This window comes from Nocardia ninae NBRC 108245 (assembly GCF_007990755.1).
Taxonomy (GTDB): Bacteria; Actinomycetota; Actinomycetes; order Mycobacteriales; family Mycobacteriaceae; genus Nocardia; species Nocardia ninae.
Genome location: NZ_BJXA01000001.1, coordinates 1 through 113386 on the forward strand (window position 1 = coordinate 1; position 113386 = coordinate 113386).

Genomic DNA, 113386 nt, shown 5'->3' on the forward strand with positions numbered 1-113386 from the left:
CGTTGTCGCCGATGCTGAGGCCGCCGATCGAGTCGCTCATCGCGGTGGCGGTGGCCTTGGCGCGGACGGCGTGCGAGGTCCGGTCCAGCGTGCGCCCGACCCGCACCAGCACCACGCACGCGGCACAGGGCAGCGCCGAATAGGCCACGGCGAACAGCATTTCCGGCACGATCGGGTTGCCCGCGCCCGGTCCTCGGGCGTACGCCGCGGCGATCTGAGCGAGCATCGCCGCAACGGTGAGATAGCCGAAGGGCATGAGCCGCCAGAAGATACAGAGTGCCAGCGCGGGCAGCCCCGGAATCCAGGTGATCCACAATGACTTCTCGGCGGGCACGAGGGCATCGGCGCGCACCAGCAGCCAACTCAGCGCGGCGAGCAGGTAGCCGAGCGCGAAAGCCAGGACCGCGTAACGGAGCAGATCGAAGCGCCAGCGCGCCGCGGCGACCACAATGCCCACGGTGGGCAGATAGATCGCGGTGAGCGCGAACGGTGTCCACCACGGCGCCGCGAGCGCGGACTGAGCCAGCGCGGTGGGCGTGGTCAGGGCGGCGTAGAAGATGCCCCCAAAACCGACGAACAGGCTTGCGCCACGGACGAGTCGGGATTCGGCGCTGCGCCGTAGCGCGGCCGTTTCTATCATCGGGGCCGGGGATCGCCGCCGAGGAAGCCGTCCCGCTCGGCCTCGCGGTACAGGTCCACGCGCGAGCGGACCGGCCTGCCTGCCTCGGCATACCGCCGGCGGATCCGGCTCAGGTAGTCGTTGACCGTGTGTTCGGAGAGGCCGAGCTTGTGCGCCACCGCGGCGGCGGTCTCACCGTTCGCGTAGTGCTCCAGCACGTCTCGCTGCCGCGGCGGCAGATCGATGTTGGTCAGCGCCGGGTCGCTGTCGATGGCCGAGGCCCAGGCCATCGTCGCGACCTGCCTGCCGGAGGCGGCCGCCCGGATCATCGCGGTGGTGCGCTCGGCCGGATCGCTTTTCAGCGCGACACCGAGCACGCCGGCGCGGGCGGCCGAGCGGATCAGGTCCCGCCAGTCGCCGGTGGTGTAGACCAGGCAGGGAATGTCGAGACTATGTAGCAGTTCGACATTCGCGCGCGGGCTGGAGCCGTCGGGCAGCCGCAGGTCCAGCACGGCCAGGTCGAGATCGGTGGTCCGCTCCAAGAGTGCGGGCACCGTCTGCGCGATCGCCACGACGGTGAGATCGGGTTGGTCGGACAGGATCGCGGCCAGGCCGACTGCGACCGCCTGGTGGTCTTCGACGATGCCGATTCGGCGTACGGTTCCCGGTGTCGCGTAGGGGCCCGGCAGATCGGTGACGGCGACGCCCGCCATTGTGAGGAGTCGACGGAGCACCATGAATGGCATTAAATCACTCGGTCCCGAAAGTTCCAAGTGAATCCGTTCGGCTATTCGGATTTCGCCCTCGGTGGCGGGGGGTCGATTGGCGGGAGCGAATGCTGGTCCGGCATTGCAAGTCGTACAACGTAATCTGATATCGACCGGTCGGTTCGTGTGAAACCAGGTGAAACAGGTTGTGGCAGTGGCGATCAGCGACCGTACCGCCGATGATGCGTCGCTGTTTTCGGCGCCCCGGCTTATGCTGGTTCGAATTCCGCATTTTCACATGCGGATCGGACATCAGTCGACGTGCGCGAGGCGCGCACATTAATTCCAGAATTTGCTCCGAATTACCTATTTTGACTTCGCCGAGGCGCGAATGACGGCCGCGTGGTCCCGGATCATGGACCTAGGTGTCGAGTGTTCAGTGGACAGACAGTGGGCACCGGTGCCACGAGACTCACTGGATGAGGCCACGGGAGTGCCCGTCGGCATGAACAGGGGAGAAGGACGTGCACTCGAGTCGGCACCCGGACAGCGCCGCGATGCTGGTGTCGCGGCTGCGATTTCCGGTGGTGGACATCGGTTATGGAGTTCGCGCGGAGGTATGGCTGCCCGGCTGCCGGATCTTCTGCCGCGACTGTCTCGCCGGACACACGTGGGTGTTCGACGAATCGACCCGCTGCGGCGTCGAAGCGGTACTCGACTGGCTGCGCGAGTTGCCCGCCGACCGGATCGACGGCGTCACGATCTGCGGCGGCGAGCCGACCGACCGGCCTGTGGCGCTATGTGCCCTCATCGACGGAATCAACACGTGGCGAGCAGGGTTGACCCGCCCGGTCGATCTGCTGCTGTACTCCGGTCGTTCGACCGCCGTGCTGGATGAGCGGCTGCCATGGCTGAGCGCGTCGGTGGACGCGCTGGTCGCCGAGCGGTTCGAGGGGCGCGATGCCGGATCGTCCGGTCCGGCGAGCCGGCGCGTCGTCGTCGGCTCCGCGCTCGGCATGACACGTTATGCCGCAGCGCCTTTCGCGGCCGATGTTACGTCGTGCGATAGCTGCGGGCGACCAACGCCGAGCGCAGATACCACAGGCCGGACGGTTGGGACGGGTCGAAGCCGGTGAGCTGACCGATCCGCTTGAGGCGATAGTCCACGGTGTTGGTGTGCACGTGCAGAACTCGCGCGGTGCGCTGCCGGTTGAGGTTGTTGGCGATATGGCGCTGCAGGGTTTCCAGTAGCTCGGGGTGTTCGTCGAGCGGGTCCAGCAGCTGCCCGAGGTACTCGCGGCCCGGACCCGGGCGGGTGAGCTGGTATTCGAGCGCGAGCTCGTCGAACCGGTACAGCCCGGCCACCGCTTCGAGCCGCTGCACCATGTCGAGCAGTTCGTGCGCCTGGTCGGCGGCGTTGGGGATCTGCTCGGGCGTGGCCTCGACCATGGTCGCGGTGATGCCGACCTGGGCGGCGTGCGACAGCTGGGTCACCAGGGCGTCATAGCCGGCGTTGTCGAAGGTGGGCGACGGAATGAGTATCGTGCCGCCGTCGACGCTGAGCAGCGACAGCGCGCTGTCCCCGCAGCGGGTGGCCAGTTCGGCCTGCACCCGTCTGAGTTTGCGGCGCGCGACCACCTGGCTGTCCAGCATCGGATTGTGTTCGTCGCGATGCGGCGGAATCGCCACGGCCAGTACGGAGTACGAGGCCGCGATGGCGATCCCGCATTCGCGCGCCATGGTGGAGGTGCTGTGCCCGCCGAGCAGCGCGGAGGTGAGCGTGTGCACGGCGGTGTGGTGCTCGCTGACCACCGAGCGCAGTTCCTTGATGTAGGCCACCGAGATCGCCGAGCTGATCATGTCCAGCATCTCCAGCACCATCTTGGCGCCGTCGACCAGGCTGTCGAAATCCTTGATGGACGCGTCGGACACCACCAGGTCCAGCCCCATCTTGAAGCCCTCGTGGATGGAGTGGTGGATGGTGTCGATGGGCACGCCCTCGCGCGCCCAGCCTGCTGCGGCGTCCTGTAAGCGCTGCAACTTACCCGGGATGTCCTGGCCGTCGAGCATGCTCACCGCGAACTCGAGGCAGACCCGGGTGATGGTGGTGACGTCGCCGGAGATCGCGTCCGCGGGCAGGGTCCCGCAGGGGATGACGTTTTCGACGAAGTGCCCGACCATCTGGCGCGACAACGCGCGAACGTCCTTGAGCGGGGACGACATCGGCTTGCCGGCGAGCGTCAGGCTCTGCCGGGCCGAGTTGCCGATCGACATTGACGACTCCTTCCGCCCCCGAAATATAACTGTGCGGCGCATTCACACTAAACGTTCTATTCCGGCGATGGACCGATTCGCAAGGTTCTGTGTGCGGCTTGCAGACTGGTCGGTCGGTCCTTGTGCGCCGTCACAGCGTGTTGGGGCTATTGAACTGGTCGTTTGATTTATTGAAACCTCTTCGGACGGTTTTTTACACCAGTACTGCGATATCGAGTTCGCGCAGGCGAGCCGGATCGGCGATCACCTCGTACCCCGCGACCCGACCGTCGCGCACCGTAACCGCGAGGGCGAGTAGCAACTTGCCGCGCGGGGCGACCAGGATGCCGACCGCGCCGTTCACCAGCGCCAGCGCCGCCACCTGCGAACGACGTTGCAGCAGTACGGTTTCCTTCGCCACCGCCGCAGCGCCGCGCACCACGGCCGACAGGCCTGCGGGCAGCGCGGCCGGATCGGCGACGCGGACCACATCGGGGGCGAGCACCGCGAGGAGCGCGTCGAGATCGCCACCGCGGGCGGCGGTCAGGAAAGCCTCGACCACATGACGTTGCTCAGCGAGTTCGGCTGCGGTGGCGGTGGTTTCGCCCTGAGCCCGCTGACGCGCGCGGCTGGCGAGTTTCTTCGTGGTCGCGGTGCTCCGCCCGACGATCGGCGCGATCTGATCGAACGGCACGGCGAACAGATCGTGCAGCACGAACGCCACCCGCTCGTCGGGGCCCAGCGTGTCCAGCACCACGAGCAGCGCCCGGCCGACCGAATCGATCAGCACCGCTTCGTGTTCCGGGTCGCTGTCGTAGGCGGCGTCGCCGAGTTCGGCGAGCAGGTCGACGGGTTCCTCGCGCCGTGCGGCCCGTGACCGCAGCATGTCCAGGCAGATCCGCGACACCACCGTGGTGAGCCAGCCTGCCAGGTTCGCCACCTCGTCGCTGTCCTGGCGGGCCAGCCGCAGCCATGCCTCCTGCACGGCGTCGTCGGCCTCGCTGAGCGACCCGAGCATCCGATACGCGACGGCGCGGAGATGGTCGCGATGGGTCTCGAATTGCCGCGCCAGCATGTCCTGCGCCCGCATCGGTCACCTTTCCGTTCCGCCCTCCGTCAGATGGTTGACGGATCCCACCGCGCCCGGTGGTTCCGGTGCGGCGCCGTCGAGGCGCCACACCACGATCGCAGACCGGTCGCAGCACACACCAGGAGGGTGTTACCCATGTCCACCGCTTATGTCATCGTCACCATCGTCGCCGCGGCCGCCGTGCTGATCGCGTCCGGCGTCGATGTCTTCCGTGCTCAATGGGTGCGCGACAACATGCGTAGCTACGGCATCCCGGAGTGGACGCTGATGCCGTTGGCCGTGATCAAGGTGGCAGGCGCCGTCGGCCTGCTCGTCGGTCTGGCCATTCCGTCGCTGGGGCTGGCCGCCGCGATCTGCCTGGTCCTCTACTTCATCGGCGCGATCATCACCATCCTCCGCGCCCGCGGGTACGGCGACCTCGCCTACCCCATGCCGTATCTGGCACTGGCGGCCGCGTCGGCGGTTCTGTTCGTGCTCGCCTGACCGGCGCCTAGCCCTGCTGGATGAACTTCGCCGCCTGCTCGCCGATGAACACCGCGGGGGCGTGCGTGTGGCCGCGGATGAGCAGCGGCATGACGGAGGCATCGGCGACGCGAAGGCCTTGTACGCCACGCACTTCCAGGCGCGGGGTGACGACGCTGGCCGGGTCGGTGCCCATCCGGCAGGTGCCGACCGGGTGATAGAGGGTGTGCGAGTAGCCGTTGAGCGCGAGTTCGAGGGTGGCTTCGAGCTCGGCGGGGGCCTGCGGCGGGTAGATGATCGGGCCCAGTACGGCTTTCATGGCCGGGGTGGCGGCGATCTCGGCGCAGGTGCGCAGGCCGGACATGAGGGCGGCCCGGTCGGCACCCGCGCTGTCGGACAGGTAGCGCGGGTCGATCACCGGCTTGGCGGCCGGATCCGGGGCGGCGAGGGTGATTCGGCCGCGGCTGTGCGGGCGCAGCAGCACGGTCGCCAGGATGACGCCGTGTTCGGTCGGGTCCACCAGGCCCTCGTAGTAGAACGGCGCAGGCGCGAAGATCAGCTCCAGGTCGGGCAGGTCCAGTTCGGGATTGCTGCGGATGAATCCGTAGGCCTCACCGACGTTGGAGGTGAGCATGCCGCGATGGCGCAGCAGGTAGTCGAGCAGTTGGCGCGGCTTCTCGGCGCCGAACAGCGAGTCGGCGGCGACGCCGTAGCCGATCCCGGTGACGAGGTGATCCTGTAGGTTGGCGCCGACCTCGGGCACGTGCCGCAGCGCGCGAATACCCTGGCGCGCCAGCTCGTCTCGGTCGCCGATGCCCGAGAGCATCAGCAGCTGCGGGCTGTTGATCGCGCCACCGCAGAGCACCACCTCGCGGCGGGCGGTGACCGTGTGCGGGCCGCCGCCCTGGTGGTATTCGACGCCGACCGCGCGGGTCCCCTCGAACAGCACCCGGGTGGCGGGCGCCTCGGTGCGGACGGTCAGGTTCGGCCGCCGCATCGCGGGCCGCAGGTAGCCGTCCGCGGTGCTCCACCGCCTGCCGCCGTGCTGGGTGACCATGGTCTCGCTGAAGCCTTCCGGCTCCGGCCGATTGGGCGGCTCGACCTCGAAACCCGCCTCCCGCACCGCGGTCAGATAGGCGGCGGTCAAGGCGCGCGGACTGCGTTGCCGGGAGATGTGCAGCGGACCGTTGGCGCCCTCGTCCGGATACTGTGCGTCCTGGACGTTTTCGATCCGGCGGAACTGCTCGACCGCGGCCGCGAAGCCCCACTCCTCGCCCGCCAGCAAGCCCCACTCGTCGTAGTCGGCGCGGAAGCCACGCACCCACATCATCGCGTTCATCGACGAGGAACCGCCGAGCATCTTGCCGCGCGGCCAATAGATCTGCCGATTCTTCAGCTCGGGCTGCGGCTCGGTGAGATAGTCCCAATCCACCTCGGTGCGAAACAGTTTCGCGAACCCGGCGGGAATATGGGCGAACTTGTTCTTGTCCGGTGGGCCCGCCTCCAGCAGCACCACCGACGTATTCGGATCGGCACTGAGCCGGTTCGCCAGCACGGCGCCCGCGGATCCGGCGCCGACGATCACGTAGTCCGCGGTAAGCCCACCTGGTTGCACTGTCCCACTCCGATCTGCGCTGCCTACGGCAAAGATACGAGGATCAGGTGTGCCGATGGTTCGCTTTCGGCACAACCGGACACAAGTCACCGAGTATGGAGGTAGCGCGACAGTGGACGCGGGAACAGTGATCGTCACCGGTGGTAGCCGCGGTATCGGCGCGGCAACGGCCCGGCTGCTCGCGGGCGCGGGCCACCGCGTCTGCCTGACCTATCGGGCGGACACTGCCGCGGCGGAGGCGGTGGTCGCCGACATCGCCGCGGAAGGCGGCAGCGCGCTCGTGGTGCGTGCCGACATGAGCGACCCCGCCGACATCGAGGCGTTGTTCCGTACTGTCGATGCCGAGCTCGGTACGCTCACCGGCTTGGTCAACAACGCGGCGACGCTCGAAACGCAGTGCCGGGTAGTCGAACTCGACGCCGAACGGCTGCATCGCGTAATGACCGTCAATGTCGTCGCCCCGATACTGTGCGCTAGATACGCCGTCCAGCGCATGTCCACCGCGCACGGCGGCCTGGGCGGCGCGATCGTCAATGTGTCCTCGGCCGCGGCCCGGCTGGGTTCGGCGGGGGAGTACGTCGACTACGCCGCGAGCAAGGGCGCCCTGGATACGTTCACCCGCGGACTCTCCGTCGAGGTCGCGGCGGAGGGTATTCGAGTGAACGCGGTGCGCCCCGGCTTCATCCACACGGACATGCACGCCCAAGGTGGCGAACCGGGCCGCGTCGACCGCGTCGCGCCGAGCCTGCCGATGCGTCGAGGCGGCCGACCGGAGGAGGTCGCTGAAGCTATTGTCTGGCTGTTGTCCGAGCGGGCGTCGTATGTCACCGGCTCGTTCATCGATGTGGCCGGCGGGCGGTGAGACCGGTCACAAAACGAACGATCGGTCGTGCATATTGTTAGCCTCGGTACATACCATTCGGTTCCACTCTCTTGGAAGGCGTGATGGATATGGTGGACGAGGACCGCGCGCGTAAAGTCGCGATGATCGAGGAGTTCTTCCGGCTCAGCTCGGCCAAGGATTTCGAAGGTTTCCTGGCGTTGTGCACCGACGACATCCACATGTCGATTCCGTACCAGCTGCCGGGCTTCCCGGACCACGCCGACGGTAAGGACGAGATCCGGGCCACCCGGACGGCGGTCGACCGGTACGAGCCCTACGCGATGTGGGCGAGCAAGATCGAGCCGATGCTGGACCCGGACCAGTTCCTGGTCGAGTCGAAGGGCGACATGGTCGTTCGCGCGACCGGCAGGCCCTACCGCAACGACTACGTGAACGTCTTCCGGTTCCGCGACGGCAAGATCGCCGAGTGGGTCAGCTACCACGATCCCTTGCGTCAGATGGTCGCGTTCGGACTGACGGAACTGCCGGTCGCCTCGGTTACTTCAGGATGAGCAACGCGGACTTCTCGATTCGATCGGCGATCTCCGAATAGGACGCGTAACCCATGCCCGCGCGCACCAGCGCGCCCGCGTAGAGCAACTCCAGTGATTCGACGACATCCGGGTCCGCGTCGGGGCCGAGCGCCCGCATGATCCGTTTGCGGATCTCGGTCCCGATGCGACCGCGCAGATGCACCACGTCGGGGTCGCGGCCCAGCAGCGCGCTGGTGACCGCGCCGGAGAGCTCCTGCTCGTCGGCGACCAGCATCGCGATATCGCGCAGCTCGGCGACGACCCGGACCGTCGGGTCGGGGTCCTGGCTGGCCGGTGACGGCGCGGAAACCAAACGCCGCCAGAAGATCTCGGCGACCAGGTGTTCCTTCGAGGAGAAGTAGGTGTAGGCGGTGGCGGTGCCGACGCCCGCCGCCGCGGCGACCAACCGGATCGTCATCCCCGCGAACCCTTCGCGGGCAAGCACTTCCACCGCCGACCTGGTGAGCTTGTCGACGGTGTCGGCCTGCTTGCCGGAGAGCCTGCGGCGGGTCGCCTCGACGATGACGGGATCGGATTCGGACATGTGTCTGGATACTACTACGGGCAGGTCAGTTCTTCGCCGCGGCGATGCCCGCCCTGCGGCCGTAGAAACTGCCGTCACCCAGCGAAGCCCCGCTCACGTACCCGCCCGCGCACAGCCCGGAGGTGCAGCGCCCCGCGGCGAACAGGCCCGGGATCGGCTCGCCGGAGACGTGCAGCACCCGGGAGTCCAGGTCGGTGCGCAGGCCGCCCAGGGTGAAACCCGCCGTGTACCCGCGCATGTCGAACGCGGCCAGCGAACCTTGCAGCGGCCGCACCCATTCCGGCTTCTTGCCCAGCAGCGGGTCCTTGCCGTCGGCGGCGTGCAGGTTGTAGCAGTCGACGGTGGCCTGCAAGGCCAGCGTCGGCAGGCCCATGTCGGACTCCAGTTCCGCGACCGTCTCGGCGGCCCAGGTGGGTGGCTGCCGGAAGAACGGGGTGGCGGTCTCGGTGGCCAGCCCGGCCTCGTAGGACGCCTCATCGATGACCAGGAAGGCCTGGTTCTCCTGCTGGATCAGCGCCGCCTGGCCGATCCGGCCCGGGTAGGTGTCCTCGGCGATGAACCGCTGGCCGCGCCCGTTCACCAGGATGCCGCGCGCCATCAGCTGCGGGTCGCCGAAGAAGGCGACCTCGGTCGCGTCCATGTGCGCCAGCTCCGCCCCGAGGGCCTGCGCGAGCCGGATGCCGATGCCGTCGTGCTCCTCGATCGCGGCGGCGGGCCTGCCGATCAGGCGTGGCGCGTAGCCCTCGATCATCTGCTGGTGGTAAGCGAAACTGCCGGTGGCCAAGACGATTCCGCGGTCGGCGCGGATGGCGACGTCTTTGCCGTAGCGTTTGGCGAGCACGCCGACCACGCGATCGTCGTCGTCCACCACCAGCCGGCCGATCCGCAGGTCGTATTCGACGGCGACACCGAGTGCTTCGGCGGTCTCGGCCAGCGGCTTCATCAGCATGTAGCCGCCGCTCTTACGTCCGATCTTCTTGTCGGCGAACTGCGGAACATGGCCGCGCGGAGCCGGTTTCGCGATCGCGTTGAACGGGGCCGCGTTCTCGCCGCCGGAGTACATCAGGCCCTCGTCGTGCGGCGGCTCCCAGCCCGGCTCACCCCAGAAGGCCTCGCGGAACGGCACACCGCACGAGACGAGCCAGTTGTAGTGCTCGACGCTGCCGCGCGAGTAGTCGGCGATCTTGGCCTTGTCCACCCCGGGGCCGAGCGCCGCGAGTAGGAAGGTCTCCATGTTCTCCGGGGTGTCCTCGAAGCCGAGGGCCTGTTGCAGCGGGGTGCCGCCGCCGAGGTAGATGAAGCCGCCCGCCATCGCGGCCGCGCCGCCCCAGCCGCCGGTGCGTTCCAGGATCAGCACCTCGGCGCCCGCGCGGGCGGCTTCGATTGCGGCGCATACCCCGGCGATGCCGTAACCGGCCACGACTACATCGGCGTGCAGGTCCCACTCGGTGACGCTGCTCGCGCGTAGCGGCCGAAGGGTGTTGGCATCAGACATGTTTCGGGTCCTTCACTCGGTGCGGTCGGCTTCCTGCTTGCGGGCGGCCTTCTTTTGTTGCGCCACTATGGTGCCCACCAACAGGTCCAGTTTGGTGCCGTTCGGCCAACCGACGTAGTGGCAGAGGAAGACCGCGATCTCGTGCAGTTGCTCCTCGGTGAGCTCCTCGTTGCGCAGCGCGGCGCCGATCTGGATGCCGGCGGTGTCTATGGCGCCTTGCGCGGTGAGCGCGCCGAGCAGCAACAGCCGCCGGTCCCGGATGGACAGCGCGGGACGCGACCAGATGTCGGCGAAAAGGTGGTCGGCGGTGACCGCGAAGTGGCTGCCGGGGTAGTCCTGGAACTCGGTGCCGTACACCTCGGCCATCTTGGCCAGGCCGCGCTGGCGCACGGAGTCGGCGGAACCGTTGTCGCTCATGAGGATTGCCTTTCGGATGTGCCGACGCCGAGCCCGAGCCCGAGCCGGTCGAGCGCGAGTTCGGCCAGGGGGAGTGGGATGTCGAGCCGGGCAGCGAGTTCGAGCGCGAGACCGAGGTCCTTCTCGCCGAGATCGCGCACGTGCCGCAGGATCGGCAGCCAGAAGTCGCCCTCCTCGATGGGCGCGGTGCGGTCGCGCAGCATGATGGCGCCGGGGCCGCCGGTGACGGCGTCGGAGTGCCGCACCACCTTGCCGAGGACCGTGAGGTCGAGTCCGGCGGCCTCGGCCAGCCGCTGTGCCTCGGTGGTGGCGGTGAACGCGACGAAGTGGACCAGGTTGCGGGCCAGCTTCATTCGCGTGCCCGCGCCGACCGGGCCTGCGTGCACGATCAGATCGGCGAAACACTCGAAGGGTGCGCGGATTCGTTCGTAGGCCGCGTCGCTGCCGCCGACCATGACCGCGAGCCTGCCCTTCTTCGCGCCCGGTGCGCCGCCGCTGACCGGTGCGTCGACGAATTCGGCACCGTGCATGGCGCATTCGGTCGCGAGCTGTTCGGCGGTGCGGTCGCTGATCGTCGAGTGCACCGCCACCACGGTGCCGGGAGCGGCGCTGCGCAGTAGTCCTTCGGGGCCGGTGATAACGTCGCGCACTTGTACGTCGTCGACCACGGCGATGGAGATGACCGAGGCCCGCTCGGCGAGCTCGGCCGGTGAGGTAGCGGCTCCGGCTCCGGCCTCGGTGTACGGCAGCACCGCGTCGGCGCGCACATCGCAGACCGTCAGCCCGCCCGGCCAATTCAGCAGTCGCTTGGCCATCGGCGCACCCATGGCACCGAGTCCGATGAAGCCCAGCCGAGTGTCGGTCATGAACGGAAAACCTGTCCGCCGTCGACATTGAAGATCTGCCCGGTGACCCAGCCTGCTTCGTCGGACAGCAGATACAGGCACGCGCCGACCAGGTCGGCCGGCGTGCCCATTCGCTTGAGCGGCAACCGGTTCACCATGTCCGCCACGATGGCCGCGGGTGTCACCGTCTTGGTCGCGTCGGTGTCGATGGGACCCGGTGCGATGGCGTTGATCCGGATGTTCGAGCCGCCGAGCTCGAAGGCGAGCTGCTGGGTCAGGCCGTTGACGCCGACCTTGGCCAAGCCGTAGAAGCTGGAGTATGTCCAAGCGGCGGTGGAGGATTGGTTGACGATCGATCCACCGGTCTTGCGCATGTGCGGCCAGACGGCGCGGGTCATGTTCAGCGCGCCGTCCATGTTCACGCTCATGAACTTCTTGTAGTAGTCCCACGGCACGGTGAGCAGCAGGTTGAGCTTCATCTCGCCGTAGATGGCGGCGTTGTTGACGAGGTGGTCGATGCCGCCGAACTCGGCGACCGTCAGTTCGGCCAGGGCAGTAGCGGATTCGGGATCGGACACGTCGACCATGCCGAACAGCGCGGTGCCGCCGTCGGCGGTGATCTTCTCCACCGTCGCCTGCCCGCCCTCGTCATTCTTGTCGGCGACAACAACTTTCGCGCCCTCGGCGGCCAGCGCGGCGGCATAGGCGGCGCCGATGCCCTGCGCGGCGCCGGTGACGATGACGGATCTTCCCGTGAAACGGGCCATGACGGTGTGCTCCTCTTATCCAGCGGTCGCGATCAGCTTGGTTTCCAGGTATTCCTCGAACCCGGCGATGCCCATCTCCCGGCCGATGCCGGACTGCTTGTAGCCGCCGAAGGGTGCGTCGGCGGAGTACCAGACGCCGCCGTTCACGCTCAACGTCCCGGTGCGTACGCCGTTGGTGACGTGGCGGATCCGTTCCGGGTCGGTGCCCCATACCGAGCCGGACAGCCCGTAGGGGGAGTCGTTGGCCAGCCGGATGGCGTCGTCGTCGCCGTCGTAGGGGATGACGACCAGCACCGGGCCGAAGATCTCCTCCTGCGCGACGGTCGCGCTGTTCGGCACGTCCGCGATCAGGGTCGGCTCGATGAAAAAGCCGCGTTCGCGATCGGCGGGCCGGCCGCCGCCGACCACGATGCGGCCGCCCTCGGACCGTGCGATGTCGAGGTAGCGCTCCACCCGGTCGCGCTGGCGCGCCGAGATGAGCGGTCCGCACACCGTCCGCGAATCGGCCGGATCACCAGGTTTGATACCCGACAGCGTCGCGGCGGCGGCCTGCACCGCCTCGTCGTAGGACGCACGCGGGACGAGTAGCCGAGTAGTGATCGCGCAGCCTTGACCCGCATGCACGCACACCGAAAACGCCGCCACCGCACAGGCTCCGGCGATATTCGCGTCGTCGAGCACGATGAACGCCGACTTGCCGCCCAGTTCCAGGAACGCCTTCTTGAGTGTCGTTGCGGCGCCGCGCATCACGGCGCGCCCGGTCTGCGTCGAACCGGTGAAGCTGATCAGGTCGACCCGCGGGTCCTCGGTGAGGCGGGCGCCGAGCCCGTGGTCGGCGCCGGTCACGATGTTCACCACTCCGGCTGGAATGTCGGTCTCCTCGGCCAGGATCGCGCCGACCGCCGCCGCGCACCACGGTGTGTCCGGGGCGGGCTTGAGCACCACGGTGTTTCCGGCAGCGAGGGCCGGTCCGAGCTTGGCGAAGGTGATCTGGTGCGGGAAGTTCCACGGGGTGATCGCGCCGACCACCCCGACCGGCTCGCGGCGCAGCACCCGGCGGGTCTTGATGCCCATCGGCTCTGCTGCGCCGAGATCGGTTTCCCAGCTGTAGGTTTCGGCCAGCGAGGCCGAGTAGGCGAGGTCGGCGATCGGGCCCTCCAGCTGCGGGCCGCGGGTGAACATGGCCGGCGCGCCCGCCTCGGCGATGGTGAGCTCGCGTAGTTCTTCGACGTGCGATTGCAAGGCTGTGCGTAGCTGTTCGAGGCAGTGCGAACGGAAGGCCGGGTCGCGGGACCAGTCGGTCTCGTCGAACGCGGTGCGGGCGGCGGCCACCGCCGCGTCGAGGTCGGCCGCGTCGGCGTTCGCGGCGTGCCCGAGCACCTCCTCGGTCGCCGGGTCGACGGTGGCGAAGACTCCGCCGCCACCCTCGACCAGCTTGCCGTCGATCAACAGACGCGCGCCGTCGGCGGGCAGCAGGCTACTCATGCGTTGCTCCGATGCTGTCTGGACACATGTACGGAATGTAGTCTCAAGCGGCGATTGCTGGCAAGAACACGTTCTAACTCAGCCATTCTGGTGCATTCGTCGCGCGGTCGTCGTGGAATCTCCGCGGATCCCGGGCGAGTCGACCGAATTCTGCGCAATGGTGTTGGTAAACCAGCGGAACCGTTGTCGGAGGTGTGTGCCGGTGGTACTGTCCAGACACATGTCCAGTTATCTGCCTCCGCTATCCGGACGGCCCGATATCGCTCGGGAGAACTTGTTCTCGAAGCCGGAGTGGTTGAAGTGACGGCCGCGTTGGAACCCTTGACGTTCGATCCCTACGACTACCGGTTCCACGAGGACCCGTACCCGACGTATCAGCGGCTGCGGACCGAGGCGCCGCTCTACCACAACGCCGAGCTGGATTTCTGGGCGTTGTCCCGGCACGCCGACGTGACGGCGGGCTTCCGCGACAGCGTCCGGTTGTCCAGTGCCAACGGGGTTTCCCTCGATCCGGCTGCCTGGGGTCCGCACGCGCACCGGGTGATGTCGTTCCTGGCCATGGACGACCCGCGGCACCTGCGCATGCGGCGGCTGGTCTACAAGGGCTTCACGCCCAAGCGGGTGGCCGAAATGCAGGACAGAATCAAGGAATTGACGCTGTCTTACCTCGAACCCGCAGTCGCCACAGGCGCTTTCGACTGGATCGACGAGGTCGCCGGCAAGCTGCCGATGGACGTCATCTCCGAGTTGATGGGTGTGCCCGCGAGTGACCGCGTCGAAATCCGCAGGCTCGCCGACCTTGTCGTGCACCGCGACGACGGGGTGCTCGACATCCCGCCGGCGGCCGTGGAGGCGTCGATCAAGCTTCTCACTTACTACACCGAGATGGTGGCCGAGCGCAGGCGCACGCCGACCGACGATCTCACCTCGGCGCTGCTCGGTGCCGAAGTCGGCGGCGACACACTGTCCGACGAGGAGATCATCGGGTTCCTGTTCCTGATGGTGGTGGCGGGCAACGAGACCACGACGAAGCTGCTCGGCAACGCGCTGTACTGGGGCGCGCGCAACCCGGGGGAGTACGCCAAGGTCGCGGCGGAACCCGCGCACGTCACCGACTGGGTGGAGGAGACGCTGCGCTACGACACCTCCAGCCAGGTGATCGCGCGCTCGGCCACCGTCGATCTGGACTACTACGGCGACACCATCCCGGCGGGCGCCAAGGTGCTGCTGCTGATCGGCTCGGCCAACCGCGATCCCGCCGTCTTCGACGACGGCGACACCTACCGCATCGACCGGGCCGACAAGGCGGGCCTGGCGAGCTTCGGTGCGGGCGTGCACTACTGCCTCGGCGCGCACCTGGCCCGGCTGGAGGCGGCGGTCGCGCTGCGGGAGTTCGCGGCGCGGGTGCGGTCCTACGACGTCGCCGAGGCGGGCATCGTGCGGGTGCATTCCTCGAATGTGCGCGGCTTCGCGCACCTTCCCATCGTGGTGGAGGCGAGGTAGTGGCGCGTTTCGAACCCCATCCCGCGCGCAGGCCGGTGCTGGTGGCCGGTGCGTCCTCCGGCATCGGCGCCGCCACCGCGGCCGCGCTGGCCGAACTCGGTCATCCGGTCGCGCTCGGCGCGCGCCGCGTCGAGCAGTGCGTGGAACTGGCGGACAAGATTCGCGCCGACGGCGGCGAGGCCTTCGCGCACCGGCTGGACGTCACCGATGCGGCGTCGATCGACGAGTTCGTGGCGGCTGCCGAAAACGCGTTGGGCCCCACCGAGATTCTGGTGTCCAGCGCCGGGGACATCGAGTTCTCCCCGGTGCACGAGATGGACCCCGAGCGGTTCCTGGGTCAGGTGCAGGTGCACCTGGTCGGCGCGCATCGGCTGGTGCACCGGGTGCTGCCCGGCATGCTCGAGCGCCGCCGCGGCGACGTCGTGTTGATCGGCTCGGACTGCGCACCGGAGCCCCGGCCGCGCACCGGCGCCTACAGCGCGGCCAAGGCGGGGCTGGAGGCGATGGCCGTGCAGATGCGAATGGAGCTGGAGGGCACCGGCATTCGGGCTTCGGTGGTGCGTCCGGGTCCGACGCTCACCGGCATGGGCATGGACTCCACCCCGGAAGTCGTCGGGCCGCTGCTGAATGCGTGGAAGGACTGGGGTTTCGCGCGGCATCCGATCATGCTGCGCCCGCGCGACTTGGCCGCCGCGGTGGTGGCCGTGGTGTCCACGCCGCGCGGTGCGCACCTCGTGCTGGTCGAGGTCCAGCCGGAGGCGCCGCTGCGGGAGCTGTCGAACGAACAAGGCGGGAGCCAACAGTGAGAGTCATCGCCGATCTGGACCTGTGTCAGGGCCATGCCGTGTGTCAGGACGAGGCGCCGGATGCGTTCCGGGTGCCCAAGCGCGGCAAGGTCGAGATCCTGGTGGACGCACCGGATCCGGCGGCCCGCGCCGACGTAGAGCGGGCGGTCAAGTATTGCCCGACGCAGGCTCTGTCGATCGTTTCCACGGAAGGTGCACGGTAATGGCGAGTTTCGCACGCGACGAGCTGGACGAGATGGTCCGGCGGTGGCAGCTGGAGAACCAGCGCTGCGAGGAGAAGGGCGACTGGAAACCGCTGGCCGAGATGTACACCGAGGACGCCACCTACGGCTGGAACTACGGTCCCACCCAAGAATTCATGGCGGTCGGCCGCGAGGAGATCCGCGACCTCGCCCTCGGGCAGGAGATGCAGGGGCTCGACGGCTGGACCTACCCGTACCAGGAGTTCGTCATCGACGACCGCAGCGGCACCGTCATCGGCTTCTGGAAACAGATCTCCGAGGTGAAACGCCCCGACGGGCGCCACTATTCCCCCGAGGGCATCGGCGGCAGCTGGTTCCGCTACGGCGGCGACTTCCAATGGTCTTGGCAGCGCGACTTTTTCGACTTCGGCAATGTCTCGCACATGTTCATGGAGATGATCACCGGGAAGGTGCTGCCCGCGGGTATGCAGCAGCGCATCGAACGGTCGGTGGCCGGCCCGCTGCCCGGCTGGTATCCCATCGGTCAGGCCCCGGCCTCGCTGTGGTGACACCGATGTCGAGTAACTTCGAGCAGCTGTCGCGGGCCCGGCTCGCGACGCTGCTGCCCGAACTGCTGTTGTCCGGGCACCTGATCGACCGGTCCGGCATGGCGCACACCATCGCGGCCTTCGGCCGGGCCGAGATGACCGCCGTCGCGATCGAGGAGTGGCAGCTCGCCAGCCCGGTCTACACGCGGCGCATGCAGCGGGCGTTCGGCTTCACCGGCGACGACGTGGTGACCATCTTCAAGGGCTTGCAGCTCGACATCGGCGCACCGCCGCAGTTCATGGATTTCCGGTTCCGCGTCGATGACCGGGACCACGGCGAGTTCTGGCTCGACCACTGCGGTGCGCTGCTGGATGTGGAGCCGATGGGGGACGACTTCGTGGTCGGCATGTGCCACGACATCGAGGACCCGACCTTCGACGCCACCGCGCTGGCCACCAACCCACACGCCCAGGTCCGGCCGATCCATCGACCGCCGCGCCGCCCGGCCGACCGGAAACCCATGTGCGCGTGGACGGTCACCATCGACGCCGCGCACGTCCCACCGCCGGTGCCTGTCAACGCGGACCTGGTGGCGGACTCCGTCGCCGCGCGACTGGAGCTGGCCGACATCGATCCCGGCGACGAGGGCCAGGCCGACTACGCGGGCCCGTTGTTGAGCGATCTGCGCTTCGGGGACTTCTCGAAGTCGGCGCTGGTCCGCATGGCGGACGAGGTGTGCCTGCAACATCATCTGCTCGCCCTGGGTTTTCTGATCGCGGTGCGATCCCGGCTCGAGCCGGACGCGGCGATCGAGATCGTCCGCAAGCAGTTCGCGGGCATCGCCGGGCTCACCGCCGAAAGGTTGCGCAAGGCCTTGCATCTCGGCGACGACATGACTTCGCTCGCCACCGTGCTGCGCTTGCATCCGGCGTGGAACCCGCTGTCCTATACGGGTGTTCGCGTGGTGGAGACCGAGGACAACGTCCAGCTGACGATTCCGCGGGACAGTGGCGCTGCCGCGGACGGTGTCTGGCCCGCGCTGATCGATGCCGAGCACCTCGCGCCCGTCGACGCGATGGCCCGCGGCGTGAACCCCCGGTTCGCCGCGCGCACCACCGATTCGAGCGAGCGTGCGCTGACCATCGAGATCACCCGCACGGAGAAGTCGTTCCGCGAGTCGTCGGAGGTCGCGCTGACCCGATTCAGTGGCGGCGCCGCCTTTACCTTCACCGATCGCGGTATCCCTTTGCCGCTGACGGTGGTGTGACGAGTATCGAGAAAGTGATTCGCCGTGGCCCGTAACTTCGCCGACCTGTTCGAACATTCCGTCGACGCGATGCCCGACCGGGTCGCACTGCGCGAAGGCGACCGCAGCCTGACCTTCGCGGAGCTCGACGCGCGCGCCAATCGGCTTGCCGCGCATCTGTCTTCGGCCGGCCTCCGCGCGGGCACCCACATCGGGTTCCAGATGCACAACGGCATCGAGACGATGGAAACGCTGCTCGCCTGCTTCAAGATCCGAGCCGCCCCCATCAATATCAACTATCGCTACGGCGTCGAGGAACTGCGGTATGTCTACGACAACGCGGACCTCGAGGCGCTGGTCTATCACGCCTGCTATGCCGAGGCGGTGCACGCCGCCGCGGCCGGGGTGCCATCGCTGCGGCACCGAATCGTGGTGCAGGACGGCACCGTCGCCCCGGTCGACGCCGTGCACTACGAAGACGCCCTCGCCGCGGGGTCGGCCGAGCGGGCTTTCCCGGAGCGCAGCGGCGACGACCTGTTCATGATGTACACCGGCGGCACCACGGGGCTGCCGAAGGGCGTGATGTGGCGGCAGGAAGACATGTGGCGGGTGCTCGGCGGCGGCATCGATTTCTACACCGGTGTTCCGGTGGCCGACGAGTACGAGCAGTCCCGGGTCGGCGCGCAGGGCCAGCAGAGCACCTGGTTCGTGCTGCCGCCGCTGATCCACGCGGCCGCCATGATGCCGACCTTCACCGCGCTGTGGTCCGGCAACGCGGTGCTGTTCGAGCCACGATTCGACGCGAATCGGGTGTGGCAGGCGGTCGCTCGGCACCGCCCGCAGGTCATGGTCATCACCGGTGACGCCATGGCACGGCCACTGATCGACGCCTACCGGGCCGCGCCCGTCGACGCGACGGGGTTGATCGCCATCGGCTCGGGTGCCGCGTTGCTGTCGCAGCCGGTGAAGAACGCACTGCTGGAACTGTTTCCGTCGCTGGTCGTCACCGACTCGATCGGCTCGTCGGAAACCGGCTTCGGCGGAATAGGTTTCGCACAGAAGGACGACAACCCCGGACGCGGGCCACGCGTGCAGACGGGACGCGGTTCGATGGTCGTGGACGACGACGGACGTCCGGTGCAGCCCGGCGAGGAAGGGTGGCTGGCGAAGACGGGGTCGGTGCCGCTCGGCTACTACAAGGATCCGGTGAAGACCGACAAGCTGTTCAAGACCGTCGACGGTGCGCGCATCGTGGTCACCGACGATCGGGCGCGGATCGAGACGGACGGGTCGGTCACGCTGCTCGGCCGCGGCAACATGGTGATCAATACCGGCGGCGAGAAGGTCTTCGTCGAAGAGGTCGAGGCGGTGGTGAAGGCGCACGACGGGGTCTACGACGCGGTGGTGGTCGGTGTCCCGCACGAGCGATGGGGGTGGCAGGTCGCCGCCGTGGTCTCTGTCGCCGAACTGGTCGACTTCGCGGCGCTGAGCGAGCATGTGCGCCAACATCTCGCCGGATACAAGGTGCCCAAGAAGATCTGGGTGGTCGAGAGCGTGGTCCGAGCCCCCAGCGGCAAACCGGACTATCGGTGGGCCAAGGACGCCACGGCGCAGCGCGCCCCGGACTACAGCGCGGACTGAATCATGACCCTGCGCGAACACCCACCCCACACAACAGGAACGTGTTCTAATTCGGTGGCAAGGTCCGGCCCGATACCTGCGGCGATGCCGCATGTCATGGAGAAGTCCCGATGAGTACTGAGACGAAGAAGAGTCCCACCGCGGCGCTGCCCGCACGGATCACCGGTGCGCTGATCGACCGGTTGACCGAGCTGGTCGTCGCCGACGGTACCGCCGCACCGTACTCGATGACGGAGGTCTATACCGGCGCTTCGGTCGGTGACCTCCCGCAATCCACCCCGGCGGACGTGCGCGCCGCCGCCACGACGGCCCGTGCGGCACAACAGGAATGGGCTGCACTGCCGGTGCGCAGCAGGCTGCGGGTCTTCGAGCAGATGCACGAACTGATCCTCGGTGAGGTCGAGACGATCGCCGATCTCATCCAGATCGGCTGCGGCAAGACCCGGCGGATGGCCGTCGAGGAGTCGTGCGACGTGCCGATGGTCATCAGCCACTACCTGAAAACCGCGCGCCGCGTGCTGCGTTCGAAGCGCCGCGGTGGCCCGATGCCGATCGTGACCACCTCGACCGAGGAGCACCGGCCCAAGGGGCTGGTCGCGGTCATCGCGCCGTGGAACTTCCCGTTCGCGATCGCGTTGTCCGACGCGATGCCCGCGCTGATGGCGGGTAACGGCGTAATCCTCAAGCCGGACAACAAGACCGCGCTGTGTGTCCTCTACGGCGTCGAGCTGCTGCACCGGGCCGGTCTGCCGCGCGGACTCGTGCAGGTCGTCTGCGGTGAAGGCCCGGACATCGGACCCACGCTGATCGACAGCGTCGACTTCGTCATGTTCACCGGCTCGACGGCCACCGGCCGGGTGGTCGGCGAACAGGCCGGGCGCAATCTGATCGGGTGCAGCCTGGAGCTCGGTGGCAAGAACCCGATGCTGGTGCTCGACGACGCGAACCTCGACGAGGTGGTCCCGGGTGCGGCGTTCTCGGTGTTCGCCAACTCCGGCCAGGCATGCATGCACATCGAGCGGATCTACGTGCACCGCAGTCTCTACGACGAGTTCGTGCGCCGATTGGTCGCTGCCGCCGACGAACTCAACAGCAAGATCGGTGCCGCGTACGACTACACGCCGGAGTTCGGTTCGCTGGTCTCGGTGCAGCACCGGGATCGGGTCGCCGCGCACGTCGAGGACGCCCGTGCCAAAGGCGCCACCGTGCTGACCGGTGGTAAGGCGCGGCCGGACGTCGGTCCCGCGTTCTATGAGGCGACCGTGCTCACCGGCGTCACACCGGAGATGACGCACGCGACGCTGGAGACCTTCGGCCCGGTGGTGAGCGTGTATCCATACGACGACGAGCAGGAGGCCATCCGGCTCGCCAACGACACCGAGTACGGCTTGAACGCGAGCGTGTGGAGCCGGGACCTGAACCGCGCCAACCGCATTGCCGCACAGCTGCAAGCCGGGAACATCAATATCAACGACGGCTTCGTGGCGACCTACGCCGCCAAGGGCACGCCGTCGGGTGGGGTGAAGCAGTCCGGCGTCGGCACCCGGCACGGCGATCAGGGCCTGCTCAAGTACACCGACACGGTCAACGTCGGCGTGCTCAAACGTCAGGTGCTGTCCGCCCGCTCGGGCCAGCCCTACGAGAAGCAATTGAAGATGACGCTGATGTCCTTGCGGCTGATGCGCCGAACCAGGCTGCGCTGAACCCGATTCGGCGCGGTTCGCAGTACCACCTGAGGAGGTAGCCGTGGCGACACCGTCGTTGCCGGCCGGATTCGACTTCACCGATCCGGCCCTGTGGGAGACGCGAAGGCCCGTCGAGGAGTTCGCGCTGCTGCGCGGGACCGCGCCGGTCTGGTGGAATCCGCAACCCGACGACCACTCCGGCGGTTTCCGGGACGGCGGCTACTGGGTGGTGAGCAAACTCGACGACGTCAAGGAGGTCTCGCGGAATTCGGAGCTGTTCTCCTCCGAGCGGAAGGGCTCGATCATCCGGTTGTCCGACGACATCACACCGGAGCAGCGGGCCGCGTCGAACGTGCTGCTGGTGAACATGGATCCGCCGAAGCACTCCAAATTCCGCAAGATCATCACCAAGGGTTTCACCCCGCGCGCGGTGGAGGGATTACGTGCGGCATTGACCGAACGAGCGCATGCCATTGTGCACGAGGCGAAAAAAACGGGCGGCGGGAACTTCGTCGAACAGGTCGCCTGCGAGCTGCCGTTGCAAGCGATCGCCGAGCTGATCGGCGTGCCGCAGGCGGACCGGCGCAAGCTGTTCGACTGGTCGAATCAGATGCTCAGCTACGACGACCCGGATTACGGTGATCCCGCGCTCGCCTCGGCCGAAATCCTCGGTTACGCCTGGAATCTGGCCGAGGAGCGGCGCAGTAGCCCGGCCGGGGATATCGTGTCCGAACTCGTGCACGCCGATGTCGACGGTGAGTCGCTCGGCTCCGACGAATTCGGGTTCTTCGTCATTCTGCTTTCGGTGGCGGGCAACGAAACAACACGCAATGCCATCACGCACGGCATGAAAGCGTTCGTGGACCATCCGGAGCAGTGGGAGCTCTACAAAGATCAGCGCCCGCGCACCGCGCCCGACGAGATCGTCCGGTGGGCCACGCCGGTCACCGCGTTCCAGCGCACCGCCACCGCGGACACCGAGATCGGCGGCACCCGGATCCGGGAAGGCGACCGAGTCGGACTGTTCTACGGCTCCGCCAACTTCGACGAGGACGCCTTCGCCGATCCGTTCACCTTCGACGTGCTGCGCGACCCCAATCCGCATGTCGGTTTCGGCGGCACCGGCGCGCATTACTGCGTCGGCGCGAACCTGGCCAGGCTGGAAATCGACCTGATGTTCAACGCCATCGCCGAGGCCATGCCCAAGATCACCGAGGTGGCAGATCCGGTACGGTTGCGGTCGGGGTGGATCAACGGAATCAAGAATTGGCAGGTCCGATACGAATGAGTCTTCGAGACGTACCGCTGCAGACGCTGAGCGGGGAATCCACGACGCTGTCCGAGCTGGTCGGCGACAAGGTGGTGTTGCTGGTGAACGTGGCCTCCAAGTGTGGGCTGACGCCGCAGTACTCCGGTTTGGTCGAATTGCAGAAGTCCTACGGCCCGCGCGGTTTCAGTGTGGTCGGGGTGCCCTGCAACCAATTCATGGGCCAGGAGCCCGGCTCGGCCGAGGAGATCCAGCAATTCTGCTCAACCACCTACGGCGTCGATTTCCCGCTGCTGGACAAGGCCGACGTCAACGGCGAGAACCAGCACCCGCTGTACCGGACGCTGGTCGAAACCCCCGACGCCGACGGCGCGGCCGGTGACGTGCAGTGGAACTTCGAGAAGTTCCTGATCGACCGCGACGGCAAGGTGGCGGGGCGGTTCCGGCCCACCGTCGGCCCCGACGCGTCGGCGCTCGTCGCATCGATCGAATCTTTGCTCTGAGTGCACCATTCGAGGCCCGTCCATAGGACGGGCCTCGAATCATGTTCGGCCGCTCAGCGTTGTCGTCTGCGGTAGCGGACCGTGCACGGTTGCATCAACTGCACCACCATCTTGCTGTGGTCGTTGCGGTAGCTCTCCGACGGCTGCGCCATCTCGAACTCCCAGTCCCGCAGCAGGATCGAGAAGATGGCCTTCAGCTGCATCAGGGCGAACGGCGCGCCGACGCAGCGGTGTCGGCCGGCGCCGAACGGGATCCAGGTCCATCGGTTGACGATGTCCTCTTGCCTCGGGTCGGCGTAGCGGCCGGGGTCGAACAGCTCCGGATCCGGGAAGTCCTCGGCGATCCGGTTGGAGATCGCGGGGGTGGCGGCGACCAGGTCGCCCGGGGCGATGTGGTGCCCGCACACGTCGAAATCGCCGCGGGCCACGCGCATCAGCACGATCAGCGGCGGGTGCAGGCGCAGGGTCTCCTTGAGCACCGCCTCCAGGTTCGGGATCTGGCGTAGCGCGCCGAAGCTGATGTCGGAGCCGTCGGCGTACAGGTCGTCGAGTTCGGCGACCACCCGGCGCAGTTGGCCGGGGTGGCGGAGGAGTTCGATCACCGTCCAGGCCGCGGTGCCCGAGGTGGTGTGGTGCCCGGCGAACATCATCGAGATGAACATGCCGGTGATCTCGCTGGCGCTGAATCGCGGGGTGCCGTGCTCGTCTTTGATGGAGACCAGGACGTCGAGCATGTCCCGATCGTCCTTGCCTGCCGGGGGACTGGCGGCGCGGGTGTCCATGATGCCCTGGACCAGTTCGACGAGTTCGACGCGGGCGGCGTCGCGGCGGCGGAAGCTCTCGATGGGGGCGTAGGGGTCCACGTACGCCAGGGCGTCGGTGCCGCGCTCCAGATCGTGGTAGAGCCGGGCGAACCGTTCGTCCAGCTCGTCGCGGAACTTGACGCCGATCAGGCAGGCGGAGGAGGTGTAGATGGTCAGCTCGGCGAAGAAGTCGAGCAGGTCGATCTCGCCCGCGTCGCCCCAGCGCGCCAGCATCCGGTCCACCTCGCGGGCGATCGTCGCGGCGTGGCCGCGCATCTGCTCGGCGCGCAGGGCCTGGTTGTGCAGCATCTCCTTGCGGCGTTCGGGCGGTGCGTCGAAGACGACGCCCTCGCCGAAGATCGGCTTCATGAACGGATACGCGGCGGCCTGATCGAGATCCTCGTCGCCGGAGCGGAAGAAGAACTCGTTGGCCTCCGCGCCCGACAGGAGGATCACCTGTCGCCCCGCCAGATCGAAGGACCCGACGTCGCCGCATTCCGTGCGTACCCTGCGCATCAAGCCGATCGGGTCGGTCCGGAATTCCGGCAGGTGACCGAGTTCCTGCTGTGCACCCGAAACTCGTTGCGGCGTAACCAGAGTCATCGGAAACCCTCCCGGGGATCGCGGTCCGAACCTATCATGGACACGTGTCTGGACATTACTACGACACAGGTGACCGGGCAAGATGGTCGCTGTGGTCGGCCATCCGGTTGAAGCTGGCCGGTGCCGCCATGGTCGTTGTGCTGGTCGCCATAGTCGGTGTGGCACTTTCGATGTTCACCGGCCGGTATGTCGCGACGGCCACCGTGACCGTGGACGCGCCGCGTAGCGGGCTGGTGCTCGATCCCGCGGCGAAGGTGAAACTGCGCGGAGTGGAGATCGGGCGGGTGGAGTCGGTGGGGCGGGCGGGCGGCCGAGTGCGGTTGGTGCTCGCGCTCGATCCCGAGTCGCTGCCACTGGTTCCGGCGAATGTGCGGGTGGACATCCGCTCTACCACGATCTTCGGTGGGAAGTACGTGAACTTCGTTGTCCCGCCGCATCCTTCGGCCCACCGGCTGCGCGACGGTGCCACCGTGCCCGCGGACGCGGTGACCGTCGAATTCAACACGCTGTTCGAACAGCTCACCCGGATCCTGGCGCAGATCGCGCCGGAGCGGCTCAACGCCACCCTCACCGCCCTGTCCACCGCACTGCAGGGCCGCGGCGAGATACTCGGGGACCTGCTGGCGCGGGCCGCCGCCTATCTCCGCGACATCAATCCCAGTCTGCCTGCCCTGCACCGCGATACGATCGCCGCGGCCGAGGTCACCGCCCTCTACGCCGACACCATCGACGACCTGTTGCGCACCACGGCCAGCGCGACCACCACGAGCGTCACCCTCACCGAACAGGAAGCCGACCTGGACGCGGTGCTACTGAACGTCATCGGGCTGGCCGACACCACCGATGCCGTCCTCACCGAAAACGAACACCATCTCGCCACCACCCTGGACCTGCTCCGGCCGACCACCGGCCTGCTGAACACCTACAAGCCGGTACTGAACTGCCTCGTCCTGGGCCTGGCCGAAACGCTCCCTGACGCCGAATCTTTCGTCGGCGGCATCCAACCGGGTGCCGTCTTCAACGCCGGCTTCATGTACGGCGGCGAGCCCTACACCTACCCCGACGACCTCCCCAAGGTCAACGCCACCGGCGGCCCCCACTGCGCCGGCATCCTCGACCGCATCCCCGGCTCCCACGCCCCCTACCTCGTCACCGACACCGCCGAAAACACCCCCTACGCCCCCTCCACCACCCTGAAGGTGAATGCCCCCAAGGTCTTCCAAATCCTGTTCGCCGGTCTACCGGGAGTCTCATCGCCGTGACCCGTTGTGAGCGTGCAGGATCAGTGCATGGGGCAAACCACATTGGAGACCGAGCGACTGACGCTGGTGCCGCTACGCGCCGAGCACACCGACGCCGTCGTCGAGGTCTTCGCGGACAAAAGCATGAGCACCTACCTCGACCTCGACATCAGTGCTCCGGACACGGCGCGGGAGATGATGCGGCAGCGGCTCGCCTTCGACGGGCCGCCGGGGATGGGCCACTGGGCCTTCCTGCAAGGCGGCATTGTCGTCGGCATCGGCCACCTCCGCCCGTCATGGGAACTACCCGGCGACCTGCCTGAAATCGGCTGGTACCTCAGCCCGACCTACGGTGGGCGCGGACTCGCCACCGAGGCCGCCGCCGCCCTCCTCCGCCACGGCCTCACCGACCTTGCCCTGAACTCGGTCTGGGCCCTCGTCCATGTCGACAACAAGCCCAGCCTCCAACTCGCCGCCCGCTTGGGCTTCCTGGCCGTAGGCACCGGCGTCCACTACGGCGCCGAGCATCGAGTGCATGTCGCCCTGCCCCGCTGAGGGGCAACAGCCGCAACGGTTCTCGGATTCTGCACTGCCTCTAGGGGGCCGTAGTGGGTGCGGATCCCGAGAGTCGGTGTGGGATTCCGCGAGTGCGGGGGGCCAGGCGACAGCACAAATCCCCGGTCGAGCGACCTGGGATCCGTGTGTCGTCGTTACCGTGCCGCGCGGACCGAGAGGGCAGCTGCGAGTAGCACCGTCACCCCTTCCGCGATCGCCGTGCCACCGAGCGCGTGCGACGCCGACAGTGTCGTAGTGCCCGCCAGCCCGAGGAACAGGGAGCCGAACGAGGCGATGCCGACCACGATTCCGAGCTGCACATTGGTCACCAGGATTCCGCTGGCGTCCGCAGCGAGACTCATCGGCACCTTGGCCAGCGTCCGCGTCATCAGCGGGCTGAAGGCGAGACCGTTGCCGACCCCGCACACGCCGAGCAGCGTCAGCACGAGCGGTCCTACGTCGGCACCGTTGCGCAGCAGCGCACCCACGGCCACCATGCTCGCCGCGGCCAGTACCAGGCCGAACGGAATCATCTTGGCGTGGTAGCGATCTGGGATGCGTTCCCAGTTCAACCCGGTGACGGCGAACGTGACGCCCATCGGAATGAACAGCAGCCCGGCGTGCAGCGCGCTGTACCCGAGCGTGCTCTGCAAATGGATGGCCATCACGAACATCCAGCCGCCGAACGTCGCCATGATCACGAACAGCGTGGCCGCGGCGAGCAGCAGTCCTGGCGCGGCGAGCACGCGGTGCGAGAACAACGGCTCACCACCGCGCGCCGCTACGGCCCGCTCGATCCCGACGAACGCCGCGAAGGCAACCACGCAGGCGCCCAACGAGATCCAGGCCCACATCGGCCAGCCGAGTTCGCGGCCAAGCACCAGCGGCAGCACGAGCGCGAGCACGGCGGCAGTGAGTACGGTGAGCCCGGCGAGGTCGAGCTTGCGGTCGAACCGCTCGGTCACGGAGGGCAGAATCCGCGGCGCCAACACCAGTAGCACCACCCCGATGGGCACATTGACCAGGAACACCCCGCGCCAGCTGCTACCCCACAGATCGGCGCTGACGATCAAACCGCCCAGCACCTGCCCGGCGACCATGCCGCCGGAGATGATCGCGGCGTACACGCTGAGCGCCTTGGCTCGCGCATTGCCGGTGAAGGTGCGCTGAATGATCGTCATGATCTGCGGCACCATCGCCGCCGCCCCGACACCCTGCGCGAAGCGGAACACGATGAGCGACGACTCGTTCCAGGCCAGCCCGCAGACCAGCGAGGCGAGCGTGAACAGGGCCAGCCCGGCGATGAACATCCGCCGCTGGCCGAACCGATCGCCGAGGCGGGCGCCGGTCACCAGCAGTACGGCGTAGGCGATCACGTAACCGGCGACGATCAGCTGCAATGCCGCGCCGGAGGTGTGCAGGGAACTGCGAATCGATGGGATCGCGACATTGACGATGGCGGCGTCGAGCACGGCCATGAATTGACCGGTGAGGATCACGATGAGGATGGCCAGGGTGCGCCGCGCACCGTGCGCGGCGGGTGGAGCGGCCGGGGGAGCGGCAGCCGGCTGTGCGGCTGCCGAATCCGGCGACAAGATCTGCGTCATGCAATGAGCTTGCGGGCTCGGCAGCACCAGTAACAGGAGCCCATTAAAACTGGTATCGGCAACACCCGGATAAACCGATTCGGGCATTCGGGAGTTTTCACTCGTGCAAAACGGGGCTACGGTCAACTGTGGCGCACGCCACTTGTTCAGTGCCCGGAGCAGCGTCTTCCCGGAAATACTTAGACAAGCTAACCTGTTTTAGAGATGCAGGGCGTTTCTACTTTGTCAACGAGGGAGATTTGCCATGGCGGTTGATACACGGGACGAACGGCTACAACGCCGGATCGCGGAGTTGTTTGCCGAAGACGAACAGGTCAAGGCCGCGCGGCCGGACGAGGCGGTGTCCGAGGCGATCCGAGAACCCGGCTTACGCCTGGGGCCGATCATCGCCACCGTGATGGACAGTTATGCCGACCGCCCCGCCGTCGGACAGCGCGCGTTCGAACCGGCCACCGATCCCGCGACCGGGCGCACCTCCTTGCGGTTGCTGCCGAGGTTCGACACGATCACCTATCGCGAGCTGTGGCAGCGCGTCGGTGCGGTCGCCGCAGCATGGCAGCATGACCCCGAGAAGCCCTTGCACGCAGGCGATTTCATCGCCACCATCGGCTTCACCAGCATCGATTACGCGACGCTCGACCTCGCGACCACCTACCTGGGCGCGGCCAGCGTCCCCTTGCAAGCCGGCGCGGCCGTGCCGCAGCTGACCGCGATCCTCACCGAGACGGCGCCTCGGGTGCTCGCGTCGACTCCGGAACACCTCGGCGCGGCCGTGGATTGCCTCCTCGCTGGCACCTCGCCGGAGCGCCTGGTGGTGTTCGACTACCACCCCGAAGACGATGACCAGCGCGCCGCCTTCGACACCGCCCGCCAACGCCTGGCCGGCGCGGAGAGTTCGGTGATCGTCGAAACACTCGACGCGGTGCGCGAACGGGGTGCCGCGCTGCCGCCCGCGACGTTGTTCGTTCCCGCCGCCGACGAGGACCCGCTGTCGCTGCTGATCTACACCTCCGGTAGCACCGGCACGCCGAAGGGCGCGATGTACACCGAGCGGTTGCTGAGCTCGACCTGGCATCCGGCGGCCAACGGGGTGGCGATCAACCTCAACTACATGCCGATGAGTCACATCGCCGGCCGTCTGTCGCTGACCGGCGTGCTCGCGCGCGGTGGCACCGCGTACTTCGCGGCCAAGAGCGACATGTCGACGCTGTTCGAGGATCTGGCCCTGGTCCGCCCCATCGAGGTGTTCTTCGTGCCGCGCGTGTGCGAGATGATCTTTCAGCGCTACCGCAGCGAGATGGATCGGCTCGCCGGCGCCGACGTCGACCCGGTGGAGCTCGATCGAGCGGTGAAAGCCGATCTGCGGCAGAACTTCCTGGGCGGCCGCATGCTGGGCGTGGTCGTCGGCAGCGCCCCGATCAGCGCGGAGATGCGCACCTTCATGGAGTCCGTGCTCGACCTGCGGTTGCACGACGGGTACGGCTCGACCGAGGCGGGCGTGAACGTCCTGATGGACAATCGGGTGCAGCGGCCGCCGGTGCTCGACTACAAACTCGTCGACGTGCCCGAGCTGGGCTATTTCCGCACCGATCAGCCGCATCCGCGGGGTGAATTGCTGGTCAAGACGTCGAACCAGATTCCCGGGTACTACAAGCGGCCCGAGGTAACCGCGGAGGTCTTCGACGCGGACGGCTTCTACAAGACCGGTGACATCGTGGCCGAACTCGGGCCGGATGAGCTGATGTACGTGGACCGGCGCAACAATGTGCTGAAGCTGTCCCAGGGCGAGTTCGTCACGGTCGCTCATCTCGAGGCGGTGTACGCGAGCAGCCCGCTGATCCGCCAGATCTTCATCTACGGCAACAGCGAACGGGCCTACCTGCTCGCGGTGATCGTGCCCACCGACGACGCGCTGCGCGACCGCGACCCGGAAGCCTTGAAAACCGCGCTGGCCGCCTCCATTCAGCAGCTGGCGAAGGAATTGGACCTGCAGTCCTATGAGATTCCCCGCGATTTCCTGATCGAGACCGAGCCCTTCACCACGGACAACGGCCTGCTCTCCGGGATCGGGAAGTTGTTGCGCCCCAAGCTGAAGGAGCGCTACGGCGCACGCCTCGAACGGATCTACTCCGAGCAGGCGGAGCGGCAGACCGAAGAGATGCTCGCGCTGCGCCGCGAAGCCGCCGAACGTCCGGTGCTCGACACGGTGACTCATGCGGCACGGGCGATGCTCAACATCTCCGCCGCCGACTTGCGGCCCGACGCACACTTCACCGACCTGGGTGGCGATTCCCTGTCGGCGCTGTCGTTCTCGAACGTGCTCAACGACACCTTCGGTATCGAGGTGCCGGTCGGGGTCATCATCAGCCCGGCGAACGACCTCGCGGAGATCGCGAAATACATCGAGGCGCAACGTGGTTCAGGAGCGAAGCGGCCGTCGGTCGTCTCGGTACACGGCAGCGGGACGCAGATCAACGCGGCCGACCTGACCCTCGACAAGTTCATCGATGCCCGAACTCTGACTGCTGCCAACAGCATTCCGGCGGCGCCCGTTCCGGCGCAGACGGTTCTGCTGACCGGCGCCAACGGTTACCTCGGCCGCTTCCTCGCGCTGGAATGGCTGGAGCGGCTGGAAAAGACTGGCGGCACGCTGATCTGCATCGTGCGCGGCAGCGACGCAGCCGCGGCCAGAGACCGGCTCAACGCGGCGTTCGACAGTGGCGATCCGGCATTGCTCGAGCACTATCGTCGACTAGCGGCCGGACATCTCGAGGTACTGCCCGGCGATATCGGTGACCCGAATCTCGGTCTGGACGAACAGACTTGGCAACGGCTGGCCGACACCGTCGACCTGATCGTGCACGCCGCCGCACTGGTCAATCACGTGCTGCCGTACAGCCAGTTGTTCGGGCCCAATGTCGTCGGCACCGCGGAGATCATCCGGCTGGCGATCACGGGGCGGCGCAAGCCGGTCACCTACTTGTCCACCGTGGGAGTGGCCGATCAGGTCGACCCGGCCGCGTTCCAGGAGGACAGCGATGTCCGTGAGATGAGCGCTGTGCGCGCCGTCAACGACGGATATGCCAATGGCTACGGCAACAGCAAGTGGGCGGGCGAGGTCCTGCTGCGCGAGGCGCACGATCTGTGCGGGCTGCCGGTCGCGGTGTTCCGTTCGGACATGATCCTGGCGCACAGCCGGTATGCGGGTCAGCTCAACGTCCAGGACATGTTCACCCGGTTGGTCCTCAGTCTGGTCGCCACCGGTGTCGCGCCGCACTCGTTCTATGTCACCGATGCCGCGGGAAACCGGCAGCGGGCCCACTACGAGGGTCTGCCAGCCGATTTCACCGCGGCGTCGATCACCGCGCTGGGTGTCCAAGCCGTCGACGGCTACCAGACCTACGACGTGCTGAACCCGTACGACGACGGTATCTCCCTGGACTCCTTCGTCGACTGGCTCATCGAGTCGGGCCTGCCGATCCAGCGGATCACCGACTACGACGAGTGGTTCAGTCGGTTCGAGACCGCCATTCGTGGTCTGCCGGAGAAGCAGCGCAACGCTTCCGTGCTGCCGTTGCTGCGCGCCTACAGTCATCAGCGCCCGCCGGTCCGGGGTTCCCTGCTGCCTGCCAAGAAGTTCCAGGCGGCCGTGCAGACCTCCAATATCACGCCCGAGCACGACATTCCGCATCTGTCCTCGGCGCTGATCGACAAGTACGTGCGCGATCTGCGGTTGCTGCAGCTGCTCTGAATCCTCAGTAGGACAGTAAGACTCGCAGTCCGTCGGAGACCAGGCCGTGTACCGAGGTTGCCCGGCGTAACCGGGACAGCGGCGAGATCGGCACCGGGTGCCCTTCTCGCCGCTGTCGTATCTGTTCGATCAGCTCGGCGGGGACATGAAACCGGTCCAGCCGGGACAAGGCCTCTCGCTTGGTGATCAACTCGTTGGTCGCCAAGGTGACCTCGGCCCGAGCGAGGGTGAACAGGCTCAGGTCGATGTAGCTGTCGCGCAACCAGATCCACGGACGGCGCAGTGCGGGCACCCAGTAACCACTGAGGTCGCGGCGGACCGCTTCTGCGAGTTCGGCCGCGGTGACCTGCGGGATCAAGGCTTCCGGAGATGCCCCGAACACTGCAAATCCGAAGCGCAACAACTCCGCTCGGGCAATCCCGGTGAGCGGTCGCTCGAAGAGCATCTGCGCAGCCCACGTCACATGTGGAGTCTCGACCGCATCGAGCTCGTCTACCGGTACGTAGACACAGTGCAGCTTCGCGGCGGCGGGACGGCGAGCGATGAACCCGCGATGGAACTGCGCGAGCCGGCGCCGCTGATCGTCGCGCAACGGCCGTTCCAGCAACGCCACCAGGTCGTAATCGCTGACCCCGTGCCGATAATCACCGCTGGCGAGCGAGCCGCCCACCTGAAGAGCGACGACGTCGGCGACGGACCTGATCTCCGTGGCGAATTCGTCGAGTACGGCTTCGGCCTCCGGCGGCACACTCATACCTGTCTCATCTCACTGTTCGCGCCTCATCGGCGACCTCGACGCCTTCGCGGCGGAGCCTGAACAACAGCACTCCGGCGCAGACCAGCACCACGGCATACACGATGACAAAGCTGTTGATCAGAATCTGGGCGCCCGGCCACCACGGCGGAAACAGGAACAGCCCCACCACCACGTAATTGGGGTCGTACTCCCACGTCCACGCGCCGATCGATACGAAGAGAGCCGCGATCACGATCCACCAGCGCCACTGCGACTGCGCCTTGTGCACCAGGTAGACGAACAGGGGAACGAACCACACCCAATGGTGGTCCCAGGAGAACGGGGACACCGCGCAGGCCGTGAGACCGGCGAGCGTGACCGCGAGCAGCCGTTCGCCGCGCTGGTGCAGACCCGCCGTGATCGCCAAACTCACCAGTGCGACGGCCCCGGCGAGCAGCACCCAGAGCCAGATCGGCGCCGGATGGTGCGTCAGGTGTGCGATGGCGCCACGCAGGGATTGATTGGACGGGTGCATGTCGTCCGCAATCCGATTGGACTGGAAGAAGGTCGACGTCCAGTACTGCCGGGAATCGGTGGGCAGCACGATCCAGGCGAGAACGATCGAGGCGACGAACACCGCCACCGCGGTCGCCGCCGAACGCCACTGGCGCAGCGCGAGGAACTGGACGACGAAGTAGCTGGGGACGAGTTTGATACCGGCGGCCAGTCCGACGCCGATGCCGCGCAGCTTGCTGCCGTCGGCGCGGGAGAAGTCCCACAGCACCAGCAGCATCAGCATCAGGTTGATCTGCCCGTAGAACAAGGTAGTTCGGACGGGCTCGATGAACACGCACGTGATCGCCAGTAGCGCACTGACAGCCACGAGCCGGGCGCTGATCCGGTAGCCGAGGATGCGCCAGCTGATCAAGACACAACCGAAGAGCGCCAGCAGATTCAACACCAGCCAGGTGTCGGCGACGTACAACCACGGGATCGCGACAATAGGGATGAAGGCGATGGTCGAGAAGGGCGTGTAGGTGTACAGGAGCCCAGCGATGGTCGGCTCGGTATAGAGCGGCAGTCCGTGCAGGATGCGCCAGGCGCCGTCCCGATACACGTGCACGTCCAGCCCGCCGTCCAGGATGCCTGCCTTCTCCAGCCACGGGTCGACCGTGGTGAACAGCAGGATCACCGCGAGAGCAGCGCTTGCGGCCAGTATGAAAAGTGTTGGGCCCGTGCGTGGAAATTCCAGCATGCGGGACTTGGGCACAAGTGATCAACTTACCGAATAACTCGAGCTCGGGCACGCCCCCGGGTCTCGGGTGTCGGCGCGTCGTTGAATCGTTACCGCTACCGGGCGGTATCCGCCTGTGTCCGCGCCGGTCCGGGGAAGAACATGTTGGTGCGCGCTTGGTAGTCGCGGTAGTCCGGTCGCTTCTGGACGCTGTAGCACTCGGCGGGGATGGCGCCGGTGTAGGAGACCAGGCACCAGTACATCGATACGGAGCAGCCGACCAGCCCGAATGTGAACAATGCCGCGCTGAACAGGTTCGTCCGGCCGAAGTGGTCGACGAGTTCGGGCAGGCACATGACCACAACAGCGGTCCACTGCATCCACTGGAAGAAGTAGTTGGGGTGGCGGCTGTACTTCCACAAGCCGACATCGCAGCTGCGCTTGACGCCCGCTGTGGCCACCGCCGCGAACCGCAGCTTCTGCATGTCCGGAGTGGATTCCAGCGCCCATGAGCAGGCCCAGAGCGCGAATCCGGCCACGGTGATTGCGGAGAAAGCTGGATTGTCGGCGGAAACAGCCAGCGCGGCGGGCGCCGCGAGCACCGTGCAGTTCGCCGAGCCCTGCACGAGTACCTCCGCGACCAGGTCGACGCGTTCGCTGCCGAGTGACGTGCGCCGCCAGCGCAGCCGCTGGAAGCGGTACCGAGGCAGCTCCTTGTCGAATTCGCCTGCGCGCCAGAGGGCCAGGGCGGCCAGCCCCATGCGACCCCCGACCACCAGAGAGAAGCACGCGATCACACCGGTGAACAGCGAGAGCTCGCCGAGCGCCAGTACCTGCACGCCGAGCACGGTCAAACCCCACGGCCAGGCGATATCGACGTAGCTCATCCGGAGCGTGCGCCAGGCAGGCAGGCAGCGAACGTGAGATCGCCGCGGCCATGTTGGACGGACTCCGGCACCTGCATCGCCTGCCCATCACGCCCCCGGTCTTCGAGCTGTTCAACGTGGCCCGCACCGACAGCGAGATCGCGCGCAGCGCAGTCGAACTGACGACCGTCGGGATGGACACCTTCCGCCGGAAGGCCAAGGAGTTGCTGCCCACCTATGCCGCGTCGGCGGGCTTCGACGCTGAAACGGGTACCAGCAGCACCTGGATACCGTTAGCAGAATCCGGCACGATCATCTGATGACCGAAGTGCTGGACGTACGGGCGGTGCGCAAAGCGCGCCGCGCGGAACTGGGAACCTTCCTGAAGTCGCGGCGGGCCAAGATCTCCCCGGACGACGTCGGGTTGCCGCCCGGTCCGCGCCGCCGCACACCCGGCCTGCGCCGCGAGGAGGTCGCACAACTGTCCGGCATCGGCGTCACCTGGTACACCTGGCTCGAACAGGGACGTCAGATCAATGTCAGCGTGCAGGTGCTGGACGCGGTAGCCAGGACGCTAGCCCTCGACGACGCCGAGCGCGGCCATCTCTACCGGCTCGCCGACGTGCCGACCGTACCGAGTCCGCACGCCAACACCGCACTGCCCGCCGAGATGCAAACCATCCTCGACCATCTGACGCCCCTGCCCGCCGCGGTACTCAGCGCGAAATACGACCTGCTGGCGTTCAACGAGTCCTACGCGGCACTGTGCCCCGGCTTCCTGCTCGGCGAGCGCAATGTCGCCCGCCGCGTCTTCCTCACCCCGCAGTGCTGCAACACCTACAAGCACAGCTGGGACGACCTGCGCCGCATGGTCGCCTACCTGCGCGGCGCCTACGCGAAGAACCTCGACGACCCCACCTGGCAAGAGTTCATCGAGGAAATGTGCACCGCCAGCACCGACTTCGCCGCCCTCTGGGCCCGCAACGATGTCGCCGTCCCAGCCAACCGCATCAAACAAATCCGCAACCTCGCCATCGGCGAACTGGAAATGTTCATCACCAGCATGTCCCTCCCCGCCGTCTCCGGCGCCTGGGTCCAGATCTACACCCCCACCGACGAAACCCAATGGTCCCAGCTGCGAAAGCTGCTCGCGATGACGCCCGAACAGCAGCACGCACCCTGGGAAGAACACCGCCGGAAGTATCACTCCGCCGCCGCAACAGGCTGAACCCGACCACCGACTTTCCGCCCCACGGCGCGAAACGGATGCGCCGCGTCGCGCGCATCGATCACCGCATGCAGGCGCTCGTGCCGCAGGTCCGGGACGTTTCAGGGAAGGTCCATGATGAGTCGGTCGAACGCCGTCTGGACCTCCAGTCGGTGACGACGGACGCCGGAGCATCGAAACCCCCAACCGAGAACGGACCACCGAATCGATGGCTGACATTCGCCTCACGCCGGTAACCGACGCCTCAGCGGCAGCAGCGTGGCTCTGCACCGCGCTCAGGTTCGGAGGGCGAGTGGCCAACGGGTTTGCGGCATACGCGCGGATCCTGCATCCCGCCACCGACATCGCTACCGGCACTCAGGTGTCCCGGCCGCCGGTGGCGCAGCCGCTCGGCTCGAGCCACCGCGACCGGCTGGACTGGATCGGTGACCTTGTCGGTTCTGACAACTGGGACGCCCCCGAGCAAGGCAGCCTCGAACAACCCCAACTCGATGCCTTGATCGACGTCCTCGCCCGACACACCACCACACCGGATCAGTGCTACGTCGGCGTGTGGGAAGGCTGGCAGTGGCACAACCAGAGCAATCGGGTGTCGGGAGCAATCGAAGCGCTGAATCCCGGAACCTTGTCCCGAGAAGTCCGAAAACAAGCCAGCTTCGAGCTGCTCGACCGCTGGTATCTACTACTGCGCGGGCCCGTCCACGATGCTGGCCGCATCGGCGGACATGTCACCCCTCGGACCCTGATCATGCGCTCACCGAATTTGCTGTGGCCAGCTGACCGGGCATGGTTCGTATGCACCGAGATCGACGACTACGAAACCTACGTCAGTGGCCCCAGACAGCTCATCGACGAACTCGACGCATGCACACCACTCGACGTCGAGATGCTCAACACCGATCACCCCGGCGGCGGTGAATCGGAAGTGGTCGTGGGATGAGACGCGGTCGATCCCGGATCAGTAGGAGCCGAGATCAGCCTGCCGCTGGCGTCTCCCGGATCTGCACGATCGGAAGAACAAGGGCGGCTGGGGCGTTGGCGGGGACCATTGGCTTGGCGGGGGCGATCGGGGCGATGCGCTGGTAGGTCGCCCCGAGTGGGGGACGGGTGTCCACCTCGCCCTTGTTCGGCCAGTAGGCGGCGGCGCGTTCGGCTTGGGCGGTGATGGTGAGGGAGGGGTTGACGCCGAGGTTGGCGGAGACGGCGGCGCCGTCGACGACGCTGAGGGTCGGGTAGCCGAAAACCCGGTGGTAGCCGTCGATTACGCCGTGTTCGGGGTCGGCGCCGATGACCGCGCCGCCGAGGAAGTGGGCGGTGAGGGGGATGTTGAAGATCTCGCCCCAGCTGCCGCCTGCGATGCCGCCGATCTTGGCGGCCACCCGGCGGGTGACGTCGTTGCCCATCGGGATCCAGGTCGGGTTCGGTTCGCCGTGGCCTTGTTTGCTGGTGAGCTTGCGGCCGAAGAGTCCGCGCTTGGTGTAGGTGGTGATCGAATTGTCCAGGTGCTGCATGACCAGCGAGATGATGGTGCGCTCGCTCCAGTCCTTGGTGCTGAGGAAGCCGAGCAGGTCCATCGGGTGGCGCAGCACGACGCCGAGGAAGCGCAACCAGCGGGGGATGCGGCCGCCGCCGTCCACCATCAAAGTTTGCAGCAGGCCCATGGCATTGGAGCCCTTGCCGTAGCGGACCGGCTCGATATGCGTGTCGGGGGTGGGGTGGATGGACGAGGTGATCGCGACACCCTTGGTGAAATCGACTCCGGGCGTGACCTTCTTGGTCGCCGCGCCCACGATCGATTCGGAGTTGGTGCGGGTGAGCTGGCCGAGTCGATCCGACAACTCCGGCAGTGCACCCTTGTCCCGCATGGCGAACAGCAGTTTCTGGGTGCCGCGGGTACCGGCCGCGAGCACGACGTTCGCGGCGGTGTAGGTCTTAGGGTGTTTGCGCACCCATGCGCCGGTGCGCGCGGTGGACACGTCCCAGGTGCCGTCCGGATGCGGCCGCAGATCGGTCACCGTGGTCATCGGAATGACCTGCGCCCCGGCCTTTTCCGCGAGGTAGAGGTAGTTCTTCACGAGCGTGTTCTTGGCGCCGTACTTGCAGCCGACCATGCAGTCACCGCATTCGATGCAGCCGGTGCGTTCGGGGCCGACGCCACCGAAGTACGGGTCGGCCACGGTCTTTCCGGGTTCGCCGAAGAACACACCGACGGGGGTCTGCACGAAGGTGTCACCGACCCCGAGATCGTCGGCGACCTGCTTGAACACTTCGTCGGCCGGCGTCATGTGCGGGTTGCGCACCACGCCGAGCATCTTCTGCGCGCGCTCGTAATACGGGGCGAGCTCGTCGCGCCAGTCGGTGATGTCACGCCACTGCGCGTCCCGGAAGAACGGCTCCGGCGGCACGTACAGGGTGTTGGCGTAGTTCAGCGATCCGCCGCCGACCCCGGCGCCGCCGAGGATGAGGACATCGCGCAGCAGATGTATGCGCTGGATGCCGTAGCAGCCGAGCTTCGGCGCCCAGAGAAACTTCTTCAGCTCCCAGCTGGTCTTCGGTAGTTCGTCGTCGGCGAACCGCTGGCCGGCCTCGATGACGCCGACCTTGTAGCCCTTCTCGACCAACCGCAGCGCCGTGACGCTGCCACCGAACCCAGAACCGACAATGAGAACGTCGAAATCTGTTGCTCGCTGGTCCATAGGAAGCTCCTCGATCGGGTCGCCAGTGACTCGGGTAACACTACTACCGGGTAGGTTGTGCGCAGCACCAGGGCGGGTGACGTGACTTCGGTCCGCTGCCACCCGCCTGCCGGGCGTCACGCCTGCGATTTCCACCAGGCGACGGTAGTGGCCACGGCCTCGTCGAGGGGCGTGGGGCGCAGGCCGAGCTTGTGCTCGCTGTCGCTGGAGTCGAGGACGAACGGGCGCTCCAGTTGGTGGCCGAGTTCGGCGAGTTCGCGCATCAGCGGGCTGGCCACGCCCAGCACTTTCATCATCCACACCGGGATGACGGAGATCTTCGGCCGCGGTACGCCAGCGGCGTCGGCGATGGCGTCGATGAGCTGACGCTGGGTGATCGCCGGTGCGGTGGGTGCGTGCACGACGGTGTCGTGCACCGACTTGTCGGCTGCCGCGCGGATCATGGCGGCGGCCAGGTCGGGGATGTAGGTGAACGAGTGGGGGAGGTCGATCTTGCCGAAGGCGCTGACCCGCTTGCCCGCCAGAATCGGCGCGACCATTTGATCACCGGCCATCGAGGCGTGGACATAAGGGCCGAGGAAGTCCGCGGAGACGACACTGACCGTCGCGGTGGGGTGTGCGGCGCGGGCGCGCAGCAGTTCCTCACGCACCGCACCCTTACCGGAACGTACTGTGCGGGGCGATGTTTCGGTGATCGGCCCCTCGGTCGGCTGGTACGAGTACAAGCTCTCCGGGAAAACCACCACCGCGCCGGACTTTCCGGCCTCGTCCATGACCACCTGCTCGGCGCCGGGCAGTTCGGCGCGCCAGACCTTCGCGGAGTACTTCGAGCCGTGGATGCAGTGATAGACCGCGACGGCGCCGTCGAACTGGCCCGAAAGGTATTCCGGCGCAGCGACATCCACGCGCCGCAGTTCGATCGACGGATGCCGGGGACCGCGGCCGGAGCGGGTGAGTACCCGCACCTGGTGGCCTGCGGCGGCGAGCTGCTCGGCGATGGTGGTGCCGACCGGTCCGGCGCCGGTGACGATGTGCAGGTCAGACATTGGTGAATCCCTTCCGCGGGGCACGAGTGGCCCGGTTGCTCATCGAGAGCAGTGCTCTCTGATGAGAACGAGCATGCGGCAGTGCTCGCCAACTGTCAAGAGCACTGCTCACTGTTGTTGACAATGCTCTCTGGATATTGCACCGTGGAGACATGCCAACGACCCCGCGGGCCCGCGCCAGGGCGCAAACCATGAACGACATAGTCCGCATCGGCCGCGAACACCTGGCCACGGACGGGGCCGCCGCCCTCTCGCTGCGCGCGGTAGCTCGCGATCTCGGGGTCGTCTCCTCCGCCGTCTACCGCTACGTCAGCAGCCGCGACGAGCTACTCACCCTGCTCGTGGTGGACGGCTACAACGCCCTCGGGGACACCGTCGACGCCGCCCTCGCCGCCGCGCCCGACGACCCGATCGAGCAGCTACGCGTGCTCGCCCGCACCGTCCGTGGTTGGGCGCACGCCGAATCCGCCCGCTACGGCCTGCTTTTCGGCACCCCGGTGCCCGGCTATCAGGCCCCGGCCGACCAAACCATGGCCCCCGGGACCCGGGTGATCACCACCCTGCAAACTCTATTCGCCCGCGCCTATCAGGCGGACCTACTCCACTCGCCCGCCGCCGAGCCGCGCGTATCTGCACCTCTCGCAGCGAATTTCGCCCAGATCCGCGACGAATTCCGCCTCGACCTCCCCGATTGGCTGCTTGCCCGCGGCATCACCTTCTGGGCGAGCCTCTTCGGGACCATCAGCGCCGACGTGTTCGACATGTACGGCACCGACACCTTCGATGATCGCGACGAACTCTTCGAACATCAACTCGACGGGCTACTCGACATGCTCGGGTACCGGGCGACCGCATAACGACCTCGAGGCGGCCCGGTCGAATCAGTAAGCGCGCGAGAAGATTACGCGCTTGCCGTAGGCGGAGGGGGAGGAGCAGTGGACGCAGGGGCCTGAGTCCGGAGTGTCGGTCAGCGGGATGCAGCGGGGCGTTGCCGCGGTGCAGGCTTTGATCTCGTCCACGCAGGTGGGGCTTCCGCAGTGCAGCGCGAGGGCCCAGCCGGTGGCGACGGCTGCTTCGAACGACGTCCAGTCGTCGACCTCGTGCGTGTGCTCGTCGCGGAAGCTGGTGGCACGGGCGAGCAGGTAGGTCTGGAAGTCATCGAGGATGGCCGGGATGGTGGTGGGCAGGGTTGCCAGGTCCGCGATTTGCTTCCCGTCGTCACCCAAGCGGCGTACGAGTACGGCGGTCCCCGCGGCGAGGTCGCGGGGACCGAGTTCGACGCGGAGGGGGACGCCGCGCATCTCCCACTCGTTGAACTTCCAGCCGGGTGTTTGATCGCGACCGTCGACGTGCACGCGAATCCCCTTGGCGCGCAAGTTCTGTGCGAGTTGCTCGGCGGCGGCCAGTACCGCGGCGGCGCTGTCGCCACGCATGATCGGCACGATCACGACCTGGTGCGGCGCCAGTCTCGGCGGCAGGACGAGACCGCGGTCGTCACCATGGGTCAGCACGATGGCGCCGATCATCCGGGTGGTCATGCCCCAGGAGGTGGTGTGGCACAGCGTTTCTCGTCCGTCGGCGGCGGCGTAGCGGATGTCGAAGGCCTGCGCGAAGTTGGTGCCCAGATAGTGGGAGGTGCCTGCCTGCAAGGCTTTACCGTCGCGCATCATCGACTCGATGGTGAGCGTCTCGACCGCCCCGGCGAACCGCTCACCCGGCGTCTTCTGACCCGGCACGACCGGCATGGCCGCGAACTCCCGCGCGGCCGTGGTGTAAATGTCCAGCGCCAGTTCCATTTCCGCCCGAGCTTCCGGCTCGTCGGCGTGTGCGGTGTGACCCTCCTGCCACAGGAACTCGGTGGTGCGCAGGAACATTCGGGGGCGCATCTCCCAGCGGACGACATTGGCCCACTGGTTGAGCAGCATCGGCAGGTCTCGGTGCGAGGAGATCCACTTCGCCATCATCTCGCCGATGATCGTCTCGGATGTCGGCCGCACCACCAGCGGTTCCTCGAGCTCCTTGCCGCCGGCGTGGGTGACAACGGCCAGCTCCGGGGCGAAGCCCTCGACGTGGTCGGCTTCGCGTTCGAGGTAGCTCTGCGGGATCAGCAGCGGGAAGTAGGCGTTCTCGTGCCCGGTCTCCTTGATCCGGCGGTCCAGCTCGGCCTGGAGCAACTCCCAGATCCGGTACCCGTACGGTCGAATCACCATGGTGCCCTTGGCGGGCCCACGATCGACGAGGCCGGCCTTGATGACCAGCTCGTTGTACCAGGTGGAGAAATCCGCGCTCTGGGCGGTCACGCCGCGCTCATCCCGTGCCATGTCGACCAGGCTATCGGCGCACGCCAGTGAATTTTATGAGCGGATTACCGGCCGAGGCACCCTCTGGTCGCGCGGGCGCCGACGGTCAGCGCTGCCTCGCCCGAGCGGGCGACGTGACCGCATCCTCGGCGGTTTCTTCGACGGGTGGATAGGCGTTGCGCAGTCGGTGCATGGTCGCCGCCGCGACGGCACGGACGTCCGTCTCGTGCAGTGGGGCTGAGAACAACGCCGCACTGCACGAGAAGCCTTCAACCAGAGTGAGCAGCAGTAGCGCTTCGCGGCGCAGCGCCTCCTCATCGATCATGCGGTCGGCCAGCGCGTCGCGCAGCAGCGAGTGGATCACTCCTGCGCCCTCGAGAGCTATCGCGGCGATGTCGGCCGCAAGCTCCGGGTCTGTGCGCGCCATGACGCGGTACTCGATGAGGGCGATGTTCTCGCGGCGCTCCGGATGGCTGGTCGGCGCGGCAAAGACGATGACGTCGACGATCCGCGCCACCGGGTCGTCGGACATCGTCGTCGCGCGCCGCGCGGCGCGCTGCATGAGCACGCTCAGCGTGAAGCGCATGACCTCGCCGATCGTGTCGCCGAAGTAGTGGCGGATGCTCCCGATGGTCAAGCCGGTGCGAGCGGCGATCCGGGCGAGGGTCACCGAACGCAGCCCATGCTCGACGATTTCATCGATCACGGCGTCGGCGATCTGCTCCCGGCGGATATCCGGGTCGACTCGTTTGGGCATGAACTCATGATAGCGGTCTCTAGCATCAGCATGCTAAATTCTCTAGCATGAACATGCTAGAAACGCTTGGCGACGGTCCTCCCTCCCGTTACTGCTCTGCACAGGGCGAGACATGAAGGGCTGGTATCACCCCTGGCTCGGCTCGGGCGAGGACCTTCACGGCCTCGAAGACCTCGACGGCGAGACGGGTGCGTGGTCGCCCGCTCCAGAACCTGGTTCACCGTTGCCACCGTTCCGCCCACCCCTGTCGCTCGAGCGCACACGATTTGCAGTCGACCTTCCGGATGCGTCGACGGCGACGGTCGATGTCGATCACCTGGCGGGCCGGGCGTCGCTCTATCGGGGCGACCGCCACGTGCAGACCGCCGACATGCCGGTCCGGTTCCCGCTCGGATCAGACAGCATCGAGGTCGCCGCGAGCCGGTACGGCATGCAGCGGATTCACCTGATCAGCGCGAACGGCAGCCAACGACGTCTCGATCCCGCGCCAGGGACGCCCGAGCACCGCCTCCTGGATGCCGAGACGGATGGGATCGAGAGCTGACGCCACCGCTTCCAGCCGGACAACCTTCCTCGGTCATCGAGCGTCTCAGCGCACTCAGCCACCAACGCCCCGTCACACCCCGCCGCGTCGCGTACACAACTGCGGCTCAACCAAGGAAGTGCGCATGCGATCACATCCCTTGAATCGATCTCGACGGTCCAAGACCGTGCTCGCCGCCACGTCGGCACTGCTCTTACTCACCGGCTGCACATCCGCATCCTCCCCACCGGACTCCAGGGCGGATGCAGGCCTCGGCTCCTACCTCGCCCAAGAACTCGACTGGGGCGCGTGCGAGGACACCGCGACGAACACAGCGGACGCCGAGCTGTTCGCGAACCCGGCGCTCGAGTGCGCGTCGGTGCAGGTGCCGCTCGACTACGACGAACTGGAGGGCGAGAGGGCGCACGTCGCGCTCCTGCGCTTGCCCGCCACGGGTGCGGCCGAGGGCTCGCTGCTGGTCGACCCGGGCGGTCCCGGAGGCTCCGGCACCAGCTTCGTCGCGTTGACCGTGGCTCAGTGGCAGGCCGGCCCCGTCGCCGAGCGCTTCGACATCGTCGGCTTCGATCCTCGGGGGATCGGGTCGTCCACCCCGGCCCTCGACTGCTACACCGACGATGAGTACGACGTGGGCGCGGCGCCACGCTTCGGCGTCGTGTACGACATCACCAGCGCCGAACAGGCGTCCGAGCTCGCAGATCGTTGCGCCGAGGGCTCCGGCGGGGTCGCAAACCTGGTGAATGCCGGGTCGTCGAACGTCGTGCGGGACATGGACATCATGCGAGCGGTGCTCGGCGACGACCAGCTGACCTACCTCGGTTACAGCTACGGCTCCCAGATAGGCGCCATGTATGCCGCGAACTACCCCGAGAAGGTCCGCGCGATCGTGCTCGACGGGGCCATCGCGCCCGACCTGACGGCACCGGAGTTCCGCCTCTCTCAGTTCGCCGGCCTGCAGGCGCGGTTCGACGACCTCGCCGCGTTCTGCGCCGAAACCCCCGACTGCATACTCGGCACCGATCCCGCAGCAGCGAACGATCGCCTCCACGAGATCGTCCAACCGCTCGTAGAGACGCCACCGACCGTCGACGGCAGAGAGGTGAGCGTCTGGGACGTCTACCTCGGTATCTCCGGCGGGCTGTACTCGCAGGCGAGCTGGCCCGACGTCATCGCAGCGCTCACTGCCCTTGCGACGGGCCGGGTCGACGAGATGCTCGCCCTGCGGGACGCGTTCTACGGCCGCACCGCGGACGGCGACTACGCACTCGACCTCGACACGAACATCGCCGTGCGCTGCATGGACTGGCCCCGCCCGACGTCCGAGCAAACCACCGCGCTGGCCCGCAAAACAGGCGAAGTAGCACCGATGTTCGACCTCGACGTATTCACCGCAGGCGACTACCACAGCGAGTGCGAGGCGTGGCCCGCGCCGCCCACAGGCGACGAGCCGTGGCTCGCGCATGTCGAAGACCTTCCCGAGACTCTCGTGGTGTCGGTCACCGGCGATCCTGCGACGCCACACGAGGGCGGCGTCGCGATGGCTGACGCTCTGGGCGCAAGCCTGCTGACCGTCGACGGCAAGCAGCACGGCGCCTACCTCCTGGGCGGCAGCGAGTGCGTCGACCGCGTGATCGACGCGTACCTTCTCGACCTCCGAGCACCGCCCAGCGGCGCGCGCTGCAGCCTGTGACACATCCGGCCGAGCAGTCAGACCATTTTCAGCGACCGTACATCTCCATCGACCGTTCCGGCAGCGGCAGGCCGCGCTCCGCCGCGAGCCGCCGGTATCTCGACATGAGGGCGGCCGTATCCATCGCGGCTTCCTGGGAGAAATAGGACAGATGGCTGGCCACGAATCCCGGGTAGATGCAGTTCGGTCGCTTCAGGTAGGACGGGATATCGACCGAGAGTATGCGCTCGTCGTCCCCATCTCCGGATATCGCGGACATGTACGACAGATCCCGGCCCAGCCATGCGACGAAATTGATGCTCAGCCGTTCGCTCCAGAAAATGGGGGCGGTGCTGTTCTGCTCGAACGCATCCGGGTTGTCGAGGAAGTGGTTGTGCAGCCGCGTGGCGAGCTCAGGGCTTTCCCACAGGCTGCCGCGGAACCCGCCGGGCGGGAGCTCCAGCGTCATCAGACTCGCCGGGATCGCGCCTGATTGCTGCTGGTAGTAGGCGCACACGTTGTTGTTGACGACGTTCGCGGTCACCAGGAAATAGCGCTGCTGATCGATCCGGAACCGGAGGAAGTCGGCGAGTTTGTCGAGCTGAAGATAGACGATGTCGTCATCGCATTTCAGGAAGACGGAGTCGGCGTAATACTGGGCGTGGGCGGAATACAGATCGTAGACCTGCCCCCACCCCGGACCATCGGTGTTGTACAGATACTCCGTGACGCCCGGAAACCGCCATTCGCCATCGGAACCGTACCCGGTCTTCACCTGGACGTCGTACATTCCGGCCGGGACCGGCGTGCGGCTGCGGATGATCTCCGCGCCGTCGACCGAGAGGCCGACCCCGGTCGGGTCGATCGACAGCTCGATGTCCCGAAACGCGTTGCCGGACATGATCCCTGGCGTCGCGGCCACTGCAATGGGTGGCCGCTGGATCGCGCGGTCGTCGTGGTCCTGGATAAGGAGATCTCGATTGTCGATGTGGCGCAACACAGTCCGCTGGTTGGACCAGCCGCCGATCACGAATTCGTAGGCCGGGGCGTCGCCGTCCCCGCGATGCGGTCCGAAGGCGATGTGGACATCGTGTCCCGCCCGCACCCGGCAACGCCAGCGGGCATTGCCCGCAACAGTCACCCGGCCCGCGGGGAAATACACCTGATTGTCCGGTGACCGCCCGATCGCCGGGAACTGTTCGCGCAGCCAGCGATCGTCGGCTTCGTTGCGGGAGAAGTTCCAGACATGCCACTCGTCGATCAGCTTGCGCCGCATCGCCTCCGTCACGTAGCGGGTCAGCAATTCCATCCGATCGCGACGGCCGGCGAAGGTGACCAGGACGACGCGGTGTCCCGTGACCGTAGTAGCGGTCCGGTCGGCGAGCGGAGACAGGCCGGACAGAACACGGGGGCTGGTGGTGGTCATGCGAGTCGCGGTCCGTCCTCTTCCTGTCGAGCGCTGCCGGATGGGGAGTCCACCGGTCCTCAGCTGAAGGAGAGTATGCGATGTGATGTCCGGCTCGGACATTCGACGATCGGGCTGTTCATTTCCCGTTCACCGCACACGGATCAGTCGAGGTCCTCGCTGCTCGATCGGTCGCCGAGGAACCGCAGCAGCGCCGGATCCGTCGAGGTGAAGCGGTCGACTTCTTGACCGCCCGTGCATTCATACAGACCGATGGTCACCTGACCGACGCCGCGCCGGAGAACCCGCCACACGGCACCTGCCTCAGCCCAGCGGCGCAATACCGCTGTGGCGTCGGATGTTTCGTGCGCATCGGTCATCTCGGGACGGTGACCGGGTCGAGACAGCTGGCCGCGGCGTCGACGAGGGAACAGTTCTGCGGTGCCCGGGTGGGTCGGTAGTCGGGAGCGACGCCGCCCGCTCGGGTGATGGCAGCGTAGGCGGGGACCGCATCGGTGGGCTTACGGGTCAACGTCGGATCGGTCAGCACGTCGACCGTGTAGAGACCGAAACGTGGAGTGTAGGAACCCCATTCGTAGTTGTCGGTGAGGCTCCAGTAGTTGTAACCGATCAGGTTCATTCCGTCGGCCTTGGCGCGTTGCAACCAGTAGACGGTGTCCCGCAGATTGTCGGCGCGGGTGTAGCCGTCGGCACGCGGTGCGCCGTTCTCGGTCGGCATGCCGTTCTCCACGATGTAGAGCGGTTTGCCGGGGAACTGGCGGGCGTAATGCTGCAATGCGTAGTAGATGCCTTCGGGCTGTAGTGGCTGGGTCCAGAGCTTTTCGAAGTCGGGCGGGCCGGCCAGCAGGCTCTCGGGGGAGAGGCCGTAGTAGTAATCGATGCCGACGTAGTCGAGGCGCGCGCCGATCTTGTCGATGAGCGGCTTGTTGATCACGGCCTCGCCGGTCGGGATGTAGGCGACATTGCTGGTGACCATCGCGCCCGGCTGCACGCCGTGGATGTAGTCGTAGATGCCGTTGTGGGCCTGCGCGATTCGGTCGTGCATGGCCGGCACGTCGGTGGGGGACAGGCCGCCTTTGCGTAACTCGTTGACGATGTAGACCATCGGCTCGTTGAAGGTGACCCACAGCGGGTCGTTCGCGGCGTAGCGGTCGACGAGCAACCGCGCGTTGGCGAGCCAGTCCGCCACGATCCCCGGGTTGCGCCAGCCGCCGCGGTCGACCTCCCAGCCCGGGTATACCCAGTGGTCGATGGTGAGCATCGGCCGCATGCCCGCCTCGATGATCGCGCCGATCACGTTGTCGTAGAAGCGGAGTCCAGCCTCGTCCCATTCGCCGGGCCGCGGTTGTACTCGCGCCCACTCCAGGCCGATTCGATAGACCTGTACGCCGAGCTGGGCGGCCAGCGCGATGTCCGAGCGGTACCGGTTGGCGAAGTCGATCGAATCACGGTACGGGTCAGTGGTTTTCCCGGCAGCGACGTACCGGGACCAGTTGCTGTCGGGCGCATTCCCTTCCGCCTGGTATCCCGATGCCGCGACACCCCACAGGAAGTCGGCGCCGAGCGGTGCGACCTGGGCCGGTGGATCCGGGCGCGCGGCGGCGACCGCCGTGCTGGCGACGAGGAGCGCGGCGGTGGCGACCGCGAGGGTGGCGAAGACGCGGCGAGGACGCTGTGATCGCATCGAGCTCCTGTTCAACGAAATGACCGGGGCCATGGACCTGGGGGACAGCGTAACTGGTCGTATGTCCGTTTCGGGGAGATCTGTGGGGGTGGTCGAGCTGACGTACCGCGGGGTAGGGGAGGAGTTAGGCGGCTCAGCCCTTCGTTCGGGGGTAGGGGAGGGTGTAGTCAACGCAACGACTTCGGTTCGGGCAGTGCGTATTTCGGCAGCGTCGTGCCCGGACGAGCCCAAGAAGGAAGGCTGAAGGTCCATAAAAACCATATGGTTACTTAGATATGCGCATCTATCTATGTAACCTACCCATATAGGAACCAACCACGAATCACCAACGCCAAACCACCCGACACAGCCCGCTCGCCAGCTAAGAAGGGGAGCGGGCTGTTCCAGGCGGATTGCTACGACTCCGACGCGGAGAGTGCGGCAAGGAGCTGAGCACCGGCCGCACGGGCGGCGGCCCGCATGACGAATCGTTCGAACCCCCAGCGCTGCTGATGCGCACGCAACTCGGCCACCAACTCGTCCACGGTGCCGATCAGCACGAACGGCGCGCTGAGCAACTCCGCGACGCTGGTGGTCGGCACATCCTCGGCGAACCGCGCACAGGCCGCCTCGGCGTCGTCGGTGATCTCCACGTGCTGCACCAGCGCCTCGAACGCGGGTGTCCGGCCCGCCGCGGCGGCGGTGTTCCGGACGAGGTCGACCTGCGCGTCGATCTGATCGAGCCCCCAGCGGGTCTCGTGGTTACGGCCGTCGGCGAGGGTCCGCCCAAGCCCGGAGAAGCCCACGATATCGGCGGTTTCGGCGGCATACCGGAGCACGCGGGTCCCGTTGCCGCCGACGAGGACCGGCACCTGCTCCTGCACCGGACGTGGCCGAGTCAGCACGGCATCCCGGAGCTGAACGTGCTCGCCCGTGAAGGTCACCGTCTCTCCGGCGAGCAGCCGCCGCGTGGTGTCGGTGACCTCGACCATCCTGGCCACGCGGGCCGCCGCCGACGGATGCTCGCGGCCCTGCATGGTCCATTCGGCGGGGGTGTGTCCCGCGCCGATCCCGAACAGCGCCCGCCCATTCGACACGAGATCGAGCGTGGCGACCTCGCCGGCGAGCAGAAACGGTTCCCACATCCCGGCATTGACCACGTTGGTCCCGAGCCGGATCGTCTCGGTGGCCGTCGCGGCGGCGGCGAGGGCCACGAATGGGGACGCGAACGAGCCGGGGTGGTCGGGCACCATCAGCGCGTCGAAGCCCTCCTGCTCGCAGCCGCTGGCGAAGTCCGGCCAGGACCCTACGTCGATCATGTTGGCGGTCATGGAGAACTTGATCGGAGCGTTCATGCTCGACCTCCTTTCGAGCTGCCCACGCTAATTCGGCCGATCGGGTGCCGTAAGTGATTCCGCTGAGGGCGAATTCGGGTTCAGCGGCGCGACTGATCCGTGGTGACGACGGGGAGCCGCACGGTGACCGGGTCGGTGATGGGTGTGGTTTCGACGAGGTCGGTCATGTCGCGGTTGGCGGGGTGTTCGTCGTCGAGGACCGGTTCGCCGAGCCCGACGCGCTGTTGGAGGCGTTTCATCCAGGCGGGTGCCCACCAGCAGTCGTCGCCGAGGAGTTTCATCACGGCGGGCACCAGGAGCATGCGCAGAATGGTGGCGTCGATGATGAGCGCGGCGATCATGCCGTAGGCGATGTACTGCATCATCACCAATTTGGAGAACGCGAACGCGCCGGTGACGACGAGCAGGATGAGCGCGGCCGCGGTGATGATGCGGCCGGTGTGCGCGGTGCCGATGCGAATGGCCTCGGTGGTGGTCGCGCCTTTGGAGCGGGCTTCGACCATGCGGGACAGCAGGAATACCTCGTAGTCGGTGGACAGTCCGTAGATGATGGCGATGATCAGCACCAGGACCGGCGAGCTGATGGGCTGCGCGGTGAAGTTGAGCAGCTCTGCGCCGTGCCCGTCGACGAATATCCAGGTGAGAATGCCGAGCGTGGTGCCGAGGCCGAGCGCGCTCATCAGCGCGGCCTTGATCGGCAGGATCAGCGAGCCGAAGGTGAGGAACATCAGCATTGTCGTGAGGAACAGTACGACGGCGATCATGAACGGGATGCGGCCCAAAAGGCCGTCGATGGAGTCCTTTTGGATGGCGGGCTGGCCGCCGACGAGCATGGTGACGTTGTCGGGTACGTCGAGCGAGCGCAGATAATCGATGGTCTTGTTGGCGTTCTCGACCGACAGCGTCGCCTCTGTTTTATAGACGCCGGGGCGGATGGTCGAGGGGGAGGGCGTGCCGAAGGGGCCGTCCGCGGCGGGGGGTGTGACGAGGCCCGGTGCCAGATTCGCCTGCTTCACGACGTCGCTGATGCCGCGGGTGTTCTTTTCCTCGGAGATGAATACGAGTTGCACGGGATCGGCTTTGCGGAGCGGGAAGGTGTCGTCGAATGCTTCTTGCGCGAGCCGCGTCGGATTGTCCGGTGGTAGATAGGTTTCGCTGAAGCCGCCGAAGGCGATGTTCTTCACGGGGATGATCAGCAGCAGCAGGCCGAGGACGATCGGGACGGCGATTCGTTTGGGGTGCTTCATCACCCATCGGGTGGATCGGCCCCAGAAGCTGTTCTCGACCTCGTCGGCGGTCTTGGTTCTGCCGAAACGTTTGAGACCGAACATGTCCACGCGTGGTCCGAGGATGCTCAGCATCGCGGGCAGGACGGTGAGCGCGGTCAATGCGGCGAGCGACACCGTGGCGATGGAGCCGTACGCCATCGATTTCAGGAATCCCTGCGGAAACAACAACAGGCCGCCGAGGCTGACGATGATCATGGTCGCCGAGAACACCACGGTGCGGCCCGCGGTCATCACGGCACGGCGTACCGCGGTCCGGGTGTCGTAGCCCTCGGCTAGTTCTTCGCGGAATCGGCTCACGATGAACAGGCCGTAGTCGATGGCCAGGCCGACGCCGATCATCGAGACGACGCCGGAGACGAAGGAATTGACGTCGGTGAATTCGGTGATGAACCGGACGATGCCGTTCGCGCCGAGCACGGTGAGCCCGCCGGCGATCAGCGGCAGTGCGGCGGCGACCAATCCGCCGAAGATGAAGAACAGCAGCACCGCCACCACGGGGAAGGCGACGACTTCCATCAGATGGATGTCTTCGTCGAGTGAGTCGGTGAGGGTGCCCGCGACCGGTTGCAGGCCGGCGACCTGTACGTCGACGCCCGGAATGTAGAAGACGTCCTTCACTTTCCGGAAGTTGTTCACCATCTCGGTGTCGGTGTCGCCTTTGATGGCGATGGAGGCGAAGGCGCGGCCGAGTTCGGGTTTGCCGAAGGCGCTGCGTTGCTGCTGGCCGGTCTCGGTGCGCCAGTACGAGCCGTTGATCGCGAGGATTTCGTCGGGGTGCTCGCGGCCCAGGCTGTTGAGGTTGTCGATGATCTTGCCGCTGAACGCGGGATCGTCGAGCGATACGCCCGGCGGTGCGGTGTAGAGCACGAGGACGTCGGCGCGGTGGTCGCGCAGGTACGCGTCGTCGGATACTCGTGCGGCCTCGGCCGATTCGGAGGTGGGGTCGTCCAAGCCGCTGGAGCTGAGATGTCCGGACAGGTCCGACCCGTACGCGCCGAGCGCGAGCAGTGCGGCGCCGATGAGGCCGATGACGACGAATCGGAACCGGTGGACGAAGTTTCCCCAGTGCGCGAACATCAGGCGGCTCTTCGTAAGTGCGGACAGGTCGACGGTGTGCGGAGCGGCCTGAGGGCACCGATCATCAAGAGATTGCATCCTTCCGGTGGTCGCGCCCGAGGTGCGCGTTCTCCAAAGTACCGGCGGTGCGGAGCGATCTTCCTGAGAGTTCTGCATGGAAATCGCGCGGCCGACGCGCGGCGTCGATATCGGTTTGTCTTTCGTGCCACGTTGCCCGAGAACGGCTTTGCGCCGTGCCCGATGTGATCTGCCCCTCGGTCCGGCCTGCCGATGCGGCGCTGGGACGGCGACGTGTCACCATTCGAGGATGGTGTCGAATCCGCTGCCTCCGATCGCTCGACGGCTGGCGCAACAGCGCTGGGTCATGCGCACCGCGCCGGTCGTCATACCGGTGGAGCGCGCCGTTCGGCGCTGGACCGACGGGCGGATGGGTGTGCTGGATGTGGTCGGCCTGCCCTCGATCGAGGTGACGGTGCCGGGTCGCAAGACCGGGATACCGCGGACCACGTCGCTGCTGTATGTGCCGCGCGGCGAGAACTTTCTCGTGCTCGGCTCCAATTGGGGCAGCCCCAAGCATCCGGTGTGGTCGGCGAATCTCCGGGCCGCCGATACCGCCACGGTGCGGCACAAGGGCGCGCAGTTCACCGTCGGCGTCACCGAGCTCACCGGTGTCGATCGCAAACCCGCCTGGGATCTGGCCGTCGAGTTCTGGCCGGGTTACGAGATGGAGTACGAGCTCTCCGGCGGTCGTCAGTTCCGGATGTTCGAGCTGCGCCGCGTCTGACTCGACTCGACCGTGGTTGTTCGAAAAGTGTTCGCAGCGCCGGTAAGTCGCGTGTTTTCGGTGCGGTAGACGTGGCCGCCACTTTGTCGGACGGTCGGGTTACGGTGTCTTGGTGACCACGCATCTGACGCACTGGGGCGCTTTCGAGGCGGACAGCGACGGTGAACGGCTGACGGGTGTTCGACCGTGGCGCGAGGATCCGGAGCCGATGCGGCTGATCGAGAATGTGGCCTCCGCGCAGCACCATCCGACCAGGATCGATCAACCGTATGTGCGTCAGGGCTGGCTGGAGCACGGGCCCGGCGCTCCAGGACGTGGTGACGAGTCGTTCGTGCCGGTGTCGTGGGAGCGGGCGCTGGATCTGCTCGCCGGTGAGCTGGGGCGGGTGTATCGCGAGCACGGTGCGGAGTCGGTGTTCGGCGGGTCGTACGGGTGGGCGAGTGCGGGACGGTTCCATCACGCGCAGAGCCAGGTGCATCGGTTCCTGAACTGCCTCGGCGGGTATGTGCGGCACGTCAACAGTTACAGCCTCGGGGTGTCGCAGGTCTTGCTGCCGCATGTGATCGGCGACCTCGGTTTCGTGCTGGAGCGGGCGACGTCGAAGGTGGTGCTCGCCGAGCACGCGGAGCTGGTGGTGGCGTTCGGCGGGTTGTCGCCGAAGAACTCGGCGGTGTCGCCGGGCGGTGTGTCGCGGCACAACACCCGTGGGTGGATCGGGGCAGCGCGGGCGCGGGGTTGCCGGTTCGTGTCGATCTCGCCGTTGCGCGACGATATCCCGGCGGAGGCCGAAGCGGAGTGGCTGGCGCCGCGGCCGGGCACCGATACGGCGTTGATGCTCGCGCTGGCGCAGGTATTGGACGCGGAAGGCTTGGCGGACAAGGAGTTCCTGGACAAGTACACCGTCGGCTACGAGCGGTTCATCGGTTATGTGCGGGGCGAGGCGGACGGGATCGTCAAGACGCCGGAGTGGGCCGAGTCGCTCACCGGGTTGAGCGCTGAACGTATCCGGGCGCTCGCGCGCGAGATGGCGGGTGCGCGGACCTTCGTGACGGTCAGCTGGTCGTTGCAGCGTGCGCAGTACGGCGAGCAGCCGTTGTGGATGGGGGTGGTGCTCGCGGCGATGCTCGGCCAGATCGGGCTGCTCGGTGGCGGGTTCGGGCACGGGTATGGCTCGGCGGCCAGCATGGGCGAGCCTGCCCAGGAGTTCGCGCCGCCGCGGCTGTCGCAGGGGCCGAACGGGGTCGACACGTTCATTCCGGTCGCGCGAATCGCCGACATGCTGCTCAACCCCGGGCAGTCCTATGAGTACGACGGGCAGCATCTGGTGTATCCCGATATCCGGCTGGTCTACTGGGCGGGCGGGAACCCCTTCCATCACCATCAGAATCTGGCCAGGCTGCGCGCGGCGTTCGCCCGGCCCGAGACCGTGGTGGTGCACGATCCGTTCTGGTCGGCGACCGCGCGGCACGCGGACATCGTGCTGCCGGCCACCATGACCATCGAACGCGACGATTACGGCGCGGGGGATCGGGTGTTCTTCGCGATGAAGGCGCTCACCGAGCCGCACGGCACCGCGCGCGACGACTACGCCATCTTCGGCGAGCTAGCCGACCGCCTCGGCGTCGGCAAGGAATTCACCGAGGGCCGTACCGTCGGCGAATGGCTGCGGCATCTGTACGAGGAATGGCGGCTGCGCCACGCTGGGCATGATCTACCGGACTTCGACACGTTCTGGGCCAGCGAGCACCTCGAATTGCCGGTGCCCGACCCGAATCAGGTGTTGGGCGCGGACTTCCGGGCCGACCCGGAGCAGTTCCCGCTGAGCACGCCGAGCGGCAAGATCGAGATCTGCTCGGAGACGATCGAGGGCTTCGGGTACGCGGACTGCCCCGGCCATCCGGTGTGGCTGGAACCCGAGGAATGGCTGGGCGGTGCGGCGGCGACCGAGTTCCCGTTGCAGTTGGTGGCCAACCAGCCGCGCGCCAAGCTGCACAGTCAGCTCGATGTCGGTGCGTACAGCCAATCGAGCAAGGTCACCGGTCGTGAACCGGTGCGGTTGCATCCCGAGGATGCCGCCGCCCGTGACCTGCACGACGGTGATGTGGTCCGCATCGTCAGCAAGCGGGGCAGTTGCCTGGCCGGGTTGATCGTCGATGACGCGGTCCGGCCGGGGGTGGCGCAGTTGTCCACCGGCGCCTGGTACGACCCGGACCCGGCCGATCCGGCGTTCTGCCGTCACGGCAATCCGAATGTTTTGATCGCGGACCGTCCTTCCTCGAAGCTCAGCCAAGGTTGCACCGGTCAGCTGTCGCTGGTCGAGATCGAGCGGTACACCGGCGCGGTGCCGGAGCTGGCGGTCGATCGCCCGCCGCGCATGATTCGGTAAGTGGCGCAACACATTCGGTGAGATTCGGCTGGACCTCGATCGGCCTACCCGGCCGTGCTTTTCAGGTGCTCAGCAAGATAGCGGCCGGTGCTGCTGTGGGAGTTCTCGGCGATCTCGCCCGGGGTTCCGGTGGCGACGATGCGCCCGCCTGCGGCGCCGCCGCCGGGTCCCATGTCGATGATGTAGTCGGCGTTGGCGATCATGTCGAGGTCGTGTTCGATGACGAGGACGGTGGCGCCGTTGTCGTTGAGGCGTCCGATGACCGCGAGCAGGGTGCGGATGTCGAGCGGGTGCAGGCCGACGCTGGGTTCGTCGAAGATGAACAGGGTGTCGCTCTGGTTGCGGCCGAGTTCGGTGGCGAGTTTGAGCCGTTGGGCTTCGCCGCCGGACAGTGCCGGGGTGGCTTCGCCGAGGGTGAGGTAGCCCAGTCCGAGGTCGATGAGGGTGTGCAGCCGCGCGTGGACCCGGCGGATGTCGGCGGTGAGGTCGACGGCCTCGGTGACGGTGCGGGTGAGCAACTCGGGCAGGGAAATTCCGGCATCGCCAGGGATGGGGCGCAAGATCTCGCGTGCGGTCGGCGCGTACCGGGTGCCCGCGCAGGCGGGACAGTCGATGTCGACATCGGGCAGGAACTGCACATCGAGTGACACTTGGCCGGTGCCTTCGCAGCGGGGGCAGCGCAGTGAGCCGGTGTTGTAGGAGAAGTCCGCGGCGGTGAGCCCACGTTCGACGGCGGTGGGCGTGGCGGCATAGGCGCGGCGCAGATCATCGAGGACGCCGCTGTAGGTGGCGACGGTGGAGCGGACATTGATGCCGATGGGAGTGGCGTCGACCATGTCGACGCGGGTGATGCCCGGTGCGTCGACGGTGCTGACGTGGGTGGGCAGCGGGTCGCCCGCGATGCGCGCCGCGAGTGCGGGGACCAGGCTTTCCAGGATCAGGGTGGTTTTGCCGGAACCGGAGACGCCGGTGACCGCGGTTATCCGCCCTTGCGGGATGTCCGCATCCAGAGCGTGGACGGTGTGCAGGGGATGGGTCGCCAGGTGGATGCGACCGCGATCGAACATTTCGTCGCCGCTTGTGCGCGACCGCACGACCACCGGTTCCCGGCCGTTCAGGAATCCGCCGAGCAACGAGGCAGGGTCGGTGCCGAGGTCGGCGGGGCTGCCGATGGCGAGCACGCAGCCGCCTTCGCTGCCGGCGCCCGGGCCCATCTCGATGAGCCAGTCGGCTTCGCGCAGGACTTGGACGTCGTGGTCGACGCAGATCACCGAGTTGCCGTCGCGCAGTAGGTCGCGCATCACCCCGAGCAGGCCATCCACGTTCGAGGGGTGCAGGCCGATGGAAGGCTCGTCGAGGACATAAAGCACCCCGGTGGTCTGGTTGCGTACCGCGCGGGCCAGTTGCACGCGTTGGCGCTCGCCGGTCGACAGGGTCGAGCTCGCCCGATCCAGGCTGAGATATCCCAATCCCAGGTCTAGCAGTCGGCGTGCCATCTCGAGGAGCTTGTCGATGAGATTGCGTGCCATCTGGCGCATTTCCGCGGGCAGGGCCGACCCGAGGGTGGGTGCCCACGCGGTGAGTTCATCGAGGGTCTTGGCGGTGGCCTGGGCGAGATCGATGCCGTCCACCTGTGATTCGCGGGCCTTGTCGCTGAGCCGGGTGCCGTGGCAGGTGGGGCAGACCTGGGCGCTGATGAACTTGTCGACCCGGGTGAGCCCGCGCTCGTTGGTGGCCTTGTTCAGCGCTTCCTCCACCGATCGCACCGCGTTGCGGTAGGTGAAGTTCATCTCGAACAGCTTGCCGTTCTTCGTGCCGACCTTGATGTTGCGTTTCTCGGCCGGTCCGTGCATGACGATGTCGCGTTCGGCGGCGGTCAGATCCGCGTACGGGACGTCGGTGCGCACGCCCATCTCGGCGACCACCTGCGGCATCACCGTCGATCCGAACATCGACCACGGGGCCACCGCGCCGTGGTCGATACTGCGCGACGGATCGGGCACCAGCGTGTTCTCGTCCACCTCGCGCACCACCCCGGTCCCCGAGCATCGTGGACACGCACCGTCGGAGTTGAAGGCCAGCGACTCCGCGCCCGGCGGATAGAACGTTGCTCCGCACACCGGGCAGGTCAGATCGAGGTTGAGCGCCACGTCGATGGTGGGCCCGAGGCGGTGACCATTCGGGCAGCAGTGGGAACCGAGCCGCGAAAACATCAGCCGCAGCACGTTGAGCAGCTCGGTCGAGGTGCCGAAGGTGCTGCGCACCCCGGGCACACCCGGCCGCTGGCGCAACGCCAGCGCCGCTGGCACGTGCTCGACACTGTCGACGGCCGCGCGCGGCGCCTGCGCCATGCGTCGGCGGGTATAAGTCGACAACGCCTCGAGGTAGCGGCGCGATCCCTCCGCGTACAACACCCCCATCGCCAGCGACGACTTGCCCGACCCCGACACTCCCGCCACCGCAACCAGCGTGCGCAACGGCACCGACACGTCGATGTCTTTCAGGTTGTGGACTTTCGCGCCGTGCACCTCGATTGCCAGCGGCTGGGCGTCGATTCGTGCCCGGTCCGGTGCGCCCGTCTGCACCGGGTGGCCGTCGTCGCTGGTCATCACGCCTCCTTGGTGGAACAGGGAATCGGGTCCGGCATCGGCCGCTGCGGGTGTTCGCCGTGCAAGGGCGTCCACGTGGTCGAGCAAATACACGAACATGGAAGTTGCTTCCATGGAATATAGTTTGCTAACGTTGTGCTCGCAACCCGCTGGTGGCCGTCCACCACGACCACGAATCAACGGAATAGTGATGACAACGAACCTGAAGTCGCTGTACGACAACCTGATTCGCTACGAGATCGAACTGTGGAACGCCATCGACGCGGCCCTGCGCGCCGAGTGCGATATCCAGCTGACCTGGTTCGAAATCCTGCGATTCCTGGCCGGACACAGCGGTAGCCGCGTGCAGGACATCGCCGCGGAGTTCGTCATCACTGTCGGCGGCACCAGCAAGGTGGTCGACCGCATCGAGGCCGTCGGCTACTGCGCGCGCCGTGCGAACCCCGGCGACCGCCGATCCTCCCTCGTCGTGCTGACCGCTACCGGGCAGCAGGTCCTCGACCAGGCCACGACCGTCTTCGACCGCGAACTCGAACGGCGCATCGGCGCGGTACTCGACAACGAGACGATTCGCGCAGTCACCACGGCCCTCAGCGCGCTCCGCACCGCCGGGCAGGCATGCGACAGCGGGCCCGAATCCGCCTAGCGCCTCGGCATCGAACTCCTCGGGATGCCCGCCAGGTCCTCGATGCGATGCCGGACCGAATCCCCTCGGTCAGCGATGGGCCTTATGAGTGCCGTGAATTAGCTGCGCTCGGTCGGTGCCGGGCGGTCAGTCGGGGAGAGGCACGAGGCGCTGGGCGTCATCGAACAACGCGCGTTCGGCAACCCTCGCGGCGGCTAGCGCAGCCAGCGCGGTGGCCGCGAGCAGCATGTACATGACCACGATCTGATAGCGGATCGCGGTGAGCGGGTCGACCCCGGCCAGGATGAGTCCGGTCATCGCGCCGGGCAGGCTGATCAAGCCGACCACCTTGGTGGAGTCGATCGCAGGCACGAGTGCGGTGCGCAGCGCGGACTGCCGATGCGGCAGAAACGCTTGCCGCGCAGGCAATCCCAGGCACAGCCGGGCTTCGATGGCGGGTCGGGCCTGCCTGGCGTCCTCCCGGATACGGCGCAACGCGATACCCGTGGCCTGCATCGCGCCGGAGACGACCATTCCGCCGACGGGCACCACCACGCGGGGTTCGGTGGAGATCACGCCGAGCACTACGAGCGCGCCCAGGGTGATCGTGGCACCGACCGCAACGCCGATCGTCGCGGAGCGCCGCGCCTGCGGCAAGCCCGCACCACGACGTCCCGCGACCTGCCCGGCGATGATCACCATCAGGATCACCCACGCGAACGCACCGGGTAATGCGGTGTGCCGGAACACGATCAGCAGGATCGCACCCACCGCGACCAGCTGAACTCCGGCCCGGATCGCGGCGATCACCAGCTCGCGGGTCAGGTTCAGGTGCTGGCGATAGGCGATGAACGCGGCGAGCGCGACCAGCAGCAGCGAGGCCGCGACACCGGTCCAGTCGGGGACCGAAAGACCCTCCGCCATCACGGTTTCCGATCGCTCTGATCGTCCTGGACCAGATGCTTGTCGTCGAGTATCAGAATGTCGTCGGCGGCGGTCCGGACGAAACTGTGATCGTGGCTGACGAGGACCACGGTGCCGCCCGCGTCGACGTGCGCGCGGATCAGCTCGGCCACGGCGGTCGCGGCGACCGCGTCCAACGCCGAGGTGGGCTCATCCAACAGCAACACATCCGGTTCGACGGCCAACGCGCGGGCCAGGCACACCCGTTGCGCCTCACCGCCGGACAACTCCGCGCACCGGCGTTCGGCGAACGACTCCGGCAACCCGACGCGTGCCAACAGGGCGGTGACCTGCGCGGTCGACAAGTCCGGACGCCCCACCCGCAGCTCGTCGGCCACCACATCGGCCAGCAGCACCGGGCGCTGCGGCACCAACCCGACCCGACGGCGCAGCGCCAGTACATCGAGTTCGGTGATCGGAATGTCGTCGAGCAAGATTTGTCCACTGCTCGGTTCGGCGAGACGGTTGAGCAACCGCAACAGGGTGGTCTTGCCGGCACCGCTCGGCCCGACCACCGCGGTGCACCGGCCACCGGGCATGGTGACGTCGAGGTCGACGAGCAGCGGCGTCGAGTTGGCGACCACGCCGACCCGGTCCAGGACGAAGGTGTGCACGCGGCAATCCTGCTACGCCCCGCGCACTCCGACGCGCATCGGCCAGTACAGCGGCGATTTTATTGTGCTGCATCGGCACTCGGGCCACCGCTAGGCTCGCTGCCATGCTGCTGCGCCACGTGACCATCGACTGCGCCGATCCGTACAAGCTCGCCTCGTTCTGGAGCGACATCACCGGCTGGCCGGTCTCCGACGAGGACGAAGCAGACGACGACGAGACTTTGCTGGTCGCACCCGAACCGGTGCCGGGGTTGTTGTTCATCCGGGTCCCAGAGGGCAAAACGGTGAAGAACCGGATCCACTTCGATTGGGTGCCGACCGAACGCACCCGCGACGAGGAAGTCGAGCGGGTCATCGGGCTGGGCGCGACACTGTTCGAGGACCACCGCACCGCCGACGGTCTGGGCTGGGTCACTCTGCGCGATCCCGAGGGCAACGAATTCTGTGTCGAGCGAAGCACATCCGAACGCGGCCTCGGCTGAGGGCGCGACACTCCACCGGAATGGGCTGTGCGGCCGTGCGATCGGCGCCGACCTCTACGATGCCCCGGTGACCTACGACGACCTCGAGCATCTCGACACTTCCCGGCTGCCGGAGCGCCAGCAGCGGATCCTCGCCACCATCCGCGACTGGGTGGTGCGGCACGGTTACGCGCCGAACTCCCGGCAGCTCGGGGATGCGGTGGGGTTGCGTTCGTCGTCGTCGGTGTCAAAGCATCTGAACAGCCTGGAGGAGAAGGGTTTCCTGCGGCGCAGCGAGACGATGTCGCGCCCGATCGACGTGCGGATGTTCCTGCAAGGGTCGGCGCCGCGGGAGACCAACGAGGACTCGGTGGCCGTGCCGGTGGTCGGCGACATCGCTGCGGGCACACCCATCCTCGCCGAGGAACACACCGACGACATGGTGACCATGTCGCGCCAGCTCGTCGGCCGCGGCACCGTGTTCGGGCTGCGGGTGCGCGGCGACTCGATGATCGACGCCGCGATCTGCGACGGCGACATCGTGGTGGTGCGCCAGCAGAACGAGGCGCACTCGGGGGAGATCGTGGCCGCCATGATCGACGGCGAGGCCACGGTCAAGGTGTACCGGCGGCGCAACGGGCATGTGTATCTGGAACCGCGCAACCCCGCCTACGAGGTCATCGACGGGGACAAGGCTGCGGTGCTGGGCAAGGTGGTCTCGGTCATGCGCCGCGTCTGAACAGGGCGTCGTACGCTGAACTGATGTCGGACATGTCGGAACCAGGCGTCGAGCGGCTGGTCGAGGTACTCGCCGGGCGCCGGGTGGTAGTGCTCACCGGGGCCGGCCTGTCCACCGACAGCGGCATCCCCGACTATCGCGGGCCGGCCTCCCCGCCGCGCAACCCGATGACCTATCAGCAGTTCGTCGGCGATCCGGTGTTCCGGCAGCGGTATTGGGCGCGCAATCACATCGGCTGGCGGCGGATGGACGCGTCCCGGCCCAATTTGGGGCATCGCGCGCTGGCGCGGTTGGAGCGGATGGGTGCGGTCACCGGGCTGATCACCCAGAACGTCGATCTGCTGCACACCAAAGCCGGACACCGGCGGGTCATCGACCTGCACGGCACCTACGCGCGGGTGCGGTGCCTGCGGTGCGAGGCGTTGATTTCGCGGATGGCGTTGGCGGAGCGGCTCGAAACCGAGAATCCGGGGTTCGCCGAAGGAGCGACGACGAACGGGGTAGAAGTCGCCCCCGATGCCGACGCGGTCGTCGCGGACACCGACAGTTTCCGGATGGTCGACTGCGCGAGCTGCGGGGGAATGCTCAAGCCCGACATCGTGTACTTCGGGGAGAACGTGCCCAAAGAGCGCGTCGCGGCGGCGTTCGAACTCGTCGACGAGGCGGATGCGCTGCTGGTCGCGGGGTCGTCGCTGACCGTGATGTCGGGATTGCGGTTCGTGCGGCACGCGGCGAAAACCGGTCGGCCCGTGGTGATCGTCAACCGGGGGACCACCCGTGGGGACGAGCTGGCCACGTGCTTACTCGACGCCGGATGCTCGAGTGCGCTGGTCGCGCTCGCGGACGCGCTCGGCGACGTACGCGTTCTGTCCTCGGCGGGGTGAGTACGGCAGGTGGGTACGGTGTGTAGGCAGCATCCCGTGTACTCGGTGCCAACTTTGCGGGTACCCCGGTGTGGGTTTGCACGCGTGACTCGTCCCGCCGACCCCGGACCCGGGTTGCCGCGTCGGTCACGCCGCATGTGGCCAGTGTGCGCACCCGGCGGGTAGCGGGTCGGCGGCGACCGGGACTCGTCAGTGACCGCGGCAGGACGGGCTCAGTGCGGGTGGAGGTGCGTGACCAGCAGTCCGTGTTCGGTATGCAGGCGCGCGGCCACGAGCGAACGATGGCAGGCCTCCGGATCCCGCTCGACACAGAAGAGCGCAGCCATCGAGTCGCTCGGTAGCTCCGCCACGAGCGTGCCGAGGTCGAACGGGTCGAGGATCTCCCGGGTGTAGCGCTCGGCGTACTCCGATGCCAGCGCGACGCGGTTGCGCTTGCCGACACCCTGGCGGTCGTCCTCGCGGTACTGGAGTTGGCGCATCACGGTGGTCGGTGCCAGCTCTCGTACATGCCGGTAGCCGATGCCCGCTGCGGCGAGCGCTTGCTGGAGCCGCGCCGAGTTCGCCCAGGAGTACTCAGGGCCCCGAACGCCGCGGCGCTGGCGCAGGTCGAGCAGCAATCCCACGCCCGCGTCGGTGAGCTGCTCGATGAAGGTCGCGGCCGTGAAGCCGTAGACCCCGATCGTCGCAATTCGTTTCATCCAGTACCTGCCCAATCGGTGGCGCGAAGCCGCGCGGGGAGAGCGAGACGCTCGTCGCGTGGATTGTGAACGGAGCGTGGGCAATTCGGCAGCTCAGCCCATATCTGACACTCGAAGCGGCGCCGCACTCTCGGATCGCGGCACCGAGCATGAGTTCGGTCAGCTCGGCGCTGCTCCGTTACCTGCCCGCACAGCGGTGACCTGCCCCGTACAGCGGTGGGCTCACCCGAGCCCACCGCCCGCCTCCGCTACGGCATGAGCACCGGCTGGTCGAGCGCCCACAACCACGACCCGTCCGGCTGACGACGGGCGATCTCGACCGCCACCTCGCCGGTGGTCAGCGTGGACGCCGTCAATGCCAGATCGTCGCTCATCAGCACCGGATGCTGCCGACCCGGCGTCAGCACGGGCGCGGCCGCGACGAACTGCTCGTACACCTTGCGGATCTCCGCGTGTCCGGTCGCGAGGTTGCCGGGCGGGAACGCCAGCACGGCGTTCGGCTCGTACAACGCCACCAGTCCGTCGACGTCGCCCGCGTTGGCGCGCTCGATGAAGTACTTGCCCAGGTCGTTGGGGTCGGTGGCCACATTCTTGTTTGTCATACTCATAAGCCTCCCAACGAATCACGACATCCTGTGTCGTGTATTCCTGGCATAATTCTGCGCATGCGCGCCGACCGGTTGGTCTCGATGGTGCTGCTGCTGCGCCAGCACGGCCGGCTCTCGGCCACCGCGCTGGCCCGCGAGCTCGAGGTGTCCACGCGCACCGTGCTGCGCGACATCGAGGCGCTGTCCGCAGCCGGTGTCCCCGTCTACGCCGAACGCGGCAGGCACGGCGGATTCGCCCTGCTACCCGGTTTCCAGACCGAGCTCACCGGACTCAATCACGACGAGGCACTCGCCCTGCTGGTCGCCGGATCACGGCGCGGTGCACAGGCCTTCGGCCTCGGCTCGGCGCTGGCTTCGGCCATGCGCAAGGTGGTCGACGCACTCCCCGAAAGCTATCGGGCCACCGCCAACGACGCGGCCCAGCGATTGCTCATCGAACCGGAAACCGATCTGCTCTCGCGCCGCTTAGTCGCCGAGGAGGTGCCCGACACCGTCGTGACCGAAGTCCGCCGAGCCGTCTTCGCCGGACATAAGCTGCGCATCCACTACGCAGCCGTGGACCAGGACCCGACCTGGCGCACGGTGGACCCGATCGGCCTGGTCACCGTGCGCGGCCAGGGCTACCTACTCGCCACCAAGTCCGGCGCGGACCGCACCTACCGCCTGTCCCGAATCCTCGCCGCCGAAGAACTCCCCGAACCCGCCCAGCGACCGGACCGCGTCGACCTATCCCAGGCCTGGCAGGAACGCAGCACGCAATTCCGAACCGGCGGCGACCAAGTCACCGTGTCACTACGCATGAACCCGGCCCGCCGGGAAGAACTGGTAGACACCGCGCTGACCATCCGCGCCGAAGAAACCGAAGCCGACGGCTGGCTACGACTCGAAGCAACCTTCCAAGATCCCCGCCACGCCGAATGGGCACTCTGGCAACTCGCCACCAACGCCGAAGCCCTGTCCCCACAATGGTTGCGCACCGCCCTCCATAACCGCGCCACCGCAATCGCCACTTGCTACGAACGGTCACCCTGAGCGTCGCCGCCTGCTGCGGGCCAACCACTCTGCGTGCGTCGCCGAACTGGTCTTCGTCTTCGAGGCAGCAGCTACTCGCCCCGATATCGAGAGCCTTCCCGTTGAGCGAAGTGCGCCCCGACGAGCCGGGTGGCGGAGAAGCGGCCGGCGTCCGAGAACCTCGCCGCCCCGTGCCGCCGAGTCCGCGTCTTCGTGGGGCTCAGAACATCCCGCCCGATGTCTAGGTCGGAGCTGACATCGAAGCTTCTGGCGGCGAGTGCAATTCGGCATTGCGTGCAGCCGATGTGACGGTTGCGCCGCGGGGGATGCCGTGCGGGCGGGGAATCCGGAAAGAATCGCCAGCTGAAAGGCTAGGTCGCAACCAGTTTGCGGCTCGTGCAAAGTGGCATGGAATGCCGAACAATGGTGATTTGTCGGCGCGGAACTCTTCCCCTTTCAACATACATCGCGCGGGTGGGCTTGCGGCAAGGCCCCGGTGGTGCCGCATACTCGCAGGCCCGAGCGAAATCCAGCCGCTGCTGCCGGCAACCGGTACGCGCGCGGATGGATCGAGATGGAGGACGAAATTACCGAGGACAAGGTCCTGAATGTCGGTCCGTCGGAAATCGACATCACCTACGAACGCTTCGGCGACACCAACTTTCCGCCGGTGCTGCTGATCATGGGCGGCGGCGCGCAGCTGATCCATTGGCCGGACGAGTTCTGCGCCGCATTGGTCGACCGTGGCGTGCAGGTGATCCGTTTCGACAGCCGCGATGCCGGGCGTTCGTCGCACATGTCCGGCGCGCCGGTGGTCGACATGCCCGCAGCGCTGGCGGGGGACTTGACCACGGCGTCATACGACCTGTCCGACCTGGCGGCCGACACCGTCGGACTGCTCGACGCACTCGGATTCGACAGCGCGCATCTGGTCGGGCTGTCCATGGGCGGCATGATCGCGCAGACGATCGCCATCGAATACCCGGACCGGGTCCGCTCGTTGACCTCCATCAGTTCGCGCACCGGAGCTCCCGGAGTGGGCGACGCCGATTTCGGTGCGATCGGTCCGCTCGGGCCCGAACCGCACGACCGGCAAAGCTACCTCGAATGGCAGGTCCGGTTCTCCCGGGCAACAGCTTCGCCGGGATTCGCGTTCGACGAGGCCGCCGTGGCCGCGACTGCTGGACGCGCTTACGACCGCGGACGTGATCATGAAGCGATGATGCGCCAGTTCGTCGCCGTGCTCGCCTCCGGTGACCGCACCGCACAACTGAACTCATTGCGGGTGCCCACCTTGGTGCTGCACGGCGCCGACGACCTGATGTGCGATGTCAGCGGCGGCCGTGCCACCGCCGCAGCGACCCCCGGCGCGAAATTGGTGATCTTCGATGGCATGGGCCACCACCTGCCCCGGGAGCTGTGGCCGACTTTCGCTGACCGCATCACCGAACTCGTCCATCTCGGCGAAACGATTGCCTGAGGCACCGGCTGTTCTCAGCTCGTCGTGCGCGCCGTCGCCCCCTCGGTCCCAGCGACCGTCGCGCGCAAGATCTCTGTCCACCAGTCGAGCATGCGCTCACGCGCCGACGCGTCCAGCCCGACGCTCCTGCGAAACTCGTTTCCGAACAGCGGATCCGTCGCGACGGCTTGATGCAGAGCGGCGATCGTCAGCTGAATCGCCTCACGCGGCGGCGGAATTCGCCCGGTCGCGGTGCAGTGCTGCTCAGCCTGACTGTGCAGCCGGTCGACCACCTCGTCGAGCAGACCACTTCCGGCGTCGCGCCAGCCGGAGCGGTGCAGCGCGAGCGCGAGTTCGGCGTACCCATCGGCGTACAGCGCGGCCAGCGCGCGCACCAGCTCGGCGGGGTCGATGGGTCCGTCGGTCCACGTCGCGAGCACCGTGTGCAGTTCGGCCTTCAGCTTGGAGCCGCCGAAACGCAACAGTGCCTCCAATAATCCGTTGCGCGTACCGAAGTGGTGGTTGACCGCGGCATCGGAGACCCCGATCTCGGCGGCGACGGCGCGCACCTGCACGGCGGCCGGGCCGCCCGCGGCGAGTAGCTTGCCCGCGGCCTCGAGGATGAGTCGCTTGGCGTCATCGGGTTTGCGTCGCACTCGGGTGGCCATCCGCAAATATTACCTTGAGTATCCAAGGTAATATCCGTTACCTTGGATACTCAAGGTAAGGAAGGTGGCGCCGTGCGAGGACAAACCACGATTCCGTCGATGACCGAGCGAGCGGCGGCCTTGGGCGTCCCGATCCACGATCCGGCACCACCGCGCGACTTCCGCTTCTCCCGCGCGGGCTGCCGATTGCACGGTTTCGACTGGGGTGGAACGGGATTGCCGACCATCCTGCTGCACGGCGGGGCGTTGACCGCGCACACCTGGGACTTCGTCTGCCTCGGCCTGCGCGGCGCCGCCCGGCTGGTCGCGCTGGATCTGCGCGGTCACGGCGACAGCGAGTGGTCCGACGACTACCGGATCGAGACCATGGCGGCCGACGTCGTCGCCGCGGCCGACCATCTCGGTTTCGATCGGGTCCGGCTCGTCGGGATGTCGCTCGGCGGCGTGGTCGCGGCCCACATCGCCGATACCCGGCCGGAATTGGTGGAACGGGTCGCGCTCGTCGATGTCGCGCCCGGCGCGGACTTCGAAAGTACCCGGCGGGTAAGGGAATTCATCCTCGGGCTCGGCCCGGTACGAGAACTCGACACGGTGGTGGACTCCGCGATGCGGGTCAGTCCGCACTCCGATCGCGCCGGCGTCACCTACCGCATGAGCACACTGTTCCGCCGCACCGCCGACGGCGGCTGGGTGCCCAAAGGTGACCTGAGCCCACCCGACTTCCCGGCCATCCTCGCCGCACTCGATCGATTCGCCGCTCAACTGTCCCGGGTCCCGGTGCTGCTGGCGCGCGGCGGCCGCAGCAGAATACTGCCGCAGTCCGCCGCCGAACGTCTGGTCGAGCGCATCCCCGACGGGCAACTCGTCGTCGTGCCGGACGCGGGACACAATGTGCAGGAAGACAATCCGGCCGCGCTGATCACCGCATTGCAGTCCTTTTTGACTCGCTGATCCCGCTGCGGCTGTGGAGATAGTGTGGTGAACCTGTAGCGATGTGGTGGCCTCCGGCTCGGAGAGCGCGCCGCGGCTCCTCCGATCGGCATGATGGCGCCATGGATGTACTCGATCGGGTGGGGCCGGGCCTATTGGATGTGGTCCGGCGAGATTTCGTCTGGCTGGCCTGGAACACCATATTGGCCTGGGTGCCAGTGGTGCTGGCGCTGTTGGTGTTTCGGTGGCGGCGTAGCGATCGGAAGGTGTCCCGCTCGCCGCTGTGGTGGGCGGGCGCCGTGCTGTTCGTGCTGTTCCTGCCCAACGCGCCCTATGTGGTCACCGACCTCGTGCACCTGCGCGACGACATCCGCTTCCTCGGCGACGGCCCGGTGGTCACCACGGTCCTGCCCGTCTACGCGACATTCATCGCCTCCGGCTTCCTCGCCTACTACCTCGCGCTGGCCGAACTCGGCCGCTACCTCGGCCACATCGGCCGAACCCGCTGGCGCGCCCCGATGACCCTCGGTCTGCACCTACTCTGCGCGATAGGCGTTTTCCTCGGCCGCTGGACCCGCCTCAACAGCTGGGAACCCGTCGTCCAACCGCGCGGCACCTTCGAACGCATGGTCCTCGCCCTCACCTGGTCCTGGGCCCCCATCCTCATCGTGGCTACATTTCTCGTCACCGCCGTCGGGCATTTCGTGACCAAGGCCGTGGTCGAGACGGCGATGGCCGATCTGCGCCGCCTCCGCCGCCCTGCCTGATGCGGTCGCATTGTCCGCCTGCAGGTAGTCGACCCGTTCCGAATAGATGCGGACGTCATGAGCCGCAACAGCTCTGGGCCACCGGCCGCCGCCCGCGGAGTGACCGCTTCCTCATCGCGCACAGCGGCAGGACAGTGCGTCGAATTCTGCGGTTCGGGAGCCGTCCGTGTCAGTGGTCTTCTCTACGCTGCCGCCCACGACCCGTTCCCGAAGAACCAGACCGCACCACGCTTCTGTCGACCCCCTCGCCCTGGCCGGCACCGACCCTGACGGGAGGACCCACTCGTCCTCCGGGGCCTCGCTGGCGAGCGATGGTGGGCTCTCGTCGGTGGGGATGGTGTGAGAAGTGTTCAAGCTCGAGGGTGAGGTCGGTGTCTCCTACGGCCAGATCTATGTTGAGAGTGCCCCCGGAGGCATCAACTCGCGCATGGACGTGGTGACACTTCGGTAGCGCGGCAAGTCCTGGCTTGTGTTGGTGCTTGGTGGCGCGGCCGCGGTGGTCATCGGCTACGTCGTCGGCTCAGCAGAAAATTCGCGGTTGCTCCTGACGTAGCGTCAGGCCATAGCGTCGGCGTCACCGGCGCGAGGTGCGGCGGTGGAAGCGAGATCGAAGCGGATGGACAAGCCGGGAAATGGGCAGGTGTGGAAGGTCGGTGAGCTCGCGACCGAGATCGGATTGACGGTCCGGACGTTGCATCATTACGACCGTATCGGCTTGGTGAGCCCCGCTGGGCGCACCAATACCGGGCACCGGCTCTATACCGAAGCCGACGTCGAGCGCCTGTATCAGGTGGTGGCCTTGCGTCAACTGGGCCTGGGGCTGGATCAGATCGCGAACGTGCTCGCCGGGACCACGGCAATCACGCAAGTGCTTGCCGTGCACCGCGATTTTCTGGCTGCTCAGGTCTGTGCGACGCAAGCCCTGCACGCCCTGGTGGCCGCGCTCGCGGCAACGGCGCAGAACCGGCCCGACATCTGCGCGCATCGCTTCCTGGAATTGATCAGGAGGACTGTCATGGTCGACGACACGGTCAAGCAATATTTCACCCAAGAACAATTGGCACAGCTCGCTCACCGTCGCGAGCAATCCGGCGAGCCCCACATCGAGCAGGTAGAAGCCGGATGGGGCGAATTGATCTCGCAGGTCGACGCGGCAATCGAGGCCGGGCTGGACCCGGCGTCTCCGCAAGCTCATCAGTTGGCCGCGCGGTGGATGCGGTTGCTGGAAGAGTTCCACGGTGGCGATCCCGGGCTGCGCGACAGTCTGTACCGGATGCAAGCCGACAACGCAGAACGAATCCAGAACGAGTTCCGCGGGCCGTCACCAGCCCAAATCGAATTCATCCAGGCCGCGAACGCTTCCCGCGGACAGTGACGTCCGGCACCGACCACACCGGCTGAGTAACAGCAATCTCGATATCGAGGGGTAGCGGTGGCGCGGGAACAGTCCAGCGCCACCAGCTTTCGCACTCAACTCGGTACTTTCGGATGCACTGAGCCGCAACGGCTCTGGCACACCAATGGCTTCCGCGTGACCGTTTCGCTCAGCGGTCTATATAGGACGTTCGTAACCGGCCGCTACTGATGCCTCCACGGCGTATGAGCTCCATCGTGACAAATTTGGCCGACGCGGGACGCAGGCAAACCTTCGGCGTCTATGAATCTCATGGCAGTGCTCTCCACCGGTCTGATCTGGCGTAGCAGGGCGGGCTCACTGTGAGCAGCGTCTCCCCACTGCCGATGTGTGGTCGGGTTTGCTCGATCGGAGCTGGGGAAAGCGTGCCAGGGGGATAGATACCGAAGGAGCAATCCTATGGCTAACTCTGGCGCAGTATACGAGGACGACACGGCATCGCGTGACCTCGAGTCCGGCGGCTTTTCTTCCGATGCGGCGCGGACCTCGAGAAGTCACGCCGGGGAAGGAATACAAGACGGTTACAACATTCCCGGCATCCTGTTGTGGGTAGTGGGTATCGCTGCCCTCGGTGCGACGCTCACCGCAGCGGGGTCCGGCTTCCGTGGGTGGGCGACGATCGGCGCGATCGTGTGCGTAGTCAGCCTGCTGGGCGGTTCGGGCTGGCTCCTCCTCGAGCATCGTCGAATCAAGGCGAAGGAAGGACTTTCCCTGACCGACCAAGTAGGGCACTAGTACTGCGGAGCCGGCGCATGCTCCACCACGGGCCCGCCGACCAGCGCGTGCACGCCACGCGCGTCACGGTCGCCGGGCCCCTCGGCCCCGGCGCCCGACACGAACCGGACACGGTGGCCCAAGGCGCTGTGGCACTCCACCCCGAATGTGACCAGCCACTGAGCGACTTACACCGACACCCCACAGTGTGCGGTGCTGGGATGGCTGAACAAGAGCACATCGGCAATTCCGGATGTCCGCCGGGAAGTCCGGCAGACCGCTGATCGTGGCTCTCTGCCGCAAGGCGCGTCAAGGCGCTGAGGCCGTGCCCGGCGGTGCGAGACGATGTCCGCTAGTCCAAGTCGATGTCGAGCGCCCTGGCCGGGCAAGCGTCCACCGCGTCGCGCACCGCCGCGTGACCACCGCGCGGGCTCGGATCCAGCAACCGCACCCGCCCGTCGTCCTCGTCTTGATCGAACACCTCCGGTGCGATAAGGGCGCACATGCCCGATCCGATACAGCGCTCCCGATCCGCCACAAGCCGTGTCATCGTTATCTCCTTCGTGCTCAACGGTTTACGAGGCAGACAGTGTCCACGTGACCGGCAATTCGTGCACGCCGTAGATGTTCATGTCGGTCCGCAGTTTCACCTCGTCCGCCGGGATGGCGAGCTCGAGGGTCGGGAACCGCCGCAGCAGCCCGGCGAATCCGGCACGCATTTCGATGCGAGCGAGCTGCTGGCCGAGGCAGGTGTGCACCCCGTGCCCGAAGGACAGGTGACCGCGCGCCTTGCGGTGGATGTCGAGGGTGTCGGGGTTGTCGAAGCGCTGCGGATCGTGATTGGCGGCCAGCAGCGAGACGACGACGGTCGATCCCTTGCGGATCGTTTCACCGCCCAGTTCGATGTCCTCGGTGGCGTAGCGATAGAAGATGTCGGCGATGGTCAGGTAGCGCAGGAGTTCCTCGACGGCATCGGGCACCAGTTCCGGATCGGCACGCAGTTCGGCCAACTGGTCCGGATGCTCGAGCAGCGCGAAAGTGCCCAGCGCCAACATGTTCGCGGTGGTTTCGTGGCCCGCGAGCAGCAGCAGGAACGCGATGCCGGTCAGTTCCTCGATGGACAGTTCGTCGTTGCGGGCCAGGTCGGACAGGATGTCGTCGCCGGGTTCGGCGCGTTTGGCCGTGACCAGCTGGGCGAGGTAGCCCATCATCGCGCCGTACGCTCCCATCTTCTCCTCCAGCGTCTGGTCCTTGACCAGGAACTTGGCGGAGTTGACCTGGAAGGTTTCCCGGTCCGCGTAAGGGACGCCGAGCATTTCGCAGATCACCAGCGACGGCACCGGCAGCGCGAATTCCTTGACCAGGTCGACCGGCGGGGTCAATTTCGCCATCTCGGCCAACTGCTGCTCGGCGATCTCGATGATGTGCTCTTCGAGCTGCTTCATCCGCCGGACCGTGAAGGTGCCGGTGAGCATGCGCCGCAGCCGGGTGTGATCCGGCGGGTCCATGGCGATGAACAGGCCCGGAATCTGCGGGGACGGTTCGGTGGCAGCGGGCATGCCGGGTGTCTCGTAGGGGACGTGCATGATGCCGAGATCCTGGCGCGAGCTGAACCGGGTGTCGGCCATGAGCTGGCGGACCGCGTCGTATCCGGTGACGAACCAGCCCTCGTGCCCGTCGGGGAAGATCAGCGGACAGACCGGGCCGGCCTCGCGCATCCGGCTGATCTCGCTGGGCGGATCGAAGGGGCCGGCGTCGCGCGCCGTGGGGAGACCGTTCGGGACCGAAACCGGTTGAGTCATCAGGTTTTCCTTTCGTGGCTGTTGTGCGGACCACGGTCGCGGAACGACCTGACATACGGCTGTCACGGCGCTGATACGGCCTGCTGGGCGGCATCAGCGACTGGGTTAGACTATGAATACAAATCTAGACTGCTAGTCTAGAACCTCCTGGACCGGCAAGAAGGATGAGACTGTGACCGACACGCCCATCACCGATGCGTTCCTGTACGACCGGTCCGGTTACCGCTACGACATCGCGGACCCCCGCTGGCGTGGTGACGACGGCACCGCACTGGCGATGAGTGCGCTGCCGGGCATCACGAAAGACCGGATCGTCACCTCGGATCGGTCGCTGTGGCGCTATCAGGCGGCGATCCCCGTCGATGCGCGCCACCGCGTGAGCCTCGGCGAGGGCTGTACGCCGATGGTCCCGATGGACTGGTCGGGTCGGCGCGTGCACTTCAAACTCGAATGGTTCAACCCGACGTCGAGTTTCAAAGACCGCGGGGTGGCGGTGATGGTCTCGCACCTGGTAGCCCAAGGCGCGGACCACGTGCTCGAGGACAGCTCCGGCAACGGCGGCTCCTCGGTCGCGGCCTACAGTGCCGCCGCCGGGATCCGAGCCAAGATCATCGTGCCCGAGTCCACCTCGGCCGCGAAAATTCTGCAGGTCCGCGCCTATGGCGCCCAGATCGAACTCGTCGCGGGCACCCGCGAGCAGGTGTCGCAGGAGGCGATCCGCCAGTCCGAACAGATCAGGTATGCCAGCCACAACTGGCACCCATTCTTCTTGCAGGGCACCAAAACCGTGGCCTACGAGATGTGGGAAGACCTCGGGTTCCGGGCCCCCGACAACGTGGTGCTGGTCGCCGGCGCCGGCAGCAACGTCCTGGGTTGTGACATCGCGTTCAGCGAGCTGCTCGAGGCGGGGCAGATCGCGCACCGGCCCCGCCTGTTCGTCGGCCAGCCCGAGCACTGGGCGACCATCGCCGACACGGTCAACGGTCTCGACCCGGCCGAGCGTGAACCGCGCGTCCCCACCATCGCCGAGGGCGCCGCTATCGCCGATCCGGTCCGGCTGCCCGAAGCGGTCGACGCGATCCGCCGTTCCGGTGGCGCGGCCGTCGCCGTCTCCGAGGAGATGATCCGGAAAGCGGTGCGCAAGCTCGCCTCGCGCGGCCTCTACGCCGAACCCACCAGCTGCGTCGCCGCCGCGGCGCTGGACCACTTCATCGCCGAGGGCGCCATCGGCGCGAGCGAGACCACCGTGGTCGTCCTCACCGGCGCCGGAACCAAGTCGTCGGAGAAAATGGCGGGCATCTTCGACGATGACCGCACGAGCCATCAAGGACAAAGGGCATGAGCGCCGAAGATGATGCGGCCCGCAACGACGGTGCTGAAGAGGACGAGCACCTGCTGGCCGAGGCGGAAAAGATCGCGGGCGCCATCGGACGGATGTTCCCCGGACTGTGCGAGGTCGTGCTCCACGATCTACGCAATCCCCAGCACGCTATCCGCGCCATCGAGAACAACCTGTCGGGCAGGCAGGTGGGGGATTCGGCTACCGAGCTCGGACTGGCGCGCATCGCTGACCCCGACTACCCGAGCGTGATCCAGAACTACCCCAACCAATTCCCCGACGGACGACCGGTCAAGAGCACCTCGATCGGCATCAAGAACAGGCAGGGACGATACGTCGCGGCGCTGTGCCTGAACCTGGACGTCTCCTCGTTGTCACCGCTGACCCGCACCCTCGCGAACCTCGTTGCCACCGAGGTCGCACACGGCGGCGAGGTCCTCGAGACACTGCGCGATCGAACCGCCCGCGAGCTGCGCGAGACCATCGAGGCCTTCGCCGCGGCCCGCTCGCACACCCCGCGGAGTCTGCCTGCCGACGCCAAACGTGCACTGGCCAAACAACTTCGCCGCGATGGCTACTTCGAATCCAGCGGCTCCGCGCAGACCATCGCCGACCTGCTCGGCGTCTCCCGCGCCAGCGTCTACAACTACTCCAAGTAACAAAGGACTGCTCCGGACATGACCGACATCCAGCTACGCAATAGTTCCGATCTGCGACCACCGGCCGGGCACTACTCGCATATCGCCATGCACGGCGGGCTCGCCTACATCTCCGGCCAGCTACCGGTCGACGAACGCGGAAACAGCTTGGCCGGACAGCCTTTCGACGTCCAGGCCCGGCAAGTCCTCGACAATCTCGACCGGTGTCTGGCCGCCGCCGGTATCGACAGGACCCGGCTGGTGTCGGTCTCGGTGCACGTCACCGACCTCGCGGCATGGCCAGCCTTCGACAGGATCTATGCCGCGTGGCTCGGCCCGCACCGCCCCGCTCGTATCGTGGCGGGCGCCAGTGCGTTGCACTACGACTCGGCCATCGAGATCCACGCTGTCGCCGCCATCCCGGAGCGACAGGGCGAGCGACGAAACTCGAATCACGCCGATATCCACCCGCGATAAGCATCCAGGTCGACATTGCCACCGCAGATGACCGTCACGACATGACGCCCGGCGAAACGGCCCGGATCCTCGAGGACGGCGGCGACACCCAACGCGGCAGCGGGCTCGACCACCAAACCCGTGTGCTCCCACAGCATTCGAACGCCCGCGATGATCGATGACTCCTGCACCAGCACAGCGTCGTCCGCCACCGTGAGGAGGTCGTCCAAGACCGCCTGGATAGGAAAACGACCGGCGACCCCGTCGGCGATGGTGTCATACGACTCGGTGGTGATCACCCGCCGCGCATGCCAGGAGCGGGTCATCGCCGGTGCACCCGCCGGCTGCACACAGATCACCTCGACACCCGGTGTCAGCGACTTCAGGACGTAACCGATACCGGTGGCCATCGCCCCGCCACCCAGCGCGACCAGCACCGCATCGAACGCGTCCTCCGCATCCGCCAACTCGAGCCCGATCGTCGCGGCACCCTCACAGGTCTCCAGGTCCAGGCTGTCCTCGACCAGCCGAACACCGCGCGATCGCGCGATACCCACCGCCTGCTCGCGGGCCATCTCGAAATCGCCGTCCACCACCATTAATTCGGCACCCAGCGCACGGATGCGATCGAGCTTGGCCGCAGGCGCCCGCCGCGACGCCACCACGGTCACCCGCAAGCCACGGCGACGACCGGACCACGCCAGCGCCTGCCCGAGGTTGCCCGCGCTGGCGCACACCACCGCCGTCCGCTTCTGCTCGGTCAACAGACTGGAGACGAGCTCGGTACCGCGAGCCTTGAAGCTACGCACCGGATTCGCCGTTTCCAGCTTGATACTCGCCGAGCAGCCGAGCCGACGCCCCAGCGCATCGCATCGGTACATCGGGGTATTCAGAAAGATCGGATCGATCACGCGGCGGGCCGCACGAATCCGGTTCAGATCAAGCCGCGTCTCGAGCACAGCACGACGATACTAAGCGGCAACCTGCCGTTTGAACGACCGCGTCAACCCTATGGAACATCGACGCCATGAACCGGCTGGCCAATGTCCCGGATCATGATTTCCTTCTAGCGTCCTCGTTCATGAAAACCATCAGTGACTACGTGTTTCCGGTCCGATCCGACATCCGAGTGCGGCAAGGCGATCTGGGTCGGGACGGCACCGTGAGCACGGTAGGGATGGCCCGCTGGCTGGAGGACGCTCGGATACATCTGGAACTGCCGCGGTTCGAACGACTGGTAGCGGCCGGTGAATTCGGTCCCTATCAGATCATTTTCGTCAGCCAAAGCGTCGAACGGCTCGCCCCCGCCCGTCGCACGGACACCGATATCGAAGTGCACACCGATATCCGTCGCATCGGGCGGTCATCGTTCACCTACGGACATGCGGTGTTCGCCGCAGGCAACCGCGTGGGCAGTGGTAGTGCCACGGTCGTGCTGTACGGCACCGCAGGCCCGCTCGCCCTGCCGGACGAATTGGTCGCCGATCTCACCGCTTTGGCAGGCCCGGATTCCAGCGACACGGTGGTAACCCGTCCGAATGCCGAACGTCAGCAACGCAACCATTACGCGTATTTCGCTCCGCTGCGTGCCCGGATCAGCGACGTCGACATCAATCAGCACGTCAATTTCATCGCCCTGGCCACTTGGTACGACGAGGCGGTCGCGGCATTCACCGCTGCGGCACTCGACATCGACGGGCTGGTGCCCGACCTGTCACCGTCGTCCTTTCGCATCGACTACGTCGGGGAGGTCATCTATCCCGGAAACTACGAAATCGGCGTCTTGGTCAACTCTTTCGATGCCAACTCCGTCCATTACCAGCTCGGCATCTTTCTCGGCAGCACCTGTCTGGGCGTGGCCGATGCCATCGGTCCGCGCGGCGAACTGCGCGCCAAGTCGTTAGGTCCTCGCTGAGCGGGCGTACTCGGCGGGCGTCTGACCGTAGCGTTTCTTGAACGCGCGGATGAAATGGCTGCTGTCGGCGAATTGCCAAAACGCGGCGAGTTCGGCGACCGTCGGCCGGTGGGACGGGGCAGCGAGGGCGAGGCGCGCCTGTGCCAGCCTGCGGTCGTGGATGTAGCCGGTCACCGACTCGCCGGCCATGGTGAACGCCCGTTGCAGAGTGCGCACGGAGACGTGGAGTTCCCGGGCCAGCATCGCCGGAGACAGCCCGGGATCGGCAAGCCGGCTGTCCGCCAAGTCCCTCGCCGCCTGAGCGAGCGCGGGCCGCAACCCCGGCTCCGCGTCGTCGAACCGACCCGTCGTCACCGCCCTGGCCAGTTCGAGCATGGCGCCGTGCGCGGCGTGCACACCGGTCGGGCCGAGGTCGGCCACGGTGGCGTGCACCATGTTCGTGTGCGCCATCAGCAGGCGCATCTCGGCCGAGTCCGCCGCCTCGGTGCGGCTCCGGTTCCGCAGTCGCGGCGCGAGCACCGCGGAGGGCAGCGTGAGAATCCTGACCGTGGTCTCCGGCGTCGCCCCGAAATGCATCGGCGGACCGTGCCGCAGCAAAAACTGCCCGCCCGCTACGGTGTAGTCGTCGTGATCGGCCGACGCACCCAAAGTCCAAGTGCCGCGGCGCACTACGTAAATCCGCACCTGATCGTCATAGCCGTACGGAGTACCGGCTGTGCGGATCACGGACGCGCTGTCGAGATCGGTGACGGCCACGTCGCGCAGCTTCGCGACGCGGCTCCTGACCCGGAAATCACCGGTGGTCACCGGACTGAAGGTCGGCAGCGGAAAGCCGTCGCCGACCTGTGTCTGCCACCCGTGCCGGAAGGTCTCGAAACCGCGCGATACCGCACCGGGATCGGTCGAATCCACGGCGAAAACCCCACGCGAGGCGGCGAAGTCCGCTGCAGTACTGTCCATCGCCGGCCGATCCATTCCGCGTTCGTTCTCGGACCCCCGCCGCGCCCATATTTCCCCGCAGCAGGGGCCGAGTCAAACCACCTTCATGGTGCCGCTTCGGGAACCCTCACATCGGATAGACCGAATGCTTACGCGGATTGAACTCCGGCTTGACCGGCGGCTTGTCCCGCAACAAACGCAACGCGTGCCGGATCTCCAGACGCGTGCGGGCGGGCTCGATGACGGCGTCGATGTAACCGCGTTCGGCGGCGATCCACGGGGTGGCGATGGTCTCGTTGTAATGGTTGACCATGAAATCGCGCGCGGCCGCCCGCTGCTCCGCAGGCACCGCCGCCAATTGCCGCTTACCGATGAGGTCGACCGCGCTCTCGGCGCCGATCACCGCGATCCGGGCCGTCGGCCAGGCGAAACTGATATCGGCGCCCACCTGCCGGGCCGCCATCATGCCGTACGCGCCGCCATAGGACTTACGCACCACAAGATTGATGATCGGCACCGTCGCCTCGATGATCGCGCGCGGCACCCGGCCACCGCGAATGATCACCCCGTTGGCTTCCTGATCGAGACCCGGCAGCACGCCCGGCGTATCGACGACGAACACCAGCGGAATGTTGAACGCGTCGCAGAGCCGGATGAAGTAGGTCGACTTGTCCGAGCAGGCCGCGTCGATGGAACCACCGAGCACCAACGGTTGATTGGCGATCACACCGACCGGAAAACCGTCGACCCTGGCGAATCCGGTGATCAGGTTCGGCGCGAATTCCGCACGCACCTCGTGGAATTCACCGTCGTCGAAGATCCGCAGCAGGATCTCGTGCATGTCGTACCCGGTGCGATCGGAATCCGGGATGATCTTGTCGAGTTCCCGATCAGTCGCGGTGATCTCCGGCTCCAGACCGGGATTCACGATCGGCGGCTGCTCGAGGCAGCTGGTCGGGAAATAGCTCAGGTACTGGCGGGCCCAGTCGTAAGCTTCCTGCTCGGTGGCCGCCACGTGATGCAGGGTGCCGCGCTTGGCCTGCACCTCCGCGCCACCGAGGTCCTCAGCCGAGATGTCCTCACCGTTGACGGCTTTGATCACCTCGGGCCCGGTCACGAACATGTAGGAATCCTTGGTGCCGATCAGCACATCGGTATTGATCGGCCCGTACACCGAACCCGCGGCGCACTTACCGAGGATGATCGACACCTGCGGCACATAGCCGGACAGCTTCTCCAACACACGGGAAATGTCACCGAACGACGCGATCGAGCCCACCGCGTCCTGGATCCGCGCGCCGCCGGAGTCGTTGATCGTCACCACCGGGCAGGCGTTGTCGAACGCGAACTGCAACGCGCGCATGAACTTTCGGGCCGAGGTGATACCGACCGACCCGCCGTAGACGGTCTGGTCGTGTGCGATCACGACCACCGGACGGCCGCCGATCAACCCGCGACCAGTGACCAGTCCATCGCCGTAGAGAGCGTCCGGTTGGTCGGGCTGGCGCGCCAACGCACTGGTCTCGAGGAATGTCCCGGGGTCGAGCAGCATGTGTATCCGCTGCCGAACGCTCGGAATGCCCTTCTTCTCCCGCTTGGCAATACCGCCTTCACCTGCGGGTTCCGCAGCGATCGCCAGGATCTTGACCAGTTCATCTAGCTTCGCCTGGGTATCAACCACGCTTGCCGCCACCTTCCCTACCAACTGTTGTGCCTTGGCGACGTTAAGCGGTGTGGACACAAGAACGCGATAACAGTCCCCATATGCGGGACAGGTCACAGTTCGGGCCCGATTGGTATGGCATTCCCAACAGCTCGAAAGCGGGCCCGGAGCGGGTCGACTGTACCGCGTGCGGTATGAGGTGACGTGGCGGTTGGTGGGTGCCGGGGGTCAGTTCCGCTTCAGGCTGCCGACACTCAGCGATCCGTTCGAGGGCGTCGGTTTGTTCGCGGTGGCCGGCGGCTGGTCCGCGGTCGGCGGCTCGCTCTCGGGTGGCAGTTTGTTCTCGACCTCGCGGATATAACCGGCGGGATCCTCGTCGACGGCCTCCACACCGGCGTAATTGCGCGCCTCGTAGGCGGCGAAGGCGACGGCCAGCCGATGGCGGCGCCACAACCCGGCGAGCCTGCGGAAATCGGTGAGACCCTCGCGTTCCTCCTCGGCCATGTGATCGCTGTTGGCCAGATTCGCCGCCGCGACCGCCGCGTACCAGTCGTCGGTGCCCACCTGATGCTGTGCCACCTCGGCGACCGCGTCCCTGATCTCGTTGTGGTCGTGGATCGCGTCGAGCGTCTCGTCCTCCACCCGGTCCGTGCGCCGGGCGGCGATACCCACCTGCAGCAGCTCCGGATAGAAGATCTCCTCCTCGGCCTTCGCGTGCAGCTCGAGGAAGGCCGCGAGCCGGTCCCAGATCGCGGAAAGCACCTCGGTCTCGGTGCGGTCGATCTGCTCCAGAATCGCGAACAGCCGCCGCTGCTCACGGTGGTCGTCGAGAATCAGCTCGGTAATGTCCACAATTCCTCCCTGATAACGCATTTCAGGTCAGTACTGGACGCCAGGCAAACTAGCTCTCGGGCAGCCGGCAGGTCCCTGTGAATCGACAATAACGCACCCGGACGACGATCTTCCGGAACGCCCGACGGTGGGGGCAGGTCGCGACCGGATCTGTCCGCGCCCGGTCCCGCGCCGCCGAGGTGCTGGGCGGGGGAGTCGGTGCCGCGTTCGTCGGCACGAGCGACCCGTCGGACACCGGCGAGGTCGCTCGAGCGCGGCTGCTCGCGCGCTAGCCGCTGGGTCAACCCGGCCGGGACGTCGGTGCGGCGATCTCGGCCAGTGGGTGCGGCGAGTCGGTGACATGCTCCGGGCCGGTCAGCGGGAACCGGGCCCGTCCGCCCCGCCGCACCGCGTGGCATCGATACGCGATGGCGCACCTGCCGCCTATGCTGGCACCCGAAACGCGGATCAGGAGAACAATTTTGGCGAAGCTACACCGCCCGGGGCGCCCCGGCGACCTGCCGGACGCGCGAGTGCTGTGGACGCGGTGGGCGGCCGTCGCGGTCGCGACCTACGACCGGGACCAGGAGCGCGAGCCCGCGCACCATCGTTACGGATACTGGCTCGACGACGACGGCCTGCACTGGGACGACTGCGGCTGCACCTGGTGGGTGTTCAAGTGGTACGGCGACGGCCGCGCGGTACTCGTCGGGGAAGACGAATCGAGCAAGGTCAAAACGCACGAGCCCGCGATCGACCTGCTGGCCGGGGCCCCGGAATGGCTACCGCGCCAATACGTTCAAGGCCTGATCGATGACTACATGGTCGGCTGTGTCTACTGGTTCGACGAGGGTGCCTGGCACCGGGCGCCGTACCCGGACGGCCTGGCCGACGACGGACTCGACTGCGGCATCTCGTCGTTGACCACCCGCGAGGGTGCGGTCGGCGAGATCGCCGAGCGGCTGGAGTTCGATGCCACCGACGCCGGCATGCCCGAGCTGTGCGACCAGCTACTCGACGCCGCCGAGCGCGGCACCGTCACCGAGAATGTGCTTCGCTCCTTCGCCGAGTCGATGACACGGTTGACGGAGCAGCACTACCCAGGCGACGATTCCCGGCCACGCACCGACGACGACATCGCCGCCATGTTCACACTGGCCCGTCGCGCCGGTCTGGACACTGCCGCCTGGACCGGCACGCTCGGCGTCCGAAGCTGAACGGGTCTTCGCTTTCTACGCCAGTGAGCGCGGGCACTGAAGCCGCGCACTGGTGCCGCACGGCGGCGGAATACCTGGTCGTCGAAGATTCGCGCGAGCATCTCGGGTCCGGCCAGCGGTAAGCAAGGCCAACTAACGAGACGCTGGGCTATGGGCTCGAGACTCTCGCTCATGGAGTGTCTCGGCGGGGCGGGTTCTACTTTCTATGTCCACATAGGAGGACCGCCATGTCCCATCACAATCCACGCGCAGTGGCCACCGTTCCGAACAACAGACCCTCGTATCTGACTTTCGGGTTCGCCTGGCTGCTCGGTTACACCGCATTCGCGCTGACCTACGGCGACGATTCCAGTCCGCCGATACCTTCCGCCGTCGCGCCCGTTCTGCTACTCGGCGGACTGCTGACCGGCTTGATCGTGACCGGGGTGTCCGCGGTCCGAGCGCAGCGCGGTGCCCACGGTCGCGAGGCTGTTGTCGGCATCTTGCTGGCCGCGTCCTGGTTGATCGGCTTCGGTGCGCTGTATCTGATCATCACCGCCCTGGAGACGGCGCTGCACGACGTGCAGGTGCAGACGTTGTTATGGCCGACCGGGTCCGGCCTCGTCGTCGGAATGATCTACCTCGCAGGCGGAGCCGCATATCGTGATCTCGTCCAATACACGCTCGGTGCTTGGCTTGCGGTGACGTCGTCGGCCGCGCTACTGCTCGACGGAGCAAACCTGTACTGGGTCTTGGCTATCGCCGGAGGCGGCGGCTACCTCGTCGCCGCACTGTGCGGACCCCGGGATGAAGCGCCGCCGAGGCGTAGCGAATCACGGCTGAGCGGGCTGGCATGATCGCACTGTGAATTTACGATTCGGTATTCAGTTGGCGCCGACCGTGACCGAGCTGCCGCAGTTGCGTGCGATGGCGAAGGTGGCGGACCGGGAAGGCCTGGATCTGCTCGGCATCCAGGACCATCCGTACTCGGGCGGACTGGCCGACACGTTCGCGGTGATCGCCACCATCCTGGCGGAAACCGAACGGCTGCGGGTGTTTCCGGATGTGGCGAGCCTGCCGTTGCGCGGACCCGCGATGCTCGGGAAACAAGCCGCGACTCTGGATCTGCTCAGCGGCGGCCGATTCGACCTGGCCTTGGGCGCGGGCGCGTTCTGGCCCGCGATCGGCGCCATGGGCGGCCCGGTGCGGTCGAATCCCGAAGCGCTGCAAGCACTCGAGGAAGCCACCGCGATCATCCGCGCCATGTGGTTGCCGGGGACGAAGGCGAAAGTCCATGGCACGCACTACACCGTGCACGGTGTGCAGTCCGGGCCGGCGCCCGCGCATCCGGTCGGCATCTGGTTCGGCAGCGTCGGCCCGAAGGCCAATGCCCTCACCGGACGGATCGCCGACGGCTGGGCCGCACCCATCCCGCACTACCTGCCGTACGAGAAATGGCAAGCGACACAGGACATCATCTCCGCCGCCGCGACCGAGGCCGGACGTAACCCGGCCGACATCACCCGGATGGCCCAACTCGTCGGCACTATCACCGAAACTCCAGGTCCGGTCACGCTTCGCGGCGAAGCACCGATCCGCACCGACGCGGCAGGCTGGGCCCGCATTCTCGCCGATCTCGCCAACGAAACCGGCTTCGACACCTTCGTCTACTGGCCCGAATCCGCGGACGACACCCAACTCCGCCGCTGGATCAGCGACGTCATCCCTGCCACCCGAGCCCTGTGCGCCTGAACTCCCAGCCGCTGACGTGTTCATGTGGGCCATCAGCTTCGACAGGGCTCGCTCGGGGTCGCTGAGGTACGCATGATCGTCGTGCGATGGCCGACACAGTGCGGAAAGCGCGACCGTGGATACGTTCGCGCGTTTCGCCGGGCGGGGAGCACGTCCTCGGTCAGGACCGTGCGCTCGATATGGTGCGGTCAGCAGGTATGACGGGGAGTGCGACCACGCGGGTAATGTCGGAGTCCGTGGAGTCGGCAGTAGTTTTGATAACTGGTTCGTCCGGTGTGGTGGGAGCTGCCGTCGCGCAGGAAATGCACGCGGCGGGTTGGCAGGTGCGCGGCTGGGATGTTCGTCCCGGCCAGTGGACCACCCATCGAGGCGATCTGCGCGACCCGCAACTTCGAGTACGCGCCGTGCACGGGGCCGAGGTTGTCGTGCACACGGCTGCGCTGCACGCTCCGCATGTCGGACGGGTCGGCGACGACGAGTTCCGTGGCGTCAACGTGGACGCCACCGCCGCGCTGCTCGAGCAGGCGTCCGAATGTGGTGTCCGGCGAATGGTTTACACCAGCAGCACCTCGGTCTACGGGCACGCACTGGTGCCCACCGATCGTGCGGTTTGGGTCGACGAAACGCTGGAACCGCGGCCGCGCGACATCTATGACGAAACCAAGCTCGGCGCGGAAGCTCTTCTCGCCGAAGGCGATCGGACGCTCACCACGGTCGTGCTGCGCATCGCCCGCTGCTTCCCGGAGGAGCCCGCTATCCGGGCTGCCCACCGGCTCTACCGCGGGGTCGACGTCCGCGATGTCGCCCGCGCCCACCGACTGGCTGCCGAACACCCTGAGGTAACCGGCGCATTCAACATCGCCGGGCCAATGATGTTCGGCCCCAACGACGCCCAGCAGTTGTGGCACGACCCGAGGCCACTGCTCGAACAACGAGCGCCCGACATCGTCACCTTGTTCCGGCAGCAAGGCTGGCCACTGCCGACCACCATCGACCGCGTCTACGACTCCGGCAAAGCTCGCCGGCAGCTCGGTTATCAGCCGGCCTACGACGCCGCGGCGCTCGTCGGCTAGCGACGTCCATGGCTCGCGATCGCCCGGCCGAACGAGTCCACCTCGGCCCGGGGCGGCCGAGCGCGATGAGATGCCGCAGTTCCACGTCGGACGTGAATTCAGGCTGGCTAGTTACCTCGCTGATCGGTCGAAAACTGGCGCTGTTGGCGAGGGACCGTGCGGTCTAGCGTTGCCTCCATGACCGATTCCCTTTCGCACGGCGAGCAACTCGTCGAGCTCAACGAGTTCGAGCTGTGCTTCGAGACCTTCGGCAACCCCGCCGACTCGGCGATCCTGCTCATCGATGGCGCGGCCGCCTCGATGCTGTGGTGGGAAACCGAACTGTGCGAACAGATCTCGCGCGGCGACCGGTTCGTGGTCCGCTACGACAACCGGGACACCGGCAGATCCACCAGCTACCCGAAGGGACGGCCGGGCTACGCATACACCGACCTGGCCGCGGACGCACTCGGTCTCCTCGACGCCCTGCACATCGAGCGCGCACACATCGTCTGCCGATCGATGTCCGGCGGCATCGGACTCATCCTCGGCGTAGACCACCCCGACCGGGTGGCGTCCCTGACGTTCGTCTCCACTTCCACCGGCGCGGAAGGACTTCCGCCGTCGTCGGAGGAGCTCAGCACTTCCGCCGACCCGGACCCCACTGATTCCCGCGCGGTAGTGGATTATGTTGTCGGCTCGGCGAAGTTGTACTCGGGCGGCTCACCCTACTTCGACGAAACCGCCACCCGAACACTGGTCGAGCGGGACGTGGCCCGCACTCGCGACATCGGCTCCACCCTCGTCAACCACTACGCGATGAGCTTCGACGGGGCGTCCCGCGATTTTGCCGCCATCGAGGCGCCGACTCTGGTGGTGCACGGCGACCACGACCCGGTTTTCCCACTCCCACACGGATATTCGCTGCGCGACACGATTCCCGGCGCGACGCTGTTGATCCTGGAAGGCGCCGGGCACGACCTACCGAAGCCGCTATGGAATGTGTTCGTCCCGGCCCTGTTGCAGCACACCAAAGGCGGTCTCTGATGACCACGTTGCAGTCGGCACTCTGGCTGCCGATATTCGATGATCTCGCCGACCCGGTCGCGGTAGCACGGCTCGCCGCCGAGGCGGAGGAGGCCGGCTGGCACGGCATGTTCGTGTGGGACCACGTGCGTTGGCGGGAGCCGGTCCGCCAGGTGGCCGACCCGTGGATCACGCTGGCCGCGATCGCCACCGCCACCGAAAACCTCCGGTTCGGCCCCATGGTCACACCCCTTGCCCGCCGCCGACCCACCAAGGTCGCCAGGGAAACCGCGACACTCGACCGCCTCAGCGGTGGCCGCCTCACCCTCGGCGTCGGCCTCGGCAGCAACCGCTTCGCCGAAGAACTATCGGCCACCGGCGAGGAACTCGACGACCGGCGCCGCGGTCGGATGCTCGACGAATCACTGCAGATCCTCACCGCCGCCTGGTCCGGCGAGCCGGTACACCATCACAGCGAGCACTACACCGTCGACGGAATCTCCTTCCTGCCCACCCCGATTCAACGCCCCGGCGTACCGGTATGGGCCGCAGGATTCCCCGGCAACCTCCGACCGCCGCGCCGCGCCGCCCGCCACGACGGCTTCTTCCCCGTCAACCTCGAACACCCCGACCAACTCGCCGACATCGCCACCACCCTCACCGCCCTCCGGCAGCACAGCACCACTCCGTTCGACATCGCCGTCCCGCTCCCGGCCAACGCCGACCCCGCGCCCTACGCCAAGGCGGGAGCCACCTGGTGGCTGGTCGAGTTCGTGCCGGACACCGTGACGCTGGACCAGGTGCGAGGGGTCCTCCGTGACGGGCCGGTCGAAGGGTGACGGCGCGATTCGGCAGTTCGCTTGCGTGGCAACACCGGCCGGCCACTATCGAATGAGCTGTGCGGTCGTCCATTGGCGGAGCTTGTCGGGATTGCGGACAGCCCAGACGCGTCGGATCCGATTGTCCGAGATATCGAACGCCACCACCGCCGTAACTGTGCCGTTCATCTGAGTCACCAGACCGGGCTGGCCGTTGACCGTGCACTCCAGGATCGTCACACCGCGTACCCGGCCTGAGACGTCAACGAGATAGCGGGCGATCTGCTCGCCACCCTCGATCGGCCGCGGCGCAGCGTTGACCTGTCCGCCGCCGTCGGCGATCGCCGTCGCGGCGGGATCGAGGAACCCGATGAGGGCGTTGATGTCCCGGGCTTCCCACGCCTGCTTGAACCCCCGGACGACCCGCGCCTGCTCGGCGGTAGGCGCCGCGGCGGGCTGCGCGGCATCGATGCGCCTGCGCGCCGAGGTGGCGAGCTGACGGCACGCCGCCGGGCTGCGGCCGACGATCTCGGCCACTTCCGCGAACGGGTAGCGGAAGACGTCGTGCAGGATGAACGCCACGCGCTCGGCCGGGGTCATCGATTCGAGCACGACCAGGAAAGCCATGGTGATCGACTCGTCGAGGGTGACCCGGTCGGCAGGGTCGGTGCCGGAGCCCTCGCTCCACTCCCCACGGTCGGGCAGCGGTTCGGGAACCCACTCGCCGACATAGCGTTCCCGCCTGACGCGCGCCGAGCCCAGCAGATCCAAGCAGATGCGCCCCGCGACCCTCGTCAACCACGCACCCGGCGAGGCAATGGCCCGCTGCTGGTCGCGAGACATGGCATACCAGCGCGCATACGTCTCCTGCACGACGTCCTCGGCATCGGCAAGCGAACCGAGGAGCCGATACGCGAGATTGATCAGCTGCCGACGCTCGCTCATGATCGCGTCCAGGCTCGGATCGAGCCGGCCATCCGGCCCCGCGTCGGTGGTCATCGTGTCGCCGATCTTCCGCTGTTGCTTCCGCTCACATCGTTACGACGAAACAGCCGCCCGGAATGTGATGTTGCCGCGGCGACCGCGCGGGAGATGGCGTGGGTGGCGGGACGTTCGCCGCCACCCACGACCAGCGGTGTGCCCGCGCAAGGCGCACGGCGACCAAGCTCACCTGGCGGCAAACGACCTCTGGTAGTCGAGATAAGCGTCGATGACGGCGGTTTCGGTGGTGTATTGATCACCGAAACGGTCGGGGCTCCAGTCGTCGGCGGGAGTCAGGTCGCTTGTTCCGTGCAGGAGCAGGTCGGTGAGGACCTTGGCGTGGCCGGGGCCGTGGGTGAACCCGGCTTCGTTGTCCCCGGTCAGGGCATAGAGGCCCTCGACGGCGGCGACCGGCCCGACCAGTGCCCGCCAATCAGGGGTGTAGCAGGGTGCGCCGTGTTTGACCATGATGCTGGATTGCCGGGCAAGGGCCGGCATCACGGTGTCGGCGCGTGCGGCCACTCGCAGCAGTTCCCGCACACCGTCGTAAGGAATCTCGTCGAACCGTTCCGGCATCGGGGTGTCCAGGAGGATGTTGCGCGGGTACGTGTCGTAAGTGCCGCCCCACAGCAAGCCGCCGTCGTGACGGCGCACCCACAACAGTGTTCCGCCCTCGGGATCCTCGGGGATCAGCCCCGAAAGGAACAGCGCGGGCAAGGTGCCGGGCAGGTCGAGGTTCTCGGTGATGATCCGTGACGTGACTTGCGGTGCGGTGGGCAGAAATATGCCGAGGGGAGCGAGCAATTCGTTGCTCCAGGCGCCCGCCGCCACCACGACGGCCGCGCAATCAATTGTCCCGGTAGCGGTTTCGACGCCGACGATACGATCGCCGCGGGTCCGCAGGGCGGTAGCCGGCCGCCGCGCGTGGACCACTAGCGGGTGACGGTGCAGCCGCTCGGCAAGGGCCGCCCCGACCTTCGGCGCGAAGACCTGCGCACCGCCTGGCTCGAACAACCCACCGGATATTCCACTGCCCTTGACCAGGCCGTGGGTCAGCGCCTCGACTTCCGCCGCGTCCAGGACAGTGGCCTGCTCGCCGTACTCCGCACCGCTGTCGCTGACTTCCTGCAAAGAGGACGCGCGGGCGTCCAGTGACAGGATCCCGTTGCGACGCAGGTCGATGTCGTGGCCGTCGGCTTGCAGCCGGGCGTAGTAGTCCAGGCTGTACCCGGTCACGGCTTGTTCTGCGGCGAACGGAGTCCAGCTTGCCAGGAATCCGGCGCCGGCTGCGCTCGTGCCCTGGAAGAGCCCGTCGCGTTCCAGCAGTCGGACCCTTCCGGCCCCGGCTTCGATCAGGTGCAAAGCCATTGTGCACCCTAGTATTCCGCCACCGATGACGACGACGTCGGAATGGTCAGACATTGTTCCTCCACAGCGAGTTCGACCGATATTTCGAACCCCGGGGCCCTGGGATGAAACCGACCCTAGCCGACTCCGGAAATTTTCGCCTATGGCAATTTTCGGGCCGAATGCCCTGCTCGCGGAGGCTATTTCGCTGGACGGCGACCGCTGGGATGGGCGTTGCGCCGCCGGCTCAGCCGCAGCGCACCTCACATTCCGGAGCGCGGCGTCGTCGGAGTAGCGGAACCACAGCAACCGTCGCCGGCGAACCGGTGCCGGTCGGAATCCCGAACAGAGGACGCGATGACTACCAACGATTCCGAACTCGCGGCGTTCTTCGCCAACCGTGCCGAGGCACAGCAGTCGAAGAACATCGATCGACTCATGGGGCACTACGACCCCGACATCGTCTACTACGACGTCGTACCCCCACTCCGGTTCGCCGGACACGATGAGGTGCGCCGTAATTTCCTACGCTGGTTCGACGGCTACGAGGGCCCCATCAGCCTGCAGACCCACGACCGCACCGTGCGGACCAGCGGCGACGTCGCCTTCGCCAACATGCTGCACCTGGACTCGGGAACCCGCAAAGGTGGGCTGCAAGCGTCGATTTGGGTCCGCGAGACCGTGTGCCTGCATCGGTCCAACGGCGCCTGGCTGATCACCCACGAACACATCTCGATTCCGATCAACCCGGAGAACATGCAAGTCTGGCTCGCCACGGAGAAGGACCAACCTGCCTGACGAAGCCGCAGACCGGATCGGGATACCCGAGCCGGTCGACGGAAGCTGACCCGACCGCGCCATCGCCGCGTTCTTCCACGAAACCGGCCTCCCAACCCAAATACGCTGTTGGACAGTCGATCAGGGGGAACTGATGCCACTCGCTTCTCGGCCGATGCCAGCCTCAATTCCTCCTGATCGTCCGACCAACAGGGCGACACGAAGTGCCATCGGTCAGCCTGCGGTTTTTGTGTCGATTTTCACGCCTGCTACCTGGAGTTCGTCCAGTGCCCGTTCGATGCTGCCGGGGGACACGCCTGCGGACAGGTTCACCAGCACTCGGGTGTTGAAACCGGCGGTGCGGGCATCCATGGCGGTGGCGCGAACGCAATGGTCGGTGGCGATGCCGCAGACGTCGACGGTGTCGATGTCGTTGGCGCGCAACCAGTCCGCGAGAGCTGTTCCGTCCTTGGTGGCGCCCTGGAAGCCGGAGTAAGCGGCGGCGTAGGCGCCTTTGAAGAAGACCTCATCGATCGGCGCGGTGTCCAGGTTCGGGTGGAAGTCGGCGCCGGGGGTGTCGACCCGGCAGTGCGGCGGCCACGTGTCGACGAAATCGGGAGTGTCGGAGAAATGGGCACCCGGGTCGATGTGATAGTCGCGGGTGGCGGTGATCGCGGCATAGTGACTGTCCCGCAGATACCGGCTGATTCGTTCGGCCAGCGCGGCGCCGCCCGTGACAGCCACCGTCCCGCCCTCGCAGAAGTCGTTCTGTACGTCGACGATGATCAGAGCTTTGCCCATGACGCCTCCACAAGATCGGTCCCGCAACGTTTTTCAACCAGCGCTTATTGTAGATTGCTATCACCAGTGCGGACCGGCGAACGCACAATCGGCTCGTCTGCCCCGCACCTCCGCCACGCTCCCGGAGCCGCTTGCATGGTCGGCGGTCATGCAACTCCGACGAGGTCGACTTCGCCGTCGCGCAGCGACGACCGCGAAACCTTGTGGAACGGAACGCGGATCGATGAATGATCGTGCTGAGTTATTGTTCGGCTCGATGTACGGCGTCGAGCCGGGTCAAATCGTCTGGCGTGAGCGATAGTCCGGCCGCAGCTACGTTGTCCATCAGGTGGTCCGGGTCACCTGTGCCGGGGATGAGCAGCACATGCGGACCGCGGTGCAATGCCCATGCCAGGCGAATCTGCGCTGGTGTGGCGTCGTGAGCGCGGGCGATCGCACCGACTTCCGGGTGTTCGCCGGCCGTAGCGCCCGCTTCCCGACCCGCACCGGCGATGGTGAAGAACGGCACGAACGCGATTCCCTGCGCACCGCAAGCGTCGACGAATTCGTCCTGGTCGCCGCGGTGGCGCAGCCCGTAAGGGTTCTGTACGCACACCACCGGGGCGATCGCCTGCGCTTCGGCCAGATCCGCGGGCGTGGCATTCGAGACCCCGAGGTGACGGATCAGCCCGGCCTCGCGCAACTCGGCCAGCACACCGAAATGCTCGGCAATCGAATCTTGGCCGGACCGGCGCAGATACACCAGGTCGAGATGGTCACGGCCGAGTTGGCGCAGATTTTCCTCGACCTCACCGCGGAGTTGCCCCGGCGTGGCCGGCTCCAGCCAATGCCCGGACCGATCGCGGCGTGGCCCGACTTTCGCGGCGATGAGCAGCTCATCCGGGTACGGAGCCAGTGCGTGATTGATCAGCTCGTTCGCAGAACGCAACCGGGAAAAGTAGAACGCGGCAGTATCAATGTGATTCACCCCGAGCTCGACCGCTCGACGCAACACCCGAACAGCCTCACCCCGATCGCGCGGCACTGCGTCCGCTGCGAACGCCTGACCGTACTGCGGAAGCCGCATCGCGCCCAGCCCGATCCGATTGACCGTCGAATCGCCGAGCTTCCACGATCCACCAGCCGCCGCGTCTACCCTCCCCGAAACCATGAAAGTCAGTCTGCCACACGGCAAACCACAATTCCGCAGCCGCCGAGCGCCCCGGAGCACCAGTTCTCCTGTTCAGCCAGTGCGCGATCAGCGGCGTGCGCGGATGTGCGGCACCGCTGGCGGTCGTGCCCGCCAGGCGCTGAATGATCAGCGTTTGAAGTGGCGCCAGTCGCTGCAAGTGTCCCTCAGGAAATCCGAATTGCAGATCCGCATCCAGGCGGTGTCGGTTCGGATGGCTTGGTAGTCCCAGACGACCTTGCTCCAGTGCTTGTCCTTGTCGACCGGGTTGCGGAACTCGACCGCCGAGTACCCCTCCACCGACACCTCGAGGTAGATCTCCTGGTCGTTGTCGTCCGTGTCGTCCACTTCGACGTGGAACACGAACCCGCCGTGGTTCTCGTCCGCCGGGGCGAAATAGACATTGCCCGACACGGATCCGAGGCCGTACCCGGTCGACATTTTCAGGTCTCGGCGAGCTGCCGGATCTGCGGGTCCAGCGTCGGCCACCGAGGGGGCCCAGCGGTTTTGCCGTCCGGGGGCGACCCATGGTCATCCGGCTGGGCCTGGGTCAGTGGTGCTGTCACCATGAGCGCGCACAGCGCCGTCACCGTTAATGCGGTCTTGCTTGTCGCGTTGATCATTGTTTCGACCTCCTCGATGCGCTCGGACACAACGCAGGGAACCCCCCGATCGCCACCCCGAAATCGTCGTAACCCGAGCGGCATGCGTTCGCTTGTACCTGTTCGGGTGGCGGGATTCCTCGAATCCCAGGCTTGCAGGGCCTGCGCGCCGCGGCCAGCCACTGAAGTTCACGCCATCGATTCGGTGCGGTGGGCGTTGCTTGGTGATGCCTCACGCCCGCCAGAATTTTACGTATCGGTCGGTATTCATGTACGGATGGGAACCTCAGCAGACGGCATGCGATGCCCCGGTTAATGAAAGTTATTTCGTATCCACCGATTCTGATCCCGGAGAGCGAAGCTCGAAAAGACCCGAAAATCTTCGCCGCTGCGGATCGGCAGGTGTCGCTGGACCACAAACTATCCGGGGTCACATCCGCTACTACAGTTCACTGCCCAGTTGGCTCAGTGCCTGCATGGCTTCACGCTCGATCCGGGAAAGATCGCTGAGGATGCTGCCTGCTTGGGCGAGGAATTGAGCATCTCCTGACTCACCTGCTTGCGCGATCAGTGCGGCGACTTGCGTCCAACCGGCCGCTGCCTCGGTGTACAGCCGGTGGCCGGTGTGCAGGTGAGGGCTATCAAGGGTCTGGGAGCATTCGGCGAGGAAGTCGCGGTAGAAGTTGCGGAAGAGGGCGCCCCCGGTGCCTGCCTGCTCCATCAAGCGTGCGGCCTGCGGTAGATCGCGCTGCGGGTCGTCGGTCCGCTCGAACCAGTTGGGTACCAGCTTGGCCGCCTTTTCGATACCGCGGTGTCCGAGGTTGGCGATGGGCGGGTTGAGGAAGGCGTCGGCGCAGGCGGTGATGGCGGGAACGATCTGGCTCTGCGGGGAGGGCGGGTGCGGCGCGGCGGTGAGAGTGAAGGATCGATGCTTGGCGGTCATCGGACCGCGCGCGGCCCTGGCCTGAGCGAGGCTGGTCAACTTGGTGGACACCGTTCCGCCTTGCTGGTCGGTGTCCACCAGGAATGCGTCATGGTCGTCGTAGCCGTACATGGCGACGACGTGACCGCCGAAGTGCACCTTCGACGTGAAGTAATCCAGGTAGTAGCTGTCGAGCTGCAGGCCGACAGGATGGCCCGCGCCGAGGAGGTCGACCACGTTCTCCCACGCCTTGCGAGGGGAGGCGGTCTCCTGGACCAGGAGCTCCAGCCCGAGCCTGGTGGCCAGGTTTCTGGTGAGTTCGAACGGCTTGGCCCGTCCACCGAGGAAGGGGAAGCCCATGCTCTTACTGTCCCAGTAGATGAACGACAGTCCGGAACCGAGACCGAACATCATCGGCTCGGACAGCTCGAGCCCATGCTGCCCCAGCAGCACGCCCAAAGCTGTTGTCTCGCAATGCCGCATACCGCGGGCATCTATGTCGATCATCATGGTTGTGCGACACCTTCCTGGGCAGCAATCATCAACTCTTCTCGCGGCCTGGTTGCTTGCCCACCGATAGAGGTCTGGCCTCCGGGCACCTGCGGGCCACAGCCAACACAACGAACCAGCGCTGCCACCATGTTGGACTCTCCCGTGGCGGGAGAGTCCAACGCTATGTCGATCGGACGTCTGCCCGTCTCGAGAAGGTCTGGCACTACCTGGCGGAATTCGGTTCGGCCGCCGTTCGGATCGGTGCGCGGGATCAGGGCGTGTGCAGCCTAGGCGGCAACGTGACTCGCGGCGATCAGTGCGTCGACGAAGCCCTCGGCTTTCGCGTCGAAGGCGGCGTAGTGGGCGGTCCGCGCGTCCCCGGCGATCGCCTCGCCGATCACGAGATTGCCTTCGGCGTCGAGACTTTGGGGCTGCTCCTCGGCATCGGGAAGCAGGCCGACCCGCGAGTCCGCGAAACCGCTGTAGTAGGCCAAGCCGTCGTTGAGCTGGGCTTCCAGTAGCTGCTGCATGCCGGGGATGATCGCGTCATCGGCTGTCGCGCCGGCCAATCCGAGCCACAGGATGCGCTTGCCTGCCAGGCGCGGCTTGCTGCGGCCGTAGGCGAAACCGTAGTTCCACACGGCATCGATCCAGCCTTTGAGCAGGGCGGGAACGCTCTGCCAGTAGACCGGGAACACCACGACCACGACCTCGGCGGCCAGCAGGCGCCGCATGTGCGCCTCGGCGGTGGGGGAGTAGACCTTGTCGCGATTGCCCCACTCGGGTTGGTCTGCGACGGTCATCCGTGGGTCGAAGTTCTCGGCCTGCAGATCGAGGAAATCGACTGTGTACCCGGCGGCGGAGAGGCGGCCGACGGCGCGGTCGGCGATATGAGCGGACAGCGAGTCGGAGCGGTGGTGGCCGAGGACCACGAGCGCGGTGGCGCCCGGTGTGGAGGTGCCGGTGGTGCTCGATCCGGTGGTGGTCAGTTCGGCGATGCGAGTCGTGGTGGCGGCGGACTGGGTCACGGTGCGTTCTCCTATTGGATCGGGGTGCGGGCTGTCCGGCCCGTTCGCTTCAGTCAACCGTGGAACGTGTGGACGATCTATGGGTGATCATCTCCTGTCGATAGGAATTCGTCTACGTTGGTGGGGTGGACCCGTTGAGTTCGTTGCTGAGCGGCATTCGTGCCGAAGGATCGGTCGTAGCCCATGCCGTGCTGCGCCCGCCGTGGACGATTCGCTTCGCCGACCGTGCGCCCCTGATCATGGTGACGGTGCTGCGTGGCGACGGCACGCTGGTGCTCGCTGATGGATCACACACGAGTCTGGTCGCCGGTGACACCGCGCTCGTGCAGGCGGGTGAACCCTTTCACCTCGCCGACGCGCCCGACGCGCTCGACCGTCCGCACGAGCGTTACGAGCTGTCCTGCTTCGTGCCGGACGGATTCGGTCCCGCCGATATCAGTTGCGCGACACCAGAATTGATAGTCACCCCATCCACAACCGGTGTGCCGGGCGAGACTTCGCTGCTGGTCGGCGCCTACCGGGCATCGGGGCGACGCCACGAACGGCTGTTGCGAGCGCTGCCGCAGGTGATGGTGATCAACGAAGACCCTGAAATGTGCTTGTGGCTGGAACAATCCGCCGCCGACGCAGTCCGGTTCAGCGCGGGCTCACAGGCGCTGATGGACCGGCTGCTGGACTGGGCACTGGTCTGCACGCTGCGCTCCTGGCTCGCCGAACAGCAGCAGTGCGCGCCCGCCTGGTACCGGGGGATGGCCGACCCGATCGTCGGCCCGGCGCTCACCGCCATCCACGACCGGCCGTTCCACCGCTGGACCGTGGCGAGCCTGGCCGCCGAGGCGGCGGTCTCGCGCGCACTGTTCGCTCGGCGCTTCACCGAAGTGATGGGCGAGCCGCCACTGGCCTACCTCACCGAATGGCGCATGGCCGAGGCCGAAGAACTGCTCGCCGACCCCGCTCGCAGCGTCGCCCAGGTGGCGACCACGGTCGGCTACTCCGACAGCTTCGGCTTCAGCGCGGCCTTCAAACGGCTCCGCGGGACGAGTCCCACCGAGTTCCGGGCAGCGCTGGTGCGGGCCGCACCCCACGACGAGTCGTCGTCCGGGTGGGTCTCGCGGATCACGACCGCATCGAACCACTCCACGCGCTCACGCCGCACGAGTGCGACGAGGACAGGGGGCTCGGTCTCGCGCTGACCAATCGGATACCCCCTCGAGATTCCAGTACCGGCGATGCCGCGTGAGGAACCCGGGTGGATATCAACCGAGATCCGGCGTTTTGGCTTCGTGCGGCGCCTTATCCGTACGCAGACCACGCCAACTCGGGTGGCGGAGTCCTTCAGCGCTGGCCTCGCGGTATTCGATATCGGCCACGAGTTCGGGTTCGACCCAATGCGCCGAGGAGGAGACGGAGCGTGGGGGTGGGATGTCGAAAGGGGTGTCGGGGCGGGTGATTTCGTTGAGGCGGAACTGGAGGACCTTGCGGTCTCGCATCGTCCAGCCGGTGCCGACGTTGCCGATGTGCACCAGGCGGCCCACGTCGTCGTAGGCGCCCATCACGATGGAGCCGAAGATGCCGGAGTAGCGCCCGTTGCCGGGGAGCCAACCGGCGATGACGACCTCGGTGGTTTTGCGTAGCGGGGTTTTGATCCAGGCGGGGGAGCGGCGGCCGGGCTGATAACTGGAGTCGAGGCGTTTGGAGATGATGCCCTCCAGTCCGTGGTCCCTGGCGACCTCGAGCATGGTGGCCGAACTGACGTCGACGTAGTAGGGCGGGGTGCGAGTGAGCGGTAGGTCGATCGCCAAATCGTCTAGTCGGGCGCGTCTTTCGGCATAGGGGAGCGCCATGATCGACTCTCCGTTGACGCCGAGCAAATCGAAAACGAGGTATTGCACGGGCACTTCACGCAAGAGTTCGGCGGTGGGGCGCACCACGTGCATCCGGCGCTGTAGTCGACGGAAAGACGGCACACCGGTGCCCGGCTCGGGTGCCACGATCTCGCCGTCGACCAGCACGTCCATGCCATCGAGCAGACCGGTAAAAGCAGTGGTCAACTCGGGAAAAGAACCACTGATATCGCGGTTGTTCCGACTGTAGAGCCGGCACTGCCCACCGTTCCATCGACCGAGCGCGCGAATGCCGTCCCACTTCATCTCGATCGCCCACAGGCCGGTGTCTGCCGGTGGCCGCCCGGAGACGGCCAGCATCGGCGCCGGCGCTGATTGCACAAGATCAGCATATATCCAGCAATCAATATGTATGGGACGGTCGCGCCAATAACTACTGTGGTCGGCTCCCGACCGGGGCGGGTGTCCCGGTGTCGGCGAGTCCGGTCAGGGCCTGCGGCAGTTCTCCCTGGTGCAGCACGCCGAGGCGTTGGGTGGCGCGGGTCAACGCGACGTAGAGCTCGGCCGCACCGCGTGGTCCGTCGGCGAGAATGCGTTCCGGTTCCACGACCAGCACGGCATCGAACTCCAACCCCTTCGTCGCTGACGCCGCCACCGCGCCGGGCACGTCCGGCGGCCCGATCACCACGCTGGTACCTTCGCGGTCGGCCTCCTCGCGGACGAATTCCTCGATGGCAGTCGACAATTCGTCAGCGCTCACCCGCTTGGCCCACGGCTGGACTCCGCACGCGCGCACCGACTCCGGCGGCTGCACATCGGGTGCGAACTCGGCGAGTACCGCGGCGGCGACGGCCATGATCTCCGCAGGGGTGCGGTAGTTCACGGTCATCGACCGGTAGATCCACCGGCCGGGCACATACGGCTGCAACATCGCGTCCCACGAGGTGGCGCCCGCAGCCGACCGGCGTTGGGCCAGATCGCCGACCACCGTGAATGATTTGCCCGGGCACCGTCGCATCAGCACCCGCCAATCCATCTCGGACAGCTCCTGCGCCTCGTCGACGACGACGTGGCGGTAGGTCCAATCCCGATCCGCGGCAGCGCGTTCGGCGAGCTCGCGGGTGTCGCGCTCGAGGAAACGATCCGCCAGGTCCTCGGCGTAGAGCAGGTCCTGGGCGAACAGGTGGTCCTCGTCGTCCATCATGTCTTCGCGGCCGACCATCAAGTCCAGCACGCCTGCGGCATACTGCGCCTGCTCCTTGCGTTCCCGCTCGGCGGTCTGGTCGACGGGCTTGTCGCGGCCGAGCAGATCGACCAGTTCGTCGAGCAGCGGCACGTCCGAGACCGTCCAGGCGGTGCCGTCGGTCCGCAACAGGGCTTCGTCGCCGCCCGCCGCGCGTAGTCGTTCGGCGGATGTATAGAGCTCGGCCAGTAGCGTTTCCGGTGTCAGAATCGGCCACAATTCGTCGAGTGCGGCGGTGAACGCGTCGTTGTCCGCGAGCTCCGCGATCAGGTCTTCCCGCAGTTGCTCCCACGCTTCGGTGTCCGAGCGGGTCAGCCAGCCCTTGCCGATCCGGGCGATCGCTCGTTCGGTGAGCGCCCAGGTCAGGATCTCCTGGAACACCTCGCGTGCCTCGTTGTGTGGACGCCCGCTCGCGCGCGCCTCTTCTCTGGCCCACCCGGCGACCTCGGCGTCGATCCGCGCCGTGACGTCAGCCAACTCGATGATCCGGGGCTCATCGGGTAGTCGCTGGCGATCTGCAACCGCGGCGGCGAGCACGTCGAGGATCTTCAGTGAACCCTTGAGGCGAGCCGCCTGCGGCGTGTCCTCTGCGGTGACGCGCAGGCCGGGAACGAGGTCGCCGGTGGTGGTGAACACCACGTTGGTTTCGCCCAGCGACGGCAGCACGCGGCTGATGTGGTTCAGGAACGCCGGATTGGGTCCGACAACCAGCACGCCCTGACGTTCCATCCGCTCACGCTGGGTGTAGAGGAGGTACGCGACGCGATGCAGCGCCACCACGGTCTTCCCCGTGCCCGGCCCACCCTCGATCACCAGCACACCGGGATGGTCGAGCCGGATGATCTCGTCCTGTTCGGCCTGGATCGTCGCCACGATGTCGTTCATCCCGTCACCGCGCGGCGCGTTTACCGCCGCGAGCAACGCCGCATCCCCGCGCTCGCCCCCGTCCGGACGGCCCAGCACCTCATCGGTGAAATCGACCAGCCGACGGCCGCGGGTGTGGAACTGGCGGCGGCGACGCATGTTCTCCGGTGTCGCGGCGGTAGCCACATAGAACGGACGCGCCGCCGGCGCCCGCCAATCGAGCAGCAACGGCTCGAACTCGTTCGCCTCATCGAACAGACCGATCCGGCCGATATAGGACCGCTCACCCGTGAGCGTGTCCAATCGACCGAAACACAGCCCGTTGTCCGCCACGTCCAACCGCATCACTTCCTTGGCCAGCGCGCGCACCTCGAAATCCCGCTCCATCGGGGTACCGTCGTTCCCGCGCAACGCCGCCGCGTACCTGCCCTTCACCCGGGCGCGCTCGGCGTCGAGCCGCGTGTAGAGCCCGGCCACATACCCGCGCTCGGACTGCAATTCGTCGTCGTACCCCTTGGTTGGCATGTGCCCCTTCACTGTTTGTTCTGTTACGACCGTCTCGCGTGTGCTCATGCGGACACCGGCGACCCTTGCGGGGCCGGCCGCAGCAGCGTCGCGGCTGCCGCCTCGGTGCGAAGCGCGGCCGACGCAGCCGTCACTCGGGCGTGACCTCGCAGCTGCACTCCCGCCCCGACATCGCCCCGCGACCCATACGTCGCCCACCACACATGCACCCAACATCTCCATTTCCCCAGGGGTCTGACCTAGGCGAGCAATTGTGCGGCATCACCCCGGTCTTGCCGCAAGCCCCCCTGTGCGCTATACATTGAGAGTGGGAAGGAGTACATCCTTTCCATTTTTCTTGTCCGGAGTAGACGGACCTCCTCGCGACGCCGTATGGACGGTTCCTCCTGTCCGCAACTGGCTGCGCACTGTAGCGCGGTTCCGATGTGCACCCTCGAATCGAACGTTCTGAAGTCACGGTTTATAGCGCGGTTCCGGCATGCACCCTCGAATCGAACGTTCCAAAGTCACGGTTTATGACGGCTGCAGCGACGCTGTACGTGGGCACGGTCGGCCCGACCGACGAATATGTTTGTGAACACTGAAAATTGCGCGAAGTATGTCGAAAGTGTCAGTGGCGCAGCGTAATCTCACGGGCATGCCGCCGAAATACATCCACGAGGGGTTGGTGGAACTGTTCCGCTGTCGGCCCGAGCTGGCAGCGGGTTTTCTGCATGAGGTATTCGGGTTACCCCTACCCGATTTCCAACAGACCCGTACCGAGGCTTGTGATTTCACCGACATCGGGCCCAAGGAATTCCGCGGGGACATGGCATTCTCGCTGACCAATGGGTCCGGCACCCCGGTGGCGGGGATCGCGGTCGAGGTGCAGCTACGTCGAGACGGCACCCGACAATGGAGTTGGCCGGTTTATGTCGTTACCCTCCGGGCGCGGTTGAAATGCCCGGTGTTCCTGCTCGTGGTGGCGCCGGACGTCGGTGTTGCGGAATGGGCGGCGCGACCGATCGACCTCGGGCATCCCGGCATGACCCTGCGTCCGCTGGTGCTGGGCCCTAACCAAGTGCCCGCGGTGACTGATCCGGCTGAAGCTGTCGCGGTGCCGGAGCGTGCGGTGCTGTCGGCAATCGCGCACGCCGAAGGCCCGCAGGCCCGCGAAGTCCTCTCTGCCCTGCTCGCAGGCCTCGTTAAGACCGAGGACGAGCGAGCGAAAATGTACTATGACATCGTGCACAAGGCTCTGTCTGAGTCGGCGCAACACCACCTGGAGGAGCTGATGACTACGGGATACGAGTACCAGAGCGACTTCGCCCGGAAGTATGTCGACGAAGGTCGGGCCGAGGGTCGGGCGAGCGAGGCGGCCCGCATGGTCCTGACGGTGCTGGATGCTCGCGGCATTTCCGTCAGCGACGAAATCCGGGCGCGGGTGCTGCGGTGTGCGGATGTGGATCAGCTCGAGACGTGGGTTCGGCGCGCCGTGTTGGTCGATACTGCGGACGAACTGTTCGACTGAGTTCGCGGTACTGCTTCGGAATGCTCGCTAGATCGGTGATGCGTGCTCAGAAGTGGAACGCACTTGTCGGTGCGGTGCTTTCTCGACGGCAGTTGCGGAGTGTCGTCCGCACATAGAGCCGCGGGTCGGCGGCGGGGCGTAGCGACATCCGCGGACCGATAGACGTTGTCGCGATTTGGCGGACACCGGCGCCCCTACCGGCTGATCGCCAAGGCCGCTCAAGCGGTTCGACGTCCCCCATCCGTCGAAGACAACACACGCACTACACCACTCCCATTTCCGCAGGGTTGTGGTCTAGGCGGCCATTGTGCAGCATCACCCGGGCCTTGCCGCAAGCCCGGGAGGTGCGCTATACATTGCGAGTGGGAAGGAGCGATCCTTTCCATTTTCTTGTCCGCGGTCGGCGGGCCGTCTCCTGATTCGGATCAGCGATGCATGCTGTTGCGCGCCCGGCCGAGTCGCAGTTCCGGTCTTGCGTGACGCAACAATGGGTCGGGAATCTGGATGAGCCTCGTAGGGAGATCGACGATGGAGCGCACCGACATCGTCGATCATGCTGACGGGTTCTTTTTCCTGACCGACGATCACCTCGACGATCAGCTGCGGACCATCGCCGAGAAGACAGGGCCGAGGTTGCGGCCAGGTGTCGGCGCGCTGCAAATCCATACGGCAAGTGACGACGGGATGGCGCGTGTGACCGTCGCTGTCAGCGACACAGCGTTGCCTGCAGCACCTGAGGATGGCGAGTTGATCGATGAGTGCACCTACACCACCGCCGTTGGAGCGCAACGACTCCGGCACAGCTGGCTCGAGGAGACACAGGGCCAACTGCGTGACCCCGTCACCCCGCCAGGTGCCGCGCGGGTACACCTGCGAATGTATGAGATCCCCGGTCCGCACGAGCCGCTGGCCTCGGGCATCGAGATCACCGAACACATACTGCTGCAGATCTGGAACCAGATCCTTTGAGCGGGTGTTCGGAGCCAACGAGAACGTCGGTTACCGGGGTGCCGTGCGTCTTGGGCACCACCCGCATTCGAGTTCAGGTGTGCGGCACTGTCTCCGCAATCGCGGAGGAATCTCGGTCGCCTGTGGTGTCGAGAACTGTGCGCGAGCAGGTTGCGCCAGTCCTGGTCGGTGCGAGCCGGGGTCGATCGGGATGGTATTCGGATACTAAGCGATCACGCCCGGAAATTGCTTGCCGAAACGCTCTACCCCTTCTTCGTCGAGTTCATCGGACGAACTGGCCCAGGGAATAGAATCCGGATCACCAAGATTCGGGCGCCCGCCATGTTGGTAGAATTCTGCCAGCGCGGCATCGATCGTATTCTCGATGAATCTGTCCGGCTCCGCTGTCTTCAGCGAATCGAAAAAGCAGCTGATCTCCAGGACTTTTCGACGCTCGGGCAGGTCATCCGTAGTGAGGTCCTCGTTGTATTCCAACCATTGCGCCACCAGCTTGAAGGAATCGAACCAGTCTTCCTTCACGGAGAAATACGCCGGCTCGCCACCGGTCTCCAGCGCCATATGCTTGGCGTAGCTGGCTACGAGCCGAACTGCATCGTCCATTGTGCCGTAGATGTGGACACTCCCCCGAAACATGGTCATGAAGTGATGTATACACCAGCCCGGGTCAGCCGAACAACTCGCGGCACCCGTCCCTTACGTTAGGGGGCGACTTCGCCTCAGCCTCGGCCGCTCCGCCACCCACGAATCACACGAAAGTTGGCTTGTCCGACCAGGAGTGGCCTGATACGGTTGACCCGTTCGATTCCAACAGGGGGGTTCAATGATTCTCGTCAAACGCGTCCTGACCGGTTCCATGCTGGCCGCATTGATGATCATGCCAGCTGCTCCGGCCTATGCCGTTCCGGTAAACGTCGCTACGGCCGATGGTTTCGGTGAGTTCGCGGCTGAATTCGAATTCGCGGCGCCGAAGAAAACCGTAACCGTGAAGTGCTATTTGATGAATCTCAAGAATGAAGCTACGGGCGATGTCGTGTACGGCACGGGCAAGGATAAGGCAGCAGCTCAGGCTGATGCGAACACCAAGGTGCCGCGAGGGCACAAGCTGAAGCACTGCGACCTGGTTCGCTGATTCGCATCCGCCGCCTGACCGAGCCGGGGTTCCAATTCCGGCTCGGTCGTCGCGCTCGCGGAAGCGAAGAGGCTATGCGCTGCGGCCGGTTTTGTAGCGGTATTGCCGACGTGCAGTGTTCGACCGGTGCGGGGATCTTGCGTGCCCAGGCGGAGTTTATTAAATCCAACATTGCACACTAAGCCGCTCACAGACCCAGTTTGGTTACGGCGTTGTCTTCCAATGGATTTGCCGTGCGGATGTAGCCGTGCACGGTGCGGGGATTGGACCAGCGGCCTTGGCGCATGATTTCGCGATCGCTGGCACCGCCGAGCGCGGCTTGGGTGGCGAAGCCTGCGCGTAGGGAGTGGCCGGAGAAGAGGTCGGGGTCCAGTCCGGCGCGGGCGGCGTAGCGTTTGACCAGTTCGGCGACGGCTCGGCCGGACATGGGGGTGTCGCCGACCGTACCGTGACGATTTATGGTGGGGCACAAGGGTAGGTCGGGTTGCTCGGCGAGGGCGGTTCCGGTGAAGCCGTGACAGCGGTGGATGTCCGGGTCGGTGGCGTCGGTCGTGAGGTGGGCGCGCAGGCCGGATGTGCCTGCGGCGGTGTGAATTTCGAGCAGGCGAACCCAGTCGGCGAACGCGCAGACGGGGCAGGTGCGCGGGCGCTGGCCGCGGGGCAGCGCGACGCGTTGTTCGGCGACACCGGTCGGGTCGGTTTTCGTCGATGGGAGTCGCACCAGCAGCACCGGCTCACCGGTGGCGTGATCGAGTTGCACCTCCACATCGGCGATGCGTAGTCCGGCGAGCTCACTGCGGCGCAGCGCGCCGGCGAATCCGATCAACAAGACGAGCGCATCGCGGCGCCGAGCGGGTTCGGTGGGCCAGCCGGGTTCGGGTAGCCCGGCCAGCAACTGGTCGAGGGTGTGCAACAGCACGGGGCGTTTGCGTTTCGGCTGTGTGCGCCGAGTCTTTCGGATGCCGCGCAGGGTGAGGCGGACAACGTCGGAGCGGGTGGGGGAGGGCAATCCATTGGCGGCGTGCACGGCGGCAATCGCTGCGGATTTTCGTTCCAGCGTCGCCGCGCTGAACGCCCATTCCCCGGTGTCGCGGCGTGCGTCGGCCGCGGCGGCCAGGTAGACGGCGACGTCGAGCGGGTCCGCGGGCATCGCCTGCCGACCCTCGTCCAGACACCACGCCGACCAGGCGATCCAATCGGTTCTGTAGGCGCGCAACGTATTCGCGGACTGCGAGGCCTCGAGATAGCGGCGCAGCGAACCCGCCTGATCGTCATCGAACCGCTCCCGCACCAACCGCAGCGCGGCCGCGTCCACCAGCACACTACGTACCCCACGACGCAACTCGGTGCGCACCGAGTCCGGCATCGCTATGACAGCGGCGCGCTCTTCCATCGATCAGCTCCTGTTTCTAGACCGATGTCATTGTCATGCCGCCGCAGTTGAATTCACGGGATCAAGCGCCTCCCGCGCGTCGGGGTAATCCCGACTGCGCGTCTCACTGGGCACGCAGATCCTGGACGTCGAATTGGTGGGTCCGCCAGATGCGGCGCGACCGTTCTTCGGGGTAGGGCTGGGTGCTCGGCTCGGCGGTGTAGACGCGGGTAGATCGGGTGTCTGGATCGTACGGGGCCCAGCCGGGGTTGCCAGTGCGCGCGAAGTTCAACCAGTCGGTGCGCATCTCGTGGCCGACGTGATGGGCCTCGTCCACCGCGGTCGGCCCACCGTAGTTGCGCACTTCATCGAGGCTGAGCGTGCCGAACACCAATAAGTTGTCGAGGCTGTGTGAGGCGCCTTGCGCGGGATTGAAGCTCCAGCAGAGTTCATAGGTCCAGGCGTGCCCACCCCCGCGTGGTGAGCGTTTGCAAGATGCAGGCTCGGCATCCGAAACAGCCAGTCGGCGTTGACGAGTTCATCCAGCTGTCCGGCCCTGGCCTCGAGGTAAACGGTTCGGTAGTCTTTGTCCGAGTCGGGCGCGAGAAGCTCAAGTGTCGCACTCACCTGCTCATCGGTCACCTCGCTACCGAGCCGGGCATTGAACAGTCGGTATTCGTCGCGGGTATGCCCCACGAGCACATCGACGCCCCACGCGGCACCGGTGGTGAGCGCACGCCATGGTGCTGCTGGCAAGACATCACCGTCGACGACGGGCGAAAACGGTGTAGGCGTCAGCGCCGTGGGCCCCCACGATTCGACGTACTCCGGCATCTTCTGAATGACCGCGTCGGTCGCGTCGATCAAGTCGCGCGGTGAAATACGAGCCAGCTCGTCCACGGTGGCCTGCATACCGACTTCCGCGGCGATCGTTGCCGAGATCGCGGCGGCGAGCCTCGGTGTGAAGTAAGTGCCCGGGACACTCTGCGCGATGGCACGACGGAACAGCCCCGCAGCCATCGGCATAGCCAGCAGTGCCGCAATGCAACCCGCGCCAGCAGACTGGCCGAACACAGTGACGTTCCCCGGGTCACCTCCGAACGCAGCGACATTGTCCTGCACCCATTGCAGCGCGGCGACCTGATCGAGAATGCCGCGGTTGTCCGGAGCGCCACCGATACGGCCGAAGCCTTCCGCACCGACGCGATAGTTCATGTTGACCACAACCACACCGGACTGAGCAAGCGTCGTACCGTCGTGGTGTGGATTGCCGGAGGTGCCCTCCAGGTACTTACCGCCATGGATCCACACCATCACCGGCAGTCCGGCGGCACCGAGATCAGGTGACCAGACATTGAGGGTCAAGCAGTCACCGCCAGATACCCAATTTGGCTGCGGCACCGGCGGTCCGAACTCCAGTGCATTGCAAACGCCATCCCACGCCTGTGCCGCAACAGGAGCCGCAAACCGCCGCACCCCAACCGGCGGCTGGGCGTATGGGATCCCCTGGAAGACCGCCACAGTGTTCTCCCACCTGCCGCGCACAACTCCGGCAGCCGTGCGGACTTCACATTGGTCGTTCACGTCAGAGTGCTCACTTCCGTCCGATGGGGTGCCCGCGGGAACCCCTCAAATCATCCGCCGGGACACACGCGGCGGAAAGGAAATGCCCGCGCCAGAGCGACGCAGCTTTCAGCACGGGCTGGCCTGACTCGGAATCAGATTGAGCAGACACGCCGACCACCAGAGGGTGGAGGCAGGCGCGCCCAACGAGTTCAGCCCCTACTTGACCTCAACTATGGTTGATATTTCAGACTTCGATGCATGCATGATGACACGGAGGCGATCCGGGAACTCTTCGACCGCTATACCGAACTCTGGGTTCGGCATGAGATGCGGGAATGGGGCGAGCTGTTCACCGAGGACTGCGACTTCATCACGCATCGGGGCGTGTGGTGGCGGTCGCGGGAGGAAAATGTGCGCGGGCATGAGGACGTACCCGAATCCGTGCTGGCGCAGAAGAAGAACTACAGCCAGACGATCATCGACATCCAGCCGCTGACTCCTGGAGTGATGCTGGTGCATACCGAATGGGCGTGGCCCGGTCACGTCTTGCCGGGCGCTGCCGGGGCTGAGGACCGTCGCGGTCTCATCACTGCGGTGCTCGTGCAACGCTCGGGGCGCTGGCTGATCCGGGCGGTACAGAACACACGACTCAACGGGCTCGATGACTTCGCAACGATTGCGTCGCACAGTGCGGCGCCGGTTGATGAAGTCTGATAGCGACCACGGATCGACGGCCGGTTCTTTGCTCAGTCGAAGACGAAAACCGGGGCAGTAGCACTGTGCAGCTCGCATTCGTTGGCAAAGGTGTCCTGCCACTCGACCCGCCGCGCCCTTCCACGTCCCGGTTGCGGCGCGGTGCCCGGCAGTCAGCCCTGGATTGTCGGGTAGGTCAATACGTGACCACCGCATTGCTCACCTTCGACCGGCTGGTTACTCGGCGGCAGTATCGGGAGGCGGCCGGCGGCCGCCGTCGACCAACATCCATCCGCCAGGAGTTGAGCGCGGGCCGCGTAGACGGCAGGCATGCGGCTCACTCCAAATCGGTTGATTGCGCTACTCCAGATCGGAGCTGACGCTTCAGAACTGAGAAGTGGTACGAGCGTACAGGGGTGCACAGTTTTTGAGGGGTTTCGTTGCGGTTCCGTTTCGTTGAGTGCGACCAAACGTAAACGTATTAGAACCGGCCAGTTTGGGGGAGTCTGCGGAACGCCTATCGATCCTGACCCCCGATAATGTTCACTTATCGGGGGTCAGGATGGCGGGGTCAGTAAACGAGGCTACTTGCGACACGGAATATTTCGTTTCGTGTGAATACGTCAATTGTGACGAAACCAACGCTACGATTCTCCGGTGTCCAACGTCTGTAACTACCCGGGCTGTTCCCGACCGATCACGCGTGGCGGGGGACCTGGCCGTCCCTCGGAATACTGTGACCATCCAGACCACACGCGATGGCGCGCTTGGCGGGAACGTCAACGGCTACAAGAGGAGTCGGAGGCACCGGCCGGTTCTGTCACTGTGACGCAGCAGGGTCCGGTGACTGCGGCCCGGCTCCGCGCAGATGAGCTGCTCATTCAATTTCGTGGCCTGGCAGACCAACTGGGTAACACCCTGAATGCCGCTGTTGCCGAGTTGTCCACCCTGGGCGACCCGTCCGTCGCCGAAGCGCAGGTCCAAGCGGTGCAAGCCGATGCCGCCCGGCGTATCGCCGAGGCCGAAATGGCCACTGTCGCCGCGGAACAGGCGCGACGCGAAGCGGAGGAGGCGCGTGCGCTCGCCGAGGCCGCCGCCGATGACGCGGCCGGAGCGGCCGAACGTGCCGAAGCCTTGGTTGCCGACGCCAACAGCACCCGTGATGATGCGCTGTGCGAAGTCGAGCGCGCCACCCGGCAGGCCGCCGATGACGTATTCGCCGCGCGTAGTGAAGCGGAGGCCGAAGTGCGCACCGCGCGCCGCGAGGCTGCCGAGGAAATCGATCGGATTCGCAAGGAAGCCGCCGAACAGGTGGAACGGGCCGAACGCCGCGCCGCCACAGAAATCGCGCACGCGCAACGTGAATCGGCTGCTCAGGTCAGTGCGGCGCAGTCCGAGCGCGACCTTGCTGTCCAGCGCGCCGCCGACGCTGAACGCGCCACTGAGCGTGCGGAGCAGGCCGCGATGGAACGCATCGAAGCGGCCAACGAGGCTCGCGAGGAATGGCGCAGGGTCCGCGCCGAACTCGACACCGCCCGCACCGAACTGGCCGAGATCCGCCGGACCGCCGCCGCCGATCTCGCCGCGGTCCGCGCCGAAGCAGCGGCCACCATCGAGAAGGCGCGCACCGAGGCGGCGCATCGTATCGAGGCGCTGGACGAAGCACGCACCCAAACCTTGGCCCGTGCCGAGCGAGCCGAGGCCCAGCTCGACGAACTCCTCGCCGAGTCCCGCCGCAAGCCGGGAACGGTTACGGCGCTGGACAGTCGATCGGGGGCGTGAGTTCGTACTCGGCGATCCCGAGTCGTTCACGGCCCGAATCGAACGGCGGCAACGCCAGTAGGCATCGGTCCGAAGCCGTCGCCTCGCGAGCCGTGACGCCACAGAGCAATTCGAGGGTGGGCAGCCGAGTTGCGGGCACACCGTGGGAGCGGCGCACTGCGGCGTTCGACGCACATCGCTACCGTCAGGCTACGTTCGGCGGCCGAGCCGCGAGAGCTGGAAGTCGTTCCGGGAGTCCCGGGTGTTCAGCAGTCGCAGATCGCTACGGGCAAGGCTAGGTTCGCCATGTGCACCATCTGCGGCAAACTTCTGAAAATAGGTGTCCACGATGATGTCGAGAACTGGTCACCTGCTCCGTCCTAGGGATACACCGGCCAGAACGGCCGACCACACCGAGAGGACGACCATGCAACCGAACGAGATCACCGAGGTGCTGAACCGACCGATGAGCCGAGAGCTGCTGGCTCGCGACTTCACCCGTTTGGCGTACGTGGCCAAGGACGGCACGCCCCGCAATATCCCGATCGGGTTCACCTGGAACGGTTCGGAGATCGTCATGTGCACCTCGACGAACGCCCCGAAACTGGCGGCGCTGCGCCAGAACCCGATGGTGGCGTTGACGATCGACACCGAGGTGCATCCGCCGAAACTGTTGCTCATCCGCGGTCGGGCCGAGCTGGACGTCGTCGACGGTATCCCGGAGGAGTACCTGCAGATGAACGGCAGCTACCAGATGACACCGGAGCAGCGCGTCGAATGGGAGGCGGGGGTTCGGGCGCTGTACGACAGCATGGTCCGGATCGTGGTGACCCCGACGTGGGCGAAGCTGATCGACTTCGAGACGAACCTGCCGAGTCCGATCGAGGAATTGATCCAACAGCGGGCGGAGCGTCAGCAAGCCTGAGTCGGAAAATCGCGCGGCGCGATGTCGAGAACCCGCCCGCGGCTTCGTCCCTGAACCAGACCGGCCACAATGGGCCGAACCACATCAAGGAGAACCTCATGAAGTACCTGTTCCTCAAGCACTATCGGGGCGCACCCGCATCGGTCAACGGCGTCCCGATGGACCAGTGGACACCGGACGAGATCACCGCCCATGTGCAGTACATGGAGGACTTCGCCGCTCGGCTCCAAAGCACCGGCGAGTACGTCGATTCGCAGGCGATCGCCCCGGAGGGCACGTTCGTCCGCTACGACGGCGAGGGGCGGCCGCCGGTCACCGACGGCCCGTTCGCGGAGACCAAGGATCTGGTCGCCGGCTGGATGGTGGTCGACGTGGACAGCTACGAGCGGGCGATCGAGCTCGCCGGTCAGTTGTCCGCGGCGCCGGGCGCGGGTGGTAAGCCGGTCCAGGAGTGGCTCGAGGTGCGCCCGTTCTGGAGCCCGCCGCCGACCATCACGGAGTGACGCGCAGTGGATGACGCTCTGCTGCGGGCACTTACGCCCGCGGTGATCGGCATCCTCGGCCGCCGCGGCGCGGACTTCGCGGCGGCCGAGGATGCGGTGCAGGAAGCACTGCTCGAAGCGGTGCGCGTGTGGCCGGACGATCCGCCGCGCGACCCCAAGGGCTGGTTGGTCACCGTGGCCTGGCGCAAGTTCCTCGACGCCGCCCGCGCCGACACCTCCCGGCGACGGCGCGAGGAACTGCTCGAAGAGGAGCGCGCGCCCGGCCCGGCGGAAACAGCGGACGACACATTGAAGCTGTACTTCCTGTGCGCGCACCCGTCGTTGACGCCCGCGTCGGCCGTCGCGCTGACCCTGCGCGCGGTCGGCGGGCTGACCACGAACAGATCGCGCAGGCCTACCTCGTCCCCGAATCGACCATGGCCCAGCGCATCAGCCGGGCCAAGCGAACCGTGTCGGGTGTCCGGTTGAACCGCGCCGGTGACGTCGGCACAGTGCTGCGCGTGCTCTACCTCGTCTTCAACGAGGGCTACTCCGGCGATGTCGACCTCGCCGCCGAGGCGATCCGGCTCACCCGTCAGCTGGCGGTCATGACGAAGCACGAGGAGGTGGCGGGACTGCTCGCGCTCATGCTGCTGCACCACGCCCGGCGTCCGGCCCGGACCCGCGCCGACGGAAACCTCGTGCCCCTCGCGGAACAGGACCGAAGCCTGTGGGACACCCGCATGATCGCCGAGGGTGTCGACGTCCTCCAAGCCGCGCTCAGCCGAGATCGCTTGGGGGAGTTCCAAGCCCAGGCTGCGATCGCGGCGCTGCACGCCGACGCCCAAACCGCCGAGGAGACCGACTGGGTGCAGATCGTCGAGTGGTACGACGAGCTGCTGCACCTCACCGACAACCCGGTGGCCCGCCTCAATCGAGCCGTCGCGGTGGGCGAGGCCGACGGACCGCGGGCGGGGCTGGCCGCCTTGGCGGAGCTCGATCCCGGCCTGCCCCGGCACACTGCGGTCGCGGCATACCTGCACGAACGCGACGGCGATTTGGTGACCGCGGCACGGCTCTACACCGCAGCCGCCGGGTCGGCCGCCAGCCTTCCCGAGCGCGTTCATCTCACGCGTCAGGCCGCGCGACTCAACACCCAGTTGCGCGGATGAGTGGAGTCGGTGAGGCGGCTCTGAAATCGTCGCAGACTCAACGGAATAGGGTCGGCCCGGTCCCATAAACTCGAGACACAACAGTGCCGCGAGGCGGAGCAGGAGGACTCGAAGCATGGCCGTGATCCACGAGACCACCATGGTGCCCACCAAAGTCGAATTGTTGGCCTCGTGGTTGCCGACGAGGTCGTGGTATCGCGGAAGCACCCGTCCGGTGCTGCAGCGGACCGGGGGTTTCCGGCTCGACGACCCGGCCGGAGAGGTCGGGATCGAATTCATGGTGGTGACCGACACTTCGGGCGCACAGCCGGTCACCTACCAGGTGCCGTTCGCCTATCGCGGCGCACCGCGCGACGACGCCGAGGACGCGCTGATCGGCACGTCGATGCACGGTGTGCTCGGGCAACGGTGGCTCTACGACGGGACGCGTGATCCGGTGGTGGTGGCGCAGATTCTGGCCCTGCTCGGCGGAACGGTCAAGGCTCAGGCACAGCATGCCAGCGCGACGGTAGATGAATCGGTCGCGGTGACCACACCCGACATCGCCGTTCCCACACTGGCATCGGGGCCGGTGGTGGCGGAAGACGGATCGTCGCGCACCGACATCATGGTCGGTGCTCAGGTACCCGGCAGCACCGCGATCGTGCGGGTGAACCGGGTTCTGCAACCCGGTGACGAGTCCTCCGACCGCGCCGGTGCCGGTCATGTCACCGCGTCGTGGCAGTTACCGGACGGTGCTTCGGTACGCGGCGTGTTCTTGTCCTTCGACGGTCACGTGGAGAGTTGACGAATGTCATGGCTGCCGACAATGATCCGGCAGCTGCCATCTCTGCCTCGACCGAGATGACGGCGATTATTGTCGAGGAATGAACCCGCAGCCGCTTGCTCTGCCATCCGCTGACTGGTCCGCCTGGCTCACCGATTACGTCGGTGAGCGATTGCAGTCCGCCTCGGACACGCTGAAGCAGCTGAAAGACGGCACTTTCCGCGACACCGCCACGGTGCTCGGCCGCTGGAACGACGCGGACATCGCGCTGCGCGGGGCCGAGTCGGCCGCCGGATTGTTCGTCGAGGTCCACCCCGAGTCCGATGTGCGCACCCTTGCCGAGGAGCTGATCCAGCAGATCGATCGGAGCAAGACCGATCGCAACCTCGACCGTGCGCTCTACGACGTCGTCGCCACCACCGACTCGGCGGGCTTGGAGGAGGTAGCCCTGCGCATGCGCGACCATGTGCTGCGCGACTTCCGCCGCAGCGGTGTGGACCGCGACGAGAAGACCCGCACCAGGCTTCGGGAGATCTCCGAGCGGCTCACCGTGCTGGACCAGGACTTCGGCCGCGCCATCCGGGACGACGTTCGATCGGTCCGGCTCAGCGCCGAGCAACTCGACGGTCTGCCTGCCGATTTCCTCGCCGCGCATCCGCCCGCCGAGGATGGATTGGTCACCGTCACCACCGACTACCCGGACTACCGCCCGTTCCGGGTCTACGCGCGCGACGCCGATGCCCGCCGCAACCTCACGATCGAGTTCGAGAATCGCGGTTGGCCGGCCAACGACGCTGTCCTGCACGAGATGTTCGACCTGCGGGACGAGAAGGCCCGCCTCCTCGGTTACGACAGCTGGCCCGATTACGACGCCGACGTCAAGATGATCGGCACCGGAAACGCCATCGCCGAATTCATCGAGCGGATCTCCACCGCTGCCGATGCTGCGGGCCGCCGCGACCTCGACGCACTGCTCGCGCGCCGCCGGGAGGACGACCCCGCCGACACGATCGACCGTTCCGAGACCGGTTACTACATGGAGCTGATCCGGCGCGAACAATTCGATGTCGATGCCACGGAGGTACGCCGGTACTTCGATTTCACCCGGGTGCGCTCCGGCCTGCTCGAGGTGACCGGCCGGCTGTTCGGCCTGGAGTATCGGCCGGTCGACGTCCCGCGCTGGCACGAGGACGTCACCGCCTATGACGTCTATGCCGACGGTGAACGGCGCGGCCGGATCTACCTCGACCTGCATCCACGTCCGGGCAAATACAAGCATGCGGCGCAATTCGATCTCGTCTGTGGCATCACCGACCGGCTGCTGCCCGAGGGAGTGCTGGTGTGCAACTTCCCCCGTGGGCTGATGGAACACCAAGACGTCGTCACGCTGTTCCACGAGTTCGGCCACCTGATTCATCACGTGCTCGGTGGGCGGCAGACCTGGGCGCGGTTCTCCGGCGTGGCCACCGAGTGGGACTTCGTCGAGGCGCCGTCACAGATGCTCGAGGAATGGGCATGGGACGCGGACATTCTGGGCAGCTTCGCCCTCGATGAGACCGGCACTCGCATCCCCGCCGACCTGGTGGCACGGATGCGAGCGGCGAAAGACTTCGGTAAGGGAATTACGATAAAGACCCAGGTCGGCTACGCCGCAGTGTCGTATCTACTGCACCGGGACCGGCCAGCCGACCACACCGCAGCCGTCATGCAGGCCATGGAACGGTACGGCATGATTCCCGGATTGCCGGGCACGCATTTTCAGGCTTCGTTCGGACATCTCGCCGGATACACCTCCGCGTATTACACGTATTTGTGGAGTCTGGTGATCGCGAAGGATCTGTTCTCCGCCTTCGACGCCGACGACCTGTTCGATCCCGCAGTGGCGCACCGATATCGCGATCGAATTCTCGCTCCCGGTGGATCTCGGGACGCAGCGGAACTGGTAGCCGACTTCCTCGGTCGGCCGTCCGGATTCGATGCTTTCCGGGCGTGGTTGGATACCGCGCCGGTGGCGAATGCTGCTCGGTCGGCCCCATAAGTCCCGGGCCCGGAACGCTGGAATGCTTGAGCCTCGGATCGTCCGGGACGCATCATAAGAGCATCCGGCAACGGTCTAGCAACTCGCATGGATGGTCGCCTACCTGACCGACCGAGGAGTCCAGCGCTCCCGCGAGAGTGCCGACTGGGTCCGATGATCGGCACTCGGCGCACCGAGTGAAAGCAAACACGCGGCTAACGGAACGGCTCGGCCATATCATGTAGCTATGCCCGAAAACGAGCTCGGAGGGCGTACGGAACCACTGGCCGGCGGTGTCCGGCAGGCGATAGTGGTCGCCGGTGCCTGCTCGATGATCGTGGGTGTGGTCATAGCGATATGGCCGCACAAATCGCTGCCGACCGCGGAGCTGCTTTTCGGCCTCTACCTGCTGCTCAACGGCGGACTGCAGATAGTTGTCGCATGCGGCGCGAAAATCGCGCCCGCCCTGCGCGTGCTCGTCTTCGCCAGCGGAGTGGTGTCGTTGTTGCTCGCCATGTTGTGCTTCAACGGCGGCAATTCGGCACTGCTGCTGTCGTTCTGGATCGCGCTGGCATGGTCGATCCGCGGCATCTGCCATGCCACGGTCGCCGTCTGGGCAACCAACCTGATCGGCGGCGGCAGGCAAGAAGTGTTCGGGCTGGCCACCATGCTGCTCGGCATCGTCGTCGGCGTGCTGCCCTTCGACTCGGTGGACGTGCTCGGCCTGGTGGTCGGACTGTTCCTCATCCTGATCGGAACCATGGAAGTGCTCAGCGTCGCTGCGGTACGCCACGGTGTGGTGGACCTGACCGGAGTGTCGCGGATGCGCGCGGTTCGCCTGGATCCCTGATCCAAGTTTCCGGGCACGCGAAGCTGAAATCTGGTCTCGTGCACGCGAAGCCGTAGGGGAAAACAGTCCGAAATATGGGGGTTGCGTACGGTGCGGCCCAATTCCTGCCCGCAATTCCGCCCCGCTCGCCGCGATGGTGACGTGAGGGTCTGCCCGCGTGGTGTGACGACGGCACTTGGCACAGGTGGTGCATAACTGCGCGTTTCACGGCAACGGGGGGGCACGGCGCGCGGCATCGCCCGAGTAACTCCGCCGCCGTGTCCCGCACGACGCGGAGCC

General features: G+C 66.6%; 106 protein-coding genes and 2 pseudogenes. 57 read left to right on the forward strand and 51 right to left on the reverse strand.

Translation table 11 applies throughout. The features are described 5' to 3' along the window. Both NN4_RS00005 and NN4_RS00010 read right to left on the reverse strand, forming a co-directional pair. Positions 1-640: pseudogene (locus tag NN4_RS00005) on the reverse strand (sensor histidine kinase); the annotation flags it as partial. Beyond that, entirely contained in the window at positions 637-1332 is a 696-nt protein-coding gene (locus tag NN4_RS00010; RefSeq protein ID WP_147128178.1) for a response regulator transcription factor, read from the reverse strand. The gene NN4_RS00010 and the pseudogene NN4_RS00005, both read right to left, overlap by 4 nt. Before the next feature lie 551 nt (positions 1333-1883). On the opposite strand from NN4_RS00010, the gene NN4_RS00015 reads away from it, so the two are divergent. Next, complete coding sequence (locus tag NN4_RS00015; protein WP_246180654.1) at positions 1884-2462, forward strand: 4Fe-4S cluster-binding domain-containing protein; 579 nt, start codon at positions 1884-1886, stop codon at positions 2460-2462. Here the strand turns inward: NN4_RS00015 and NN4_RS00020 are convergent. Both NN4_RS00020 and NN4_RS00025 read right to left on the reverse strand, forming a co-directional pair. After that, positions 2380-3600 carry a PucR family transcriptional regulator gene (locus NN4_RS00020; RefSeq protein WP_147127851.1) on the reverse strand — a complete coding sequence of 407 codons (1221 nt, stop codon included), beginning with the start codon at positions 3598-3600 and terminating at the stop codon, positions 2380-2382. The genes NN4_RS00015 and NN4_RS00020 overlap by 83 nt on opposite strands. Positions 3601-3793: 193 nt before the next feature. Further along, positions 3794-4669 (reverse strand): sigma-70 family RNA polymerase sigma factor, encoded by an 876-nt coding sequence (locus NN4_RS00025; protein ID WP_147127853.1) that lies wholly within the window; start codon positions 4667-4669, stop codon positions 3794-3796. A 135-nt stretch (positions 4670-4804) separates the two neighbouring features. Here NN4_RS00025 and NN4_RS00030 point away from each other — a divergent pair, with 135 nt between their 5' ends. Then, positions 4805-5152, forward strand: a complete 348-nt coding sequence (locus NN4_RS00030) for a DoxX family protein (protein WP_147127855.1) — start codon at positions 4805-4807, stop codon at positions 5150-5152. Between the two features lie 7 nt (positions 5153-5159). Here NN4_RS00030 and NN4_RS00035 read toward each other — a convergent pair whose 3' ends face one another. Further along, the gene (locus NN4_RS00035; RefSeq protein WP_186818178.1) at positions 5160-6746 is read right to left on the reverse strand and encodes a GMC family oxidoreductase; all 1587 of its coding nucleotides are present in this window, start codon (positions 6744-6746) and stop codon (positions 5160-5162) included. 112 nt (positions 6747-6858) lie between these two features. Here NN4_RS00035 and NN4_RS00040 point away from each other — a divergent pair, with 112 nt between their 5' ends. After that, positions 6859-7608 carry an SDR family oxidoreductase gene (locus tag NN4_RS00040; RefSeq protein WP_222594915.1) on the forward strand — a complete coding sequence of 250 codons (750 nt, stop codon included), beginning with the start codon at positions 6859-6861 and terminating at the stop codon, positions 7606-7608. A gap of 83 nt (positions 7609-7691) precedes the next feature. Then, positions 7692-8141 (forward strand): nuclear transport factor 2 family protein, encoded by a 450-nt coding sequence (locus NN4_RS00045; protein WP_147127858.1) that lies wholly within the window; start codon positions 7692-7694, stop codon positions 8139-8141. On the opposite strand, the gene NN4_RS00050 is transcribed toward NN4_RS00045, so the two are convergent. Genes NN4_RS00050 through NN4_RS00075 form a run of 6 tightly spaced genes read right to left on the reverse strand, consistent with a single transcriptional unit; the run spans position 8128 to position 13715 of the window. Continuing rightward, a complete protein-coding gene (locus NN4_RS00050) occupies positions 8128-8706 on the reverse strand; it encodes a TetR family transcriptional regulator (RefSeq protein WP_147127860.1) in 579 nt (192 codons plus the stop codon). The genes NN4_RS00045 and NN4_RS00050 overlap by 14 nt on opposite strands. A gap of 25 nt (positions 8707-8731) precedes the next feature. Beyond that, entirely contained in the window at positions 8732-10201 is a 1470-nt protein-coding gene (locus NN4_RS00055) for an FAD-dependent oxidoreductase (protein ID WP_147127861.1), read from the reverse strand. A 12-nt stretch (positions 10202-10213) separates the two neighbouring features. Then, positions 10214-10618 (reverse strand): carboxymuconolactone decarboxylase family protein, encoded by a 405-nt coding sequence (locus tag NN4_RS00060; protein WP_107656542.1) that lies wholly within the window; start codon positions 10616-10618, stop codon positions 10214-10216. Then, positions 10615-11484, reverse strand: coding sequence for an NAD(P)-dependent oxidoreductase (locus NN4_RS00065; RefSeq protein ID WP_147127863.1), 870 nt, complete (start codon positions 11482-11484; stop codon positions 10615-10617). The genes NN4_RS00060 and NN4_RS00065 overlap by 4 nt, the downstream gene beginning before the upstream one ends. After that, positions 11481-12230, reverse strand: a complete 750-nt coding sequence (locus NN4_RS00070) for an SDR family oxidoreductase (protein WP_147127864.1) — start codon at positions 12228-12230, stop codon at positions 11481-11483. The genes NN4_RS00065 and NN4_RS00070 overlap by 4 nt, the downstream gene beginning before the upstream one ends. A gap of 15 nt (positions 12231-12245) precedes the next feature. Further along, positions 12246-13715 carry an aldehyde dehydrogenase gene (locus NN4_RS00075; protein WP_147127866.1) on the reverse strand — a complete coding sequence of 490 codons (1470 nt, stop codon included), beginning with the start codon at positions 13713-13715 and terminating at the stop codon, positions 12246-12248. Between the two features lie 300 nt (positions 13716-14015). Between NN4_RS00075 and NN4_RS00080 the strand changes: the two genes are divergently transcribed. The 9 genes from NN4_RS00080 to NN4_RS00120 all read left to right on the forward strand — a co-directional run bounded on the left by NN4_RS00080 (position 14016) and on the right by NN4_RS00120 (position 23097). Beyond that, positions 14016-15218: a cytochrome P450 gene (locus NN4_RS00080; protein WP_147127868.1), complete on the forward strand. Its 1203-nt coding sequence runs from the start codon at positions 14016-14018 to the stop codon at positions 15216-15218. Continuing rightward, the gene (locus NN4_RS00085) at positions 15218-16024 is read left to right on the forward strand and encodes an SDR family oxidoreductase (protein ID WP_147127869.1); all 807 of its coding nucleotides are present in this window, start codon (positions 15218-15220) and stop codon (positions 16022-16024) included. Before NN4_RS00080 ends, NN4_RS00085 begins: the two co-directional genes overlap by 1 nt. Then, on the forward strand, positions 16021-16227 hold the full coding sequence (locus NN4_RS00090) for a ferredoxin (protein ID WP_147127871.1): 207 nt from the start codon (positions 16021-16023) through the stop codon (positions 16225-16227). The genes NN4_RS00085 and NN4_RS00090 overlap by 4 nt, the downstream gene beginning before the upstream one ends. Beyond that, entirely contained in the window at positions 16227-16775 is a 549-nt protein-coding gene (locus NN4_RS00095; RefSeq protein ID WP_147127873.1) for a Cif family virulence factor, read from the forward strand. Before NN4_RS00090 ends, NN4_RS00095 begins: the two co-directional genes overlap by 1 nt. A 5-nt stretch (positions 16776-16780) precedes the next feature. Continuing rightward, positions 16781-18022 carry a hypothetical protein gene (locus NN4_RS00100; protein ID WP_147127875.1) on the forward strand — a complete coding sequence of 414 codons (1242 nt, stop codon included), beginning with the start codon at positions 16781-16783 and terminating at the stop codon, positions 18020-18022. 24 nt (positions 18023-18046) lie between these two features. Next, positions 18047-19642, forward strand: a complete 1596-nt coding sequence (locus NN4_RS00105; protein ID WP_147127877.1) for an acyl-CoA synthetase — start codon at positions 18047-18049, stop codon at positions 19640-19642. A 110-nt stretch (positions 19643-19752) separates the two neighbouring features. Beyond that, positions 19753-21345: a succinic semialdehyde dehydrogenase gene (locus NN4_RS00110; protein ID WP_147127879.1), complete on the forward strand. Its 1593-nt coding sequence runs from the start codon at positions 19753-19755 to the stop codon at positions 21343-21345. 43 nt (positions 21346-21388) lie between these two features. Then, on the forward strand, positions 21389-22615 hold the full coding sequence (locus NN4_RS00115) for a cytochrome P450 (RefSeq protein WP_147127880.1): 1227 nt from the start codon (positions 21389-21391) through the stop codon (positions 22613-22615). Further along, positions 22612-23097, forward strand: a complete 486-nt coding sequence (locus NN4_RS00120) for a glutathione peroxidase (RefSeq protein ID WP_135230903.1) — start codon at positions 22612-22614, stop codon at positions 23095-23097. Before NN4_RS00115 ends, NN4_RS00120 begins: the two co-directional genes overlap by 4 nt. Before the next feature lie 53 nt (positions 23098-23150). Here NN4_RS00120 and cyp51 read toward each other — a convergent pair whose 3' ends face one another. Beyond that, a complete protein-coding gene (gene cyp51 / locus NN4_RS00125; RefSeq protein WP_147127882.1) occupies positions 23151-24503 on the reverse strand; it encodes a lanosterol 14-alpha demethylase in 1353 nt (450 codons plus the stop codon). Positions 24504-24631: 128 nt separating this feature from the next. On the opposite strand from cyp51, the gene NN4_RS00130 reads away from it, so the two are divergent. Further along, positions 24632-25765 carry an MCE family protein gene (locus NN4_RS00130; RefSeq protein ID WP_147128180.1) on the forward strand — a complete coding sequence of 378 codons (1134 nt, stop codon included), beginning with the start codon at positions 24632-24634 and terminating at the stop codon, positions 25763-25765. A 27-nt stretch (positions 25766-25792) separates the two neighbouring features. Further along, the gene (locus tag NN4_RS00135; protein WP_147127884.1) at positions 25793-26299 is read left to right on the forward strand and encodes a GNAT family N-acetyltransferase; all 507 of its coding nucleotides are present in this window, start codon (positions 25793-25795) and stop codon (positions 26297-26299) included. Between the two features lie 155 nt (positions 26300-26454). Here the strand turns inward: NN4_RS00135 and NN4_RS00140 are convergent, their stop codons facing one another. Continuing rightward, positions 26455-27906 carry an MFS transporter gene (locus NN4_RS00140; RefSeq protein WP_246180621.1) on the reverse strand — a complete coding sequence of 484 codons (1452 nt, stop codon included), beginning with the start codon at positions 27904-27906 and terminating at the stop codon, positions 26455-26457. A 244-nt stretch (positions 27907-28150) separates the two neighbouring features. Between NN4_RS00140 and car the strand changes: the two genes are divergently transcribed. Beyond that, complete coding sequence (gene car, locus NN4_RS00145) at positions 28151-31657, forward strand: carboxylic acid reductase (protein ID WP_147127885.1); 3507 nt, start codon at positions 28151-28153, stop codon at positions 31655-31657. Positions 31658-31661: 4 nt separating this feature from the next. Here car and NN4_RS00150 read toward each other — a convergent pair whose 3' ends face one another. The 3 genes from NN4_RS00150 to NN4_RS00160 form a co-directional block, all read right to left on the reverse strand. Beyond that, positions 31662-32411, reverse strand: a complete 750-nt coding sequence (locus NN4_RS00150) for a nucleotidyltransferase domain-containing protein (protein ID WP_147127886.1) — start codon at positions 32409-32411, stop codon at positions 31662-31664. 7 nt (positions 32412-32418) lie between these two features. Then, positions 32419-33585 (reverse strand): glycosyltransferase 87 family protein, encoded by a 1167-nt coding sequence (locus tag NN4_RS00155; RefSeq protein WP_147127887.1) that lies wholly within the window; start codon positions 33583-33585, stop codon positions 32419-32421. Between the two features lie 158 nt (positions 33586-33743). After that, complete coding sequence (locus NN4_RS00160) at positions 33744-34514, reverse strand: DUF1295 domain-containing protein (protein ID WP_147127888.1); 771 nt, start codon at positions 34512-34514, stop codon at positions 33744-33746. A gap of 50 nt (positions 34515-34564) precedes the next feature. Between NN4_RS00160 and NN4_RS00165 the strand changes: the two genes are divergently transcribed. The 3 genes from NN4_RS00165 (at position 34565) to NN4_RS00175 (ending at position 36661) form a co-directional block, all read left to right on the forward strand. Then, positions 34565-34813, forward strand: a complete 249-nt coding sequence (locus NN4_RS00165; protein WP_147127889.1) for a hypothetical protein — start codon at positions 34565-34567, stop codon at positions 34811-34813. Beyond that, positions 34813-35721, forward strand: a complete 909-nt coding sequence (locus NN4_RS00170; RefSeq protein WP_147127890.1) for a helix-turn-helix transcriptional regulator — start codon at positions 34813-34815, stop codon at positions 35719-35721. The genes NN4_RS00165 and NN4_RS00170 overlap by 1 nt, the downstream gene beginning before the upstream one ends. A gap of 292 nt (positions 35722-36013) precedes the next feature. Beyond that, the gene (locus NN4_RS00175) at positions 36014-36661 is read left to right on the forward strand and encodes a hypothetical protein (protein ID WP_147127891.1); all 648 of its coding nucleotides are present in this window, start codon (positions 36014-36016) and stop codon (positions 36659-36661) included. A 34-nt stretch (positions 36662-36695) separates the two neighbouring features. Here the strand turns inward: NN4_RS00175 and NN4_RS00180 are convergent, their stop codons facing one another. Both NN4_RS00180 and NN4_RS00185 read right to left on the reverse strand, forming a co-directional pair. Beyond that, positions 36696-38417 (reverse strand): GMC oxidoreductase, encoded by a 1722-nt coding sequence (locus tag NN4_RS00180; protein WP_147127892.1) that lies wholly within the window; start codon positions 38415-38417, stop codon positions 36696-36698. A gap of 116 nt (positions 38418-38533) precedes the next feature. Then, complete coding sequence (locus NN4_RS00185; protein WP_147127893.1) at positions 38534-39463, reverse strand: NAD-dependent epimerase/dehydratase family protein; 930 nt, start codon at positions 39461-39463, stop codon at positions 38534-38536. Between the two features lie 152 nt (positions 39464-39615). On the opposite strand from NN4_RS00185, the gene NN4_RS00190 reads away from it, so the two are divergent. Then, complete coding sequence (locus tag NN4_RS00190) at positions 39616-40320, forward strand: TetR/AcrR family transcriptional regulator (RefSeq protein WP_147127894.1); 705 nt, start codon at positions 39616-39618, stop codon at positions 40318-40320. Between the two features lie 24 nt (positions 40321-40344). Here NN4_RS00190 and proS read toward each other — a convergent pair whose 3' ends face one another. Beyond that, a complete protein-coding gene (gene proS / locus NN4_RS00195; RefSeq protein ID WP_147127895.1) occupies positions 40345-41784 on the reverse strand; it encodes a proline--tRNA ligase in 1440 nt (479 codons plus the stop codon). Positions 41785-41869: 85 nt separating this feature from the next. Next, the gene (locus NN4_RS00200; RefSeq protein WP_147127896.1) at positions 41870-42520 is read right to left on the reverse strand and encodes a TetR/AcrR family transcriptional regulator; all 651 of its coding nucleotides are present in this window, start codon (positions 42518-42520) and stop codon (positions 41870-41872) included. A gap of 112 nt (positions 42521-42632) precedes the next feature. On the opposite strand from NN4_RS00200, the gene NN4_RS00205 reads away from it, so the two are divergent. Then, positions 42633-43064, forward strand: coding sequence for a hypothetical protein (locus NN4_RS00205; protein WP_147127897.1), 432 nt, complete (start codon positions 42633-42635; stop codon positions 43062-43064). A gap of 124 nt (positions 43065-43188) precedes the next feature. Beyond that, positions 43189-44751 carry an alpha/beta hydrolase gene (locus NN4_RS00210; protein WP_186818179.1) on the forward strand — a complete coding sequence of 521 codons (1563 nt, stop codon included), beginning with the start codon at positions 43189-43191 and terminating at the stop codon, positions 44749-44751. Positions 44752-44779: 28 nt separating this feature from the next. Here NN4_RS00210 and NN4_RS00215 read toward each other — a convergent pair whose 3' ends face one another. The 5 genes from NN4_RS00215 to NN4_RS00235 all read right to left on the reverse strand — a co-directional run bounded on the left by NN4_RS00215 (position 44780) and on the right by NN4_RS00235 (position 51540). Then, a complete protein-coding gene (locus NN4_RS00215) occupies positions 44780-46156 on the reverse strand; it encodes a DUF6250 domain-containing protein (protein ID WP_186818180.1) in 1377 nt (458 codons plus the stop codon). 143 nt (positions 46157-46299) lie between these two features. Beyond that, on the reverse strand, positions 46300-46515 hold the full coding sequence (locus NN4_RS00220) for a hypothetical protein (RefSeq protein ID WP_147127900.1): 216 nt from the start codon (positions 46513-46515) through the stop codon (positions 46300-46302). Further along, the gene (locus NN4_RS00225) at positions 46512-47840 is read right to left on the reverse strand and encodes a family 1 glycosylhydrolase (protein ID WP_147127901.1); all 1329 of its coding nucleotides are present in this window, start codon (positions 47838-47840) and stop codon (positions 46512-46514) included. The genes NN4_RS00220 and NN4_RS00225 overlap by 4 nt, the downstream gene beginning before the upstream one ends. Before the next feature lie 395 nt (positions 47841-48235). After that, entirely contained in the window at positions 48236-49174 is a 939-nt protein-coding gene (locus NN4_RS00230) for a TIGR03621 family F420-dependent LLM class oxidoreductase (RefSeq protein ID WP_147127902.1), read from the reverse strand. 80 nt (positions 49175-49254) lie between these two features. Continuing rightward, positions 49255-51540, reverse strand: a complete 2286-nt coding sequence (locus NN4_RS00235) for an MMPL family transporter (protein ID WP_147127903.1) — start codon at positions 51538-51540, stop codon at positions 49255-49257. Between the two features lie 307 nt (positions 51541-51847). On the opposite strand from NN4_RS00235, the gene NN4_RS00240 reads away from it, so the two are divergent. Both NN4_RS00240 and NN4_RS00245 read left to right on the forward strand, forming a co-directional pair. Continuing rightward, the gene (locus tag NN4_RS00240; protein WP_147127904.1) at positions 51848-52324 is read left to right on the forward strand and encodes a nitroreductase family deazaflavin-dependent oxidoreductase; all 477 of its coding nucleotides are present in this window, start codon (positions 51848-51850) and stop codon (positions 52322-52324) included. Between the two features lie 112 nt (positions 52325-52436). After that, positions 52437-54710 (forward strand): molybdopterin guanine dinucleotide-containing S/N-oxide reductase, encoded by a 2274-nt coding sequence (locus tag NN4_RS00245; protein ID WP_147127905.1) that lies wholly within the window; start codon positions 52437-52439, stop codon positions 54708-54710. Between the two features lie 44 nt (positions 54711-54754). Here the strand turns inward: NN4_RS00245 and NN4_RS00250 are convergent, their stop codons facing one another. Beyond that, the gene (locus NN4_RS00250) at positions 54755-57319 is read right to left on the reverse strand and encodes an excinuclease ABC subunit UvrA (RefSeq protein ID WP_186818205.1); all 2565 of its coding nucleotides are present in this window, start codon (positions 57317-57319) and stop codon (positions 54755-54757) included. A gap of 190 nt (positions 57320-57509) precedes the next feature. Between NN4_RS00250 and NN4_RS00255 the strand changes: the two genes are divergently transcribed. Next, on the forward strand, positions 57510-57965 hold the full coding sequence (locus NN4_RS00255; RefSeq protein ID WP_222594916.1) for a MarR family winged helix-turn-helix transcriptional regulator: 456 nt from the start codon (positions 57510-57512) through the stop codon (positions 57963-57965). Between the two features lie 126 nt (positions 57966-58091). Here NN4_RS00255 and NN4_RS00260 read toward each other — a convergent pair whose 3' ends face one another. Both NN4_RS00260 and NN4_RS00265 read right to left on the reverse strand, forming a co-directional pair. Then, a complete protein-coding gene (locus tag NN4_RS00260) occupies positions 58092-58868 on the reverse strand; it encodes an ABC transporter permease (RefSeq protein ID WP_147127906.1) in 777 nt (258 codons plus the stop codon). Then, positions 58868-59521, reverse strand: a complete 654-nt coding sequence (locus tag NN4_RS00265; protein WP_246180623.1) for an ABC transporter ATP-binding protein — start codon at positions 59519-59521, stop codon at positions 58868-58870. Before NN4_RS00265 ends, NN4_RS00260 begins: the two co-directional genes overlap by 1 nt. A gap of 104 nt (positions 59522-59625) precedes the next feature. On the opposite strand from NN4_RS00265, the gene NN4_RS00270 reads away from it, so the two are divergent. The 3 genes from NN4_RS00270 to NN4_RS00280 all read left to right on the forward strand — a co-directional run bounded on the left by NN4_RS00270 (position 59626) and on the right by NN4_RS00280 (position 61605). Next, positions 59626-60003, forward strand: a complete 378-nt coding sequence (locus NN4_RS00270) for a VOC family protein (protein WP_147127907.1) — start codon at positions 59626-59628, stop codon at positions 60001-60003. 67 nt (positions 60004-60070) lie between these two features. Further along, complete coding sequence (lexA, locus tag NN4_RS00275; RefSeq protein WP_147127908.1) at positions 60071-60721, forward strand: transcriptional repressor LexA; 651 nt, start codon at positions 60071-60073, stop codon at positions 60719-60721. A 23-nt stretch (positions 60722-60744) separates the two neighbouring features. Next, complete coding sequence (locus tag NN4_RS00280) at positions 60745-61605, forward strand: NAD-dependent protein deacetylase (protein ID WP_246180624.1); 861 nt, start codon at positions 60745-60747, stop codon at positions 61603-61605. Between the two features lie 212 nt (positions 61606-61817). Here NN4_RS00280 and NN4_RS00285 read toward each other — a convergent pair whose 3' ends face one another. Further along, positions 61818-62303 (reverse strand): DUF488 domain-containing protein, encoded by a 486-nt coding sequence (locus NN4_RS00285; RefSeq protein ID WP_147127909.1) that lies wholly within the window; start codon positions 62301-62303, stop codon positions 61818-61820. 248 nt (positions 62304-62551) lie between these two features. Further along, entirely contained in the window at positions 62552-62905 is a 354-nt protein-coding gene (locus NN4_RS00290) for a YybH family protein (RefSeq protein ID WP_206055141.1), read from the reverse strand. A 63-nt stretch (positions 62906-62968) separates the two neighbouring features. Between NN4_RS00290 and NN4_RS00295 the strand changes: the two genes are divergently transcribed. Together NN4_RS00295 and NN4_RS00300 are read left to right on the forward strand one after the other, a co-directional pair. Next, positions 62969-63943 (forward strand): helix-turn-helix transcriptional regulator, encoded by a 975-nt coding sequence (locus NN4_RS00295; protein ID WP_147127910.1) that lies wholly within the window; start codon positions 62969-62971, stop codon positions 63941-63943. A 553-nt stretch (positions 63944-64496) separates the two neighbouring features. Beyond that, positions 64497-65402, forward strand: a complete 906-nt coding sequence (locus NN4_RS00300; RefSeq protein WP_147127911.1) for an alpha/beta fold hydrolase — start codon at positions 64497-64499, stop codon at positions 65400-65402. 14 nt (positions 65403-65416) lie between these two features. Here the strand turns inward: NN4_RS00300 and NN4_RS00305 are convergent, their stop codons facing one another. Next, complete coding sequence (locus NN4_RS00305) at positions 65417-66049, reverse strand: TetR/AcrR family transcriptional regulator (protein ID WP_147127912.1); 633 nt, start codon at positions 66047-66049, stop codon at positions 65417-65419. Positions 66050-66148: 99 nt separating this feature from the next. Here NN4_RS00305 and NN4_RS00310 point away from each other — a divergent pair, with 99 nt between their 5' ends. From NN4_RS00310 to NN4_RS00325, 4 genes are all read left to right on the forward strand, one after another. Beyond that, entirely contained in the window at positions 66149-67000 is an 852-nt protein-coding gene (locus NN4_RS00310) for an alpha/beta fold hydrolase (protein ID WP_147127913.1), read from the forward strand. Positions 67001-67101: 101 nt separating this feature from the next. Beyond that, positions 67102-67746 (forward strand): DUF1361 domain-containing protein, encoded by a 645-nt coding sequence (locus NN4_RS00315; RefSeq protein ID WP_147127914.1) that lies wholly within the window; start codon positions 67102-67104, stop codon positions 67744-67746. Between the two features lie 616 nt (positions 67747-68362). Beyond that, complete coding sequence (locus NN4_RS00320; protein WP_147127915.1) at positions 68363-69121, forward strand: MerR family transcriptional regulator; 759 nt, start codon at positions 68363-68365, stop codon at positions 69119-69121. Between the two features lie 438 nt (positions 69122-69559). After that, complete coding sequence (locus tag NN4_RS00325; protein ID WP_308633294.1) at positions 69560-69895, forward strand: hypothetical protein; 336 nt, start codon at positions 69560-69562, stop codon at positions 69893-69895. Between the two features lie 331 nt (positions 69896-70226). Here NN4_RS00325 and NN4_RS00330 read toward each other — a convergent pair whose 3' ends face one another. Next, positions 70227-70424, reverse strand: a complete 198-nt coding sequence (locus tag NN4_RS00330) for a ferredoxin (protein WP_147127916.1) — start codon at positions 70422-70424, stop codon at positions 70227-70229. A 25-nt stretch (positions 70425-70449) separates the two neighbouring features. Further along, positions 70450-71676 (reverse strand): cytochrome P450, encoded by a 1227-nt coding sequence (locus tag NN4_RS00335; RefSeq protein WP_147127917.1) that lies wholly within the window; start codon positions 71674-71676, stop codon positions 70450-70452. A gap of 172 nt (positions 71677-71848) precedes the next feature. On the opposite strand from NN4_RS00335, the gene NN4_RS00340 reads away from it, so the two are divergent. Genes NN4_RS00340 through NN4_RS00350 form a run of 3 tightly spaced genes read left to right on the forward strand, consistent with a single transcriptional unit; the run spans position 71849 to position 74130 of the window. Then, positions 71849-73018, forward strand: a complete 1170-nt coding sequence (locus tag NN4_RS00340; RefSeq protein ID WP_147127918.1) for a threonine synthase — start codon at positions 71849-71851, stop codon at positions 73016-73018. Beyond that, a complete protein-coding gene (locus NN4_RS00345) occupies positions 73015-73674 on the forward strand; it encodes a helix-turn-helix transcriptional regulator (RefSeq protein ID WP_147127919.1) in 660 nt (219 codons plus the stop codon). Before NN4_RS00340 ends, NN4_RS00345 begins: the two co-directional genes overlap by 4 nt. A gap of 18 nt (positions 73675-73692) precedes the next feature. Further along, positions 73693-74130, forward strand: a complete 438-nt coding sequence (locus NN4_RS00350) for a RidA family protein (RefSeq protein ID WP_147127920.1) — start codon at positions 73693-73695, stop codon at positions 74128-74130. On the opposite strand, the gene NN4_RS00355 is transcribed toward NN4_RS00350, so the two are convergent. Continuing rightward, on the reverse strand, positions 74106-75068 hold the full coding sequence (locus NN4_RS00355) for a threonine ammonia-lyase (RefSeq protein WP_147127921.1): 963 nt from the start codon (positions 75066-75068) through the stop codon (positions 74106-74108). The genes NN4_RS00350 and NN4_RS00355 overlap by 25 nt on opposite strands. A 122-nt stretch (positions 75069-75190) precedes the next feature. Between NN4_RS00355 and NN4_RS00360 the strand changes: the two genes are divergently transcribed. Then, a complete protein-coding gene (locus tag NN4_RS00360; protein WP_147127922.1) occupies positions 75191-76024 on the forward strand; it encodes an acyl-CoA thioesterase in 834 nt (277 codons plus the stop codon). Here NN4_RS00360 and NN4_RS00365 read toward each other — a convergent pair. The 3 genes from NN4_RS00365 to NN4_RS00375 form a co-directional block, all read right to left on the reverse strand. Further along, a complete protein-coding gene (locus NN4_RS00365; protein WP_147127923.1) occupies positions 76010-76984 on the reverse strand; it encodes a helix-turn-helix domain-containing protein in 975 nt (324 codons plus the stop codon). The two genes, NN4_RS00360 and NN4_RS00365, sit on opposite strands and share 15 nt — an antisense overlap. A gap of 106 nt (positions 76985-77090) precedes the next feature. Then, positions 77091-78644 carry an acyl-CoA carboxylase subunit beta gene (locus tag NN4_RS00370; protein ID WP_147127924.1) on the reverse strand — a complete coding sequence of 518 codons (1554 nt, stop codon included), beginning with the start codon at positions 78642-78644 and terminating at the stop codon, positions 77091-77093. 210 nt (positions 78645-78854) lie between these two features. Next, positions 78855-79478 (reverse strand): hemerythrin domain-containing protein, encoded by a 624-nt coding sequence (locus tag NN4_RS00375; protein ID WP_186818181.1) that lies wholly within the window; start codon positions 79476-79478, stop codon positions 78855-78857. Positions 79479-79939: 461 nt separating this feature from the next. On the opposite strand from NN4_RS00375, the gene NN4_RS00380 reads away from it, so the two are divergent. The 6 genes from NN4_RS00380 (at position 79940) to NN4_RS00405 (ending at position 85322) form a co-directional block, all read left to right on the forward strand. Continuing rightward, positions 79940-80674, forward strand: coding sequence for a hypothetical protein (locus NN4_RS00380; protein ID WP_147127925.1), 735 nt, complete (start codon positions 79940-79942; stop codon positions 80672-80674). 227 nt (positions 80675-80901) lie between these two features. Further along, positions 80902-81510, forward strand: a complete 609-nt coding sequence (locus tag NN4_RS00385; protein WP_186818182.1) for an ABC transporter permease — start codon at positions 80902-80904, stop codon at positions 81508-81510. Positions 81511-81517: 7 nt separating this feature from the next. Continuing rightward, complete coding sequence (locus tag NN4_RS00390; RefSeq protein ID WP_147127926.1) at positions 81518-82405, forward strand: LLM class flavin-dependent oxidoreductase; 888 nt, start codon at positions 81518-81520, stop codon at positions 82403-82405. 224 nt (positions 82406-82629) lie between these two features. After that, on the forward strand, positions 82630-83478 hold the full coding sequence (locus NN4_RS00395; RefSeq protein ID WP_147127927.1) for an NAD-dependent epimerase/dehydratase family protein: 849 nt from the start codon (positions 82630-82632) through the stop codon (positions 83476-83478). A gap of 177 nt (positions 83479-83655) precedes the next feature. Beyond that, positions 83656-84504 carry an alpha/beta fold hydrolase gene (locus tag NN4_RS00400; protein ID WP_147127928.1) on the forward strand — a complete coding sequence of 283 codons (849 nt, stop codon included), beginning with the start codon at positions 83656-83658 and terminating at the stop codon, positions 84502-84504. Next, positions 84504-85322 carry an LLM class flavin-dependent oxidoreductase gene (locus NN4_RS00405; protein ID WP_147127929.1) on the forward strand — a complete coding sequence of 273 codons (819 nt, stop codon included), beginning with the start codon at positions 84504-84506 and terminating at the stop codon, positions 85320-85322. Before NN4_RS00400 ends, NN4_RS00405 begins: the two co-directional genes overlap by 1 nt. A gap of 45 nt (positions 85323-85367) precedes the next feature. Here the strand turns inward: NN4_RS00405 and sigJ are convergent, their stop codons facing one another. Then, on the reverse strand, positions 85368-86300 hold the full coding sequence (gene sigJ, locus NN4_RS00410) for an RNA polymerase sigma factor SigJ (protein ID WP_147127930.1): 933 nt from the start codon (positions 86298-86300) through the stop codon (positions 85368-85370). 168 nt (positions 86301-86468) lie between these two features. Then, positions 86469-87704: an NAD(P)/FAD-dependent oxidoreductase gene (locus NN4_RS00415; RefSeq protein WP_147127931.1), complete on the reverse strand. Its 1236-nt coding sequence runs from the start codon at positions 87702-87704 to the stop codon at positions 86469-86471. 282 nt (positions 87705-87986) lie between these two features. Here NN4_RS00415 and NN4_RS00420 point away from each other — a divergent pair, with 282 nt between their 5' ends. After that, on the forward strand, positions 87987-88427 hold the full coding sequence (locus tag NN4_RS00420) for a YybH family protein (RefSeq protein ID WP_147127932.1): 441 nt from the start codon (positions 87987-87989) through the stop codon (positions 88425-88427). A 213-nt stretch (positions 88428-88640) separates the two neighbouring features. Here the strand turns inward: NN4_RS00420 and NN4_RS00425 are convergent, their stop codons facing one another. From NN4_RS00425 to NN4_RS00450, 6 genes are all read right to left on the reverse strand, one after another. Continuing rightward, positions 88641-89207, reverse strand: coding sequence for a nicotinamidase (locus NN4_RS00425; RefSeq protein WP_147127933.1), 567 nt, complete (start codon positions 89205-89207; stop codon positions 88641-88643). 241 nt (positions 89208-89448) lie between these two features. Further along, a complete protein-coding gene (locus tag NN4_RS00430; protein WP_147127934.1) occupies positions 89449-90357 on the reverse strand; it encodes an oxidoreductase in 909 nt (302 codons plus the stop codon). Positions 90358-90504: 147 nt separating this feature from the next. Next, complete coding sequence (locus NN4_RS00435) at positions 90505-90816, reverse strand: hypothetical protein (RefSeq protein ID WP_147127935.1); 312 nt, start codon at positions 90814-90816, stop codon at positions 90505-90507. 2 nt (positions 90817-90818) lie between these two features. Continuing rightward, positions 90819-90998: a hypothetical protein gene (locus NN4_RS00440; RefSeq protein ID WP_147127936.1), complete on the reverse strand. Its 180-nt coding sequence runs from the start codon at positions 90996-90998 to the stop codon at positions 90819-90821. A gap of 421 nt (positions 90999-91419) precedes the next feature. Then, positions 91420-92409, reverse strand: coding sequence for a BtrH N-terminal domain-containing protein (locus tag NN4_RS00445; RefSeq protein WP_147127937.1), 990 nt, complete (start codon positions 92407-92409; stop codon positions 91420-91422). Positions 92410-92678: 269 nt separating this feature from the next. Further along, on the reverse strand, positions 92679-93476 hold the full coding sequence (locus NN4_RS00450) for an NAD(P)H-dependent oxidoreductase (protein ID WP_246180625.1): 798 nt from the start codon (positions 93474-93476) through the stop codon (positions 92679-92681). Between the two features lie 68 nt (positions 93477-93544). On the opposite strand from NN4_RS00450, the gene NN4_RS00455 reads away from it, so the two are divergent. After that, complete coding sequence (locus NN4_RS00455) at positions 93545-94612, forward strand: AraC family transcriptional regulator (protein WP_147127938.1); 1068 nt, start codon at positions 93545-93547, stop codon at positions 94610-94612. Between the two features lie 63 nt (positions 94613-94675). Here the strand turns inward: NN4_RS00455 and ligD are convergent, their stop codons facing one another. Then, positions 94676-95623, reverse strand: coding sequence for a non-homologous end-joining DNA ligase (ligD, locus tag NN4_RS00460; RefSeq protein ID WP_147128189.1), 948 nt, complete (start codon positions 95621-95623; stop codon positions 94676-94678). A gap of 73 nt (positions 95624-95696) precedes the next feature. Then, complete coding sequence (helR, locus tag NN4_RS00465) at positions 95697-97895, reverse strand: RNA polymerase recycling motor ATPase HelR (protein WP_147127939.1); 2199 nt, start codon at positions 97893-97895, stop codon at positions 95697-95699. A 607-nt stretch (positions 97896-98502) separates the two neighbouring features. Between helR and NN4_RS00470 the strand changes: the two genes are divergently transcribed. Then, on the forward strand, positions 98503-99405 hold the full coding sequence (locus NN4_RS00470) for an RpnC/YadD family protein (RefSeq protein ID WP_246180626.1): 903 nt from the start codon (positions 98503-98505) through the stop codon (positions 99403-99405). A gap of 528 nt (positions 99406-99933) precedes the next feature. Further along, a complete protein-coding gene (locus NN4_RS00475; protein ID WP_147127941.1) occupies positions 99934-100374 on the forward strand; it encodes a hypothetical protein in 441 nt (146 codons plus the stop codon). Between the two features lie 204 nt (positions 100375-100578). Here NN4_RS00475 and NN4_RS00480 read toward each other — a convergent pair whose 3' ends face one another. After that, on the reverse strand, positions 100579-101013 hold the full coding sequence (locus tag NN4_RS00480; protein ID WP_147127942.1) for a hypothetical protein: 435 nt from the start codon (positions 101011-101013) through the stop codon (positions 100579-100581). A 181-nt stretch (positions 101014-101194) separates the two neighbouring features. On the opposite strand from NN4_RS00480, the gene NN4_RS00485 reads away from it, so the two are divergent. After that, positions 101195-101503 (forward strand): hypothetical protein, encoded by a 309-nt coding sequence (locus NN4_RS00485; protein ID WP_147127943.1) that lies wholly within the window; start codon positions 101195-101197, stop codon positions 101501-101503. Positions 101504-101690: 187 nt separating this feature from the next. On the opposite strand, the gene NN4_RS00490 is transcribed toward NN4_RS00485, so the two are convergent. The 3 genes from NN4_RS00490 to NN4_RS00495 form a co-directional block, all read right to left on the reverse strand. Then, positions 101691-102896, reverse strand: a complete 1206-nt coding sequence (locus tag NN4_RS00490; protein ID WP_147127944.1) for a site-specific integrase — start codon at positions 102894-102896, stop codon at positions 101691-101693. A gap of 103 nt (positions 102897-102999) precedes the next feature. Next, positions 103000-103182, reverse strand: a complete 183-nt coding sequence (locus NN4_RS45620) for a hypothetical protein (RefSeq protein WP_222594918.1) — start codon at positions 103180-103182, stop codon at positions 103000-103002. Then, entirely contained in the window at positions 103164-104459 is a 1296-nt protein-coding gene (locus NN4_RS00495) for a carboxylesterase/lipase family protein (RefSeq protein ID WP_222594919.1), read from the reverse strand. Before NN4_RS00495 ends, NN4_RS45620 begins: the two co-directional genes overlap by 19 nt. 240 nt (positions 104460-104699) lie before the next feature. Here NN4_RS00495 and NN4_RS00500 point away from each other — a divergent pair, with 240 nt between their 5' ends. From NN4_RS00500 to NN4_RS00535, 8 genes and pseudogenes are all read left to right on the forward strand, one after another. Beyond that, entirely contained in the window at positions 104700-105155 is a 456-nt protein-coding gene (locus NN4_RS00500) for an SgcJ/EcaC family oxidoreductase (RefSeq protein WP_147127945.1), read from the forward strand. A gap of 804 nt (positions 105156-105959) precedes the next feature. Continuing rightward, entirely contained in the window at positions 105960-106916 is a 957-nt protein-coding gene (locus NN4_RS00505) for a coiled-coil domain-containing protein (protein ID WP_147127946.1), read from the forward strand. A gap of 406 nt (positions 106917-107322) precedes the next feature. Continuing rightward, the gene (locus tag NN4_RS00510) at positions 107323-107820 is read left to right on the forward strand and encodes a pyridoxamine 5'-phosphate oxidase family protein (protein WP_147127947.1); all 498 of its coding nucleotides are present in this window, start codon (positions 107323-107325) and stop codon (positions 107818-107820) included. A gap of 98 nt (positions 107821-107918) precedes the next feature. Next, complete coding sequence (locus NN4_RS00515; RefSeq protein ID WP_135237251.1) at positions 107919-108323, forward strand: YciI family protein; 405 nt, start codon at positions 107919-107921, stop codon at positions 108321-108323. 6 nt (positions 108324-108329) lie between these two features. Continuing rightward, positions 108330-109474 (forward strand): annotated as a pseudogene (locus tag NN4_RS00520) (RNA polymerase sigma factor). A 115-nt stretch (positions 109475-109589) separates the two neighbouring features. Next, entirely contained in the window at positions 109590-110261 is a 672-nt protein-coding gene (locus NN4_RS00525) for a maltokinase N-terminal cap-like domain-containing protein (RefSeq protein ID WP_147127948.1), read from the forward strand. A 79-nt stretch (positions 110262-110340) separates the two neighbouring features. Next, positions 110341-112278, forward strand: coding sequence for a M3 family metallopeptidase (locus tag NN4_RS00530; RefSeq protein WP_147127949.1), 1938 nt, complete (start codon positions 110341-110343; stop codon positions 112276-112278). Between the two features lie 226 nt (positions 112279-112504). Continuing rightward, positions 112505-113107, forward strand: a complete 603-nt coding sequence (locus NN4_RS00535) for a DUF308 domain-containing protein (RefSeq protein WP_147127950.1) — start codon at positions 112505-112507, stop codon at positions 113105-113107. The last annotated feature ends 279 nt before the right edge of the window (positions 113108-113386 follow it).

Excerpts from the sequence above, each read along its gene's own strand:
- NN4_RS00020 (WP_147127851.1), bottom strand. The coding sequence starts at position 3,600 with ATGTCGATCGGCAACTCGGCCCGGCAGAGCCTGACGCTCGCCGGCAAG.
- NN4_RS00220 (WP_147127900.1), bottom strand. The coding sequence starts at position 46,515 with ATGACCGATGCGCACGAAACATCCGACGCCACAGCGGTATTGCGCCGC.
- NN4_RS00165 (WP_147127889.1), top strand. The coding sequence starts at position 34,565 with ATGTTGGACGGACTCCGGCACCTGCATCGCCTGCCCATCACGCCCCCG.
- NN4_RS00435 (WP_147127935.1), bottom strand. The coding sequence starts at position 90,816 with ATGTCGACCGGGTACGGCCTCGGATCCGTGTCGGGCAATGTCTATTTC.
- NN4_RS00025 (WP_147127853.1), bottom strand. The coding sequence starts at position 4,669 with ATGCGGGCGCAGGACATGCTGGCGCGGCAATTCGAGACCCATCGCGAC.
- NN4_RS00510 (WP_147127947.1), top strand. The coding sequence starts at position 107,323 with ATGCAACCGAACGAGATCACCGAGGTGCTGAACCGACCGATGAGCCGA.
- NN4_RS00250 (WP_186818205.1), bottom strand. The coding sequence starts at position 57,319 with ATGACCAGCGACGACGGCCACCCGGTGCAGACGGGCGCACCGGACCGG.
- NN4_RS00345 (WP_147127919.1), top strand. The coding sequence starts at position 73,015 with ATGAGCGCCGAAGATGATGCGGCCCGCAACGACGGTGCTGAAGAGGAC.
- NN4_RS00385 (WP_186818182.1), top strand. The coding sequence starts at position 80,902 with ATGTCCCATCACAATCCACGCGCAGTGGCCACCGTTCCGAACAACAGA.
- NN4_RS00330 (WP_147127916.1), bottom strand. The coding sequence starts at position 70,424 with ATGACACGGCTTGTGGCGGATCGGGAGCGCTGTATCGGATCGGGCATG.
- NN4_RS00055 (WP_147127861.1), bottom strand. The coding sequence starts at position 10,201 with ATGTCTGATGCCAACACCCTTCGGCCGCTACGCGCGAGCAGCGTCACC.
- NN4_RS00205 (WP_147127897.1), top strand. The coding sequence starts at position 42,633 with ATGAAGGGCTGGTATCACCCCTGGCTCGGCTCGGGCGAGGACCTTCAC.
- NN4_RS00395 (WP_147127927.1), top strand. The coding sequence starts at position 82,630 with ATGTCGGAGTCCGTGGAGTCGGCAGTAGTTTTGATAACTGGTTCGTCC.
- NN4_RS00420 (WP_147127932.1), top strand. The coding sequence starts at position 87,987 with ATGACTACCAACGATTCCGAACTCGCGGCGTTCTTCGCCAACCGTGCC.
- NN4_RS00160 (WP_147127888.1), bottom strand. The coding sequence starts at position 34,514 with ATGAGCTACGTCGATATCGCCTGGCCGTGGGGTTTGACCGTGCTCGGC.
- NN4_RS00170 (WP_147127890.1), top strand. The coding sequence starts at position 34,813 with ATGACCGAAGTGCTGGACGTACGGGCGGTGCGCAAAGCGCGCCGCGCG.
- NN4_RS00500 (WP_147127945.1), top strand. The coding sequence starts at position 104,700 with ATGCATGATGACACGGAGGCGATCCGGGAACTCTTCGACCGCTATACC.
- NN4_RS45620 (WP_222594918.1), bottom strand. The coding sequence starts at position 103,182 with ATGCGCACCGACTGGTTGAACTTCGCGCGCACTGGCAACCCCGGCTGG.
- NN4_RS00425 (WP_147127933.1), bottom strand. The coding sequence starts at position 89,207 with ATGGGCAAAGCTCTGATCATCGTCGACGTACAGAACGACTTCTGCGAG.
- NN4_RS00030 (WP_147127855.1), top strand. The coding sequence starts at position 4,805 with ATGTCCACCGCTTATGTCATCGTCACCATCGTCGCCGCGGCCGCCGTG.
- NN4_RS00515 (WP_135237251.1), top strand. The coding sequence starts at position 107,919 with ATGAAGTACCTGTTCCTCAAGCACTATCGGGGCGCACCCGCATCGGTC.
- NN4_RS00120 (WP_135230903.1), top strand. The coding sequence starts at position 22,612 with ATGAGTCTTCGAGACGTACCGCTGCAGACGCTGAGCGGGGAATCCACG.
- NN4_RS00230 (WP_147127902.1), bottom strand. The coding sequence starts at position 49,174 with ATGAACGCTCCGATCAAGTTCTCCATGACCGCCAACATGATCGACGTA.
- NN4_RS00185 (WP_147127893.1), bottom strand. The coding sequence starts at position 39,463 with ATGTCTGACCTGCACATCGTCACCGGCGCCGGACCGGTCGGCACCACC.
- NN4_RS00210 (WP_186818179.1), top strand. The coding sequence starts at position 43,189 with ATGCGATCACATCCCTTGAATCGATCTCGACGGTCCAAGACCGTGCTC.
- NN4_RS00255 (WP_222594916.1), top strand. The coding sequence starts at position 57,510 with ATGACAACGAACCTGAAGTCGCTGTACGACAACCTGATTCGCTACGAG.
- NN4_RS00475 (WP_147127941.1), top strand. The coding sequence starts at position 99,934 with ATGGAGCGCACCGACATCGTCGATCATGCTGACGGGTTCTTTTTCCTG.
- NN4_RS00235 (WP_147127903.1), bottom strand. The coding sequence starts at position 51,540 with ATGTTCGCGCACTGGGGAAACTTCGTCCACCGGTTCCGATTCGTCGTC.
- NN4_RS00110 (WP_147127879.1), top strand. The coding sequence starts at position 19,753 with ATGAGTACTGAGACGAAGAAGAGTCCCACCGCGGCGCTGCCCGCACGG.
- car (WP_147127885.1), top strand. The coding sequence starts at position 28,151 with ATGGCGGTTGATACACGGGACGAACGGCTACAACGCCGGATCGCGGAG.
- NN4_RS00335 (WP_147127917.1), bottom strand. The coding sequence starts at position 71,676 with ATGACTCAACCGGTTTCGGTCCCGAACGGTCTCCCCACGGCGCGCGAC.
- NN4_RS00140 (WP_246180621.1), bottom strand. The coding sequence starts at position 27,906 with ATGACGCAGATCTTGTCGCCGGATTCGGCAGCCGCACAGCCGGCTGCC.
- NN4_RS00445 (WP_147127937.1), bottom strand. The coding sequence starts at position 92,409 with ATGATGATCGACATAGATGCCCGCGGTATGCGGCATTGCGAGACAACA.
- NN4_RS00315 (WP_147127914.1), top strand. The coding sequence starts at position 67,102 with ATGGATGTACTCGATCGGGTGGGGCCGGGCCTATTGGATGTGGTCCGG.
- NN4_RS00015 (WP_246180654.1), top strand. The coding sequence starts at position 1,884 with ATGCTGGTGTCGCGGCTGCGATTTCCGGTGGTGGACATCGGTTATGGA.
- NN4_RS00180 (WP_147127892.1), bottom strand. The coding sequence starts at position 38,417 with ATGGACCAGCGAGCAACAGATTTCGACGTTCTCATTGTCGGTTCTGGG.
- NN4_RS00440 (WP_147127936.1), bottom strand. The coding sequence starts at position 90,998 with ATGATCAACGCGACAAGCAAGACCGCATTAACGGTGACGGCGCTGTGC.
- NN4_RS00290 (WP_206055141.1), bottom strand. The coding sequence starts at position 62,905 with ATGACAAACAAGAATGTGGCCACCGACCCCAACGACCTGGGCAAGTAC.
- NN4_RS00295 (WP_147127910.1), top strand. The coding sequence starts at position 62,969 with ATGCGCGCCGACCGGTTGGTCTCGATGGTGCTGCTGCTGCGCCAGCAC.
- NN4_RS00350 (WP_147127920.1), top strand. The coding sequence starts at position 73,693 with ATGACCGACATCCAGCTACGCAATAGTTCCGATCTGCGACCACCGGCC.
- NN4_RS00280 (WP_246180624.1), top strand. The coding sequence starts at position 60,745 with ATGTCGGACATGTCGGAACCAGGCGTCGAGCGGCTGGTCGAGGTACTC.
- NN4_RS00320 (WP_147127915.1), top strand. The coding sequence starts at position 68,363 with ATGGACAAGCCGGGAAATGGGCAGGTGTGGAAGGTCGGTGAGCTCGCG.
- NN4_RS00010 (WP_147128178.1), bottom strand. The coding sequence starts at position 1,332 with ATGGCGGGCGTCGCCGTCACCGATCTGCCGGGCCCCTACGCGACACCG.
- cyp51 (WP_147127882.1), bottom strand. The coding sequence starts at position 24,503 with ATGACTCTGGTTACGCCGCAACGAGTTTCGGGTGCACAGCAGGAACTC.
- proS (WP_147127895.1), bottom strand. The coding sequence starts at position 41,784 with ATGGCACGGGATGAGCGCGGCGTGACCGCCCAGAGCGCGGATTTCTCC.
- NN4_RS00135 (WP_147127884.1), top strand. The coding sequence starts at position 25,793 with ATGGGGCAAACCACATTGGAGACCGAGCGACTGACGCTGGTGCCGCTA.
- NN4_RS00430 (WP_147127934.1), bottom strand. The coding sequence starts at position 90,357 with ATGGTTTCGGGGAGGGTAGACGCGGCGGCTGGTGGATCGTGGAAGCTC.
- NN4_RS00310 (WP_147127913.1), top strand. The coding sequence starts at position 66,149 with ATGACCGAGCGAGCGGCGGCCTTGGGCGTCCCGATCCACGATCCGGCA.
- NN4_RS00325 (WP_308633294.1), top strand. The coding sequence starts at position 69,560 with ATGGCTAACTCTGGCGCAGTATACGAGGACGACACGGCATCGCGTGAC.
- NN4_RS00070 (WP_147127864.1), bottom strand. The coding sequence starts at position 12,230 with ATGGCCCGTTTCACGGGAAGATCCGTCATCGTCACCGGCGCCGCGCAG.
- NN4_RS00225 (WP_147127901.1), bottom strand. The coding sequence starts at position 47,840 with ATGCGATCACAGCGTCCTCGCCGCGTCTTCGCCACCCTCGCGGTCGCC.
- NN4_RS00130 (WP_147128180.1), top strand. The coding sequence starts at position 24,632 with ATGGTCGTTGTGCTGGTCGCCATAGTCGGTGTGGCACTTTCGATGTTC.
- NN4_RS00190 (WP_147127894.1), top strand. The coding sequence starts at position 39,616 with ATGCCAACGACCCCGCGGGCCCGCGCCAGGGCGCAAACCATGAACGAC.
- NN4_RS00215 (WP_186818180.1), bottom strand. The coding sequence starts at position 46,156 with ATGACCACCACCAGCCCCCGTGTTCTGTCCGGCCTGTCTCCGCTCGCC.
- NN4_RS00525 (WP_147127948.1), top strand. The coding sequence starts at position 109,590 with ATGGCCGTGATCCACGAGACCACCATGGTGCCCACCAAAGTCGAATTG.
- NN4_RS00150 (WP_147127886.1), bottom strand. The coding sequence starts at position 32,411 with ATGAGTGTGCCGCCGGAGGCCGAAGCCGTACTCGACGAATTCGCCACG.
- NN4_RS00045 (WP_147127858.1), top strand. The coding sequence starts at position 7,692 with ATGGATATGGTGGACGAGGACCGCGCGCGTAAAGTCGCGATGATCGAG.
- NN4_RS00360 (WP_147127922.1), top strand. The coding sequence starts at position 75,191 with ATGAAAACCATCAGTGACTACGTGTTTCCGGTCCGATCCGACATCCGA.
- NN4_RS00095 (WP_147127873.1), top strand. The coding sequence starts at position 16,227 with ATGGCGAGTTTCGCACGCGACGAGCTGGACGAGATGGTCCGGCGGTGG.
- NN4_RS00075 (WP_147127866.1), bottom strand. The coding sequence starts at position 13,715 with ATGAGTAGCCTGCTGCCCGCCGACGGCGCGCGTCTGTTGATCGACGGC.
- NN4_RS00405 (WP_147127929.1), top strand. The coding sequence starts at position 84,504 with ATGACCACGTTGCAGTCGGCACTCTGGCTGCCGATATTCGATGATCTC.
- NN4_RS00415 (WP_147127931.1), bottom strand. The coding sequence starts at position 87,704 with ATGTCTGACCATTCCGACGTCGTCGTCATCGGTGGCGGAATACTAGGG.
- ligD (WP_147128189.1), bottom strand. The coding sequence starts at position 95,623 with ATGCTGGCCGTCTCCGGGCGGCCACCGGCAGACACCGGCCTGTGGGCG.
- NN4_RS00300 (WP_147127911.1), top strand. The coding sequence starts at position 64,497 with ATGGAGGACGAAATTACCGAGGACAAGGTCCTGAATGTCGGTCCGTCG.
- NN4_RS00305 (WP_147127912.1), bottom strand. The coding sequence starts at position 66,049 with ATGGCCACCCGAGTGCGACGCAAACCCGATGACGCCAAGCGACTCATC.
- NN4_RS00400 (WP_147127928.1), top strand. The coding sequence starts at position 83,656 with ATGACCGATTCCCTTTCGCACGGCGAGCAACTCGTCGAGCTCAACGAG.
- sigJ (WP_147127930.1), bottom strand. The coding sequence starts at position 86,300 with ATGACCACCGACGCGGGGCCGGATGGCCGGCTCGATCCGAGCCTGGAC.
- NN4_RS00535 (WP_147127950.1), top strand. The coding sequence starts at position 112,505 with ATGCCCGAAAACGAGCTCGGAGGGCGTACGGAACCACTGGCCGGCGGT.
- NN4_RS00200 (WP_147127896.1), bottom strand. The coding sequence starts at position 42,520 with ATGCCCAAACGAGTCGACCCGGATATCCGCCGGGAGCAGATCGCCGAC.
- NN4_RS00530 (WP_147127949.1), top strand. The coding sequence starts at position 110,341 with ATGAACCCGCAGCCGCTTGCTCTGCCATCCGCTGACTGGTCCGCCTGG.
- NN4_RS00060 (WP_107656542.1), bottom strand. The coding sequence starts at position 10,618 with ATGAGCGACAACGGTTCCGCCGACTCCGTGCGCCAGCGCGGCCTGGCC.
- NN4_RS00365 (WP_147127923.1), bottom strand. The coding sequence starts at position 76,984 with ATGGACAGTACTGCAGCGGACTTCGCCGCCTCGCGTGGGGTTTTCGCC.
- helR (WP_147127939.1), bottom strand. The coding sequence starts at position 97,895 with ATGCCAACCAAGGGGTACGACGACGAATTGCAGTCCGAGCGCGGGTAT.
- NN4_RS00240 (WP_147127904.1), top strand. The coding sequence starts at position 51,848 with ATGGTGTCGAATCCGCTGCCTCCGATCGCTCGACGGCTGGCGCAACAG.
- NN4_RS00100 (WP_147127875.1), top strand. The coding sequence starts at position 16,781 with ATGTCGAGTAACTTCGAGCAGCTGTCGCGGGCCCGGCTCGCGACGCTG.
- NN4_RS00260 (WP_147127906.1), bottom strand. The coding sequence starts at position 58,868 with ATGGCGGAGGGTCTTTCGGTCCCCGACTGGACCGGTGTCGCGGCCTCG.
- NN4_RS00485 (WP_147127943.1), top strand. The coding sequence starts at position 101,195 with ATGATTCTCGTCAAACGCGTCCTGACCGGTTCCATGCTGGCCGCATTG.
- NN4_RS00490 (WP_147127944.1), bottom strand. The coding sequence starts at position 102,896 with ATGGAAGAGCGCGCCGCTGTCATAGCGATGCCGGACTCGGTGCGCACC.
- NN4_RS00065 (WP_147127863.1), bottom strand. The coding sequence starts at position 11,484 with ATGACCGACACTCGGCTGGGCTTCATCGGACTCGGTGCCATGGGTGCG.
- NN4_RS00480 (WP_147127942.1), bottom strand. The coding sequence starts at position 101,013 with ATGACCATGTTTCGGGGGAGTGTCCACATCTACGGCACAATGGACGAT.
- NN4_RS00270 (WP_147127907.1), top strand. The coding sequence starts at position 59,626 with ATGCTGCTGCGCCACGTGACCATCGACTGCGCCGATCCGTACAAGCTC.
- NN4_RS00285 (WP_147127909.1), bottom strand. The coding sequence starts at position 62,303 with ATGAAACGAATTGCGACGATCGGGGTCTACGGCTTCACGGCCGCGACC.
- NN4_RS00050 (WP_147127860.1), bottom strand. The coding sequence starts at position 8,706 with ATGTCCGAATCCGATCCCGTCATCGTCGAGGCGACCCGCCGCAGGCTC.